This is a genomic window from Streptomyces sp. NPDC001750 (assembly GCF_042892615.1).
GTDB lineage: Bacteria > Actinomycetota > Actinomycetes > Streptomycetales > Streptomycetaceae > Streptomyces.
The window spans coordinates 381,848-481,967 of the sequence record NZ_JBIAUE010000003.1 but is presented as its reverse complement, the minus strand read 5'-3'; the positions used below and the strand labels follow the sequence as shown (position 1 = coordinate 481,967).

89 protein-coding genes and 6 pseudogenes (1 of these 95 only partly in view) are annotated in these 100,120 nt (G+C 72.3%); 44 read left to right on the top strand and 51 right to left on the bottom strand.

Features of this window, described 5'->3' with window-relative positions:
• Positions 1 to 431: 431 nt before the first annotated feature.
• A complete protein-coding gene (locus ACFYY6_RS08270; protein WP_389192208.1) occupies positions 432 to 1,241 on the top strand; it encodes a hypothetical protein in 810 nt (269 codons plus the stop codon).
• Between the two features lie 337 nt (positions 1,242 to 1,578).
• On the opposite strand, the gene ACFYY6_RS08265 is transcribed toward ACFYY6_RS08270, so the two are convergent.
• Together ACFYY6_RS08265 and ACFYY6_RS08260 are read right to left on the bottom strand one after the other, a co-directional pair.
• On the bottom strand, positions 1,579 to 2,430 hold the full coding sequence (locus ACFYY6_RS08265; RefSeq protein ID WP_351524327.1) for an NmrA/HSCARG family protein: 852 nt from the start codon (positions 2,428 to 2,430) through the stop codon (positions 1,579 to 1,581).
• A gap of 264 nt (positions 2,431 to 2,694) precedes the next feature.
• Positions 2,695 to 2,943: pseudogene (locus ACFYY6_RS08260) on the bottom strand (SDR family NAD(P)-dependent oxidoreductase); the annotation flags it as partial.
• A 195-nt stretch (positions 2,944 to 3,138) separates the two neighbouring features.
• On the opposite strand from ACFYY6_RS08260, the gene ACFYY6_RS08255 reads away from it, so the two are divergent.
• Complete coding sequence (locus ACFYY6_RS08255; protein WP_389192205.1) at positions 3,139 to 3,375, top strand: transposase; 237 nt, start codon at positions 3,139 to 3,141, stop codon at positions 3,373 to 3,375.
• 24 nt (positions 3,376 to 3,399) lie between these two features.
• Here ACFYY6_RS08255 and ACFYY6_RS08250 read toward each other — a convergent pair whose 3' ends face one another.
• The gene (locus ACFYY6_RS08250; protein ID WP_351524325.1) at positions 3,400 to 4,866 is read right to left on the bottom strand and encodes a SpoIIE family protein phosphatase; all 1,467 of its coding nucleotides are present in this window, start codon (positions 4,864 to 4,866) and stop codon (positions 3,400 to 3,402) included.
• A 41-nt stretch (positions 4,867 to 4,907) separates the two neighbouring features.
• On the opposite strand from ACFYY6_RS08250, the pseudogene ACFYY6_RS08245 reads away from it, so the two are divergent.
• From ACFYY6_RS08245 to ACFYY6_RS08235, 3 genes and pseudogenes are all read left to right on the top strand, one after another.
• Positions 4,908 to 5,099 (top strand): annotated as a pseudogene (locus tag ACFYY6_RS08245) (DDE-type integrase/transposase/recombinase); the annotation flags it as partial.
• 391 nt (positions 5,100 to 5,490) lie between these two features.
• Positions 5,491 to 6,752 (top strand): annotated as a pseudogene (locus tag ACFYY6_RS08240) (MFS transporter).
• Between the two features lie 1,022 nt (positions 6,753 to 7,774).
• The gene (locus tag ACFYY6_RS08235; RefSeq protein ID WP_351524323.1) at positions 7,775 to 8,041 is read left to right on the top strand and encodes a hypothetical protein; all 267 of its coding nucleotides are present in this window, start codon (positions 7,775 to 7,777) and stop codon (positions 8,039 to 8,041) included.
• A 112-nt stretch (positions 8,042 to 8,153) separates the two neighbouring features.
• Here ACFYY6_RS08235 and ACFYY6_RS08230 read toward each other — a convergent pair whose 3' ends face one another.
• From ACFYY6_RS08230 to ACFYY6_RS08220, 3 genes are all read right to left on the bottom strand, one after another.
• Complete coding sequence (locus ACFYY6_RS08230) at positions 8,154 to 8,852, bottom strand: nucleotidyltransferase domain-containing protein (protein WP_389192201.1); 699 nt, start codon at positions 8,850 to 8,852, stop codon at positions 8,154 to 8,156.
• A 349-nt stretch (positions 8,853 to 9,201) separates the two neighbouring features.
• Positions 9,202 to 9,633 (bottom strand): hypothetical protein, encoded by a 432-nt coding sequence (locus tag ACFYY6_RS08225; RefSeq protein ID WP_389192198.1) that lies wholly within the window; start codon positions 9,631 to 9,633, stop codon positions 9,202 to 9,204.
• A gap of 58 nt (positions 9,634 to 9,691) precedes the next feature.
• Complete coding sequence (locus tag ACFYY6_RS08220) at positions 9,692 to 10,177, bottom strand: Hsp20/alpha crystallin family protein (protein ID WP_351524320.1); 486 nt, start codon at positions 10,175 to 10,177, stop codon at positions 9,692 to 9,694.
• A 218-nt stretch (positions 10,178 to 10,395) separates the two neighbouring features.
• Between ACFYY6_RS08220 and ACFYY6_RS08215 the strand changes: the two genes are divergently transcribed.
• Complete coding sequence (locus ACFYY6_RS08215; protein WP_388650466.1) at positions 10,396 to 10,692, top strand: hypothetical protein; 297 nt, start codon at positions 10,396 to 10,398, stop codon at positions 10,690 to 10,692.
• A gap of 74 nt (positions 10,693 to 10,766) precedes the next feature.
• Here ACFYY6_RS08215 and ACFYY6_RS08210 read toward each other — a convergent pair whose 3' ends face one another.
• From ACFYY6_RS08210 to ACFYY6_RS08200, 3 genes are all read right to left on the bottom strand, one after another.
• Entirely contained in the window at positions 10,767 to 11,045 is a 279-nt protein-coding gene (locus ACFYY6_RS08210; protein WP_388650468.1) for a hypothetical protein, read from the bottom strand.
• A 125-nt stretch (positions 11,046 to 11,170) separates the two neighbouring features.
• A complete protein-coding gene (locus tag ACFYY6_RS08205; RefSeq protein WP_389192196.1) occupies positions 11,171 to 11,725 on the bottom strand; it encodes a hypothetical protein in 555 nt (184 codons plus the stop codon).
• Entirely contained in the window at positions 11,722 to 12,045 is a 324-nt protein-coding gene (locus tag ACFYY6_RS08200; RefSeq protein WP_388650471.1) for a transposase, read from the bottom strand. The genes ACFYY6_RS08205 and ACFYY6_RS08200 overlap by 4 nt, the downstream gene beginning before the upstream one ends.
• On the opposite strand from ACFYY6_RS08200, the gene ACFYY6_RS08195 reads away from it, so the two are divergent.
• The 4 genes from ACFYY6_RS08195 (at position 11,944) to ACFYY6_RS08180 (ending at position 14,571) form a co-directional block, all read left to right on the top strand.
• The gene (locus ACFYY6_RS08195) at positions 11,944 to 12,414 is read left to right on the top strand and encodes a recombinase family protein (protein ID WP_389192228.1); all 471 of its coding nucleotides are present in this window, start codon (positions 11,944 to 11,946) and stop codon (positions 12,412 to 12,414) included. The two genes, ACFYY6_RS08200 and ACFYY6_RS08195, sit on opposite strands and share 102 nt — an antisense overlap.
• A 259-nt stretch (positions 12,415 to 12,673) precedes the next feature.
• Positions 12,674 to 12,808: a hypothetical protein gene (locus tag ACFYY6_RS08190; protein WP_351524317.1), complete on the top strand. Its 135-nt coding sequence runs from the start codon at positions 12,674 to 12,676 to the stop codon at positions 12,806 to 12,808.
• 10 nt (positions 12,809 to 12,818) lie between these two features.
• Positions 12,819 to 12,956, top strand: coding sequence for a hypothetical protein (locus tag ACFYY6_RS08185; RefSeq protein WP_351524316.1), 138 nt, complete (start codon positions 12,819 to 12,821; stop codon positions 12,954 to 12,956).
• A gap of 577 nt (positions 12,957 to 13,533) precedes the next feature.
• Positions 13,534 to 14,571 (top strand): NUDIX domain-containing protein, encoded by a 1,038-nt coding sequence (locus tag ACFYY6_RS08180; protein WP_351524315.1) that lies wholly within the window; start codon positions 13,534 to 13,536, stop codon positions 14,569 to 14,571.
• A gap of 278 nt (positions 14,572 to 14,849) precedes the next feature.
• On the opposite strand, the gene ACFYY6_RS08175 is transcribed toward ACFYY6_RS08180, so the two are convergent.
• Positions 14,850 to 16,214 carry a dipeptidase gene (locus tag ACFYY6_RS08175; RefSeq protein WP_351524314.1) on the bottom strand — a complete coding sequence of 455 codons (1,365 nt, stop codon included), beginning with the start codon at positions 16,212 to 16,214 and terminating at the stop codon, positions 14,850 to 14,852.
• Between the two features lie 182 nt (positions 16,215 to 16,396).
• Here ACFYY6_RS08175 and ACFYY6_RS08170 point away from each other — a divergent pair, with 182 nt between their 5' ends.
• Both ACFYY6_RS08170 and ACFYY6_RS08165 read left to right on the top strand, forming a co-directional pair.
• Entirely contained in the window at positions 16,397 to 17,611 is a 1,215-nt protein-coding gene (locus tag ACFYY6_RS08170) for a geranylgeranyl reductase family protein (protein WP_351524313.1), read from the top strand.
• Between the two features lie 197 nt (positions 17,612 to 17,808).
• Positions 17,809 to 18,726 (top strand): annotated as a pseudogene (locus ACFYY6_RS08165) (sensor histidine kinase); the annotation flags it as partial.
• 259 nt (positions 18,727 to 18,985) lie between these two features.
• Here ACFYY6_RS08165 and ACFYY6_RS08160 read toward each other — a convergent pair.
• Positions 18,986 to 19,314 (bottom strand): annotated as a pseudogene (locus tag ACFYY6_RS08160) (maleylpyruvate isomerase N-terminal domain-containing protein); the annotation flags it as partial.
• A gap of 141 nt (positions 19,315 to 19,455) precedes the next feature.
• Positions 19,456 to 20,697 (bottom strand): MFS transporter, encoded by a 1,242-nt coding sequence (locus ACFYY6_RS08155; protein ID WP_389192193.1) that lies wholly within the window; start codon positions 20,695 to 20,697, stop codon positions 19,456 to 19,458.
• Positions 20,698 to 20,819: 122 nt separating this feature from the next.
• Here ACFYY6_RS08155 and ACFYY6_RS08150 point away from each other — a divergent pair, with 122 nt between their 5' ends.
• Complete coding sequence (locus tag ACFYY6_RS08150) at positions 20,820 to 22,034, top strand: ROK family protein (protein WP_351524311.1); 1,215 nt, start codon at positions 20,820 to 20,822, stop codon at positions 22,032 to 22,034.
• 626 nt (positions 22,035 to 22,660) lie between these two features.
• Here the strand turns inward: ACFYY6_RS08150 and sigJ are convergent.
• Positions 22,661 to 23,566 (bottom strand): RNA polymerase sigma factor SigJ, encoded by a 906-nt coding sequence (gene sigJ, locus ACFYY6_RS08145; protein ID WP_389192190.1) that lies wholly within the window; start codon positions 23,564 to 23,566, stop codon positions 22,661 to 22,663.
• Between the two features lie 102 nt (positions 23,567 to 23,668).
• Here sigJ and ACFYY6_RS08140 point away from each other — a divergent pair, with 102 nt between their 5' ends.
• Entirely contained in the window at positions 23,669 to 24,091 is a 423-nt protein-coding gene (locus tag ACFYY6_RS08140; RefSeq protein ID WP_351524483.1) for a hypothetical protein, read from the top strand.
• A 170-nt stretch (positions 24,092 to 24,261) separates the two neighbouring features.
• Here ACFYY6_RS08140 and ACFYY6_RS08135 read toward each other — a convergent pair whose 3' ends face one another.
• Both ACFYY6_RS08135 and ACFYY6_RS08130 read right to left on the bottom strand, forming a co-directional pair.
• A complete protein-coding gene (locus tag ACFYY6_RS08135) occupies positions 24,262 to 24,783 on the bottom strand; it encodes an ATP-binding protein (protein WP_351524482.1) in 522 nt (173 codons plus the stop codon).
• A 183-nt stretch (positions 24,784 to 24,966) separates the two neighbouring features.
• Positions 24,967 to 25,284 carry a hypothetical protein gene (locus tag ACFYY6_RS08130; protein ID WP_351524481.1) on the bottom strand — a complete coding sequence of 106 codons (318 nt, stop codon included), beginning with the start codon at positions 25,282 to 25,284 and terminating at the stop codon, positions 24,967 to 24,969.
• 207 nt (positions 25,285 to 25,491) lie between these two features.
• On the opposite strand from ACFYY6_RS08130, the gene ACFYY6_RS08125 reads away from it, so the two are divergent.
• On the top strand, positions 25,492 to 26,622 hold the full coding sequence (locus ACFYY6_RS08125; protein ID WP_389192187.1) for a PLP-dependent cysteine synthase family protein: 1,131 nt from the start codon (positions 25,492 to 25,494) through the stop codon (positions 26,620 to 26,622).
• 79 nt (positions 26,623 to 26,701) lie between these two features.
• Here ACFYY6_RS08125 and ACFYY6_RS08120 read toward each other — a convergent pair whose 3' ends face one another.
• From ACFYY6_RS08120 to ACFYY6_RS08110, 3 genes are all read right to left on the bottom strand, one after another.
• Positions 26,702 to 27,181, bottom strand: coding sequence for an SRPBCC family protein (locus tag ACFYY6_RS08120; RefSeq protein WP_351524480.1), 480 nt, complete (start codon positions 27,179 to 27,181; stop codon positions 26,702 to 26,704).
• Positions 27,182 to 27,269: 88 nt separating this feature from the next.
• The gene (locus ACFYY6_RS08115) at positions 27,270 to 28,781 is read right to left on the bottom strand and encodes an SDR family oxidoreductase (protein ID WP_389192184.1); all 1,512 of its coding nucleotides are present in this window, start codon (positions 28,779 to 28,781) and stop codon (positions 27,270 to 27,272) included.
• Between the two features lie 166 nt (positions 28,782 to 28,947).
• Positions 28,948 to 29,781 carry a DeoR/GlpR family DNA-binding transcription regulator gene (locus ACFYY6_RS08110; RefSeq protein ID WP_351524478.1) on the bottom strand — a complete coding sequence of 278 codons (834 nt, stop codon included), beginning with the start codon at positions 29,779 to 29,781 and terminating at the stop codon, positions 28,948 to 28,950.
• A 183-nt stretch (positions 29,782 to 29,964) separates the two neighbouring features.
• On the opposite strand from ACFYY6_RS08110, the gene ACFYY6_RS08105 reads away from it, so the two are divergent.
• Entirely contained in the window at positions 29,965 to 32,370 is a 2,406-nt protein-coding gene (locus tag ACFYY6_RS08105) for a hypothetical protein (RefSeq protein ID WP_389192181.1), read from the top strand.
• Here ACFYY6_RS08105 and ACFYY6_RS08100 read toward each other — a convergent pair.
• The 3 genes from ACFYY6_RS08100 to ACFYY6_RS08090 all read right to left on the bottom strand — a co-directional run bounded on the left by ACFYY6_RS08100 (position 32,340) and on the right by ACFYY6_RS08090 (position 36,291).
• Positions 32,340 to 34,778, bottom strand: coding sequence for a right-handed parallel beta-helix repeat-containing protein (locus ACFYY6_RS08100; RefSeq protein ID WP_351624812.1), 2,439 nt, complete (start codon positions 34,776 to 34,778; stop codon positions 32,340 to 32,342). The two genes, ACFYY6_RS08105 and ACFYY6_RS08100, sit on opposite strands and share 31 nt — an antisense overlap.
• A 152-nt stretch (positions 34,779 to 34,930) precedes the next feature.
• Positions 34,931 to 35,539 (bottom strand): hypothetical protein, encoded by a 609-nt coding sequence (locus tag ACFYY6_RS08095; RefSeq protein ID WP_351524475.1) that lies wholly within the window; start codon positions 35,537 to 35,539, stop codon positions 34,931 to 34,933.
• A gap of 278 nt (positions 35,540 to 35,817) precedes the next feature.
• Positions 35,818 to 36,291, bottom strand: a complete 474-nt coding sequence (locus ACFYY6_RS08090) for a DUF6643 family protein (protein ID WP_351624809.1) — start codon at positions 36,289 to 36,291, stop codon at positions 35,818 to 35,820.
• 292 nt (positions 36,292 to 36,583) lie between these two features.
• On the opposite strand from ACFYY6_RS08090, the gene ACFYY6_RS08085 reads away from it, so the two are divergent.
• A complete protein-coding gene (locus ACFYY6_RS08085; protein WP_351624808.1) occupies positions 36,584 to 37,891 on the top strand; it encodes a TerD family protein in 1,308 nt (435 codons plus the stop codon).
• 52 nt (positions 37,892 to 37,943) lie between these two features.
• Here ACFYY6_RS08085 and ACFYY6_RS08080 read toward each other — a convergent pair whose 3' ends face one another.
• The gene (locus ACFYY6_RS08080; RefSeq protein ID WP_389192177.1) at positions 37,944 to 39,116 is read right to left on the bottom strand and encodes a glycosyltransferase; all 1,173 of its coding nucleotides are present in this window, start codon (positions 39,114 to 39,116) and stop codon (positions 37,944 to 37,946) included.
• 58 nt (positions 39,117 to 39,174) lie between these two features.
• Here ACFYY6_RS08080 and ACFYY6_RS08075 point away from each other — a divergent pair, with 58 nt between their 5' ends.
• The 6 genes from ACFYY6_RS08075 to ACFYY6_RS08050 all read left to right on the top strand — a co-directional run bounded on the left by ACFYY6_RS08075 (position 39,175) and on the right by ACFYY6_RS08050 (position 45,884).
• On the top strand, positions 39,175 to 39,960 hold the full coding sequence (locus tag ACFYY6_RS08075) for a glutamate racemase (RefSeq protein ID WP_388650484.1): 786 nt from the start codon (positions 39,175 to 39,177) through the stop codon (positions 39,958 to 39,960).
• Between the two features lie 60 nt (positions 39,961 to 40,020).
• On the top strand, positions 40,021 to 40,584 hold the full coding sequence (locus ACFYY6_RS08070) for a hypothetical protein (RefSeq protein ID WP_351524470.1): 564 nt from the start codon (positions 40,021 to 40,023) through the stop codon (positions 40,582 to 40,584).
• 94 nt (positions 40,585 to 40,678) lie between these two features.
• On the top strand, positions 40,679 to 42,292 hold the full coding sequence (gene lnt, locus ACFYY6_RS08065; RefSeq protein ID WP_386608819.1) for an apolipoprotein N-acyltransferase: 1,614 nt from the start codon (positions 40,679 to 40,681) through the stop codon (positions 42,290 to 42,292).
• A gap of 336 nt (positions 42,293 to 42,628) precedes the next feature.
• A complete protein-coding gene (locus ACFYY6_RS08060; protein WP_351624797.1) occupies positions 42,629 to 43,108 on the top strand; it encodes an NUDIX domain-containing protein in 480 nt (159 codons plus the stop codon).
• A 126-nt stretch (positions 43,109 to 43,234) separates the two neighbouring features.
• On the top strand, positions 43,235 to 44,692 hold the full coding sequence (locus ACFYY6_RS08055; RefSeq protein ID WP_389192174.1) for a ricin-type beta-trefoil lectin domain protein: 1,458 nt from the start codon (positions 43,235 to 43,237) through the stop codon (positions 44,690 to 44,692).
• A gap of 172 nt (positions 44,693 to 44,864) precedes the next feature.
• On the top strand, positions 44,865 to 45,884 hold the full coding sequence (locus ACFYY6_RS08050) for a carbon-nitrogen hydrolase family protein (protein WP_386608818.1): 1,020 nt from the start codon (positions 44,865 to 44,867) through the stop codon (positions 45,882 to 45,884).
• A gap of 8 nt (positions 45,885 to 45,892) precedes the next feature.
• Here ACFYY6_RS08050 and ACFYY6_RS08045 read toward each other — a convergent pair whose 3' ends face one another.
• The 7 genes from ACFYY6_RS08045 to ACFYY6_RS08015 form a co-directional block, all read right to left on the bottom strand.
• The gene (locus tag ACFYY6_RS08045; RefSeq protein WP_351525536.1) at positions 45,893 to 46,657 is read right to left on the bottom strand and encodes an ABC transporter ATP-binding protein; all 765 of its coding nucleotides are present in this window, start codon (positions 46,655 to 46,657) and stop codon (positions 45,893 to 45,895) included.
• Positions 46,654 to 47,454: an ABC transporter ATP-binding protein gene (locus ACFYY6_RS08040; protein ID WP_351525537.1), complete on the bottom strand. Its 801-nt coding sequence runs from the start codon at positions 47,452 to 47,454 to the stop codon at positions 46,654 to 46,656. Before ACFYY6_RS08040 ends, ACFYY6_RS08045 begins: the two co-directional genes overlap by 4 nt.
• On the bottom strand, positions 47,451 to 48,335 hold the full coding sequence (locus tag ACFYY6_RS08035; protein ID WP_351525538.1) for an ABC transporter permease: 885 nt from the start codon (positions 48,333 to 48,335) through the stop codon (positions 47,451 to 47,453). Before ACFYY6_RS08035 ends, ACFYY6_RS08040 begins: the two co-directional genes overlap by 4 nt.
• Positions 48,332 to 49,297 carry an ABC transporter permease gene (locus ACFYY6_RS08030; RefSeq protein ID WP_388650489.1) on the bottom strand — a complete coding sequence of 322 codons (966 nt, stop codon included), beginning with the start codon at positions 49,295 to 49,297 and terminating at the stop codon, positions 48,332 to 48,334. The genes ACFYY6_RS08035 and ACFYY6_RS08030 overlap by 4 nt, the downstream gene beginning before the upstream one ends.
• A complete protein-coding gene (locus ACFYY6_RS08025) occupies positions 49,297 to 50,805 on the bottom strand; it encodes an ABC transporter substrate-binding protein (RefSeq protein ID WP_389192170.1) in 1,509 nt (502 codons plus the stop codon). The genes ACFYY6_RS08030 and ACFYY6_RS08025 overlap by 1 nt, the downstream gene beginning before the upstream one ends.
• Positions 50,806 to 50,851: 46 nt before the next feature.
• Positions 50,852 to 51,592 carry a DUF1684 domain-containing protein gene (locus ACFYY6_RS08020; RefSeq protein WP_351525541.1) on the bottom strand — a complete coding sequence of 247 codons (741 nt, stop codon included), beginning with the start codon at positions 51,590 to 51,592 and terminating at the stop codon, positions 50,852 to 50,854.
• Positions 51,593 to 51,821: 229 nt separating this feature from the next.
• On the bottom strand, positions 51,822 to 52,520 hold the full coding sequence (locus ACFYY6_RS08015) for an HAD family phosphatase (RefSeq protein WP_351525806.1): 699 nt from the start codon (positions 52,518 to 52,520) through the stop codon (positions 51,822 to 51,824).
• 573 nt (positions 52,521 to 53,093) lie between these two features.
• Here ACFYY6_RS08015 and ACFYY6_RS08010 point away from each other — a divergent pair.
• On the top strand, positions 53,094 to 53,771 hold the full coding sequence (locus tag ACFYY6_RS08010; RefSeq protein ID WP_351525804.1) for a ScbR family autoregulator-binding transcription factor: 678 nt from the start codon (positions 53,094 to 53,096) through the stop codon (positions 53,769 to 53,771).
• A 55-nt stretch (positions 53,772 to 53,826) separates the two neighbouring features.
• On the opposite strand, the gene ACFYY6_RS08005 is transcribed toward ACFYY6_RS08010, so the two are convergent.
• The 3 genes and pseudogenes from ACFYY6_RS08005 to ACFYY6_RS07995 form a co-directional block, all read right to left on the bottom strand.
• Positions 53,827 to 54,333, bottom strand: a complete 507-nt coding sequence (locus ACFYY6_RS08005; protein ID WP_351525802.1) for a nucleoside deaminase — start codon at positions 54,331 to 54,333, stop codon at positions 53,827 to 53,829.
• Positions 54,334 to 54,480: 147 nt separating this feature from the next.
• The gene (locus tag ACFYY6_RS08000; protein ID WP_389192167.1) at positions 54,481 to 54,864 is read right to left on the bottom strand and encodes a nucleoside deaminase; all 384 of its coding nucleotides are present in this window, start codon (positions 54,862 to 54,864) and stop codon (positions 54,481 to 54,483) included.
• 37 nt (positions 54,865 to 54,901) lie between these two features.
• Positions 54,902 to 55,500 (bottom strand): annotated as a pseudogene (locus tag ACFYY6_RS07995) (carbonic anhydrase).
• Positions 55,501 to 55,799: 299 nt separating this feature from the next.
• On the opposite strand from ACFYY6_RS07995, the gene cynR reads away from it, so the two are divergent.
• A complete protein-coding gene (cynR, locus tag ACFYY6_RS07990) occupies positions 55,800 to 56,732 on the top strand; it encodes a transcriptional regulator CynR (protein WP_389192164.1) in 933 nt (310 codons plus the stop codon).
• 15 nt (positions 56,733 to 56,747) lie between these two features.
• Positions 56,748 to 57,392 (top strand): GntR family transcriptional regulator, encoded by a 645-nt coding sequence (locus tag ACFYY6_RS07985; RefSeq protein ID WP_351624782.1) that lies wholly within the window; start codon positions 56,748 to 56,750, stop codon positions 57,390 to 57,392.
• A 213-nt stretch (positions 57,393 to 57,605) separates the two neighbouring features.
• Here ACFYY6_RS07985 and ACFYY6_RS07980 read toward each other — a convergent pair whose 3' ends face one another.
• Together ACFYY6_RS07980 and ACFYY6_RS07975 are read right to left on the bottom strand one after the other, a co-directional pair.
• The gene (locus tag ACFYY6_RS07980; RefSeq protein ID WP_351525795.1) at positions 57,606 to 57,842 is read right to left on the bottom strand and encodes a hypothetical protein; all 237 of its coding nucleotides are present in this window, start codon (positions 57,840 to 57,842) and stop codon (positions 57,606 to 57,608) included.
• A 188-nt stretch (positions 57,843 to 58,030) separates the two neighbouring features.
• A complete protein-coding gene (locus tag ACFYY6_RS07975) occupies positions 58,031 to 58,186 on the bottom strand; it encodes a hypothetical protein (protein ID WP_199883242.1) in 156 nt (51 codons plus the stop codon).
• Positions 58,187 to 58,333: 147 nt separating this feature from the next.
• Between ACFYY6_RS07975 and ACFYY6_RS07970 the strand changes: the two genes are divergently transcribed.
• Positions 58,334 to 59,512, top strand: a complete 1,179-nt coding sequence (locus ACFYY6_RS07970) for a PP2C family protein-serine/threonine phosphatase (protein WP_388650495.1) — start codon at positions 58,334 to 58,336, stop codon at positions 59,510 to 59,512.
• Between the two features lie 134 nt (positions 59,513 to 59,646).
• Positions 59,647 to 61,179, top strand: a complete 1,533-nt coding sequence (locus ACFYY6_RS07965; RefSeq protein ID WP_351524976.1) for a glutamate synthase subunit beta — start codon at positions 59,647 to 59,649, stop codon at positions 61,177 to 61,179.
• Between the two features lie 73 nt (positions 61,180 to 61,252).
• Here ACFYY6_RS07965 and ACFYY6_RS07960 read toward each other — a convergent pair whose 3' ends face one another.
• Complete coding sequence (locus tag ACFYY6_RS07960) at positions 61,253 to 61,912, bottom strand: UbiX family flavin prenyltransferase (protein WP_351524975.1); 660 nt, start codon at positions 61,910 to 61,912, stop codon at positions 61,253 to 61,255.
• Between the two features lie 336 nt (positions 61,913 to 62,248).
• Positions 62,249 to 63,688, bottom strand: coding sequence for a UbiD family decarboxylase (locus tag ACFYY6_RS07955; protein ID WP_351624774.1), 1,440 nt, complete (start codon positions 63,686 to 63,688; stop codon positions 62,249 to 62,251).
• Positions 63,689 to 63,896: 208 nt separating this feature from the next.
• Between ACFYY6_RS07955 and ACFYY6_RS07950 the strand changes: the two genes are divergently transcribed.
• From ACFYY6_RS07950 to ACFYY6_RS07940, 3 genes are all read left to right on the top strand, one after another.
• Complete coding sequence (locus ACFYY6_RS07950; RefSeq protein ID WP_389192161.1) at positions 63,897 to 64,892, top strand: Lrp/AsnC family transcriptional regulator; 996 nt, start codon at positions 63,897 to 63,899, stop codon at positions 64,890 to 64,892.
• Positions 64,893 to 65,053: 161 nt separating this feature from the next.
• Complete coding sequence (gene lysA / locus ACFYY6_RS07945) at positions 65,054 to 66,388, top strand: diaminopimelate decarboxylase (RefSeq protein WP_351524972.1); 1,335 nt, start codon at positions 65,054 to 65,056, stop codon at positions 66,386 to 66,388.
• On the top strand, positions 66,382 to 67,305 hold the full coding sequence (locus ACFYY6_RS07940; RefSeq protein WP_351524971.1) for a LysR substrate-binding domain-containing protein: 924 nt from the start codon (positions 66,382 to 66,384) through the stop codon (positions 67,303 to 67,305). Before lysA ends, ACFYY6_RS07940 begins: the two co-directional genes overlap by 7 nt.
• A 24-nt stretch (positions 67,306 to 67,329) precedes the next feature.
• Here the strand turns inward: ACFYY6_RS07940 and ACFYY6_RS07935 are convergent, their stop codons facing one another.
• The 5 genes from ACFYY6_RS07935 to ACFYY6_RS07915 are packed head-to-tail and all read right to left on the bottom strand — an operon-like array spanning position 67,330 to position 72,416.
• Positions 67,330 to 68,172, bottom strand: a complete 843-nt coding sequence (locus ACFYY6_RS07935) for a serine hydrolase (protein ID WP_351524970.1) — start codon at positions 68,170 to 68,172, stop codon at positions 67,330 to 67,332.
• Positions 68,169 to 69,785: an amidohydrolase family protein gene (locus ACFYY6_RS07930; RefSeq protein WP_389192158.1), complete on the bottom strand. Its 1,617-nt coding sequence runs from the start codon at positions 69,783 to 69,785 to the stop codon at positions 68,169 to 68,171. The genes ACFYY6_RS07935 and ACFYY6_RS07930 overlap by 4 nt, the downstream gene beginning before the upstream one ends.
• Positions 69,785 to 70,570: an amino acid ABC transporter ATP-binding protein gene (locus ACFYY6_RS07925; protein WP_384416966.1), complete on the bottom strand. Its 786-nt coding sequence runs from the start codon at positions 70,568 to 70,570 to the stop codon at positions 69,785 to 69,787. Before ACFYY6_RS07925 ends, ACFYY6_RS07930 begins: the two co-directional genes overlap by 1 nt.
• On the bottom strand, positions 70,567 to 71,520 hold the full coding sequence (locus ACFYY6_RS07920; protein WP_351524967.1) for an amino acid ABC transporter permease: 954 nt from the start codon (positions 71,518 to 71,520) through the stop codon (positions 70,567 to 70,569). Before ACFYY6_RS07920 ends, ACFYY6_RS07925 begins: the two co-directional genes overlap by 4 nt.
• A gap of 8 nt (positions 71,521 to 71,528) precedes the next feature.
• Positions 71,529 to 72,416 (bottom strand): ABC transporter substrate-binding protein, encoded by an 888-nt coding sequence (locus ACFYY6_RS07915; protein WP_389192156.1) that lies wholly within the window; start codon positions 72,414 to 72,416, stop codon positions 71,529 to 71,531.
• Between the two features lie 149 nt (positions 72,417 to 72,565).
• On the opposite strand from ACFYY6_RS07915, the gene ACFYY6_RS07910 reads away from it, so the two are divergent.
• Entirely contained in the window at positions 72,566 to 73,513 is a 948-nt protein-coding gene (locus ACFYY6_RS07910) for a hypothetical protein (protein WP_388650504.1), read from the top strand.
• 15 nt (positions 73,514 to 73,528) lie between these two features.
• Here the strand turns inward: ACFYY6_RS07910 and ACFYY6_RS07905 are convergent, their stop codons facing one another.
• The 3 genes from ACFYY6_RS07905 to ACFYY6_RS07895 form a co-directional block, all read right to left on the bottom strand.
• Complete coding sequence (locus tag ACFYY6_RS07905; RefSeq protein ID WP_351524563.1) at positions 73,529 to 74,062, bottom strand: Lrp/AsnC family transcriptional regulator; 534 nt, start codon at positions 74,060 to 74,062, stop codon at positions 73,529 to 73,531.
• A gap of 80 nt (positions 74,063 to 74,142) precedes the next feature.
• Entirely contained in the window at positions 74,143 to 75,558 is a 1,416-nt protein-coding gene (locus ACFYY6_RS07900) for an NAD(P)/FAD-dependent oxidoreductase (protein ID WP_389192153.1), read from the bottom strand.
• A gap of 106 nt (positions 75,559 to 75,664) precedes the next feature.
• Positions 75,665 to 77,113 carry an aldehyde dehydrogenase family protein gene (locus ACFYY6_RS07895; RefSeq protein ID WP_389192150.1) on the bottom strand — a complete coding sequence of 483 codons (1,449 nt, stop codon included), beginning with the start codon at positions 77,111 to 77,113 and terminating at the stop codon, positions 75,665 to 75,667.
• Positions 77,114 to 77,369: 256 nt separating this feature from the next.
• On the opposite strand from ACFYY6_RS07895, the gene ACFYY6_RS07890 reads away from it, so the two are divergent.
• The 5 genes from ACFYY6_RS07890 (at position 77,370) to ACFYY6_RS07870 (ending at position 82,739) form a co-directional block, all read left to right on the top strand.
• Complete coding sequence (locus ACFYY6_RS07890; RefSeq protein WP_389192147.1) at positions 77,370 to 78,857, top strand: APC family permease; 1,488 nt, start codon at positions 77,370 to 77,372, stop codon at positions 78,855 to 78,857.
• A gap of 142 nt (positions 78,858 to 78,999) precedes the next feature.
• On the top strand, positions 79,000 to 80,151 hold the full coding sequence (locus ACFYY6_RS07885) for a glycosyltransferase (protein WP_386608807.1): 1,152 nt from the start codon (positions 79,000 to 79,002) through the stop codon (positions 80,149 to 80,151).
• Between the two features lie 108 nt (positions 80,152 to 80,259).
• Positions 80,260 to 81,480 (top strand): aromatic acid exporter family protein, encoded by a 1,221-nt coding sequence (locus ACFYY6_RS07880; RefSeq protein WP_351524568.1) that lies wholly within the window; start codon positions 80,260 to 80,262, stop codon positions 81,478 to 81,480.
• A 255-nt stretch (positions 81,481 to 81,735) separates the two neighbouring features.
• On the top strand, positions 81,736 to 82,626 hold the full coding sequence (locus ACFYY6_RS07875) for an alpha/beta fold hydrolase (protein WP_389192144.1): 891 nt from the start codon (positions 81,736 to 81,738) through the stop codon (positions 82,624 to 82,626).
• Entirely contained in the window at positions 82,608 to 82,739 is a 132-nt protein-coding gene (locus ACFYY6_RS07870) for a hypothetical protein (protein ID WP_389192141.1), read from the top strand. Before ACFYY6_RS07875 ends, ACFYY6_RS07870 begins: the two co-directional genes overlap by 19 nt.
• A gap of 59 nt (positions 82,740 to 82,798) precedes the next feature.
• On the opposite strand, the gene ACFYY6_RS07865 is transcribed toward ACFYY6_RS07870, so the two are convergent.
• From ACFYY6_RS07865 to ACFYY6_RS07855, 3 genes are all read right to left on the bottom strand, one after another.
• A complete protein-coding gene (locus ACFYY6_RS07865; RefSeq protein ID WP_389192138.1) occupies positions 82,799 to 83,113 on the bottom strand; it encodes a hypothetical protein in 315 nt (104 codons plus the stop codon).
• Between the two features lie 79 nt (positions 83,114 to 83,192).
• Positions 83,193 to 83,507 carry an FAD-dependent oxidoreductase gene (locus ACFYY6_RS07860; RefSeq protein ID WP_386608804.1) on the bottom strand — a complete coding sequence of 105 codons (315 nt, stop codon included), beginning with the start codon at positions 83,505 to 83,507 and terminating at the stop codon, positions 83,193 to 83,195.
• Positions 83,508 to 83,591: 84 nt separating this feature from the next.
• A complete protein-coding gene (locus ACFYY6_RS07855; RefSeq protein ID WP_389192135.1) occupies positions 83,592 to 85,397 on the bottom strand; it encodes a hypothetical protein in 1,806 nt (601 codons plus the stop codon).
• Positions 85,398 to 85,625: 228 nt separating this feature from the next.
• On the opposite strand from ACFYY6_RS07855, the gene ACFYY6_RS07850 reads away from it, so the two are divergent.
• The 5 genes from ACFYY6_RS07850 (at position 85,626) to ACFYY6_RS07830 (ending at position 93,085) form a co-directional block, all read left to right on the top strand.
• Complete coding sequence (locus ACFYY6_RS07850; RefSeq protein ID WP_351524572.1) at positions 85,626 to 87,008, top strand: extracellular solute-binding protein; 1,383 nt, start codon at positions 85,626 to 85,628, stop codon at positions 87,006 to 87,008.
• A gap of 56 nt (positions 87,009 to 87,064) precedes the next feature.
• Positions 87,065 to 88,096 carry a sugar ABC transporter permease gene (locus tag ACFYY6_RS07845; RefSeq protein WP_351524573.1) on the top strand — a complete coding sequence of 344 codons (1,032 nt, stop codon included), beginning with the start codon at positions 87,065 to 87,067 and terminating at the stop codon, positions 88,094 to 88,096.
• Positions 88,096 to 89,022, top strand: coding sequence for a carbohydrate ABC transporter permease (locus ACFYY6_RS07840; protein WP_351524574.1), 927 nt, complete (start codon positions 88,096 to 88,098; stop codon positions 89,020 to 89,022). The genes ACFYY6_RS07845 and ACFYY6_RS07840 overlap by 1 nt, the downstream gene beginning before the upstream one ends.
• A gap of 166 nt (positions 89,023 to 89,188) precedes the next feature.
• On the top strand, positions 89,189 to 91,981 hold the full coding sequence (locus ACFYY6_RS07835; RefSeq protein ID WP_389192133.1) for a hypothetical protein: 2,793 nt from the start codon (positions 89,189 to 89,191) through the stop codon (positions 91,979 to 91,981).
• Positions 91,982 to 92,110: 129 nt separating this feature from the next.
• Positions 92,111 to 93,085: an alpha/beta fold hydrolase gene (locus ACFYY6_RS07830; protein WP_351526168.1), complete on the top strand. Its 975-nt coding sequence runs from the start codon at positions 92,111 to 92,113 to the stop codon at positions 93,083 to 93,085.
• Between the two features lie 30 nt (positions 93,086 to 93,115).
• Here the strand turns inward: ACFYY6_RS07830 and ACFYY6_RS07825 are convergent, their stop codons facing one another.
• Positions 93,116 to 94,198 carry a CU044_5270 family protein gene (locus tag ACFYY6_RS07825; protein ID WP_389192130.1) on the bottom strand — a complete coding sequence of 361 codons (1,083 nt, stop codon included), beginning with the start codon at positions 94,196 to 94,198 and terminating at the stop codon, positions 93,116 to 93,118.
• On the bottom strand, positions 94,195 to 94,866 hold the full coding sequence (locus ACFYY6_RS07820) for an RNA polymerase sigma factor (protein WP_388650515.1): 672 nt from the start codon (positions 94,864 to 94,866) through the stop codon (positions 94,195 to 94,197). The genes ACFYY6_RS07825 and ACFYY6_RS07820 overlap by 4 nt, the downstream gene beginning before the upstream one ends.
• Before the next feature lie 225 nt (positions 94,867 to 95,091).
• On the opposite strand from ACFYY6_RS07820, the gene ACFYY6_RS07815 reads away from it, so the two are divergent.
• Both ACFYY6_RS07815 and ACFYY6_RS07810 read left to right on the top strand, forming a co-directional pair.
• A complete protein-coding gene (locus ACFYY6_RS07815) occupies positions 95,092 to 95,892 on the top strand; it encodes a hypothetical protein (protein ID WP_389192127.1) in 801 nt (266 codons plus the stop codon).
• On the top strand, positions 95,889 to 96,518 hold the full coding sequence (locus ACFYY6_RS07810; RefSeq protein WP_389192124.1) for a hypothetical protein: 630 nt from the start codon (positions 95,889 to 95,891) through the stop codon (positions 96,516 to 96,518). Before ACFYY6_RS07815 ends, ACFYY6_RS07810 begins: the two co-directional genes overlap by 4 nt.
• Positions 96,519 to 96,552: 34 nt before the next feature.
• Here ACFYY6_RS07810 and ACFYY6_RS07805 read toward each other — a convergent pair whose 3' ends face one another.
• Positions 96,553 to 98,268, bottom strand: a complete 1,716-nt coding sequence (locus ACFYY6_RS07805) for a protein kinase (protein ID WP_389192121.1) — start codon at positions 98,266 to 98,268, stop codon at positions 96,553 to 96,555.
• 52 nt (positions 98,269 to 98,320) lie between these two features.
• Positions 98,321 to 100,120, bottom strand: the 3' portion of a protein-coding gene (locus ACFYY6_RS07800) for an alpha-mannosidase (protein WP_389192119.1). It continues 1,236 nt past the right edge of the window; the window shows 1,800 of its 3,036 coding nt (coding positions 1,237–3,036); its start codon lies off the right edge, out of view; it ends in the stop codon at positions 98,321 to 98,323.

Genomic DNA, 100,120 nt, shown 5'->3' with positions numbered 1-100,120 from the left:
GCCGCCCTGCGCGTATCTCACCCAACCAGAACTACCGGACCTGGCGCTCAACTGTCAGGCCGATAGCCCGACATCACTCAATCAAGTTCAGTAGCCTGCCGAGCAGAGTCATGCGGCTGCGTGGTGGTTGCGCAAGGAATGCCGCACCTTCCAGTGAGGTGATTGTCGTGGTCGGAATTCCGAGATGGCGCCGGGGTCCTCGCGCGGGCGGACTGGTGTTTCCCTTTGTGATCAGTTTGGTCATTGTGCTCGGGCCGGGCATCACGCCCGCCTCGGCCACGTTCAGTGAGGGGCAGTGGCTGAACTCGGGTGGCGCGGCCAGAACACCCTCGACGCCCGCTTTCGTGAGCGTGGGTTCGCATCAGTACCGAGTCGTCCGTGGCGAGGACGGTAGGTTGTGGGCGTCCCACAACAACGGTCCCGCCACACTCATGCCGGATGCGCAGACCGGAGTAGGCCCTGAAATAGTCGCAGCCGGCGGCAGGGTGGTGGCATTCCATACGGGAACCAATGGGTATGTCTACTACAGTTTCCTTCAGAACACCGAAGGAACCTCCTGGACGCCATGGACTCAAGTGCCGGCGTACGCAGACACCGTCAACTCGTTGCAGGCCACTGTGGTCGACGGGTTGGACGTCGTACTTCTCGTGACGCAGAGGGATGGATCGCCGGCCATGCAGACCATGCGCCTCTGGGATCAGAGCCCGGATTTCGACGGCAGCTGGACAAGAAACACGAATGGCAGGTTCAACTCTGCTGTTGATATCACAGCGCGAGAGATTATGGACAGCAGAGGAAACCCCACCCTGGAAACGGAGATAATCTTCGAGGGGAGGGGGATGGATAACCGTGTCTGGTATTCTGCGGTCCCGCTCCGTGATTTCGCGAGCGCGCGCTTCTCTCAGCTCCCCGGCGACGGCGTCTGTGATCTCACCCCGGCGATCGGGCGCGGCGGGCTGCCTGATCGGTTCGTCACCGATCCGAACGATCCGAATTTCCGAAGCCAGCAGGAATTTTCCCTGGCGTGCATCAGTCCCGATGATGGGAACGTCTGGATAAATCGCTCGACGGACAACGGTAATTCGTGGTCGGGCTGGAACCGGACCACGGACGGTGCTGGCCCGTCAAATGCATCCCCGTCGATTCACAGCGACGGGGCGAACATCTACGCGGCGCTCAGCTGGAATGGGAACCGGGACGGCAGGTATCCGGATCACGCGATCGTCGAGAAGAGAATCTGACGAGGCGCTGTACGGCGCCCATGGCGACTCCCGGGCCCCTGGGGGTTCGGGCGTCGCCATGAGCCCGGGCGCGTCGCCCGAGGGCGCCGTCCAGTTCGTGGACCGGAGGAGCCGGCCTTCACGGCACCCGGGGCCTCCTCGTTCCCGCACCTCATCGGCGAAGTGTTCAACAGTTCCTCGAAGTACCCGGAACCTTCCGGCCGGAGGCGCACTCCGGGGACACCCTGCACCCCGCGCCCTCACCATCGCCGTGCCGGAGCGGCAGGGCGACCACCCGTACCCGGCTACTGCCACTGAACAGACTGTGTCCGGAGCACCTTGCCGCCATGGGCGATGGTCAGTCGGCGGTCGCCCAGGTGCGGTGTGCCCAGTCGGCGAAGGGGGTCCAGCGGACTTCCGGGTGAGCGGTATGAAGAGCGGGAATGTCGACGCGATAGCCAGGGCCGTTCAGGAACGTCCACATCGCATGCATGTCAGGATTGCCGATCGCCGTCAGCGGCACTTGCTCATGGCGGACCTCCCGCCCCAGGGCCGCGCCGAGTGCGGTCGCCATCTCGGTCGGGGTGGGTGCGTCACTGGCCAGTTCAATGCGCTGCCCAACGTAGGAAGCCGGGTTGAGCAGCACTTCCGCCGCGAACGCGCCGAGGTCGTTGCGGGCAAGCTGCTGCAACGGCCGATCGGGCGGCAGCGGCAGGTCGAGTACGCCACCGAGGATGCGCTGCGCTCCGCCCAGCGCGTTGTCGAAGAAATACGTCGGCCCCAGAATCGTGTACGGCACATCGCCGTCGGCCAGTTCCGCTTCGATACGTGCCTTGCTGTCGAAATGCGGCACCCCGCTCTCCTGGTCGGCTCCGGCCACAGAGCTGAACACGAGATGCGGAACACCCTCCTTGGTCGCGGCAGACAGGATCTCCCGTCCCTGGGCCACCTCCGCGTCCACACCGGCTTCGAAGGGAGTGGTGAACGCGAAGACGCCCGCCACCCCGTTCATCGCCGCGGCGAGTGACTCACGATCACTCAGGGATCCCGCCACCACCTCGACACCCTGGTCGGCCAGTTCCCGCGCGGCGCTTCGGCCGGGGTCACGCACCAGCGCCCGGACCCGGGCCCCACGGCCCAGCAGCGCGGCGCTCACGACCCTGCCCTGTCCGCCGGTTGCGGCAAGCACCAAGATCGGCTCATCGGTCATCGAAGGCTCCCTTCCTCGCATGCGGGTGACAAGGCGTCATCGGCCAGCCCAACGGTAACCAAACGTCCCGGACGACACGCCCGGCATGACAGCGCGCCGTCCGTCCGACGAAGCCGGACCGACCATGCCTCGTGTCCACCGGGCCCCGGCCGGGGCCCCGCTCCGCCGTAGGCGGGCCCCGCCCTGCTCAGGCGCGGAGCGGCGGGGGTGTCGCCGCAACGGATTACGGGACAGCCCTCAGCAGCTGGTGCACGGCCTCGCGGTTCACGAGCTCGGGAACAGGGGCCCGCCCGCCGTGAGGCCACCGTCGACGGTCAGGACATGGCCGTTGAGGTAGCTGGCCTTGTCGGAACCCAGGTACTGGAGGGCCCCGGCGATTTCCTCCGGGGTGCCCGCCCGGTGCATGGGCAATACCGAATCGACGGCGTCACGTGCTGTCTCGTTGCCGGTGAACTGCTCGTACAGGGCGGTCCGGGTGAATCCGGGCGCGACCGCGTTGACGCGGATACCGTGAGCGGCCCAGTGGAATCACTACTCACGAATTAGGGACCGTCGTGTTCTTCCGAGAAGGCCGGGGGACCAATCACTCCTGCCCGGCACTGCGCAAGTCAAGTATGCCTACCTGCACCTGTGAGGAAACCTCCCGCACGCGTCTGCGCCGCGTCCGGCGCCGCGTCGCCCTGTCCGCCGTGATCGGCGCTGTCGTCGGTGGGAAGCAAGTACACGAAGCGGTATACCGAGGAGCTCAAGCGGGACGCGATCGCGCTCGTCGACTTCTCGGGCAAGACGGTCACCGCGGTTGCCCGGGAACTCGGCATCAGCTCCGAGTCCCTGCACGGCTGGTACCGCAAGGCCAAGGCAGACCGGCGGAGGTCGCCCCGGCGGGGCGGCGTGGCAACGGCATGGGGGAGTTCTGAGGCCGGCGACGTGCCGGGCAGCAGGTAAGGGGCTTCGGGCAGTCCAGCCCGGTCACACGGCTGATGTCAGGGCGCGGGCGACGCGAGCGGACGGGGCCGGCTGCTCGGCCCAGACGATCTTCCCGGTGGGGGTGAAGCGGGTTCCCCACCGCTCGGCGAACTGGGCGACGAGGAAGATTCCGCGGCCGCCTTCGTCCATGGCCGTCGCGTAGCGCAGGTGCGGGGAGGTGCTGCTGCTGTCGCTGACCTCCAGCGCCAAGCTGGTATCGAGCAGAAGGCGCAGGTGGACGGGGGGCGCCGCGTGCCGGATGGCGTTGGTGACCAGCTCGCTGAGGATGAGTGCGGTGGTGAATGCTGCCTCCTCCAGGTCCCAGTCGGTCAGCTTCGCGAGCACCTCGGCGCGCAGGGCGGGCACCGCGGCGGGAAGGGCCGGGATGTCCCATTCAGCGATACGATCACGCGGAAACGCGCGGGTTCGGGCGATCAGGAGGGCAACGTCATCGTCTGGATGGGCGGGCAGCACCGCCTCCAGGATCGTCTCGCACGTCTCTTCCGGGTCGATACCCGCGTTGGAGAGTGCGTCGTGCAGCAGCTTCAGGCCGGCCCCGATGTCGCGGTGACGGTTCACGATGAGCCCGTTGGTGTAGAGCACGAGCTGCGTGCCCTCCGGCAGCTGCAGGTCGACGGCCTGAAAGCGTAGGCCGCCTACGCCGAGCGGGGGTCCTCCGGGCAGGTCGAGAATCTCGACGCGGCCGTCGGGATGGACGACGGCGGGCGGAAAGTGCCCGGCACTTGCCATCGCGCAGCTACAGGAGACCGGGTCGTAGATCGCATACAGGCACGTGGTTCCGACGGTCATACCCTGACTGGCGCCCTCCTCCGCATCCATCTGAACAACCAGGTCATCAAGGCGGGCCAGCAGTTCGTCGGGCGGGAGGTCAAGGGTGGAGAAATTACGGACCGCGGTGCGCAGTCGCCCCATGGTGACCGCGGAGTGCAGGCCGTGGCCGGCCACATCACCGACCACGAGGGCGGTGCGAAATCCTGGGAGAGGGATCACGTCGAACCAGTCCCCGCTGACCTCCGCCTCGGCGGGCACATAGCGGAACGCCGTTCGGACGGCGCTGGTGTCCGGCAGCGTGCGGGGCAGCAGGCTGTGCTGCAGCGTGGTGGCGATGGCATGCTCACGGGTGTAGCGGCGAGCCAGCTGAGCGACCGCGAGGCCGACGGCGAGCAGCAGCCAGATGGTGATGATGTCGTCCGGTTGGCTGAAGCGGGTGAAGCTTGCGTACGGGGTGGTGAAGAAGTAGACGAACCACGCTGCGGCGGAAAGAGCCGTGAGGGCCGCGGCCCAGCGGTAGCCGAGGGTGGCCACCGCCGCGACGACGAACATCAAGATCAGGGCCACGTTGGTGGAGGACAGGGTGCCTCGGACGGGCAGCAGGAGCGCGCAGACGGCGAGCGGAGCCGCCAGTGCCGCGATGAGCACGGTCAGCCCCTTGACGAGATCACGAGGCATGCCCTACCTCCCTTCTTTCCGGTGTAGCAGGGCCCACGTGACGGGACAAGGCTGCGGCCAGGCGTTTCTTCCGCCGCCTGATGAAGAAGACGCGTGCGGTCCCGCGGGGAGTTGTCACCGACAAGCTCCGCTTCTATGACGCAGCCCACCGTGAGGTCATGCCCTTCGTGGAGCACCGCTCCCACAAGGGCCTGAACAACCGGGCCGAGAACTCCCACCAGCCCACGCGGCAGTGACGCCGTGATCATCACGACTGCCCCTGCTATGCCCTCGAGCGGAGGGCGGCTTCCCACATGATGGCCTTCGCCGCGCTGCCAGCCGTGGCGTTGGCGGCGCCCCCAGCTCCCTGGCGCACGCCCGTACACCGGGAGACCCCGAGCCGCTCGGCGAGTTCGCCGCCGGGCTACTCGTGCGGGGTCTGGAGGATGGAGAGGAGCTGCAGGACCCGCGCCGGAGTGTCGGTCGTCGTGCCTGCCAGGGTGCCGCAGAAATGGGATGTGAGTTGGTCTGATGCTCGCGTAGCTTCCCAATACGCTCTCCGCCGAGAGCACTCCCAGTACCACCGCGGGCGCGGGCGACCGGCGTCGCTGGTTCGCGCTCGCCATCGTGGTGATCGCGGCCTTCATGGACCTGGTCGACGTCACGATCGTCAACATCGCGATCCCGTCGATCCAGCGGGACACGGGCGCGTCGTTCGGCCAGATCCAGTGGATCACCGCGGGTTATGCGCTCGCCTTCGCCGCCGGGTGCTGGCGATCGTGCACGCCACCTTCCCGGCGCACGAGCGGGGCAAGGTCATCGGGCTCTTCGGCGCGATCATCGGGCTGGCGACGGTCTCGGGGCCGCTGCTCGGCGCACTGCTCACCGAGGGGAACCTGTTCGGGCTTGAATGGCGGCCCATCTTCCTCATCAACCTGCCGGTCTGCGTCGCGGCGCTCGTCCTGGGCCGGCGCTTCATCGCCGAGTCGAAGGCCCCGCGGGCGCTGCGACTGGACCTCGCCGGTGTCGCCCTGGTCACCCTCGGCCTGCTGATGCTGCTCTACCCGCTCACCCGAGGCCGTGAGCTGGGCTGGCCGATGTGGGGATATCTGTCGATGGCAGGCGCGGTGGTCGTTTTCGCGGCGCTGGTGGGGTACGAGAAGCGGAAGGCGGCGCGCGGCGGATCCCCGCTCATCGAGCTCTCCCTGTTCCGGGTGAAGAGCTTCGCGGCGGGCATCGCGGTGCAGACGGTGTACGGAGTCGGGCTCGGCATCTTCTTCCTGGTCTGGACGCTGTACATGCAGGTCGGGCTGGGCTGGAGCGCACTGCGGGCCGGGCTGACGGGGGTGCCGCTCTCGCTCGCGGCCTCGACGATGGCCTGGATGTCCACGCAGAAGCTGGTCCCGCGCTTCGGCCGCAAGGTGCTGCAGGCCGGCGCGCTGGTGATGGCGGCGGGCGTACTTCTCTACATCGCCGAAGCCGACCGGTACGGCCAGGACATCGCTCCCTGGCAGATGGCGCTGCCGCTGGTGGTCATGGGGGTGGGCATGGGCCTGATCGTGGCCCCGCTGACGGAAGCGGTCCTGTCCGAGGTGCCGCGAGAGCACTCCGGTTCGGCATCGGGCCTGATCAACACGGTGCAGCAGATGGGCAACGCACTGGGCCTCGGACTGGTGTCGGTGGTCTTCTTCGGCGAGATCGGCGACCGGCTGACCCCGCAGCAGGTGGGCCCGGCGTTTGTGCACGCCTTCCAGCACGCGCTGGGCTGGCTCGCGGCCGTACTGGTGGCGGTCTTCCTGCTGATGTTCGCGCTGCCGAAGCGGTCGGTGCAGCACCTCGAGGGCGCAGACGGCCCGGAGAGGGCCACCGACGTGAAGGCGGCCGGGGAGCGGGTACTCGCCTCCTGAACGGTACCGGCGCCGGTGTCCGGGGCGGTTGCCGACGGCGCCCGGCGGGGCTAGTGCCGCGGCAGGCAACGTTTGCCCGTCAAGGAGCGCGTCCGGTACGTGCTCTCGGTGTGCCGGCCGGAAGCCCTCGTACTGGATGTACTTGGGATTTCGGCCGGTGCGGCGAGAGGGCGTGCCGGGCGTCGCGACGGGGCAAACGTTGCCTGATGCGGCACTAGTTATACCGTGACCTGATCACCACCGCCCCGAACGCGCCCGTCACCCGGGCATGGGCCGACCGCTACCGCACCACCTGGAGCCACACATGACCGACTGCACTCTTGCCCGCTACGGCCACGCGGATCTGCCCGCGATCCGGCAGATTCCGCCCTCGGCGGCCGTCCGCCCCAGCACCTCGCCGATGCCGCGCACACCGCTTGGACGGCGTTCGTCCACGACCTCGACCCGGGCGCCGACTGGCCCGCGTACACCACGGCCCGGCGCGAGACCCGCGTCTGGGACACCGCGCTGCACACCGACGCCGACCCCCTGCACCGCATCCGCGCGATCTGGTGTGCCCCGGGGCACCGGCCGACGGACTGACCCCGGAGGCCGTCCGTGAAAGCCCGGTGCGGGGCGATCAGCGCATGGGTTGTCCGGCGCGGGCCAGGTTCTGTCGTCACATGCCGGGCCTGCATCGGGAGTGAGACGAGGGTGGCGGCTGCTTCGTGGGACTGGGCGGTCTTGCCGTAGCGGGTGTGTAGCTGCCGCGCCACTGGTCGGGTAGCTGGGTCACGTCGCCGTGACCCAGCCCCCTCAGTGGGAGTTCTCGCTTCCGTGTCCGGGATGGTTCTCAGCTTCTCGTTTAACCTCGTCTCCGTTGGGGGTGGGGGGTGGAGCAGGTTTTCGAATCTGTCAGGTACTCCGCTGAGTGCCAGGACTGCGGTGCGGAGCTGGAGTGCTGTGGAGTTCAGGCCTTGGTGGACGGCCGGTTGCGATGGGACGTTGAGTCAACCTGTTTCGCCTGTGGATTTGCGGTAGCCGTGTGCGGTGGCGACGTGCCGGCCGAACGGCGGGATCAGATGCTTTCCGAGCATGGACCCGCGAGGCTGCAGGTGAGCAGTCCGCCGACGAAGAGCATCGCCATCATGCGCGTGCTGCGGGCAGAGCTCGGCATTGACCTGAAGAACGCCAAGGCTTTGCTGCGCCGCATGCTGGACGGTGATTGCTCAGGAACGCTTCCCGAGATGGAACACTTGGCCCGCAAGCTTCGGGAGGCCGGCATCGCTGCTGCCGCTACTCGCCCTTAAGCCCCGTGAGGTGTCTACCGCCTCGCCACCACCCGCGCCCGCGCAGAACAACAGGCCTCAACTGGCTGATCGCAGCCATACCCCTGTGGTGGCATGATCGCGCCCCACCGACTCACCGGATGGCATACCCGTCCCACAGGGGGCCGCCAAACTGGTCTAGCACCTCTGCCACGACCGCAGCGAAGACCTTCGTATCCCCGGCGATCGCCTGCGCGGCAGCCTCGGACAACGCGCGGTGCACTCCGGGGTCGGCCGCAGCCAGCCGCCGCGACAACCACTTGCCTCCGCCGAGCCAGTGCCCGCCGACCAGCAGGACCAGCTCCGAGGCACGCTGCAGCATGTGCGAGACCAAGTACATCCGCTCCGCAGGGTCCGCGCAGCCACGCAGATCGTCGAGCAAGTCGGTCAGGATGTACCGCTGGTAGTCACGCTCACGGTCCGAGAGCGGCGGCGGGCCCGCGGCCCAACGGTTTCGCGCCTCGCCCTGGAGTGAAGCGCCCAGCCCGTCCGTGTCTACCAGGAGCATGCCGTCAGCACACATGGCGAGCAGCGGCGAATTCCGCTTTGCGGTCTCCTGGTCGGCGAAGCCGTGCCAGGCGGCCTCGGTCTGCACGAACAGCTCCACCGGCCAGCCGCGGTACACCAGATTCTCCCGGTTAGGGGCGGGCGGCCCGTCCAAGAGGACCACGATGTCCAGGTCAGATGTGGGCGTCCGGCGGTCGGTCAGCACGCTGCCGGCGAGGAATGCCGCCTTGGCGGCGGGAAATCGGTCCCGCACCAGTTCGCGGGCGGTGAGCACGGGGTCATCCATGACCGCAGCGTACGTTCCGGCATGGGTCTCGTAGGAGGGCGAGTGCACACCGCACCACAGCGGGTGCTCTTACTTCGCATCGACTTTCGTGCGCTCTACGGACACCGAGTGATGCCGAAACCCACCGACAAGTGCTCTCGCTTCTCGGTCTGGGCCGTCCGTGAGGGCATGCAGAGCGACCGTTGCTGGAGAGGCAGGGAGCCAGCGCGGCGGGAGGAACCCTCGCCGGTGAAACCTTGAAGGGTGCCCGTGACTGGCTGTCACGGGCACCCCTCTCAGCTCCTGCTATCTCAGCTGTTGTGGCGTTGGCGCCTCCTGATGGCGACGGCGAGGGAGAGGCCGCCGAGGATCAGCAGCGTGCCGAGCGCGGCTGCGGAGAGCACGGTGGTGCCGGTGCGGGCGAGGATCCCGGATGATTGCGGGGCGGGCTGGGGGTTGTCGGGGGCGGGATGTTGGTGGACGGCGGGATGTTGGTGGACGGCGGGATGTTGGTGGACGGGGGCACGTTGGAGGACGGCGGGGGAGTCTTCCCCGGCGGCACCGTGTGGTCGGTTTCGCAGCCCTTCTCGGTGTCGCAGTGGCCGCGCTTGTCGTCGGGGGTGGTGACGACGACGTCGCTGACGTGGCCGTGCAGGCCGTTGCCGCCCCACGCGGAGCGCTGGATGGTGAAGGCTGCCGGGGCCCCGTGCTGAGGGTCCGCGTCCCTGAGCATCTGGTCCGGGACCCCGTCTCGGAACTCCAGCCAGCCGTCGGGACGGATAAGTGCGTAGATACCAGTCATGCCATCGCCCGGATACGGCGGTGGGGCCGGGCGAGCCGCCCCCGCCGCGACACTGCCTTCAGCCTTGAGTGATCTCGATGTGGTGCGGCTTGGCCGCCTGGGCCTTGGGCACGGTGACGGTCAGCACCCCGTCGGCCAGCGTCGCTGTGATCTCTTCGGCCCTGACGTCCGCCGGCAGCAGCGCCCGGTACTCGAAACGCCCGGTGCGCCGGGTACTGCGGCGCAGGACGCCTTCCCGCTCGCACTCCTTGCACTCCCCGGTGATGCACAGTTCCCGCTCGCTGACCTCGACGTCGATGTCCTCGCGCGTAATTCCGGGCAGCTCCGCCTCGACCACGTAAGCGTCATCTGTTTCGTGCAGGTCGGCCAGGGGCGACCAGCCTCGTACGGAGGACGCGGCACCGGCGGCCTGCTCCAGGAACCGGTTCATCCGCTCGAAGAGGTCGTCGAACTCGGCGGCGACCGGCTCGCCCCAGCCCAGGGAAGGGAACGGGAACGCTCGTTCCATGAGATGGCCGGGCCGGTGGTGTACGGGCAGTGTCATCGCGGTTCACCTCCGCGAAACGACGGCATTCGGGTCATTTCCATGCTGCGGGTATCCGTGGCGGCCCGCGAATCGGGCTGGCCGACAACCCGGCTCCAGGACCCCGGGACACGGACTTGCCTGATCAGCAGTGCCTTGTGATCCCTTCGGGCGGATCCACTCCACCGCCTTCGTGCCCGATCAGTGGGGTGCTTGTTGTTACGGGCAGGATGACAGGCATGGGCCACTGGGTGTATGAGTTCTCGGGTTGCCCCGACTCGGGGGACTACCGGCAGATCGCGGAAGATGAGGAGCCGGGCGATGTGGTGCTGCGTGAACGCCTGGGCGGTCTTGGCATCGTGGACGGGTTCGTGCGGGAGAGCGTCGACGACCTGATGATGGTGGCTCGCTTCCGGTGGGTGGCTGGCGGAGACCCGTCCGCGGTGGCACCGGCGCTGCTGCAGAGATCCGGACTTCCGCCCCTCGCGCGGCGGGATGCGGGCCCGGTGCGTGCGGTTGTCAGCGAGCCCGATTGAGGTCGTCCCGAGCCTATTTTCGAGGCCGCCGTTGTGGCTGTGCGCGACGGTCGTCGTCGCGCACAGCCATTCTCCTACTCCTCTGTGGCGGGTTCTTCAGCCCCAGTCCCCTCGGCTGCGGGGGTGGCCGGTTCTTCAGCCCCGGTCTCCTCGGCCGCGGGGGTTGCGGGCTCTTCAGCCTCGGCCTCCTCGGCTGCGGTGGGGGCGGGTTCTTCTGCTTCCGTCTCCGCTGCCTCGGGGGTCGGCTCTTCGCCCTCCGCAGGGCCGGCCTCGGTCGGGGCCGGTGACTCCTCGGGGGTGGTCTCCGCCTCTGTTCCTTCGGCCGCAGTGGGCTCCTGCTCGTTGTCGCTCACGTGCTCACCGCCTTCCCGTACTGACACGCAGGAAGAGGCTCAGGTGTCGTCCGGTCGGACGACCGTTATGATGCGGAATTCATTACTCACTACTCATGATGTCACCGAACAGCATGATTTGAGGCTTATCGAGTGACCAGGGATAGTCCGGAAACGTGCCGTAGGCCGCTGTGATCAACCCCGACGGCGGGCGGCGGGGTCGGACGCGGCGACGCTTGACGCCGGGGCTGCGGGCGTACCGCGAGCTGAGACCTTGCCCTGGTCAGTGCGGCAGTGTGATCCGGAAGCGCAGGCGGCAGATGACCGGTGTTGTGGCGGAGGGCGCGGTCCAGGACCGCGCCGCGCTGGTTCTGCAACAGGCGCTGCCATGGCTTGGCCAGGTGCATCTCAGGGATCAGGACCACCAGACGGTCGTGGCCGTCCTCGGCGCCGAGAGCGCACAGGTAGTCGATGATCGGCCGCGTCAGTGACCGGGTACGGCTGTGCAGGACGGTGAGCGGCACGTCGGGTTGCCAGGCGTTCCATGCCTGGCGGACCTCCTCGGCGGAGGGCGCCCTGGCCTTCACACGGGCGATCCACCGGTAGTATCCCGAGCGCGAGACCTGAAGGACCCGGCATATCCGCTGAACGCCGAAGGTCCCGGCGTGTGCGGAGACGAAGTCCCAGCGGTGGGTCTTCACTTCATCTCCTGCGCGAAACAGGCCGCCACCCGGCGCAGGATCTCCCGCTCGAGCTCCCACTCCTTCTCCGCCTTGCGCAGCCGGCCGATCTCCGCGCGCAGCCGGGCCAGCTCCTCATCCCGGTTCTCCGCGGTCTGGTCCCCGCGGCCGTGGTGGCGACCCGCATGTTCGTCGGCCTGGCGCACCCAGCTCCGCAGCGTCTCGCCGGTCACCCCGACATCCGCCGCCACCGCCGCATACGTGCGCTTCCCGCCCGCCGCACGATACAGCGCGACCGCATCGTTCCTGAACTCCGCCGGATACGGAGACTTCCGTCCCACCAGGACACCCTTCCTCGGATCAACAAGATCCATTGTCAGAGTGTTCACACCGCCGGGGGCACCTCACAGGGCATCGACACCTCCACCGCGGTCGGCAGGATGTTCTTCCAGATCTTGGGAGCGATCGCCGAGTTCGAGCACGCCCTCATGTCGGAGGGAACGATGGACGGCCTGGAAGCCGCCCGAGCCCGCGGACGTACCGGAGGGCAGAAGCCCAAGCTGGGGCCTCGGCAAGTACAGCTCGCGCGGGAGATGTACGACTCCGGCGAGCTGACCGTCCAGCAGATCGCCGACGAGTTCGGCGTCACCCGCCCCACCTTCTACCGCCATCTCAGCAAAGTCGCCAGCCAGTCCCAAGAGCCCGCGTAACCGAACATCGCTGAGGCGTATCAGCACCGGTCAGTGATATCCGTCGCTTTTGCGGCGATTACTGCGGGGACCGCGGCCTGCGCCGTGTGGTCATGGCTCAACATGCTCGGTACCAACGCCGACTGGTCGCACATGGTCGTCCGCACCCTGGCCCGCGCGGCGACAGTGCCTCCGACGCGGAACACCGGCACGAACACGAAGACCCCAGCCCCGGCTGACCCGGCCACCCAAACCTGCTGCCCGCGATCGACCAGTGGCAATGGATAGACCGATACAGCTCGATGCACCCGCCCCGAGGCGCCCCCTCATCACGCCCGAGGAGAAGGCCGAATTCTTCACCAGGGCCGGCGAGCTCAACGCACGCATCTCCCGGGTCCTCGAAGTGCTCGGGTAGGGTCCTGCCCATGGGCTACGACTGGGAGAACATCCTCGGCGCGAGCGGTGCCGGACTCGAAAAGGCCTACGACGCCGCCGTGTCCGCCGTCATCTATGACCAGGACCCCGGCGACGACGAAACGGCTCTCCCGTTCAACGAAGAGTAGGCCGCACCGGCCGGACCCGGGAACGCGGACTTCGCGAGCCCGGCGCTTGCTCGCGATCAGGTGCTCCAGAGGGGGGCGGAGGCTCGGCCCTACCTTGGTCATGGGCGGCGTCACGGGGTCGGCTCCTCGGTGGCGAGTCGCCGCGGGCCTCGTCGACGGGGCGGCCGGCGGTTCCGAGGCATCTGTCCCTCCTTGCGCGGTTCATGGACGCATGGACCCATCGGCCCCGTAACAGGCGCGGGAGTGGCGTGTTCCGTTGGTGATGGGATTGTGGCAATGGTGTGAACGCCGTCCTCGTTCCGGCGGGCGGACGGCGGAACCGAAGGCCCGGCGCGCAGGGCGCACGGCCCGGCGGAGGGGTCCGCCGGGGCCCCGGATCCCCTGCTACGAAAGGATTTTGACGGCACGTCACGTACGGTGGACGGGGCCGGTCGTGGCGGTGTGCGGGCCGGTCGCGAACATGGGCCGCGTACGGGGGCATCCGACGGTTCCTTTCGGGTAACAGCATCGCCACAGCCGGGTTTTCGCGGCAGGGTGTTGCGGGCAAGCCACAGGGGGCTACGGAAGAGGGGGAACCGTGATCGTCTGGATCAACGGCGCGTTCGGCGCGGGGAAGACGAGCGCCGCTCGCGAGCTGGTCGATCTGATCCCGAACAGCACCTTCTACGACCCCGAGCTGATCGGCGCGGGGTTGCGGTACCTGCTGCCCCAGAAGAGGCTCGCCGAGGTGACGGACTTCCAGGACCTTCCGATCTGGCGGCGGTTGGTGGTGGACACCGCCGCGGCTCTGCTGGCCGAGGTGTCCGGCGTGCTGGTGGTGCCGATGACGCTGTTGCGGCAGGAATACCGCGACGAGATCTTCGGCGGGCTCGCCTCCCGGCGCATACCGGTGCGCCATGTGCTGCTCTCGCAAGAGGAAACGATCCTGCGTAAACGGATCGCGGGCCGGGTGGAGTCCCCCGACGACCCCGGGCACGGCGAACGGGCCCAGCAATGGGCCTACGAGCACATCGGCCCCTACCGGGCGGCGCTCGGCTGGCTCACCCGTGACGCCCACACGATCGACACCAGCGCGCTCACCCCCTACGAGACGGCCGAGCGCATAGCCGAGGCGGTGCGCACGGGAGCGGCCACCGCCTGCGAGATCGTGCAGACCCCCGCCCCGACCGGGGAGACCGTCGCGGCCGGGGTGCTGCTCTTCGACGAGCACGACCGGGTCCTGCTCGTCGACCCGACGTACAAGCCGGGCTGGGAGTTCCCCGGCGGAGTCGTCGAGGAGGGCGAGGCACCGGCACAGGCGGGGATCCGTGAGGTGGCCGAAGAGATAGGGATCCACCTCGACCGGGTGCCCAAGCTCCTGGTCGTCGACTGGGAGGCGCCCCACCCGCCCGGATACGGAGGTCTCCGGATGCTCTTCGACGGCGGGCTGCTGCCCGGCGTGGACGTCCAGCGGCTGCTGCTGCCGGACTCGGAGCTGCGCGGCTGGCGGTTCGTCACCGAGGAGGAAGCCGCCACCCTGCTCCCTCCCACCCGCTACGAGAGGCTGCGCTGGGCGCTGCGTGCCCGGGAACGGAAGACCGTGCTCAACCTGGAGGCCGGGATCCCGGTCGGCTGAGGCGGAGGGCTCCGGAGCGGCCCCGCGTCGGCGTCGACGACGGTCGGGGGCCGCCGGACCCGGGCGGCATCGGAGGCGAGCGGACCACCGGGTCGGTGCCCCCGAGGGCCCGTACGGCCGACATCGCGAAGGTCCGTGCTGCCGACGCCGCGGCAGTGCGCCTCGGCCGACTCCGTCGGAGGCGGGCACGGCGGGGTGTGAGGGAAAGGTCCGCCGACTCGCCCCGCGGGCCCGGCAGGCGCCGGGAAACCGCGGGGACGGCCTCTTCCGATGCCCCGTCAGGCCCGCTTGGACTCGGCGTAGTTGCGCAGGAACAGGGCCTCGGTGACCGACAGGCGCTCCAGCTCCTCGGGCGACACGCTCTCGTTCACGGCGTGGATCTGAGCCTCCGGCTCGCTCAGGCCGATCAGCAGGATCTCGGCCTCCGGGTAGAGCGCGGCGAGGGTGTTGCAGAGCGGGATCGAGCCGCCCATCCCGGACGTCTGCATCGTTTCGCCGGGGTACGCGGCCTCCATCGCCCGTGCCATCGAGGTGTACGCGGGGCTGGTGGTGTCCGCGCGGAACGGCTGGCCCTGGCCGACCTGCTCCACCGACACCCTGGCCCCCCACGGGGCGTGCGCCACGAGGTGCGCGGTCAGCAACTCCGTCGCCTCGGCGGCGTCCCGGCCCGGCGGTACCCGGAGGCTGATCTGGGCTCGTGCGCTTGCCTGGAGCGAGGGGGTGGCGCCGACCACCGGCGGGCAGTCGATACCGATGACGGTCACGGCGGGCCGGGCCCAGATCCGGTCGGCGACCGTGCCCGTGCCGATCAGCTCGACGCCGTCGAGCACCTTGGCGTCCGCGCGGAACTCGGCCTCCGGGTACTGGAGTCCGTCCCACTCGGTGTCCGCGGTGAGCCCGTCGACGGTGGTGCTGCCGTCCTCGGCGCGCAGCGACGCCAGCAGCTGGATCATCGCGGCCAGTGCGTCCGGGGCGGCGCCGCCGAACTGACCGGAGTGCAGATTCCCTTCGAGGGTGTCGAGGGTGACCCGCAGCATGGTCATGCCGCGCAGCGTCGCGGTGACCGTCGGCAGGCCTACGCGGAAGTTGCCGGTGTCGCCGATGACGATCGTGTCCGCGGCGAGCAGCTCGGGGTGCGCCTCCGCGTACCGTTCCAGTCCGCCGGTGCCCTGCTCCTCGGAGCCCTCCGCGATCACCTTGACCGAGACCGGGACGCCCCCGTCGGCCTTCAGGGCGCGCAGCGCGAGGAGGTGCATGATGAAGCCGCCCTTGCAGTCGGCCGCGCCCCGGCCGTACCAGCGGCCGTCCCGCTCGGTCAGCTCGAACGGCGGCGAGAGCCAGGCGGACTCGTCGAGCGGCGGCTGTACGTCGTAGTGCGCGTAGAGCAGCACGGTCGGGGCGCCGGCCGGACCCGGCAGGAAGCCGTACACCGACTGCGTTCCGTCGGGGGTGTCGAGCAGGGCGACGTCCTGGAAGCCCTCGGCGCGGAGCGCGTCCGCGACCCAGCCGGCGGCGGCCTCGCACTCGCTCCTCGGGAACTGCGCGGGATCCGCCACCGACTGGAAGGCCACCAGCTCGGTCAGCTCCGCCTTGGCACGGGGCATCAGCGAGGCGATGGTCTCGGAGATCGGACGGGCGGTCATGGGCACGCTCCTCGTGGGTGCGACGTTATGGGTACGAATCCGGGCGCACGCGTACCGGTGGTGCGGTGTGCGTGCGGGGCGAACGCACGGTCGATCCTCCCACAGGGGGTGCCCGGGCGGGCGCGCCGTAGGATGCCGTGAGCAGCATGGGCCATTGGTGGGATCGGGAGCAGAAGCACATCGTGAGCAGCGAGAACGCAGACGCCGTGCAGGAGCGCGAAGAGTCGACCGTATGGGACGTGGTCGTCGTCGGTGGTGGACCGGCCGGAGCCTCCGCGGCGTACGCGGCGGCGGTCGCGGGCCGACGGGTACTGCTCCTCGAAAGGGCCGAGCTGCCGCGCTACAAGACGTGCGGCGGCGGGATCATCGGGTTCTCGCGGGACTCGCTGCCGCCAGGATTCGAGCTGCCGCTGCGCGACCGGGTCCACGCGGTGACGTTCTCGCTCAACGGCAGGCTGGCGCGTACCCGCCGTTCCAAGCGGATGCTCTTTGGTCTCATCAACCGCCCCGAGTTCGACGCGGGGTTGGTCGAGGAGGCCCAGAAGGCGGGTGCCGAACTCCGCACCGGAGCCACCGTGACGAGGGTCGAGCAGCACGGTGCCGCGGTGCCGGACCGGCGCACGGTCGCCGTGGTGCTGGCCGGTGGTGAGACCGTCCTGGCCCGCGCGGTCGTCGGCGCCGACGGCAGCGCCGGACGGATAGGAGCCCACGTCGGGGTGAAGCTGGATCAGGTGGACCTCGGCCTGGAGGCGGAGATCCCGGTACCGCCGACGGTCGCGGAGGACTGGGCGGGGCGGGTGCTGATCGACTGGGGCCCGATGCCCGGCAGTTACGGCTGGGTCTTCCCCAAGGGCGACACTCTCACCGTCGGTGTCATCTCGGCGCGCGGCGACGGCGCGGGCACCAAGCGGTACCTGGAGGACTTCATCGCCCGGCTGGGGCTCGCCGGGTTCGAGCCGAAGATCTCCTCCGGGCATCTGACACGCTGCCGCAGCGACGACTCGCCGCTGTCGCGCGGACGGGTGCTGGTGTGCGGCGACGCGGCGGGGCTGCTGGAACCGTGGACCCGCGAGGGCATCTCCTTCGCGCTGCGGTCGGGGCGGCTCGCCGGTGAGTGGGCGGTCCGGGTCGCGGAGTCGCACGACGCGGTGGACGCCCGGCGTCAGGCGCTCAACTACGCCTTCGCCATCAAGGCGGGGCTCGGCGTCGAGATGGGCGTCGGCCGCCGCATGCTGAAGCTGTTCGAACGGCGCCCGGGTGTGCTGCATGCGGTGCTGACGGGGTTCCGCCCGGCCTGGAACGCGTTCGCCGGGGTGACCCGGGGGACGACGTCGCTGGCCGAACTGGTCCGGACGCATCCGCTGGCCCAGCGGGCGCTGTCGATGATGGACCGCTGACATGTTTCGAAAGTAGCGTCGTCCGCCCGAAGGGCGGGGCCCGCGGCGTCCGGTGCGGTGCATCGCAAGGCGTCTCCCCTGTTCGAGCGAAGCCGAGAATTCGGGGGAGCACCGGATGCCGCGCAATCCGACCTCCGGCCGAACGACGGTACTTCGACGACAGGGCCCAGGACGGCCGACCCGCTCGGTGGTGTCCGGCGGCCGCGACGGTCTACCTGGCGGCCGGATATCCGTACGGGCCGGTCTTCCTGGCGGTCGCCGGGGGCTGTTTCGGCGCCGTCGTCTCCGGGCACCGGCGGGCGGCCTGGACGGCGGTCGGCATGGTGTGGCTGGGCCACGTCCTGGTGACCCACCCGCTCCACCGGTGGCTGCCGCCGGCCGACGACCACGCCGCCTCCTGGGGGCAGGAACTGGGCATCGCCGCCTGGGTGGTGGCGATCGTCGCAGTCGCCGAGTTCGTTCGCGTCCGCCGTGAGCAGTGGGCGGAGCGGCGCGCCGAGCAGGAGGCGGCGCGGCGGCGCCGGGCCGAAGAGGAGCGGCTGCGGATGGCCCGCGAGCTCCACGACGTGCTGGCCCACAGCATCTCCGTCATCAACGTCCAGTCGAGCGTCGGTCTCGCGCTGCTGGACTCCGACCCCGAGCAGGCGCGGGCCGCGCTCATCGCCATCAGGGCCGCCGGCAGGCAGGCGCTGGGGGAGGTCCGCCAGGCCCTGGGCGCCCTGCGCGCTCCCGGGGACGCGCCCAGGACCCCGGCCCCCGGTCTGGACCGGCTGCCCGAGCTCGTGGACCAGGCGGCGAGCGCCGGACTGGCCGTCACCGTCGAGACCGACGGGGCGCGTGACGCCGTGCCGCCCGCCACCGGCCCCGCCGCCCTCCGGATCGTGCAGGAGGCGCTGACCAATGTGGTCCGGCACTCCGGATCACGTACCGCGCGGGTCAGGATTGGCTACGGTCCCGGCCATGTCCGCCTCCGCGTCGACGACGACGGGCCCGCCACCGGTGGCGACGCCGGGGGCAGCGGCAACGGACTGGCGGGGATGCGGGAGCGGGCCGCCGCGCTGGGTGGCACGATCGAGGCCGGGCCCCGGGCCGACGGCGGATTCCGGGTGCTGGCTCCCGCTGCCGCCCGGCGCGCCGTGGTCGCCCGGTTCCACCCGCCCGACCGGCTCGGCCGGACCGTCGGAGAACGAGAACGATTGTCGCCGAGCGCACCCTGCTCCGTCCGCGGGAATGGAAACAGTGCAGCAGTTCGTCGATGCCGTCCACCGCGCGCTCGGCCGTCACCTTCGACAGGCGCCCGCCGCGTGCCGACTCCGCGTCCACCCGGTGGATCGTCGTCTCGTGCGCCTGGCGCCGGGCCCAGAAGGCCAGTGGCGACGGCGCGGGCATGAAGGTCCAGCACTCCAGCCCGGCCGGGGCGGCCGTCAAGGCGTCGACCAGGAGGGCGTGGCCCTCGCGGAACCAGTCGAGGAGCGGGGGTCCGTTTCGAGATCGGGTTCCCCGCCGTTCGGGTGGTACGAGGGGTGGCCCTCGACGACGAATCCGGTTGCCCAGCGGTGCACCGTGCCGGTATGTCGGACCAGATCGCGCATCCGCCAGTCCGGGCAGGTGGGCACGGGCGCCGAGGTACCCGCCTCACGGGCGGCGGCCACCAGCAACCGTCCTTCGTCGGCCGGGGACTCGATATGCCTCGTGATGGCCATGACGCCGATTGTGCCAGCGGCGCAGATCGGAGCCGACAGGCGTCCGCAGCCGACCTGGCGGGGTCGGGAGTCCCCGGATCCGGCCCGGGAATCACCGGATCCAGCCGCGGCGCGTGGCCGTCCGAGGGTGCGGCCGATGCCTCATGTGCGGGCGGTGCCCCGTGCCGCGTATCCGAGGACGGCGGCTGCCGAGGCCAGCAGTGCCACCGTGGTGAGGGCCGTCGGGAGGGAGAACCAGTCGGCCAGGAAGCCGATCGTGGGCGGTCCGAGCAGCATCCCGCCGTAGCCCAGCGTCGACGCGGCGGCCACCCCCGAGGGGCCGGAGACCTCCCCGGCCCGGCTCACCGCCACGGGGAAGATGTTCGCCAGACCGAGGCCCGTGATCGCGAACCCGAGGAGGGCCGCCCAGGCGGTGGGGGCGAGCGAGCCGAGCAGCATCCCGGCCGCTGCCGTCGCGCCGCCCGCGACCAGGGTGCGGGTCTGGCCGAGGCGCTGGAGCAGCATCGTGCCGCCGAGCCGACCGGCCGTCATGGCCAGTGCGAACAAGGAGTATCCGACGGCGGCGATCCCGGGGTGGGCGCGCAGGTCCTGTTCCAGATGGAGGGCGCCCCAGTCGGCCAGCGCGCCCTCGCCGTACGCGGTGCACAGCGCGATCACGCCGAACAGCAGCACCGTTCGCCGTGCGTGCCGGGCCGGTCGCGGCTGCGCCCCGGAGCCGTCGGCCGCCCCCGCCGGGGAGGACGTGGACGAGGGAGTGGGCGGCCCGGGTCTCGGGTGGCGCAGCAGCGTGGGTCCGGCCGTCGCCGTGACCAGGAGCCCGATCCCGGTGAGGGCGAAGAGGTGTGTGGCGGGGGAGAGGGCGCCCGCCACCAGCCCGCCGAGCCCGGCCCCGATCATTCCGCCGAGGCTGAACGCGGCGTGGAATCCCGGCATCACGGGACGCCGCAGGGCGGTCACCAGATCGACGGCCGCGCTGTTCATCGCCACGTTCATCCCGCCGTACGCGGCCCCGAAGACCAGCAGCACCAGGCCGAGCGCAAATGCCGAACGCGCCTGCGCGGGCAACGCGATGCTCACGGAGAGGAGCACGCCGCAGACCACCGTCACCGCGTGGCTGCCGAACCGGCGGCACAGTCGGCCGGTGAGCATCATGGTCACCACGGCCCCGGCGGACACGCCGAGCAGCGCGAGCCCCAGGTCAAAGGCCGACGCACCGGTCTGGTGCTTGATGGCCGGAATGCGGACGACCCAGCCGGCGAAGAGGAAACCGTCGAGGGCGAAGAACACGGTCAGCGCGGTACGGAGGCGGGCCGTCGAAGACGTGGCGGTGTGTCCGCCCGGGGCTCCCGGCAGGGCCGTCCGCAATTTGTTTAGTTGCGGCACAAACTCAGGATAGGGGCGCCGGGGCAACGCGTGCAAGGCGCTCGACGGGGCGCGGCCGTCCGGGCCGTGGGTGCGACGCCGGGGCGTCGGCGGCACGCCCGGATCATGGGAGACTCGCCCCCATGAACGGAAAGGTGACCACCACCCGGACGAAGCTGGAGAGGGGCCGCAGTGCGCTCGGGCCCGCGCTGGAACTGGTCCACACCGGGCGCGCGCCCACCCGCGCCGTCCTCACCGCCGAACTCGGGGTCACCCGGGCGACGGCCGGTGCGGTCGCCTCGGAGCTGGAGGCGCTCGGCCTGATCCAGGTCGACTCCCGGCCGGGCTCCGCCGCCGGTTCCCAGGGCCGCCCCTCGCACCGGTTGTCCGTGCGCGAGTCCGGTCCGGTCGCGGTCGCCGCGCAGGTGCACGCGGACGGGTACCGGGCGGCGCTCGTCGGGCTGGGTGGGCGGATCGTCGCCACCGCCCCAGGATGCGTGACTGTCACGGCCGACCCGGCACAGGTCATCGGAGAGGTCGTCGACGACTGCGCCCGCCTGCTGCGGGACAGCGGGCGCCGCTGCGTCGGCGCGGGAATCGCGGTGCCGTCCGCGGTCGCCGAGCCCGAGGGGGCCGCGCTCAACCCCCTGCACATCGCCTGGCCCGCGGGGGCTCCGGTGCGCGAGATCTTCGCCGCCCACGTGGCGGCGGCGGGCATCCCCGGCCCCGCCTTCGCCGGGAACGACGTGAACCTCGCCGCGCTCGCCGAACACCGTCACGGCGCCGGGTGCGGCGCGCGGCACCTGCTCTGCGTGGCCACCGGTCACCGCGGCGTGGGCGGGGCGCTGGTCCTCGACGGCCGCCTGCACACCGGGAGTTCGGGGCTCGCGCTGGAGGTCGGGCACCTCACGGTGAACCCCGACGGCCGCCCGTGCCACTGCGGGGGCCGCGGCTGTCTGGACGTCGAGACCGATCCGCTGGCTTTCCTGCTCGCGGCACGCCGCGAACCGGGCCCGGAGGAGTCGCTGCTCAAGCAGGCAGGCGACCTGCTGCGCACGGAGTACGACGACCCGGCGGTGCGGGGGGCCGCCGAGGAGCTGATCGACCGGCTCGGCCTCGGGCTCGCCGGACTGGTCAACATCCTCGACCCGGACCGCATCATCCTCGGCGGACTGCACCGCGCGCTGCTGGACGCGGACCCCGAGCGACTGCGCGCGGTGGTGGCCGACCGCAGTCTGTGGGGGCGCAGCGGCAGTGTGCCGATCCTGCCGTGCACGCTCGACCACAACAGCCTGGTGGGCGCGGCGGAACTGGCCTGGCAGCCGGTGCTCGACGACCCGCTGGCCGCGCTCGCCTGAGCCGGGAGCGCGGCTGCCCGCCGCCGCCCCGAGCGGCGGCGGTGGCCCTGCCTAAGGGCTGTCCCCGTAATCCGTGGCGGATCAGCGCGCGGCGTCAGATGTGGTGCATCGCAAGACGGAGGGGCGCCCGCATACGGGACGTATGTGGGCGTTCCGACAACGCGGCGAGGTGCCGCAACTGTCGTCGGGCGCCCGTCAGGGATTACGGGACAGCCCTTAGCCTGTTCGTCGGTCGCCCGCGTGCGGCCCTGAGACGGTGGCGTCCGCGCCGTACCCGCCCCTAGTAGGGCTTGGTCATGTTGGTGCGGGGTCTGGCATGTCGCGGTGACAGGTGGGGCAGGCGCCGGTCCAGGTCGCGATGAGTATCTGCAGCTCGCGGAGGACTCCCGCCTTGCGATGCACCGCACCGGACGCCGCGAGCCACCCGGCAAACCTTCCCGGTCACAGCACTAGCTAGGGCACCCCAGGCACCCCGGCCGGGCCCGCGCTCGGCCCGTCGGCCCCGGTCGGCGGGTGTCGCCCAGGCGAACGCCCGTCCCGGGTCGGCCACGAGGATCCTCGCCGTGCCCCGGGAGGATCACCTTGGGCGGGGGCGGCCCCGCCCCTCGGGGAATACGGGACGGCCGTCAGCCCTCCCGCGCCCACGGCCGCAGCTTCTCCGGGTTGCGGACCGCCCAGATCCGGCTGACGCGTCCGTCGGAGACCTCGAACGAGGCCACGGTCACGACGACGCCGGCGCGCCGGGCCACCAGGCCCGGCACACCGTTGACCGACCGTTCCAGGAGTTCGAGCCCCGGAGCCTTGTCGGCGATGGCGACCATGTACCGGGCGATGCGCGCGCCGCCCTCGACCGGGTGCAGGACGGTGCCGACCATGCCGCCGCCGTCGGCGGTCATCACGGCAGCCGGGTCGAGGAGACCGACGAGGGCCGCGACGTCCTTGGTCTCCCAGGCCTCTTTGACGTGCCTCACCACGTCGGCCCGGCCGGCCGCCGTCACCGGAGCGCCCGCGGCGCCCACCCGCCGCCGGGCGGAGGCCGCCAGCTGCTTGCAGGCCGCAGGGGTCCGGCCGAGAACACCGGCGATCTCGGCGTACGGGTACCGGAAGACCTCGTGCAGGACGAACGCCACCCGCTCGGCGGGCGTCATCGACTCCAGGACGACGAGGAAGGCCATGGCCACCGACTCGTCCAGAACGATCTGGTCGGCGGGGTCCGCGGGACCGGTGCCGCCCGCGTCCCCCTCGGCGCGGTCGGGCAGCGGCTCGGGCAGCCACGCGCCGACGTAGCGTTCACGACGGGCCCGTGCCGAGCCGAGCAGGTCCAGGCAGATACGGCCGGTCACCGTCGTCAGCCAGGCGCCGGGGGACAGGATCTCCTCCTGCCGGCTCCGCGGCAGCCCGTACCATCGTGCGTAGGCGTCCTGCACGGCGTCCTCGGCCTCGGTCACCGAGCCGAGCAACCGATATGCGACATTGATCAGTTGACGCCGCTCGCCGACTATCCCGTCTGCGCCGGCCCCGACAGTCCCCATGCTTCCGGCCGCCCCCTCGCCTTACCTTTCGCGGGCCCGCGTCGTCGGGCTGGTGAGACCTTATCGATCCACTGCCCGAGGGGCGGAAAAGGGGACTGTGACATGGCCAGTCAGGTGACGGCGAACGCGCGACGCGGCTCCTCGTTCCTGCGGATCGCGATCGCTGTGCAGACCTTGACCATCTTCCTTCAGGCGGTCTCCGCCGGGCTGCTGCTGACCTCGTCCTACGGGGAGACGCTGCACAGCGTCGGAGCCCGTGTGATGTACGGGGCGTCGATGCTGTACGTGCTCGCGGCGGTGCTGGCGTGGAAGCCGGGCGGCGGCTCTCCCCGGCCGGTCCTGCACGCGTCAGGATTCCTCGTGCTCGCCTCGGTCCAGGTCGTGTCGGGCATCGCCCACGTCCCTTCGGTCCATCTCCCCCTGGGGGTCCTGATGTTCGGCCTGAGTGTGCTGGCGGCGGCCCGGCGCCGAGGTCCGGCCGAGGGCTCCGCCGGGATCGACCGGGCCGTCTTCTCGCGGCGATGATCCGGGAAATCGGCCGCGTGTTGAGGCAACGGCTCGATCCGTGTGCCCTGGGCATCGGCCCACCGGCGACGACCTCCAGATCCCTCGGCAGCCGGCCGACCGGGCGGCCGCGCGGGCGGTGCCCTCCGGCTGCGAGCGGGGCGGCCCGGCGGCCGTCGCGGCCGTTCCCGCTATCCGACCACCATCGACCGGGCGACGGACGGGGTGCGGCCCGCCGGGTACGCGGCGGCGTCCGGCTCGAACGGCCCGTCCGTGGTCGCCCCGTACACCGGGTGCGACGGCCGTACGGCGAACCGGGGAGGCGCCGGGAGCGTGAACCAGACGACCTTGCCCGACCCGCCCCTCGGGCGGGCTCCCCAGCTCTCGCTGACGGCGGCGATCAGGGCGAGACCACGCCCCGACGTGCTGAACGCTCCGGCCTCGCGCACCGTCGGCAGCCGCGGGTCGTGGTCGTGGACGGACACCGTCAGTCGTTCTAGCAACAGTTCGATCTCGACGGTGCATGCCTTGTCCGGCTGGGCGTGCCGGTGGACGTTGGTCAGCAGTTCGGTGACGCCGAGTGCCGCATGGTCGATCAAGGGATCGAGATGCCAGTAGCGGAGCTGGGCCGAAATGATCCTGCGGACCTGACCGATCCGCGACGGCAGGGCCTGGAGCTCCACCGTGCAGTGCCTGCTTGGCTCGCTGATCACGGCTGCGACTCCCCGAATTAGGTCCGGAAGAAGACGGAGGAACGGATCCAGCAGACGGCCTGCCGATCCCTGCCGGCGGAGAGGGTCACAGCGTCACCGCCGGTGAACCACGAGTGACGTGTGACCAATGTCGCCCAGGGGACACGGCCTCGCAACTCGCGAGGTGCCGACGGGGCCGTCCGCTCAGATCATCCGGCCGCCCGCGCTGCGCAGCGTCTCCAGGAACCTGCGGGCGGGACCCGTCCGGTCCGGCCCCTGACCGCGCTGCCCCATCGTCAGCCGGTAGCGCGTCCCGTTGAGGCGCGCCACGGTCGCCCCGGCCCCGGCGAACCACGGCCGGCCCGCGCTCACCGTCCGCACCGGCGCGCTGTCGATCTCCCGTCCGTAGCTGGTCAGCAGGGCCACCCTGCCGTCCTTGACGACCACCTGTCCGGCCCTGGTGAGCGACCGGGCCCACCGTTCGATCCGAACCCCCGTCGCACTGAACTCCGTTTCCTGCATGGCTGCTTCGCCCCCTTCGCATGGCTCTGATGGGCAGTCTGCACAAGCCGGGACCGTCGCGCCAGGTCGCGTACCGGCGCACGGGCGCGCCCGTACCGCGCGCCGGGGCCAAGCCAAGGCTATGGCCCATCAAAGGAAACGTTTGTGCAGGTGAGGGGAATATCGTGGGCGGCGTGGAGTTCCGGTGACACGAGGAGGAGCGCGCCCATGAGCACGGTTCAGCAGGGACACGACCCGGTCGCGGCGACCGCCGACGTAGACCGCTCCGACCCCGGGTACCGGGCCTGGCTCAAGGAAGCCGTACGCAAGGTCCAGGCGGACGCCAACCGCTCCGCCGACACCCATCTGCTGCGCTTCCCGCTGCCCGAGGCGTGGGGCATCGACCTCTACCTCAAGGACGAGTCGACGCATCCCACCGGCAGCCTCAAGCACCGGCTGGCCCGCTCGCTCTTCCTCTACGGGCTCTGCAACGGCTGGATCCGGCCGGGCAAGCCGGTGATCGAGGCGTCCAGCGGATCCACGGCCGTCTCGGAGGCGTACTTCGCCAAGCTGATCGGTGTGCCGTTCATCGCCGTGATGCCTCGCACCACCAGTCCCGAGAAGTGCCGGCTGATCGAATTCCACGGCGGCCGGTGCCACTTCGTCGACGACTCCCGCACGATGTACGAGGAGTCCGCCACGCTCGCCGCCGACACCGGCGGCCACTACATGGACCAGTTCACCTACGCCGAACGGGCCACCGACTGGCGCGGCAACAACAACATCGCCGAGTCGGTCTACCAGCAGCTCAGGCTGGAGCGCTACCCGGAGCCGACCTGGATCGTCGCCACGGCCGGGACGGGCGGCACCTCGGCGACCATCGCGCGCTATGTGCACTACATGCAGTACGACACCCGGATCTGCGTGCCCGACCCGGAGAACTCCTGTTTCTTCGACGGCTGGACCCGGAACGACCCCCTGGCCAGCAGCGACTGCGGTTCCCGGATCGAGGGCATCGGCCGGCCCCGGATGGAGCCGAGCTTCGTGCCCGGGGCGATCGACCGCATGATGAAGGTGCCGGACGCGGCCAGCGTCGCCGCCGTACGCGCCCTGGAGACGGCCATCGGCCGCAAGGCGGGCGGCTCCACCGGCACCGGACTGTGGAGCGCGTTCAAGCTGGTCGCCGAAATGGTGGAGGAGGGCACCACGGGCAGCGTCGTCACGCTCATCTGCGACCCCGGCGACCGCTACCTCGACAAGTACTACTCCGACGACTGGCTCGCCGGGCAGGGACTGGACATCGCCCCGTACGCGGCGACCATCGACTCCTTCCTGAACGGGGGCGGCTGGTCCGGGTAGCCGGGGCGAACGGGCCGGTCCGCACGGCCCGGACCCGGCGCGGTGCCGGCCGCGTCCCGCGCCGTGCCCGCGGCCGCTCTCACTCCGACGACGCGGCCAGCCGCCCGTCGAGCGTGCGCACCGCGTCCCGGAACGCCCGGCCCATCCCGGAGCGGCCCAGCCGCAGGGCGAACCGGAAGGGCCCGGAACCGTCCGCGGCGAACGTCCACCGCACCCGCGTCCCGGCCCCTTCCGGAGTGAGCAGCCACTCCTCCACCAGGGCCCGGATCCCGGGGGTGTTGGCCGCGTCGCCCCGGTAGGCGTACCGCTCGCCGGGATCCGCCACGAGGACCGTCTCGCGCAGGACCGCGCCGCCCCTGAGCCGGACCTCGCGGCCCGCCCCCTCGCCGATGGACCGGGCCGCCGTGACCGAGGCGAACCAGCGCGGCCAGTCCGCCACCTCGTCGGCGAGGGCGCGGTAGACCCTCTCGGGAGGCGCGGACATCCCGGCGGCGAACACCAGGCGCAGAGGAGCGGAATCGACGAAGTCGATCCCCACGGAACGGAGTCGGCGGGACACAGGTGCACCTCCGTGCGGTCGGCAGGGGCGTGCAGGACCGCGCACACCATAGCTGGCGCTCCGTCAGATGTCTTCGTGCGCAAGGCCGTCAGCCCGCCGAGCGTGGCGGCGCCGACCGTGCGGCGGCGGTGATGTTACGGGCCATGCCGCCGAACACCACCGCGTGGAACGGCCATACGCTCCACCAGTAGACATGGCCGAGCAGCCCGCGGGGATGGAACAGTGCGCGCTGCCGGTAGACCGTCCGCCCCCGCTCGTCACGGGCCACCGACAGATCGAGCCACGCCGGACCGGGCAGCCGCATCTCGGCGCGCAGCCGCAGCAGCTCACCAGGAACGATCTCCTCCACCCGCCAGAAGTCCAGCGAGTCGCCCACCCGCAGCCGCTGCCGGTCCCGCCGTCCACGCCGCAGCCCGACACCGCCGACGAACCGGTCGAGCCAGCCTCGTACGGCCCAGGCGAGCGGGAACGAGTACCAGCCGTTCTCGCCGCCGACACCCTCGATCACCCGCCAGAGCGCGTCCGGCGCCACCGGCACCGTCAGCTCCCGTTCGTCGCGGTAGAGCGTGCCGCCCGACCAGTCCGGATCCGTGGGCAACGGATCGCTGGGCGCGCCGGGCACCGACGCCGAGGACCACCGGGTGTCCACCCGCGCCTCCTTGATCCGCTGGAGCGCCAGCCGCAGCGCCTCGTCGAAGCCGAGGGCACCGCCCGGCGGATCGGGCACGTACCGGGCGATGTCGTGTTCGCGGCAGACCACCTCGTGCCGCAGCGACTCCGCCAGCGGCCGGGCGATCGCGGGTGGCACCGGGGTGACCAGCCCGATCCAGAGGCCGGAGAGCCTCGGGGTGAGCACCGGGACGGGCAGGACCAGCCGGTGCGGCAGCCCGGCGACCTCCGCGTACCGGCGCATCATGTCCCGGTACGTCATGACGTCCGGACCCCCGATGTCGAAGGTGCGGTTCACCTCGGCGGGCAGCCCGGCGCAGCCGACGAGCCACCGGATCACGTCCCGTACCGCGACCGGCTGGATCGACGTGCGCACCCAGCTCGGCGTGACCATCACCGGCAGCCGCTCCGTGAGATGGCGCAGGATCTCGAAGGAGGCCGAGCCCGACCCGATGACGACCGCCGCCCGCAGCACGGCCGTCGGCACCCCGGAAGCGAGCAGCACACGCCCCACCTCGGCCCGCGACCGCAGATGCGGGGACAGTTCCCGCTCGGGCACCCCGTCCGGGGTGAGTGCGCCGAGATACACGATCCGCCCGACCCCCGCGGCCCGCGCCTGTTCGCCGAAGATCCGGGCCGCCTCGCGGTCCCGCTCCTCGAAGCCCGGCCCGGAGCCGAGCGCGTGCACCAGGTAGTACGCCACGTCCACGTCCCGCATCGCGGCCCGCACGGAACCGGCGTCCCGGACGTCGGCCGCCACTACCTCGACCCGGTCCGCCCACGGGTGGTCGCGCAGCCTCCGGGGGTCCCGCACCGCCGCACGCACCCGGTGACCGGCGTCGAGCAGCGCGGGCACCAGCCGCCCGCCGATGTAGCCGGTGGCACCCGTCACCAGACAGCGCGGCCGCGTACCGCCCGAGGATTCCTTCACCCGCCCGAGTCTTCCACCGGACCGGAGCGCGCGGCCCGGCGAACGACTCCGAACGGCGGCACGGGCCACCCGTACCGGCCATCCGCACCGACGCCGTCCGGCACCTCGGCCGGACCGCACGTGCCGCACGCGGCCCCGGTGACCGCCGGGGGAGCCCCGCGGGACCTCAGACGTCGTCCGGGGCCGGCTCCGCCACCAGCAGGCCCGGCAGATGCGCCGCGATCTCCTCGCGGGCCGCCGCCGACAGCCCCGCGTCCGTCACGAACGTGTCCACCTGGTCCAGTGCGGCGAACGAACTCAAGCCCACCGTGCCCCACTTGGTGTGGTCCGCGACCACCACCACCCGCCGCGCGGACTGGACCAAACGGCGGTTGGTCTCGGCCTCCGCCAGATTCGGCGTCGAGAGACCGGCCTCCACCGAGATCCCGTGCACCCCGAGGAACAGCACGTCGAAGTGGAGCGAGGCGATCGCCTGATCGGCGACCGGACCGACCAGCGAGTCGGACGGGGTCCGCACCCCGCCCGTGAGCACCACCGTGGCGGCTCCGGGGCGCGCCCCGCCCGCCGCGTCGGCGCGCTGCGCGGAGTGGAACACGTCCGCGACCCGCACCGAGTTGGTCACCACCGTCAGATCGGGCACGTCCACCAGCCGCCGGGCGAGCGCGTACGTCGTCGTGCCGCCGGAGAGCGCGACGGCGCTGCCCGGCACCACCATCGTCGCCGCCACCCGCGCGATGTCCTCCTTGGCGGTGGGCTCCAGGGCCGACTTGGCCTCGAAACCGGGCTCGTGCGTACTGGCCTCGACCACCGGAACGGCGCCGCCGTGCACCTTCTCGATCACACCCCGGCGGGCCAGCGCGTCCAGATCCCGGCGCACGGTCATGTCGGAGACGTTCAGTCTGCGGGTCAGCTCGTTCACCCGGACCCCGCCCCGCCTGCGCACCTCGTCGAGGATCAGGGCGCGCCGCTGCTCCGCGAGCAGGTTCTGATTCTCGCTCAACGCCGGTCCGTTCCTTCCCGCCGACCGCCAGTCCCGTGGAAACGGGATCATCCTGCCACGCGGTGTCGTCGGCCGACGCGGTGGGGAGATTCCGTGAGAGCGGCGTGGATCCCGCCGTTCCGCCACGATCCTGGTGACTGCCCATCAGGACTCCCCCCACGAGCGAGAGAGCGAGTCACCTCAGTGCCACCTGCCACCCAGGCCCCGTCGCCGGGGCCAGCGCTGGAGCTGCTGGTCCACGGCGTGGGCGGCGCCACTCCCCAGGAGATGCTCGACGACCCCCGCGTGGTCCGGATCACCGGCGACGCGACCGCGGCGGTCTACCGGCGCCCGGGGGACACCGACGCCGAACAGCACCCGGAGCGGTACCGCGACCGGCCCATCGAGGAGGCCTACTGCTGGTCCAACCTCACCTCCGGCAACGGCTCCCGGGCGCTGTGGCTGCTGCTGCTCCCGTTCATGGTCGTCAACCTCGCCCACTGGATGCGCCCCACCGCCCGCGCCCGCACCCGCGCGGTGCGCCTGTACGGCGTCCTCGTCCGGCTCCTCGCGCTCAGCCTCACGATCCTGCTGACCGCGGCCGTGTGCGAGGTCGCCCTCGACCTGACGGCCTGGCAGTGCGCGGGAGCCCCGGACTGCTCGGACCGGCGCTCCTGGCTCGGCTTCCTGTCGTCGGCGCAGGGCGGTTGGTGGTCCCAGCCGGGGCGGCGGCTGGCCCTCGCCGCGCTGGTGCCCACCGCCCTGGTGGGACTGCTGTGGTTCCTGTCCAACCGGACGTGGAGCGCGTACGAGTCGCAGCGCCCGCTCACCGGCTCCGGACCGGGCGGCGACGCCGGGGACGGGACCGGCGACGGGACCGGCGACGGCGAGGGCGCTCCCGAGCCCGCGGCACAGGGCCGCCCCGCCCTCGGCAGGCCGGGCTTCTGGTACGGCCGCAGGCTCGTCGCCCGCCTGCGCGCCGCCCACACCGCCGCGGGCTTCCTCACCGTCGCCGCCTTCGTGGCGGGCGCCGCCGCCCGCCACGACCGTGCCGCGCCCGGCCCCGTACCCGACGTCTTCGGCCGCCTCATCGAGGCGGCCCTGGTGGCGGGCGCCCTGGTCGTGCTCTGGGTCGTCTGCCGCCGCGGGCGCAGCGAACGCCGTCTGGACAACCGGCTCGACCGCGCCCTCGTCACCTACCTGCCGGGCGCCTCCCTGGCCCTGCTCGTCCTCGCCGGGGGGTACGCCGCCTGGTCGCGTCCCGGCTGGCTCTCCACCGGCGCCCTGCCCGGTCATCTCGCCTTCGGCGTCATCACCCTCGCCCAGGTGCTGCTCGTGCTCCTGCTCGCCGGGGTGGCCCTCGGCCTCTACCGCAGGACACCGGAGCCCCGCACCGTCCTGCACGGACTGGGCGGGCCGGTGGTGGCCATGCTCGCCTGCGCGCTCGGCGGCGTCATGACCGGCGGGGTCGCCCAGCGCGTCGCCGACTGGCTCGACGGCTCCGGCACCCCGGGCACGGCCGGTGCCGTCATCGAGGGACCGCCGGTGCTGCTGAGCTGGCAGGCCGCGGTCATCCCGGTCCTGCTGGCGCTGCTGGTCATTCCCGCCCTCCTGCTCCTCGTCCGCACCTGGCTCACCGCGCGCGCCCTGGAACCGGGGATCGACCGGGAGTACGGCAAGGAGCGGCCGGACCCCGCCCGGACGCGGCAGATCGCCCGTATCCGGGCCGCGGCGGCCCTCACCGACTCCGCCCCCGCGATCGTCGGCCCGGTCGCCGGCGCCACACTGCTGCTGGGCGCGGCGGCGGTCTGGGGCGCCTGGGCCGGCGGGGAGGTTCCCGGGGTCGCGCTGAAGGGGAGCGGGCCGTTCGTCGAGGGAGTGGCCGAGGCGGCCCAGTCCACCGGCTCCTGGCTCATCGGGTTCGGGTTCATACTGTTCGTCACCTGGGGGCGGCGGGCCTACCGCGACGCCTCCGCGCGGCGCACGATCGGCATTCTCTGGGACGTCGGGACGTTCTGGCCGCGCGCCGCGCACCCCTTCGCGCCGCCCTGCTACGCCGAGCGCGCCGTCCCGGACCTGGTGTCGCGGATGTCCGGCTGGACCGGGCTCACCGGTGGCCGACTCGTCATCTCCGGCCATTCCCAGGGCAGCGTCCTCGCCGCGTCGGCGGTCTGGCAGCTGCCCGCGCGGACGCGCAGCCGGGTCGCCCTGCTCACCTACGGCTCACCGATCGAGCGCCTGTACGGACGCTGGTTCCCGGCCTACTTCGGTCCCGGACCGCTGCACGGCCTGCACCGCACCGTGAACTGCTGGCGCAACCTCTGGCGGGCCACCGATCCGATCGGCGGCCGGGCCGGTCTCGACGAGGCGCCGGGGCCCCCGGTGGACCGGGGGCCGCTGAAGGACCCCCTCGTCTACGGGCGCACGCCCGAACACCCGCTGCCCGAGCCCGTCCTGGGGCACTTCGACTACCAGGCCGACCCGGTCTTCGCCGAGGAGCGGACCGCGCTGCTCGACCGCCTCGGCCCCCTCCTGCCCCGTCAGGCGGCGCCGGACGGGGCCTCGAAGTCCCCCCGTTCTCACGGGAGTTCGGGGAGATCCTCCGGGTAGAGCAGGCTGAGGTCGTCCGTGCTCGGCGCGGAGAGCTGGGCGACCCGGCCCGCGTGCCGCTCCACCATCGACTCGAACGTCCCGCGCGCGGTGCGGCCGTTGCCGAAGGCCGGGCCCTTGGGCAGTTCGGTGAAGTACTCCAGCAGTGCCTCACCGGTCCCGGGGGCCAGGTTGTACTCGTGCTCCTCGGCCTGCTGCTCGACGATCCGGAGCAGCTCGGCGGGCTCGTAGTCGCCGAAGGTGATGGTCCGTGAGAAGCGCGATGCCACACCGGGGTTGACGGTCAGGAACCGCTCCATCTCGTGGGTGTACCCGGCGACGATCACGACCACCGCCTCCCTCTGGTCCTCCATCAGCTTCACGAGCGTGTCGATCGCCTCCCGGCCGAAGTCGCGGCCGGAGTCCTCCGGTGACAGGGCGTACGCCTCGTCGATGAACAGCACCCCGCCGCGCGCGCGGTCGAACGCCTCCTGGGTACGGATGGCGGTCGATCCGATGTGCTCACCGACCAGATCGACGCGGGACACCTCGACCAGATGTCCCTGCTCCAGCACCCCGAGCGAGGCGAGGATCTCGCCGTAGAGCCGGGCCACGGTGGTCTTGCCGGTGCCGGGGGAGCCGGTGAAGACGAGGTGGCGCCGCACCGACGCCGCCTTGAGGCCGGCCTCCCGGCGCCGACGGCCGACCTCGATCATGTCGGTGAGGGCGCGCACCTCCCGCTTGACGCTGTCCAGACCCACCAGGGCGTCCAGTTCGCCGAGGACGGTGTCCGCGTCGCGCACCGGGCGGGCGGGCGACGCCTCGGCCGGCGCGGGATCCGCGGCACGCGGACCGGGGACCGCCCCGAGCAGCCCGGCGGATGCCGGCTGGGTGGCGGTCAGCACGGCGGGTGACGCGGGGGTGGGGGAGCGCAGCGCGCTCTCGTCGCTGGTGCAGTCCTCCACGACGGGCCCCGCCCCCTGGCCGTCGCCGTGGGCACCGCCCTCGGCGAACTCGTAACCGCCGCGGGCGCAGCGCTCGGTGCGGCACCGGGTCAGTGTCGTACGGCAGCCGTCCATCACATGGAAGCCGTAGCCCTCGCTGCCGGTGACCCGGCAGCCGTGGAAGGTGCCGCGGCCTTCGGCGGAGACGTAGAAACCGGCCTCGGTGGGCGAGGTGACCGTGCACCGCTCGATCGCCGGGTCGGCGCCCTTGGTGACGATCACCCCGGTCTGCACGGTGTCGATGGTGCAGTTGTTCAGCGTGCCGCCGCTGCCGTGGTCGCGGAACCAGGCGCCGGTCGACGCCTCGCGGACGCGGCAGTCGTCGAGCTGGGCCGTCGCCCCGTCGCTCACGGACACCGCGGTGTTGCGGATCTGGGAGAGGTCGCTGTCGACGACATCGGCGCGCGATCCGCGGTCGAGCACGAACAGGGCGTCCGGCACGTCGTGGACCCGGCAGGAGTCCAGTATCACCGTCGCCCCGTCGCTGACCCAGACCGCGGGGTAGTCGCCCGTGCTGTCGTGGATCTCGCACTGGTTGGCGTCGACACGGGTGCCCGGATCCCAGACCGAGAGCCCGTTGCGGCCGAACCGGCGCACCGTGGAACGGGTGAGGGTGAGGACCGAACGGGACCTCAGATCCACCGCGTTCTCGGGGATGTCGTGGATGTCGCAGTCGGCCAGGGTCAGTACGGCGTCGGTGTCGAGCGTGATCCCGTCCGCCGACGTGCGGTGCACCGTGCAGTCGGTGAGATGGGCCGCGGCACGGGCCGACACCTGTATCCCGCTGCCCTTGATCTCGTACACCTCGCAGCCGACGGCCTCCAGGCCGCTGCCCTCGCCGGTGACGCTCAGCCCCGAGCCCGAGGCGTGATGGACCCGGCAGCGCTCCAGGCGCGGATGCGCGCCGTCGCGCACCGAGACGCCGGACTGTCCGGCCGAGACGACCTCGCACTGCTCGAACACCCCGCCCGCGCCGTCGAGCACGGCGATGCCGGCCCCCGCCGGGTTGTCGACCGTGCAGCGGCGCACCGTCGGCCGGCCCGCGCCGCGCACCTCGATCCCGGCGGCCGAACGCGTGACGATCCGCAGGTCCGCGAGTTCCGGTGCCCCGTCCTCGACCAGCAGTGCCGGGGCCGTCGAGTCCTGGCCCTCCACGTGCACGTCGGTGACGACGGCGGAGGCGCGGACGGTCAGCGGGACGCCGTCGGCCGGTGCGATCCGCACCGAGCCGACCGAGCCCTCGGGCCCGCGCAGCGTCACCGCGCGGTGCAGAACCAGGTTCTCCCGGTAGGTGCCCGGCGCGACGGTGAGGACGTCACCGTCCGCGGCGGCCTCCAGGGCCGCGGTGAGGGTGGGGTATTCGCCTGTGCGGCGCCGCCACCGCGATGTGCCGGTGTGTGTCACCTGGACCGTGCCCTGTGCCATGGCGCTGCTGTGCCCCCACCTCGTGCGTGTGTGATGCCCGTGTCACCGGCCTTCGGGCAGCGGCGCCCACGGGGCCGCCCGCCGAGGAAGCGGGCGGGCCGGTCCACCGTAGCGCGCGCGGCGGGCGGGAGTTGACCCGAGCGGCCCACCGGTCAGGTGCCGGTCCCGGTCCTGCCCCAGTCGGGACCGGCCCCGGCCCAGGCGCGGTCTATGAGGGCGTGCCGTGCGCGGACCATGTGCCGGACGATCAGGCGACGGACGCCCTCGATCAGACCGGCGGCGAGCATCGCCGCCCCGAGTCCGGCCAGCACCGCGTGCGCACGGGCCGTCGGTACGTCCATGGGGCGCGCCACGACGCGGCCCGCGCGGTCCGTCCAGATCCTCACCCCGGTCCCGGGGGCGGTCCTGCCGGGCGGCGCGGCCACCGTGCCGCGCCGTTCCGTGCCGTCGGGGGCCCGCCATCGCACCACCACCGACGTCCGCGCGGTGCGTTCCGATGCCCCCTCGGGATCGGCGACGACGCGGGAAGACGCCGATGCCGGGCCGAGCACGACCGCCGTCGTGGCGCGTCGTTCCGCCCGCTCGGCGCGCGCCGAGCGCTGCAGGCTCTCGTCCGCGAGCACCCCGCACACCCCGCCCAGGGCCGGCGCCACCAGCGTCATGAGGAGCAGGGCGACCAGGGCCACCCACGCCTCGCGCCGGTCGGTGGCGCGGCACAGAGGACTGCGCCGCCAACGCCACACTCCCGCTGCCGCTCGCACGGTTCCGCACCCCCTTACGTGTCCGTCGCGGCCCGATGCGGCACGCCCCGCGCTCCGAAGCGGTGAGGGGAGAGCGACGTCACCCGCCGCGCGGTCAACGCGCCGAGCGTGCGCGCGGGTTCCCGGGGAACGGGACGGAGGCAGCACGTCGGGAGCTTACGGGTGGGCCGTCGACGAGATCCGCCCGCCCCGGGAACGACGAGGTCGTCGGCGAGTCCCCATGGCTCGACGACGACCTCGGTGCGACCTTGCGCGACTCCCGCTCGGTACGGTCGGACTCAGTACCCCCGGCCCGGGTAGGGGCGGTTGTACGGGTCCTCGTACGGGGAGGGCGCCGGGGCGGGGCGTGGTGACGCCGGGCGCATCGCCTCGTACCCGGTGGCGGGCGCGGGCCGCTGCTGCTGCGGCGGATGGGGCGCCGGGTACCCGCCGCGGGCCGCGCCCGGCTGCTGCGGGATGTACGGCGCCGGGGCGTTCTGCAGCTGCGGGGGCTGCATCGGCGCGTACCCCTGCTGGGGCGGCTGCTGGTAGCCGTACGGCGGCGCGGGCTGGGAGGGTGCCGCCGGGAGAGCGGGCAGCGCCGCCGGGAGGGCCGGTAGATTGCTGCTGCCGGTGTCATAGGCGGCAGGCACTCGGATCGGAGCGATCTGAGGGGTGCCCCGCTCCGCGACCAGGGAGTCGTAGATCGGAGTGTCGGGGAACGACGACGCAGCGTAGTAGCCGCTGCCGTAGGTGGAGCGGGGGGACGTCATGCCACCTAAGTTAAGCCCACGACGAGGCGGTTGGGGAGTCCGACAAGAGGGTTGTTTTGCGTGGTGTGGGGGAACCTCGTTCCCCAATCCGAGCGAACTTGGGAAAAAGGGGCACCAAAGCGCGTTGGGATCGTGTAAAGACGTCAGTTTCTGGTGGATGAACGGCTGATCGCCGGACGTCTTCCCGGGCATGAACGGCTGATCTCCGGCACTCGTTGCGCACCGATGCGCGATCCGTGGCCGACGGGGCATTAGGTTGGCGGAGAATGGCCTTCGGTCAGCCGGACTCGCGATGGGGGCGATCATGACCATGCTAAAAGGCGCCAATGTTCCGGTGCCGGCCCGATCCGTACGGGTCGAATTGGGGTGGCGCACCTCTCCGGGGACGCCGGACGTGGACGGATCGGCACTCCTGCTCGTATCGGGAAAGGTGCGCGACGACGCCGACTTCGTCTTTTACAACCAGCCCGTTCACGCCTCCGGCGCCGTACGCCACGAGGGCCGGAGGACCACCGGTGACGGGGCGACGGACAACCTCGCCGTCGACCTGGCGCGCGTCGAGCCGACCATCGAGCGCGTGATCCTGGCGGCCTCCGCGGACGGCGGCACCTTCGGCCGGGTGACGGGGCTGTACATACGGATCACGGACGCGGCGGACGGATCCGAGATCGCCCGCTTCGACAGCGCGGACGCCACCGTCGAGACCGCGTTCATCCTCGGCGAACTGTACCGGCGTCAGGGCAACTGGAAATTCCGCGCGGTCGGCCAGGGTTACGCCACCGGTCTGGAGGGCCTGGCGACGGACTTCGGAATTTCCGTCGATGAACCCCAGCAGCCTCAGGCGTATCCCCAATCGCCTCAACAACCCCAACGGACAACGCGGGTGGACCGAGTGCCCCCGATCCCACCAGTTCCCCCGGCCCCGCCGGCAACGCCTCCGGCCCCTTCCGCTCCCGCCCCCGTCCGGCTGACGAAGATCACGCTCACCAAACAGGCGCCGTCGGTCTCTCTCGCCAAACAGGGCGGAACTTCCGGACTCCTCCGAGTCAATCTCAACTGGGAAGTCCGCAAACAGTTCACGGGCTGGGGACGCAAACTCGGCAGGGCGGTCGCCCACCACGCGGATCTCGATCTCGACCTGTGCGCCCTCTACGAACTCACCGACGGACGCAAGGGAGTCGTGCAGGCGCTCGGGAACGCGTTCGGAGCGCTCCGGCAGCCCCCGTACATCCACCTCGACGGCGACGACCGCACCGGCGCCGTCGCCACCGGCGAGAACCTCACCGTCAACCTCGACCAGAAGGACAGGTTCCGCCGCGTCCTGATCTTCGTCACCATCTACGAGGGCGCCCGGAGCTTCGCCGACCTCCACGCGACCGTCACCCTCCAGCCCCAACACGGTGCCCCGATCGACTTCTCCCTCGACGAATGCACCGTCCCGTCCACCGTCTGCGCCCTCGCCCTCCTCACCAACAACGGGGGAGACCTCACCGTGCAGCGCGAGGCCCGCTACCTCGTGCCCCAGCGCGGAGTCAGCCCGCAGCGCACCATCGACTACGCCTACGGGTGGGGAATGAACTGGACGCCCGGCCGCAAATGACCTCCCGGACGTCCGGACGGGACCGACGCCATCGGCCCATGACCGGCTCCGCTCACCGGTCCGGCGCGGCCTCGGGACGGGCGTACGTACGCCCCTTCCAGGCCGCGCCCCGCCCCCGGTGGTGCCGCACCGCCGAGTCGACCGTCATCAGCAGGTACAGCAGGGCGGTGAACGGCAGCAGCGGCGCGGACCACGGCGACTGCCGGTAGTAGCGCAGCATCGGCAGATACGTCCCCGCCATCACCGCCCACGCCGCGCCGCCCGCCCACGCCGCCACCGGGTCGCCGCTCAGCAGCCCGGCGACGAGCGCGACCGGCGGCGCCAGGTACACCAGCGCCAGCCCCAGCACCGTCCCGAGGAGCAGCACCGGACTGTGCCGCAGCTGGGTGTACGCGCTCCGCGCCACCATCCGCCACAGATCGGCCAGCCGCGGGTACGGCCGCACGCTGTCCACCCGCTCCGCGAGCCCCAGCCAGATCCGCCCGCCGCCGCGCCGCACCGCCCGCGCCAGCGACACGTCGTCGATCACCGCCTGCCGGATCGACTCCGGCACCCGGGCCCGGTCCGCGGCCTTCGTCCGCAGCAGCACGCAGCCGCCCGCCGCCGCCGCGGTGCGCGCCCCCGCCCGGTTCACCCACCGGAACGGGTAGAGCTGCGAGAAGAAGTAGACGAAGGCGGGCACGACCAGGCGCTCCCAGACGCTCGACACCCGCAGCCGGGCCATCTGCGAGACCAGGTCGAAGCCGCCCGACACGGCGGCGGAGACCAGCTCCCGCAGGCTGTCCGGCTCGTGCGCGATGTCGGCGTCCGTCAGCAGCAGGTACTCCGGCCGCCGGGCCCGGGCCAGTGCCATCCCGTGCCGCACCGCCCAGAGCTTGCCGGTCCAGCCAGGCTCCGGCTCGCCGGGCGACGCCACCGTCACCGGCAGCCCCCCGTACCGCACGGACAGCGCGCGGGCGACGTCACCGGTCCCGTCCTCGCTGCAGTCGTCGACGACGAAGACCTCCGCGACACCCGGATAGTCCTGTGTCAGCAACGACGGCAGACTCACGGGTAACATGTCTGCTTCGTCACGTGCGGGCACGACGATCGCGACCGAGGGCCAGCGCTCCGGCGCCCGGCGGACCGGCATCCGCTGGTCGGTGCGCCAGAAGAACCCTTGTCCCAGCAGCAACCACACCCACGCGGCCAGCGAACCCGTGGCGATCCAGGCAACGGCACTCATTCGCCGCAGTCTGCCCCACTGCGGAGGAATCGCAAGGGCGGTCGACTATGGTGACCGGGTGAAGATCGCGCTCATGGACTCGGGAATCGGCCTCCTCGCGGCAGCCGGGGCGGTACGCAGGCTGAGACCGGACGCCGATCTCGTGCTCTCCTGCGACCCCGGCGGCATGCCCTGGGGACCGCGTACACCCGAGGACCTCACCGCCCGTGCGCTGGATGTGGCCCGCGCCGCCGCCGCCCAGCGGCCGGACGCGCTGATCGTCGCCTGCAACACGGCCTCCGTGCACGCCCTGCCGGCCCTGCGCACCGAGCTGGAACCCGGGCTGCCGGTCATCGGCACCGTCCCCGCCATCAAGCCGTCCGCCGCGAGCGGTGGCCCCGTCGCGATCTGGGCCACCCCCGCCACCACCGGCAGCTCCTACCAGCGCGGACTCATCCGGGAATTCGCGGACTGCGTCGACGTCACGGAGATCCCGTGTCCCGGGCTCGCCGACGCCGTGGAGCACGCGGACGAGGCGGCCGTCGACCGTGCCGTCGCCGCGGCCGCCGCGCTCACCCCACGGGACGCCCGCGCCGTGGTTCTCGGCTGCACCCACTACGAACTGGTCACCGAGCGCATCCGCGCCGCCCTGCGGGAGCGCGGCCTGCCCCCCGTCGCGCTGCACGGGTCCGCCGGTGCCGTCGCCGCCCAGGCACTGCGCCGTATCGGGGTCGCACCCGCTCCGTCGGCCCAACCGGCCGGCGGTCTCACCGTCCTCCTCGGAGGACACCCCGGCGACCTGCCGCGGGCCGCTCTGGCCTACGCCGAGGGGCGGCTGCTGGGGGCCGTCGCCCCCGCCCGCTGACCCGGATCCGGGCCCTTGGAGACGCCCCCGGCATGCGGTCCCCTGAGTACGCTGCTTGACATGAGGGACCACCCCCGAGAACCGAGGCACGCCGGGGCCGAGCCCGACTCCGACGTCTGGGTCGGCAGGGCCACCAACCGGGTCCAGTGGGTGCTGGCCGCCGTGGGCGCCGCCTGCCTGGCGCTCGGCGTCCAGCTGGCCGTCACCTCCGACTGGGCCACCGGGCGCGCCCCGCTGCTGATGTCCGTGATCGGCTGCGTGGCCGTCGGACTGCTCATGCTCTTCGGCACCCTCGCCTTCGTGAACGTGGCCGTCAGGGTCGACGGCGACGCCCTGGAGGTGCGCTGCGGCCACATGGGCCTGCCGCGCCGCCGGATCCTGCTGACCCATGTGGTGGGCGCGGAGTTCGCACCCCGGGTCACCCCCCGGCAGTGGGGCGGCTGGGGGTACCGCTGGCGCCCCGAGCAGGGCACCGCCGTGGTGGTCCGCAGGGGCGAGGGCCTGGTGCTCCGGCTCGGCGACGGCCGGACGTTCACCATCACCGTCGACGACGCGGAGGCGGGCGTGCGGTTCATCCGCGAACGCCTGCGTCTGCCGAGGACGGGCGCGGCGACCGGAGGCTGACCAGGGGCGCGCGGCGGGGGAGACGACGCCCCGGAGCCGGCGCCGACCGGACGGGACTGACGGGCGCACAGCCGATGACCGTAGACTCCGCCGGGTGAGCGCCACCATCACGTCGGTCGACGACCCGCAGCAGCCCGCACCCGCACCCGCGTCCCCGCGCCGACGGCTGATCCCCGTCCTCGTACGGTCCGCGGCGGCCGTCGTCTCGGGCGTACTGCTGTATCTCAGCTTCCCGCCCCGGCCCCTGTGGTGGCTGGTTCTGCCGGGCTTCGCGCTGCTCGGCTGGGTGCTCCACGGGCGTCGGCCGCGCGCCGGGTTCGGACTCGGTCTGCTCGCCGGGCTCGGGTTCATGCTGCCGCTGCTGCACTGGACGGGTGAGGAGGTGGGCCCGGTGCCGTGGCTGGCGCTCGCCGCGGCCGAGGCGCTGTTCATCGCCGTGGGCTGCGCCGGGATCTCCGCCGTCTCCCGGCTCGCCTGTTGGCCGCTGTGGGCCGCCGCGGTCTGGGCACTGGACGAGGGGATCCGGGCCCGGGTGCCGTTCGGCGGCTTCCCCTGGGGGAAGATCGCCTTCGGGCAGGCGGACAGCGTGTTCCTGCCGCTCGCGGCGGTGGGCGGCACGCCGCTGCTCTCCTTCGCCGTGGTGCTGTGCGGCTTCGGCCTCCACGAGACGCTGCGTCGCTTCCGCGCGTACCGGAAGACGCGCGAGGTCCCCCGGGGCGCCGTAGCCGCCACCGCGGCATGCGTTCTCGCTCCCGTCGCCGCCGCGTTCGCCGCGTGGCCGCTGGTGGACGACTCGGCCGAGGACGGCACCGCCACCGTCGCCGCCATCCAGGGCAATGTGCCCCGGCTCGGACTCGACTTCAACGCCCAGCGCCGCGCCGTCCTCGACAACCACGCCCGCCGCACCGAACAGCTCGCCCGGGACGTGAAGGCGGGGAAGGCGCCCCGGCCCGACTTCGTGCTGTGGCCGGAGAACTCCTCCGACCTCGACCCGTACCTCAACGTGGACGCCCGGTTCGTCATCGACAACGCGGTGAAGGCGATCGGCGCGCCCACCGTGATCGGTGCGGTGCTCACACCCGACACGGGCAAACTGCGCAACACCCTCATTCAGTGGGAGCCGGGGAAGGGGCCCGTCGCCACCTACGACAAGCGCCACATCCAACCGTTCGGCGAGTACATCCCGATGCGCTCCGTCGCCCGCCTCTTCAGCTCCGACGTGGACCGGGTGCGGCGGGACTTCGGCCCCGGGAGCAAGGTCGGCGTCTTCGACCTGTCCGGCACCCCCGTCGGGCTGGTGACCTGCTACGAGGCCGCGTTCGACGACGCGGTGCGGGACACCGTCGACCACGGCGCCCGGCTGATCGCCGTCCCCAGCAACAACGCCACCTTCGGGCGCAGCGAGATGACCTACCAGCAGCTCGCCATGTCCCGGGTCCGGGCGGTCGAGCACAGCAGATCCGTCGTCGTCCCCGTCACCAGCGGGGTCAGCGCGATCATCCGGCCCGACGGCACCGTCGTCCAGCGGACGGAGCTGTTCACCCCGGCCGCGCTCGTCGACGAGGTGCCGCTGCGGTCCTCGCAGACGCCCGCCACCCGCCTGGGCGTACTTCCGGAGGCGGTGCTCGCGCTGATCGCCGCGGCGGGGCTCGGCCGGACCGCCGTCCGTGCGGTACGGCTCCGCCGGGCGGGACGCGACACCGTCTGACGACCTCGCCCACGATGGGCAGTGGGAGAAGGAGCGGTGTCCGGGGCCTTCGAATCCGAGGCGGAGGAGGGAGTCGACGCGGAGCGTCGGCAACTGACGACAACGCCGGAGGCGGAGGTCCCGGACGCTGCGACGCCGCTGACGATCGTGGGCGAGGTCGTCAGGGCTGGCCCGTAATCCCCGGCGGGCGCGCGACGACAGCTACGGCCCCGCGCTGCGTTGTCGGAACACCCGAATACGTCCAGTATGCGGACGTCCCTCCGCCTTGCGACGCACCGCATCCGACGCCGCGCGCTGATCCACCGGGGATTACGGGACAGCCCTTAGGGTCGAGCCATGGGTACTCCTGACTTCATCCGCCGGATCCGCGCCACCGCGGGCCACCAGTTGCTCCTGCTGCCGGGGGTGACCGCCGTGGTCCTCGACGACGAGGGCAGAGTGCTGCTCGGACGGCGCTCCGACACCGGCCGATGGGCGCTGATCGGGGGCATCTGCGAGCCGGGCGAGCAGCCCGCGGCGACGGCCGAGCGCGAGGTGTACGAGGAGACCGCCGTGCACTGCGTGGCGGAGCGGGTGGTGCTCACGCAGGCCCTCGAACCGGTCGAATACGCCAACGGGGACCGCTGCCAGTACCTCGACGTCACGTTCCGCTGCCGGGCGACGGGCGGCGAGGCACGCGTGAACGACGACGAGTCGCTGGAGGTGGGCTGGTACCCGGTGGACGCGCTGCCGCCGCTGAACGAGTTCTCGCGGTTCAGGATCAAGCAGGCGCTGACCGACGAACCCACCTGGTTCGAGCCCACCGCCCGGCCCTGACCACGGCATCCCGCCGGGGCCCCGGCCCTTTCGCCGGGCCCCCGCGCACCGCGTCCGACCCGCCGACCGGGTGTGCCGCGCGGCGGGTCGGTTGGCTCCGGGCAACCGACCGGTGATCATCCGCAGATGGACGACCACGCGCGCGAGAACACCCGGGACGGCCGGGGTGGCCGCCGCCTCGTCCGGCGCACGCTCGCGGCGGCCGCGGTGCTCTGCGCCCTGCTCGGCCCCGCCGCCGCGCCCGCCCCGACCCCCGGCCCCGGCACGGCGGCCGCGCCCCAGACGGAGCCGCTCCGGTGCCGGCGCACCCTGGTGGGCGTGGCGCACCCCGACGACGACCTGTTCTTCCTGAACCCGGAGATCGCGCGGACGATCCGGGCGGGATGCCCGGTCCACACCGTGTACCTGACCGCCGGGGACGACGCCGTCCGCGACCGTACGCGGGCCCTGAAGTACGTGGACCGCAGGGAGTACGGAGTACGGGCCGCCTACGCGTCCATGGCCGGGGCCGCCGACGGCTGGAAGCGGTCCGACGTACGGACCGGCGGCCTCCGCGTCCGCTCGTTCCTGCTGGCCGGCCGGTCGGTCGGCGCCGGGATCCGGCTCACCTTCCTCGATCTCCACGACGGGCTTCCGCACGGTGAGGAGCCCGACAGCGTGCTCAGACTCTTCGACGGGAGCAGGCACAGCGTCCGCGGGTTCCCGGAGGGCCCGGCCTTCACCGAGGAACGGCTCGTCGCCACGCTCCGCGCCCTGGCCGGGACGGGCCGCGCGGAACGGATCCTGACCATGGACCACGACAACGCGTCCTTCGCGTTCGGTCTCGGTGGCGGCGTCGACCACAGCGACCACGGCATCACCGCCCGGTACTTCAGGAGAGTGGGCTACGCCCTCGGGATCCCCGTCACCTCGTACCTCGGCTACCGGATGTCGGTGCTGGACGCGGACCTGACGCCCGCACAGGCCGCCGCGAAGGAGCGGGTGGTGCGCTGGTACGTCGCCCGGCGCCGGTGCCGCGCCACCGGCCGGTGCGCCGAGGTGCCGCCCTACCGCGGTCCGCTCCAGGAGGACTGGAACCTGTGGATCCGTCGGCAGTACCCGCAGACGCACCGCTCTCCGGCGCCCGGCGAGGTCCTCGGGGACATCGGACGGACCACGTACGCCGCCGGTCCCGACCCGGTCCGGTGCCTTGATGCGGCGGGCACGCCGCCGAAGTCCCGGGAGGTCCGCATCCGCGCGTGCGACGGATCCCCGGCCCAGCGCTGGCGGATGCGGAGCGACGGCACCATCGGCCTGTGGGGCGAGCCGCACTCCTGCCTCACGGCCGTCGGCGCGGGGGCCGTGCTCGAACCCTGCCGGGGCGGCGCCGCGGACCAGACATGGACCCGGGTGCCGTGGCGGAGCACGACATGGAAGCGCGCGGCATGGCGGATCGAGAGCGCAGCCGACCACCGCTGCCTGTACCAGGACGACCGTGAACTGCCCGCCCGCTGGGACAGCCGGGACCGCCGCGACCCCCGGTTGGTCCGCGCCGGCTGCTCCGGGCCGGCCCGCCCCGAACAGTACTGGCGGTGGGGCGGCTGACGAGCCGGTCGTGCCGGTACCGGCACACGCGGCGGTGAACGATGGCACACTGCCACCGACCGACCCGCCCACGCACCCCGGGGCCGACGCGTCCGGGCACCGCCCCAGAGGTTCCGGCGGTCGTCCGGATCGTCGGTCCCGCGGTGCGTCACCGTCTTCGAGGAGGGGCCCTGTGCCGTCCCCCGCTCCCAGGAAACGAACCGTCGCCGCCGTGCACGCCGCGCCCGTGTTCATGGACACCGAGGCGACCCTCGACAAGGTCGTCGGCCTCGTCGAACGGGCCGGCCGGGAGGGCATCGACCTGCTGGTGTTCCCCGAGACCTTCGTGCCGGGCTACCCGTACTGGATCGAGGCGTACGCCCCGCTGGACCAGCAGGCCGCCAACGCCGCCTACGCCGAGGCGTCCGTCGAGGTGCCCGGCCCGGGGATCGACCGGGTCCGGTCCGCCTGCCGCCGTGCCGGGGTCGGCACGGTCCTCGGCGTGAGCGAACGGCTCGCGGGCACCCGCACCTGTTTCAACAGCCAGGTCTTCATCGACCCCGACGGCACCCTGCTCGGAGTGCACCGCAAGCTCCAGCCCACCTACGCCGAACGGATGGTGTGGGCCCAGGGCGGCGGCTCGACGCTCGGCGTGTTCGACAGTGCCCTGGGCCGGATCGGCGGACTGGTCTGCTGGGAGCACACCATGAACCTGGCCCGGCAGGCCCTCGTCGTCCAGGGCCAGGAGATCCACGCGGCGGCCTGGCCCGGTCTGTCCACCATGGCGGGCTTCGAGGCCGTCGCCGACATCCAGATCGACGCCATGATGAAGACGCACGCGCTCACCGCCCAGTCCTTCGTCGTCGCCGCGGGCAACCCCGTCGACGAGACGTGCCTGCGCTGGATGGCGGACACCGTCGGACCGCAGAAGCACATCACCCGGGGCGGCGGCTGGTCGGCCGTGATCCACCCCTTCAACCAGTACCTGGCGGGCCCGCACACCGGTCCGGAGGAGAAGCTCGTCGCCGCCGCGATCGACCTCGCCGACATCGACGCCGTCAAGGTCTGGGTCGACTCGCGCGGCCACTACGCACGACCGGAGATCCTCGGCCTGCGCGTCGACCGGCGACCGCTCTGGCACGACGAGGGCCGCCGCGAGTGGCCCGCCGTCCCGTACGAGGACGAGGGCCCGCCCACGAACGACACGGACTGAGTCCCCGGTCAGGCGGGCAGCCGCGGCACGCTCTCGACGAGGCGGCGCGTGTACGGGTGCGCCGGGGCACCCAGCACCTGCGCGGTGTCACCCTGCTCGACCAGGCGGCCGCGCTCCAGGACCGCGGTGCGCTCGCAGAGCGAGGCGACCACCGACAGGTCGTGCGAGACCATGACCAGCGTCAGGCCGCGCTCCTCCTTCAGCTCCTTGAGCAGATCGACGACCTTGACGCGCGTGGTGACGTCGAGCGCGCTGACCGGCTCGTCGGCGAGCAGCACCCGCGGATCGCACACCGTCGCGCGGGCGATCGCGATGCGCTGGCGCTGGCCGCCGGAGAACTCGTGCGGATAGCGCCCCGCCGCGTCGGCCGGGAGACCGACCCGCTCCAGGGCCTCGGCGACCTTGGGCGCGGCGCCGGCCCGGCTGTCGATGTCCAGGGAGCGCAGGGGCTCGGACACGATCGCGCCGACGCGCCGACGCGGGTTCAGCGACGAGTACGGGTCCTGGAAGACGCACTGCACACCGCGCCGGAACCGTCGCATCTGCGCCCCGTCGCGCGGTCTCAGCTCCTCGCCGTCGAACCGGACGGCGCCCGAGGACGGGCGGGCCAGCCCGAGCAGCAGCCGCAGCAGTGTGGTCTTGCCCGCGCCCGACTCCCCGACGAGGGCGAGGGACTGCCCGGAGCCGACGGCGAGGGAGATGTCCTCGACGACGGGCGCGCCGTGTCCCCGGTAACCGAAGGAGACCTTCTCCAGCTCCAGTACGGGCGTCATCGCGTGCTCCTCAGGTCCAGCGCCGATTCCAGCCGGCGGGCGCTCGCCACCAGTGCCCTGGTGTACTCCTCGCGCGGGGCGCGCACGATCTCGTGGACGTCGCCCTCCTCCACGGCCCGCCCGTCCTTGAGGACCAGCACGCGATCGGCGACCTTCGAGACGACCGCGAGATCGTGGCTGACGAAGAGGACCGCCATGCCCCGGTCCCGTACCAGGGTGTCGAGCAGGTCGAGCATGTCGGACTGCACGGTGACGTCGAGCGCGGTGGTCGGCTCGTCCGCGATGAGCAGCTGCGGATCGCAGGCCAGCGCCATGGCGAGCGCGACACGCTGGCGCTGGCCGCCGGAGATCTCGTGCGGGAAGGCGCGGGCGATCCGGTCCGGCTCGGGCAGCCGCACCTGTTCCAGGGCCTCCACGACGGCCCGCCTCAGCCCGGCGCCCTTCAGCCCCCGCCGCCTGCCGAGCGGTTCGGCGATCTGCCGGCCGACCCGCATCAGCGGGTCGAGCGCGGTGAGCGGCTCCTGGAAGACGACGGAGGCGTCCCGGCCGCGCACGCCCGTGAGCCGCTTCTCGCTCGCGCCCACGATCTGCGTACCGGCCAGCTCGACGCTTCCGGTGGCCGTCATGCCGTCCGGCAGCAGGCCGAGCACGGCGAGGGTGGTCAGCGACTTCCCGGAACCCGACTCCCCGATGAGACCGAGGCGTTCGCCCCGGTCCATGGTCAGCGAGAGGCCGTCGACGAGGGTCCGCCCCTGAGCCGTGCGGATCGTGAGGTCGTGTACGTCGAGGATGGTCACGAGCGCCTCCGCCGGGTCGCGGGGTCGAGGGTGTCGCGCAGCCCGTCGGCGACGAGGTTCACGCCGATGACGAGCAGCACGAGCAGGATGCCCGGGGCCAGCGCGCCCGCCGGGGCCGTGGTGAAGGTGGCCTGCGCCTCCTGGAGCATGCGGCCCCACGAGGCGTTGGGCGGCGGCGCGCCCAGGCCCAGGTACGACAGCCCGGCCTCGGCCAGTACCGCGAGCCCGAACTGCAGGGCGAGGTTCACCACGAGCGTCGGCCAGATGTTGGGCAGCACATGCCCGGTCACGATGCGCGGCCACGAGGTGCCCGAGGTGCGCGCCGCCGTGATGTAGTCCCGTGCGAGGACCCGCTTGACCAGGATCCGCACCAGCCGTGCCACGACCGCGCTCTGCGCGAGGCCGATCGCCAGCACGGCGGACCCCAGGGTGGCCGAGCGGGCGGCGACGATCAGCATCGCCAGCAGCAGCGTCGGGAAGGCGATCAGGATGTCGAGGAACGCGGAGACCGTGTCGTCGAGCCAGCCCTGCGCGAACGCGGCCAGCACGCCCAGCGTGCCGCCGAGCGCGGCGGCGATGAGCACCGAGCCCAGCCCGGCCTCGAAGGCGATGCGGGATCCGGTCATCAGCTGGGTGAGCAGATCACGGCCCAGCTTGTCGGTGCCGAGCGGATGCCCCGCACCGGGGCCCGCGAGCCGTCCGCCGGACGTGTCGTCGGCGGCGTACGGGAGCCAGAACAGCGAGACCAGCGCGACGGCGGCGATCAGCCCGGCCAGGACGCAGCCGGTCACCAGCGTGTACGAGCGCCGCCCGCGCCGCTCGCCCTCGGCGGTCTTTGCCGGGGCCGCGTCCCTGTGTTCCGTCGGGACCGGGGAAGTCATCGGGCACCTCCGGAGAGCCTGCCGCGCAGTCGGGGGTCGATGATCCGCTGGACGAGATCGGCCACGAATCCGATGACCAGCACCGCGAGGGTGGAGACGAACAGCACGCCCTGGATCACCGGATAGTCGTGCTGCGCGATGCCGGTCGCGAGCAGGGAGCCGAGGCCGGGGAGCGCGTACACGGACTCCACGACCACCGCGCCCAGCAGGGTGGAGGCCAGCTCGATGCCGAGGATCGAGATCACCGGGACCGAGGCGTTGCGCAGCCCGTGCCGCCACATCGCCTGCCCGAACGAGGCACCCATGGCCCGTGCGGTGCGCAGGTAGTCGCTGCCCAGCACGTCGAGCACGGCCGACCTGACGTAGCGGATCAGCGAGGCGCTCATGACCAGCGCGATGGTGACGACGGGCAGCGTGAGCGAGCGGACCGCCTCGGCCGGCTGCGACCAGCCCTCCTGCGGGAAGCCGCCCGCCGGCAGCCAGCCGGCGTTCAGCGCGAAGACGGCGACGAGGATCATGCCGAGCCAGAACACCGGGACGGCGATGCCCAGTTGGGACACCCCGTTGAGCAGGGCGCCGTACCAGGTCCGCCGCCGGTGCGCGGCCACGAAGCCGACCGGCACCGCGATGAGCACCGCCAGCACGAATGAGGCCAGCGTCAGCGGGACCGTGACGTTCAGCCGGGAGCCGATCTCGGGACCGACGGGCAGCGAGCTGACGAACGACGCGCCGAGGTCGCCGCTCGCCAGCTGTCCGATCCAGTGCGTGAACTGCTCGGGCAGCGGCCGGTCGGACCCGATGGCGTGCCGGGCCGCGGCGATCTGTTCCGCGTCGGCGCCCACAGCGGTGAGCGCGTTGGCGGGGTCGCCCGGCAGCATCCGCAGCAGCACGAACAGCACCACGCTCGCCAGGGCCAGCGAGACCAGCAGGAAGGCGAGACGGCGCAGCAGGTAGCGGGCCATCAGCCCTTCTTGATGTCGTAGGCGAAGAACTGGGAGTTCAGGCCGTTGACCGGGTATCCGGAGAGCTTGCTGCCCGCCACCACGATCTGCGGGTACAGGTACAGCCAGTCGCTGGCCGCGTCCTCGGCGGTCTTGCGATTGACCTTCTTCAGGAGCTCGGTCTGCTCGGCGGTGCTGGAGGCCTGCTCGGCCTCCTCGACCCACCGGGTGACCTGCTTGTCGTCGTAGCCCCAGTAGAAGTCGGGGTTGCCGTACCAGACCAGGTCGCGGTCGTTGACGTGCTCCTGGAGCGTGGCCGTGAAGTCGTGGTTCTTGTAGACCTTCGTGTACCACTCGTCCGGCGTGATCGTGTTGATCTCGACGGTGATGCCGACCTTGGCGAGTTCGGACTTGATGAAGGTCGCGGCGGTCGGGTGCGGGTCGTAGTTCGGGGTGTCGAGCGTGAAGGAGAAGCCCTTCGCGTATCCGGCCTCGGCGAGCAGCTTCTTGGCGCGCGCGGTGTCGTACGCGTTGACGTCGGTGAGGTCCTCGTACCAGGGGTCGGTGGGCGGCACCATCGAACCGATGGGCTTGCCGTAGCCGCCCCACACGGACTTCAGCAGCTTCTCGTCGTCGATGGCGGCGGAGACGGCCCGGCGCACCTTGACGTCGCTGAACGGCTTGGCCCTGTCGTTGAAGGCGAGCAGCAGCTTGGTCGTCGAATTCCCGTCGTTGACCTTGTAGTTCGGGTTGTTCTTGAACTGGTCGAGGGCGTCGGGCGACTGCTCGCTCGTGACGACGTCCACAGCGTTGGTCAGCAGAGCGTTGTTCAGCGCGGTGGCGTCCTTGTAGTAGTGGAAGACGACCCGCTTGTTGGCCGCCGCGTCGCCCCAGTAGCCGGCGAAGCGGTTCATGGCGAGGGCGGAGCCGCGGGTCCACTTGTCCAGCGTGTACGGGCCGGTGCCGTCCTCGCTCGTCCTGAGGTCCTTGGCCTGGGAGTTGATGATCCAGACGTAGGAGAGGTTGTAGACGAAGGAGATCGACTTCTTCGACAGCCTGACCACGACCGTGCGCGCGTCGGGCGTCCCGACGGACTTGATGACCTCGAGGTTGCTCTTGCGCGCGGACTGCGAGTCCTTCGCGATCACCTTCTCCAGGCTGTACTTGACGTCCTGGCTGGTGAGCTTCTTGCCGCTGTGGAAGGTCACGCCGTCGCGCAGGGTGAAGGTGTACGTGAGGCCGTCGGCGGAGACCTTGTGGTCCTGGGCGAGGAGCTTTTCGACCTTGCCGTCGTCGGTGAGCCTGAACAGCCCCTCGTAGACGTTGCCGTTGAGCGCCTCGGTGACGCCCTGGCCGCCGCCCCCGATGTTGTCGAGGTTCTGCGGCTCGTAGAGCGAACCGATGTTGATGGTGGCGTTCTTGCCCCCGCCCCCGGACGCGCCGCCGGTGCCGCCACCGCAGGCCGTGAGGGTCAGGGCGAGGGCGGCGGCGGTCGCTCCGCCGTACAGGGAGGTCTTCTTGATGTTCATGAGGAGTACGCGCTTTCGTGCTGCGGGGCGGAGTTGCCGGGGGCGATCAGTGCTGTGCGGGGAAGCCGTCGCGGAAGACGGGGCGCTTCTCTCCTGCCGTCACGGGCAGGTGGAAACGGTTCTGCCGCGGCGGCATCGGACAGTTGTACTGATCGGAGAAGCCGCAGGGCGGCACGAAGGCACGGTTGAAGTCGAGGAGGACGCGGCCCTCGCCGGTGCGGGTGACGAAGAGGAAGCGTCCGGCGCCGTAGGTGGCGTCGCCGTTGGTCGGGTCACCGAAGACGAGCAGCAGGGTGCCGTCGTCGTCGAAGGCGCTCAGGGTGTAGTCCCTGCCGTCCAGGGTGAGTTCGATGTCTCCCGGAACGACGAGGTCGCGGGTGCCGCCGTTGTCCCGGATGTGCTCGAACGGGACCCTCCTGGCGCCCGGCACCGGCGTGTAGGACGCCTCCAGCACCCAGGACGGGTCGTACGGGAAGACGTCGGTGCGGTCGAAGTGCCGGATCGCGGGGGAGTGCGCGTCCCAGAAACGCAGCCCGTACTCGGGCGCGCCGGTGACGGCGTCGGTGCGTTCGAGCGTGGTGACGGTCACGGTGTCCGGCTGCCCGGCGCGGGCCGCGTCCGGGTCGGGGCGCTCGCCGTCCGGGGCCCAGCGGGTCTCGACGAGGGCGAGGTTCCCGGTGGCCGAGGTGACGGAGCGGCGCCGTTCGGCGCGCCATGCCTCCCAGTCCGCGGCGGCGTCGGCGGGCGGTTCGGGGGACGGGGCGGCGTGCGGCACGGTGGTACTCATTCACGTAGACGTTCATGGCTGTCACGCCTCGAATATCACGGTGCGTGAGTTTCAACCCAAAGGACCTTCTTTATCTTCCATAAGACGCGCTAATGTCAAATATGACTGCATGGTGAGACCCGGACGTCGCGCGGCCCCGGGGCCCCGTGCCGCGTGGTACGGGGCCGGAACGCGCACCGGCACACCGCGGCCGTGCCGCCGTGTGCCGGTGCGCGCCGGGCCCGGTGCCTCATGCGACGGGGGGCCCGGCGTCGGCGATCCAGGTGTGGGCCCAGGCCACCAGTGCCGGATCGTTCAGGGCGTCGACCCACAGGTCGGCCCGTTCCGCCCCCAGGCCGGAGGGTCGTGGCCCGACGCCGACCACCCGCAGTCCGGCCCTCCGGGCGGACTCGATGCCGGTGAGGGAGTCCTCGACCGCCAGCGCTTCGTGCGGCCGGACGCCGCACCGTTCCGCCGCCTCGGCGTACACGTCGGGGCGGGGCTTGGGGCGCAGGGAGCCGCCCGCCACGACGACGTGGTCGAAGTGGCCGAGCAGGCCGGCCCGCCGCAGGCACGACTCCACCATTTCCCGCGGGCAGTTGCTGGCGACCGCGAGCGGCATGTGGCGAGCGGTGAGCCCCACCAGGGCGGCCGCGCCCGGCATGGTGACGGGGTCCTCGTCGACCAGCGTCATGAAGTGTCTCAGGAGCGATTGGGTCATCTCGTGGGTGAGTTCGGGTTTCCCGGTCTCCCGGGCCATGAGGCTTCCGCACTCGGTGTAGTGGACGCCCTGGGCGCGTTCGGCGAAGCCGGGCGGGGGCTTGAGGCCGAACTCCGCGAACACTCTGTTGCGGGCGTCCTGCCAGTGGCGTTCGGTGTCCATGAGCGTGCCGTCGCAATCGAAGACGATGGCGGCGGGGGACCAGTTGGGAATGGGGTCAGTTGCCATTTCTCTGCCGTTCTCGGAGCGTGCGCCGGCCGCGGTCCGATTCCGGTTCGCTGTTCTCCCGGACCGGGGGAAGGCGCGCTGGACTGAGGGGGAACTGGATTTCGGACGATCTTCGGTGACCGTTTGAGAAGGCGGTCGATCGCCTCTGCGGAGCTCGCCGCGACGGATTTCATCCGTCGATTCGGTGCGGGCCCGAAAACATCGTGCCGACTACGTTAATTTCGCGTCCGAGCGGCGCGCAATCACTACTTCGAGTGTTTCGACGCGGGGCGATCGCGCGCCGGGCGTGCGCGGAGGAGTGGCCCGAGGGTGACCGTACGGAGCCGATCGTCCGTCCAATCGGCCCGAAAGCCCGGTGATGTGGAAAAAACCTGGTCATTTCCGGGAACAGTCGTGGCGGAGCCGTGTGTGAAAGCGTGGGCAAGTCCCCGGGTTTCCTTGACATCCCCCTGTGTGCGCAGTCGAAGAATAATAAAATCTCCGCTCGGTACGGTTGGGCGAGGCCGTCGATGCGCGGGCGCACTACCTCCTCGCGCCTTATGTATCGCATGGAATATCGAAGGTGGAACACGCATGCAGGACAGGGCGCGAACGACCCGGAGATCTCTGCTGGAATCCGCGGCTCAGCTCTTCGTCGAACGGGGGTATGCGGGAACGAGCGTCAACGACATATGCGCCCGTTCGGGAAGGACCAGCGGGGCCGTCTACTTCCATTACTCCAGCAAGGAGAAACTCGCCCTCGCCGTGGTGCGCGACCGGTTCGCCGCGTGGCCCCAGCTGTCCGCGTACTACACGGCCCCGGACGTCCCACCGCTCGAACGGCTCGTCGCCCTGAGCTTCGAGATCGCGAGGGTCCTGTGTCAGGACGTCGTGGCGCGGGCGGGTGCCCGGCTGTGGGCGGAGCGGCGGAGCATCGACGCCGTCGTTCCCACCCCGTTCGCCGCCTGGACCGCGGCCGCCACCCGGCTGCTCGCCGACGCCCGGTCACGGGGCGAACTCGCCGCGGGTGTCGAACCGGCGGGCGCCGCCCCGGCCCTGGTGTGCGCCTTCTTCGGCCTGTACAGCCTCAGCGGCGACGGGACACCGCGCGAGGACGAGTTCGTGTCCCGGCTCGACCAGTGGTGGCGGCTCGTCCTGAACGCCCTGCAGGCGCGCCCGGACCCCGGCGCGCTGATCGCGAGGGCCCGGGCCCGGCTTCCCTTCGGCGGGCCGGACGCCCGGTGGGAGCGCCGGCCGGGTCCCGGGGCGTGATCCGCCGCCGGCGCGGCGGGACCCGAACCGGACGCGTGCGTGCCGGAGGAGCCCGTCACATCGCCTGGTGCCTCGACAGGTAGGAGGCGCGGTGCATCTCCCGCAGGCGATCGGCCAGGGCCGGCACCGGCCCCTGGACCTCGATGCCCGGTACCACCTCCTGGACCGGCAGGGCGCGCACCGGGGACGGCGGCGCGCCCAGCTCGTCCAGCCACTGCGTCAGCTGGGCCGCGGAGTGGGCGTAGACGATGCGGTCGAGGCCCACCCAGCCGTGGGCGGCGGCGCACATGGGGCAGTGCTCGCCCGAGGTGAAGACGGTCGCCGCGGCCCGCTGCGACGCCGTGAGGTGCGCGGCCGCCCAGCGGGCCAGTTCGAACTCGGGGTGGCTGGTGCTGTCGCCGAGGCCGTGCACGCGGTTGCGGTCCTCGGCGACGACCTGGCCGTCGCCGCTCACCAGGACGGAACCGAAGGGCTCGTCCCCGGCCCGCAGCGCCTCCTCGGCCAGGTGCACGGCCCGCTCCAGGTGGCGGAGTTCGGCCTCGGACAGCTCGACTGATGGCAAGGGTCTCTCCTCGTGTGTACGGACGGGGCGGGTGTACGGGGCTCGGGGGTGCGGGGCGGCCCGCGGGTCCGTGGTACCACCGGGGCGGGAGGCGCGCCTCCGCGCCGCGCCGTCCGTCGTGCGGGTGGGCGGTGCGGAGGCGGGCGGCTATCGGGCCGTCGGCGCTCCCACGACCCTGCGGTCCCCGCCGTTGCGCTCCTGCCGGAACCGGTACACGTCGACGGCGGCCTCGTGCGGCTCGTGCCGCATCGGCAGCCGGCGGTCCCGGTATTCCTTGGCGAACTCGCCGTAGAAGGTGTCGAGTTCGAAGTGCTTCCGGTCGTCCACGTAGTGCGGCTCGTAGGCCTCCCGCGTGGTGAGGAAGACGACCTCGTCGGGGGAGCAGTAGTACGACGAGCCCAGGCACATGGGGCAGGGGTGCGCCAGTACGCACACGGTGGCGCCGACGAGGTGCTCGGTGCCGAGCCTCCGGCACGCCTCGCGGACGGCGAGGATCCCGGCGTGGGGCATGGGGATTCCTTTCCGTGACACCGGCACCGAGGCGGCCGGTGAGTTCTTGCAGGGTGTGTCAGGCCGCGGTGACGACGGGGTCGACCCTCTCGACGGATCCGGTCGCGATGTCGAAGACCCAGCCGTGCAGGGTGAGCGTCCTGGCGGCCAGGGCGCGGGCCACCGAGGGATGGGTGACCAGGTTCTGCAGCTGTGCCGCGACGTTGACGCGCACCAGGGCGGCCGGCCTGGACGTGCCGGGTGCGACCGGGACGGCGGCGGCCCGGGCGCGGACGGCGTCCGCGTGCCGCAGCCAGTCGGCGATCACCGGGCGCCGCTCAGGTCGTGCTGCTCGGCCAGGGCGGTCATGGCACCGCAGGCCGAGTGCCCGCAGACGACGACGTCGCGGACGCCCAGCACGGAGACGGCGTACTCGATGCTCGCCGCGACGCCGCCCGTGCCCGAGGAATGGGCCGGGACCAGGTTGCCCGCCGTGCGGACGACGAACAGCTCGCCCGGTTCGCTCCGGGTGATCAGTTCGGGTACCACGCGGGCGTCGGAGCAGCCGATGAACAGTGTCCTCGGCCGGTGCGTCGTGGCCAGGCGGGCGAACAGCCCGGCCTTCGCGGGGAACACCTCGCGGCGGAAACGCTCGGAGCCGTCGGTGATGTCGTGCACGGCCACTCCCTTCGATGGTCGCCGGCCCGGTGGGCTGACCTCACCCACCATGCATGACCTGCCGCTATAGAGTCCAAGTCCATGTTCTCCCAGAGCTCATTGATCACATCTATGCCCCCGTGCGGGCGGCCGGGTCCTGACGGCGAGCGTGGTCCTCACGGTCGTCGGACACGCCCCCGGCCGCTTCGCCGGGCGTCGGCCCGCTCCGCGGTCCGAGGCCGTGACGCCCCGATGACCAGGGAGCATAGGCAGCGTCGAATATTCGTGGGATATCGATCGATCGGCTCTATACTCCGGGCATGGGTCCGGAACTGCGTCACCTCCGTTACCTGATCGCCGTGGCCGAGCACGGCAGCTTCACGCGCGCGGCCGACGAACTGCGCATCTCCCAGCCGACGCTGTCGCAGCAGATCAAGCAGTTGGAGAGAGCGGTCGGCGTCCAGCTCCTCGACCGCAGCGGCCGAGGTGTCCGCCCGACCGACGCGGGCGAGGTCTACGTACGCCACGCGCGGCGCGCGCTCCGCGAACTGGCGGCGGCCGACCGTGCCGTCCTCGACGTCGCCGACCTCTCCCAGGGGCATCTGCGCCTGGCGATGACGCCGACGTTCACCGCCTACCTGGTCGGACCGCTCGCCCGGGAACTGCGCACCCGTCACCCCGGCATCAGCCTGGAGGTGCGCGAGATGACGCAGGATCGCATCGAGGCGAGCCTGCTGGCCGACGAACTGGACCTCGGCATCGCGTTCGGGGGAGACCACCTCTCCGGGATCGTGGCGGTCCCGCTCTTCACCGAGACGCTCGGCCTCGTCGTCACCACCCGCCGTCCGGACACCCGGACCGGGCGACCCGTCCCGGTCCGTGAACTGGCCGGACAGCAACTCGCGTTGCTCAGCAGCGACTTCGCCACGCGCAACCACATCGACCGGTACTTCGCCCGGCATCGGGTCAGCCCGCCGATCGCCGTGGAGGCCAACAGCGTCCAGGCGCTCACCGAGATCGTGCAGCGCACCGACCGGCTGGCCACCGTGCTGCCCGAAGCGGTCACGGACGACCACCCCCATCTCACCCCCGTCCCGGTCGACCCGCCCCTGCCCACCAGGGTCGCCACCCTGCTGCGCCGGGAGAGCGCCTACGAGAGCGCCGCCGCGCGCGCCTTCACCCGGCTGACGCACGCGCTGGTCCGGGAGCGCGGTTACGCACCGGCCGGGCCGTGCCACGACGTCCCCGACTGATGGGAGAATGAGGACATGACACCGCCTGGCGGCTTCGAACCCGAGTCGGAGCGGGTCACCCGGCAGTTGCGTGACCAGATCATCGACGGCGCCCGCGCGCCGGGCAGCAGGCTCGTCGAGCGCGAACTCGCCGCGGAGCTCGGAGTGAGCAGGCTGCCCATCCGGGAGGCCCTGCGGGCCCTGGTCACCGAGGGGCTGGTCACTCCCAGGCCGCGCACCTGGGCCGTGGTGCGGGAGTTCACGCCGACGGACATCGCGGACCTCGACGAGGTCCGTACGGCTCTGGAGACGCTGACGTTCCGGCTCGCCGCCCAGCGGCGCACCCGCGCGGGACTGGCGAAGCTGCGCGCGGATCTCGACGCGGAGCTGAGCGCGGCGCACGAGGGCGACGCCGTACGGGCGCGACGGGCGGCGGCCGACTTCCACGAGACGGTGACGTCCCTCGCCGACAACGAGCTGCTGAACGAGCTCGGAGGCACCCTCCGCAGCAGGATGCGCTGGCTGCTGGGGCAGCACGACGACCTCGTGGAGGTCGCCGAGGAGCACGAGGACCTCTACGAGGCGATCGCGGACCGGGACGTGCCACGGGTCGAGGAACTTGTCATGAAGCACCTGGTGACCAGCCGTTCCGCCGCACGCCGCAAGCACGCCCGGGAATGAACGCCCGCCACCGGGCGAGGACGCCGGCTCCCGCATCCGCCCGTCCGCGCGGATGCGGGAGCCCAGAACGCGATGTCGTCCTCCGCGTCCCGGCCGCACCGGCCGAGCACCTCGTCCAGCAGCCTCCGACCGCCCGCCCGAGGGCATCCGCAGCGCCGCCGGCCGCCCGACGGACACGTCCGGTCGCCCCGTCCCGGCGCTCCACCAGTCCGTCTAGTCCGTCGGTGTACATGAACAGCACGGTTCCGGGTCCGCACGGCGGTCGCCCCCGGTGCCCGGCAGACCCTTGATCAGGGCGAGTGCGGGGTTGACGTACACGTACCGCAGATCGGTGTCGTAGAGGCCGACCCCGGCCGCTGCTCCGTCGAAGAGGGCGGCGAGGACGGACATGCCGAACGGCAGCGGGATCCCGGCGTGCGCCTCGGCCTGCTGGGGCGGGGCGCTGACCACCCGCTGCCCGGTCCTCGATCGTCGGCCGGACTCCACCGGCGCGCACCCGCACCGGCCACGGCCCGGTCCCGGCGGCCACGGGCCCGCGGCCGGGGAACGAGGGTCCCGTACGGGCGAAGTCACCCGTACGGGCGGTGGCCGCGGGCCCGTGCCCTGCGGCGGCGGCCCGTCGTGGGGGCCGCGCCGGGTCAGCTCTCGGCGTCCTCCGGCAGGCGCTCGCCCTCCGCCTGGGACGGCTGGGTGCGTGTCGTGGCGGGATGCCGCTGCTCGGCCGGGTTGAGATCCTCGTCCAGCCGCTCGCCCTCGGCCTGCGACGGAGTCGGGTACTCCTCGTTCTCGCTCATGGCCGCCTCCACGGTCGGAACGCGTGCGGGGGACTGCCCGCAGAACGAGCCTAACGCGCCGACCGGGCGCCGGCCCGTCCGTGGCGCCCGGGCCGGCGAACCCCCGTCGAGTCGTGAGGCGACCGGCCGCGGTGCACTGTGGAAGACGTGAGGATCGGTGAACGCTTCAGGGCTCTTCGCACGTCATGGCGGCCGGGCCACGGGCTGGTGGCGCTGCCCCTGGCCCTGATCGTCTTGATCACCATCGTGGACATCGTGACGGGGCGGAACATACAGCTCGGACCGCTGCTGGTCATAGCGCCCGCGCTCTGCGCGTCCTTCGCGGGCCCGGTGCTCACCGGAGTGGTCGGGGTGCTGGCCGTGGCCGCCCAGACGTTCATCGTCCAGCACCTCGGCAGGCTGACCACCGAGAGCTCGGTGGTGCAGATCATCGCCCTCGCGGTGCTCTCCGCACTGCTCGTCTTCTACTGCCTGTTGCGTGAACGCCGGGGCAGACAGCTCGCCCAGGTGCGGTCGGTGGCGGAGGCCGCGCAGCAGGTGCTGCTGTGGCCGCTCCCGGAACGCATCGGCCCGCTGCGGGTCGCCTCCCTGTACCTCCCCGCCGAGGACGAGGCCCTGATCGGCGGGGACCTGTACGCGGTCACCCGCGTCGAGGGCGGAACCCGGTTGCTGATCGGCGACGTGCGAGGGAAGGGCCTGGCCGCGATCGGCGAGGCCGCCGTACTGCTCGGGGCGTTCCGCGAGGCCGCCCACCGCCACACCGGCCTGCCCGAGCTCGCCGCGGCCCTCGAACAGAGCGTCTGCCGCTACGAGGCCGACTTCGAGCGGGAGGGCGAGATCGGCGAACCCTTCGTCACCGCCCTGCTGCTGGAGGTCCCCGACGAGGGCGGCGTCAGCCGGATGACGAGCTGCGGGCACCCCCCGCCCCTGCTGCTGGGCCCGGGGCACTCCGTCACCGTGCCCCGGCTGCGACCTTCGCCGCCCCTGGGGGTCGGCAGCCTGGGCCCGTCCTCCTATGCCCTGGACTCGTTCGCCTTCGAGGACGGCGAGACCCTGCTCCTCTACACCGACGGCGTCATCGAGGCCCGCGACGGGGGCGGACGCTTCTACCCGTTCGCGGAGCGGGCCGCCCGGTGGACGGAGAGTTCCCCGGAGGCACTCCTGCACCATCTGCGACGCGATCTCCTGGGCCATGCCGGGGGGCGGTTGGGCGACGACGCGGCCGTCATCGCGATCCACCGTGAGCCCGTGGCCTCCGAGCCGCACCGGTTCGGCGAGGCCGCCCGCGCGGGGGGCGTCGTCCGGCGCGGGGTCGGGGGTGCCTGACCGGCCCCCGGCCCCCGGGGCCGGCGCCCGGCGCGAACCCGTCCGCGGCTCGTCACCCGGATGGCCGCGAGAGCGTGCGAGCGTAGGCTGGCTCTGACGTCTGTGCACCGCGAGTGGGCGACGGAGGCGGAGCCATGACCGACCCCCACGGCTTTCTCAGGACCGATCGCCGGTCCGTTCCCGCCCGCCCCGTCCAGGAACGGCTGGGCGACTGGGACGAGGTCCACGCGGGGCGGACCAGGCTGCCGCTCGTGTCCGAACAGGCGGGGCGCTGCATGGACTGCGGCATCCCCTTCTGCCACAGCGGCTGCCCCCTGGGAAACCTCATCCCCGAGTGGAACGCCTACGCGAGGAAGGGGGACTGGTGGGCGGCAGCCGAGCGGCTGCACGCCACGAACAACTTCCCCGAGTTCACCGGGCGGCTCTGCCCGGCGCCGTGCGAGGACTCCTGCGTGCTGTCCATCAACGCCGACCCCGTGACGATCAAGAACGTCGAGCAGACCATCGCCGACGAGGGCTGGGCACGCGGATACGTCGAGCCCCGCCCGCCGGGGCACCTCAGCGGCAAGTCCGTCGCCGTCGTCGGTTCCGGACCCGCGGGGCTCGCGGCGGCGCAGCAGCTCACCCGTGCCGGCCACTCCGTCACCGTCTACGAACGCGCCGACCGCCTCGGAGGACTGCTGCGGTACGGCATCCCCGCCTTCAAGCTGGAGAAGTGCCATCTGGACCGCCGTATCGAGCAGATGCGGGCGGAGGGCACGGAGTTCCGCACCGGCGTGCGCGTCGGTGACGACCTCGACGCCCGCGGCCTCATGGACGGCAACGACGCGGTCGTCATCGCCGTCGGGGCCACGGAGCGCAGGGAACTGCCCGTCCCGGGCCGTGAGCTGTGGGGCATCCACCAGGCCATGGAGTACCTGACGCTGGCCAACCGGGTCGCCGAGGGGGACCGGGACCTCGCGGTCCTCACCGCCGAGGGCAGACACGTCGTGATCGTCGGCGGCGGCGACACCGGGGCGGACTGCCTCGGCACGGTGCTGCGCCAGGGCGCCGCGTCCGTCGTCCAGCTCGACATCAACCCCGAACCCGGACCCGTACGCCCGGACACCGAACCCTGGCCCGTGCGCCCCCGGATCTACCGGGTGTCCCACGCCCACGAGGAGGCCCGGGACCGGGACGGCGGGGACCCCAGACGCTTCTGCGCGGCCACCCTGGGCTTCGACGACGACGGGGCCGGCCGTGTGTGCGCGCTGCGCCTGGCGGAGGTGGGGCCCGCGGACAGGACGCCGAGACCGGGCACGGAACACGTGATCCCCGCCGACCTGGTCCTGCTCGCCCTCGGTTTCCACGGTCCGGAACGGGAGGGCGGGCTGGTGCGTCAGCTCGGGCTCGTGCTGGACGACCGGGGGAACTACGCCCGGACCGATGCCTTCGAGGCCGTGACGGCCGCACCGCCGCCGGCCGGCCCGTCGGAGCCGGTCGCGCGGGCGGGCGGGGCGCGGGCGGGAGGCGTGTTCATCGCGGGTGACGCGGGGCGCGGACAGTCCCTCGTCGTCTGGGCCATCGCGGAGGGACGGTCCGCCGCCGCGGCGACGGACCGCTACCTGAACGGCTCCACGATGCTCCCGGCTCCCGTGGCACCGCACGACCGCCCCCTGGTCGCCTGAGCCACCGGACGCCCGGGCGCCCCGACGCGAGCGGTGCCGCTCGCCCGGTCCGCGGGGCGGCCGGGGCCGCCCGTCACCGCGACCGGCCCCGGACCGCCTCCGTCGTGTCGCGCGGCTGCCGCCGGGACTCCCGTACGCGGGTGGCGGCCAGGCCCGGCCAGCGCTCCGCGATGTCCGCCGCGGCGACCGGCAGGGAGAACTGGTCGAGGATCCGCATCACGATGTGGTCCACGAGGTCGTCGATGCTGTTCGGCGCGTCGTAGAAGGACGGCATCGGCGGAACGATCCGCGCGCCCATGCGGGCGAGGGCGAGCATGTTCTCCAGGTGGATCTCGCTCAGCGGTGTCTCGCGGGGCACGAGGACCAGCGGCCGCCGCTCCTTGAGGGTGACGTCGGCCGCACGGCAGACGAGGTTGTCGGCGAGACCGTGCCGTACCGCCGCGAGCGTCTTCATGCTGCACGGCACGATCACCATGCCCGCGGTCCGGTACGAGCCGGAAGAGATCGTCGCCCCCAGCTCGCCGAACTTGTGGTTCACGTCGGCGAGTTCGGCGAACCGCCTGCTGGTGAGGGACGTCTCCACCTCGATGGTGGAGCGCGCCCAGGTGCTCAGCACGAGATGGGTCTCCACCTCCGGCACCTCCCGCAGGACTTCGAGCAGACGGACGGCGATCGGCGCGCCCGTCGCGCCGGTGACTCCGACGACGAGACGGGCGGGAGGCGGGATGGTCACGGGGGGCTCCTGGCGGCGCGACGGAACGGGATGCGGGGCGGGACGAGGAAGCAGTAGGGACGGGGACAAGGGGACGGGACGGGATGGAAAGAAAGGCGGGGCGGGGCCCGCCCCGCCCCGCGGCGCCGGAATCGGCGTCTACCGGGTGACCTCCGATCGGAGAGCGGACGCGGTACGGGGCGTGCGGTTCCGAGGCGCCGGGATGGCCCGGACGGAGGTCTCCCCGGCTCGAACGGAGTCGAGCGCTCGGGGAAGGAGCCACCAGGGCATTCCGGCGACGCCGGCGGTCTGCGTGCCAGGGTGTGGCCGCCCGGCCGGAGGCCGTCCGACAGACTCTCAGAGCGCCAGGACCCCTTCCCAACGCCGCCGCAGCTCCTCGCGGGCCGCGTCGTCGAAGCGGTTCGCCGCCGGGTATCGGTCCTTCCAGGCGAACGGCTTGGTCGCGTCGATCAGCACGATCCCCATCGACAGGTCCCCGGCCTCCCGGCGCTCGGGCGACAGCCGCGGATCGATGGCGGTCGTCGGCGCGCGCAGCACCTGGATCGACTCCGACGGATCGACGCGGGTGAACATCGCCCACAGGACATGGTTGATGTCGGTGACATCGATGTCCTCGTCGACCACGACGAAGTATCGCTCCATGCCCCCGGTGCGCTTGCGCCCGGCCGCCGCCAGCAGCGCGTGCACGGCGTCCCCCGCGCCGGTCTGCTCGATGGAGACCACCATCAGCAGCTGGCGGGCGTAGGCCCACACGCCCTTGATGTTCTGCACCCCGGAGGCCTCCAGGTGGTCCCAGGTCACCGACGCCGAGTACAGCGGCACGGCCTGGTCGCCCGCAGGGACGGTCGGAAGCATCGGCGGCGCGCCGAGGATGATCGGGTCGTCCCGGTGCAGGATCCGCTTCACCCGGACGACGGTCTCCTGGCCCGAGTGCGTGTAGTAGCCGGTCCACTCGCCGAACGGACCCTCCAGGACGGACTCCTCCTCGACCGGCGGCATCTCGCCCTCGATCACGATCTCCGCGTGCGCCGGGACGGGAATCTCGCCGCCCTCCGGGTACAGGACCTCGACCCCCTTCCCGCGCAGTCCGCCGGCCAGGTCGTACTCCGACATCCCCGAGGGGGCGGCGATCGCCGCCGCCGTGGACAGGATCGGGTCCTGGCCCACCACCACCGCGATCGGGCAGGACCGCCCGCGCGCCCAGTACTTCTCCGCGATGGCGCGGGCGTGCCGGTTGCCGAGCATCCACAGCGAGAGCCGGTCCGGGCCCTGCACGCACGCCCGGTACGTGCCGATGTTCACCCAGCCGGTGTCGGGGTCGCGGGCGATGACCATGCAGGCGGTGCCGATGTAGCGCCCTCCGTCGGCCTCGTGCCAGCGGGGCGCCGGGAAGATCCGCAGGTCGACGTCGTCGCCGGTCAGGACGTTCTCCAGGACCGGACCGGTGGTGACCTCGACCGGCGGCACCGGTTCGATCCGCCTGCTCAGGTCCTTCCAGGCCCGCACGATGTCCAGCTTCGGGGTGTCGGGCGGCAGCCCGAGCGCCACCGCGGTGCGGGCCGCCGTCCCCATGAAGTTGGTGAACACCCGGTAGCCCGGGGGGAATCCGGGAATGTTGTCGAACATCAGGGCGGGACCTTCCTTCTCCGCCATGAGTTCGGTGATGCCGCCGATGTCCAGATCGCGGTCCGCGCCGTCGATCCGGAGCACCTCGTCCTCCCCGAGCGTCCCGTTCAGCTGGTCGATGTAGTGCCGAAGGTCACGGAATGTGCTCATGTGCCGTGGGAAGCGGGCGATGCGCCGACGCCTCCCGTCCTCCTCTTCGTGGACAGCGGCGACCGCGCCGGGTGGCGCCGCGGGATGCGCAGCCCCGCTTTGAAACGATCCGAGCGGGCCTGCACACCGAGGATCCGGAACGGCCCCGAACGGCAACAACGAGTCGGACCGCGCATGCCGGTTCTCGCCGCGAATAGACTTGGCGGACGTGGAATTCCTCGATCTGCAGCTCGTCCACGCACTGAAGACCGACGGTCGCGCGCCGTTGCGCCGGATCGCCTCGGTCCTGGGCGTCTCGGACCAGATGGTCGCCCGCCGCTACGCCCGGCTGCGCGAGACGGCCGGATTGCGCGTCGTCGGCCGGCTCAACCCCAGACCCGTCGGGCAGACCGTGTGGGCGCTGCGGCTCCAGTGCGTCCCGAGCGCCGCGCTGGGACTCGCCCGGGCCCTGGCCCGGCGGGAGGACACCCGCTGGGTCAAGCTCGCCGCCGGTGGTACCGAGGTGGTCTGCCACCTGGCGGTGCGCGGCGAACGGGAGCGGGACGCGCTGCTGATGGGCCGGATCCCCGCGAGCCGCGCGGTCACGTCGGTGACCGCGCACCGGCTGCTGCGGCTGTTCAAGGGCGGCCCGACCGGCTGGGACGGCATCGCCTCCGTCCTCACCCCGGAGCAGCGGGACGCGCTCGCCCCCGCGTACCCGCCGCCCGACGCCCGGGCGCAGCCCGTCCGGCTCACCGACCTCGACCACCTGCTCCTCGCGGTACTGGCCCGCGACGGCCGCACCACGCACGCCGCGCTCGCCGCCGAGGCCCGCTGCCACGAGTCGACGGTGCGCCGCCGCATCGCGCACCTGCGCGGAGCCGGGGCGCTGTTCTTCGTGCTGGACATCGACGAGCGCTCGCTCGGCGGCCCGTCCGCCACCGCGCTGTGGCTGTCGGTGCGTCCCGCGCGGCTCGCCGCCGCCGGCGCCGAGCTGGCCCGTCACCCCGAAGTGGCGTACGCGGCCGCGACCACGGGCCGGACCAATCTGCTCGCCACCGTCCTGTGCCGGGACGACGAACAGCTCTACGACTACCTCGCCGAGCGCATCGGGGCGCTCCCGGGTGTCGACACGGTTGAGACGGCCCCGATCATCCGCACCCTCAAGCGGACCGGAAGCGTCGCACGCGACCAGGACCCGGCGGGCGGCGCACCGCGTCGGTGAGCGCCGCGCGTGGCCGCGCCCGCGACCCGGCCGCCGCCACCGGGGTCCGCCCGGCAGCCGAGGCATCGAAGAACATGAGGCTCAGCCACGGAAGAATGCGCTTTTGTGTCCCCTCCCGCAGGCCGGAGGATGGCCGGGAACCGGCCCACAGGGGAGGACCCATGACGTCAGCCATCGAAACGGGGCTGCTGCCCCTCACGGCCCAGGCCCGCCCCGGCGGACTCGCGGTCGGGGGCGTCCCGCTCGTCGACCTCGCGGAGCGCTTCGGAACCCCGCTGTTCGTCTACGACGAGGAGCACCTGCGCCAGCGTTGCCGGGAGGCGGTCGCCGCCTTCGGCCAGGACAACGTCGCCTACGCCTCCAAGGCGTTCCTGTGCACGGCCATGGCCCGTCTCGCCCACGAGGAGGGGATGCTGCTCGACGTCGCCTCCGGCGGCGAACTGCGCGTGGCCCTGCACGCGGGCGTACCGGCCGACCGGATCGTGCTGCACGGCAACAACAAGAGCGAGACGGAACTGCGCACGGCGATGACGGCCGGGCTGCGGCACGTCGTGGTCGACAGCCTCGACGAGATGGACCGCATCGAGCGGCTGCACGCCGAGGAACGGCTGCCGCCCGCGCACGTCCAGCTGAGGGTCGCCCCGGGCGTCGCCGCCGGTGCCCACGAGGCGATCAGGACCGGCGGCCACGACTCCAAGTTCGGCTTCGGTCTGGCGGACGGGGCCGCCGTACACGCCGTGCGGCGTGCCGACGGGTCCCCGGCGATGATCCTGGAGGGCATCCACGCGCACGTGGGCTCCCAGGTGCTGGACACCGCCGAACTCGCGGCCGGCGCCGCCGCCGTGGCGCGGTTCGCGGTCGAGACGCGCGCACCCCGGCTGACCGTCGGCGGCGGCCTCGGCGTCGCCTACGAGGCCGGGCAGACCGTGCCCTCGTTCGCCGACTGGGCCGCCGCGGTGCGGGGCGCCGTCCGGGAGGCGGGCTGGCACGGCGAGGTCACGGTGGAGCCCGGAAGGTCCATAGCCGCCCGCGCCGGGCTGACCCTGTACCGGGTCGGGACGATCAAGCGGATCGAGGGCGTACGGACCTACGTCGGGGTCGACGGCGGGATGAGCGACAACCTGCGCCCCGCCCTGTACGGCAGCCGCTACGAGGTCTTCCTGCCGCGCAGTCCGCACGCGCCGCGGCCGTGGCGCGCGCGCCTGGTGGGCAAGCACTGCGAGAGCGGCGACGTGATCGTCGACGACGCCGCCCTGCCCGCCGGAACGGCCGTCGGGGACGTCCTGGCCACACCGGTCACCGGCGCCTACGGATACGCGATGGCGTCCAACTACAACAAGCTGCCGCGCCCGGCGGTCGTCTTCGTCCGCGACGGCACGGTCCGTACCGTGGTGCGCCGCGAGACCGAGGAGGACCTGCTGCGCCTGGACGTCGACGAACCCGCGGGTCCCCTGGAGCGTTCCGCGCCGATACCGCCTAGTCTGACCCGATGCTGAACAGTGCCCGACTGCTCGTCCTGCTGGAGATAGCCCGCACGGGCACCATCGTGGCCGCGGGCCGGGCCCTGCATCTGAGCCCGTCCGCGGTCTCGCACCAGCTCGCCCGGCTGGAACAGGAGGTCGGAACCGCCCTGGTGGAACGTCAGCCGCAGAGCCTGCGGCTGACGGCCGCCGGAGCGCGACTGGCCGAGCACGCCCAGGCCGTGGCCGATCTGATGGCCGTCGCGCAGGACGATCTGCGCGCGCACTCCGAGGGCGAGGCCGGCGTCCTGCGCGTCGGTTTCTTCGCCTCCTCGGGCCTGGAGCTGCTGCCGAGGGCGCTGTCCGCCTTCGCCGCCGAGCGGCCGCAGGTGGAACTGGAGCTGATCCTCGGACAGCCGCACGAGACGGTGCCCGATCTGGAGGCCGGCCGGCTCGACGCCGCGGTCGTCTTCGAGCACCCGCTGGACCCCTGGTGCCGCCACGCGGGCGTCGACGTCGAGATGTTCTTCGACGAACCCCAACTGGTGGTCCTCCCGCTGGGCCACCGCTTCGGCCGCCGTACCACCGTCCGGCTCGCCGCCCTGGAGGGGGAGACCTGGATCGGGACGCACGGCGGCCGTACCGGCGAACCGGTGCTGGAACGCGCGTGTGCCACCGAGGGCTTCCGCCCCCGGATCCGCTGCCGCACCGACCACTACCAGGTCACGGTCAACCTGACCCGGGCCGGGATGGGCATCGCGCTCGTCCCGGCCCTCGGCCTCGCGGACAGCATGGGCGTCCACGTCTGCCGACTGGACCACCCCCGGCTCCACCGCCGGATCGGGGTCGCCACCCGGCCCACCAACCGCAACCCGCTGCTGCGGATCTTCCTCGCGGAACTGCGGTCGGCGGCCGAGGAGATCAGGTCGCTGCTGGAGATGCAGTGGTCCTGACGGGGCGGGCCCGCCGCGGCTCCGTCAGGGGGCGGAGCGGCCGGCGCAGGCCGCGAGGGTGCGGCCAACGTCCCGCACGGCGTGCACCGCGGCCCGCTCGGCTCCCGGCCCCAGCGCCGTGTCCCAGTGCGCCACCACCGCGTACGCGAGCCGCCTGGCCCCGACGATGACACCGGCGTCCGCGCGGACCCCGGTGTCGGTGCCGGTCTTGTTGGCCACCAGCAGCCCTCCGGGCAGCGGATCCGGGAAACCGGGCGCGTACGGGTCGTGGTCCACCAGGGCCGGGACCAGCCCGTGGTCGGTGTTGGCGCGCATCCACCCCAGCAGCCGCGCGGAGGCCGCGGGCGAGACCATCGTGCCGCGCGCCGCGTGCGTCACCAGCCGCGCCAGGTCCCTCGCGGTACCGGTGGCGAAGACGGGCGGCACGTCCGGGCCCCGGACGTCGCGGACCTTGTCGTGGAGCGCGAGACGGCCGAGACCGAGCCGCTGTGCCAACCGGTCCGTGGACTCCCGTCCCACCACGCGCAGCAGTGCGTTGGTCGCGGTGTTGTCGCTGACCGACGCGGTCAGCCAGGCCAGGTCCTCCACGCTCCAGCCGTCCCTGCTCATCCGGCGCAGCAGCCCGGTGCCGTCCGCACGGTCCTCGTCGAGGATCTCGACGATCCGGCCGGGCGGCAGCTCCCCGCTGTCCAGACGCCGGGACACCTCGGCGAGCAGCAGCAGCTTCGAGGCGGACGCGACGGGCAGCACCACGTCGTCGTCCACCCCCACCGCGCCCTCGCCGTCGACGTCGACGGCGCGGACGGCCAGGGTGAGCGGCAGCGCGGCCGACCGCCGTGCCGCCGCGGTCACCTGGGACAGACTCATCGGACCCTCACCACTTCCCCCGCCCGCGTGGCGGTCGGACGGCCGTCCCTGACCGCGACCCGTCCGGCGACCACCACGGTACCGATGCCCTCGGGCGCCAGCAGCGGACGCTCGAACGTGGCACGATCGCACACCGTCCCCGGATCGAACACCACCAGGTCCGCCACGGCGCCGTCGCGGACCACACCACGGCCGGTGAGCCCGAACCGCCGGGCCGGCAGCCCCGACATCTTGTGCACCGCCCGCTCCAGCGGCAGCAGTCGCTGATCGCGGGCGTAGTGGCCGAGCACGCGGGCGAAGCTCCCCGCCCAACGGGGGTGCGGGCGGCCGGGCTTGGGGACGCCGTCCGAGCCGATCATCGACAGCGGACCGGCCAGCACCCGCCGGACGTCGTCCTCGCGCATGGAGTGGCTGATGATGGTCACCTCGCCCCGCTCCGCCAGCAGCAGGTCGCACACGTACTCGACCGGGTCGACACCCTGCTCGGCGGCGAGATCGGCGATCCGGCGGCCCTCGGCGTCCGGACGGGAGCGCGCGGCGGCCACCGCGATGAGGTCCCAGCCGCCGTTGCCCACGGTGTTCTCCCACCCCGCGACGCCCGTGGCGATGTCCGCCCGGATCCGGTCGCGGACGTCCTTTCGGCCCAGCCGTTCCAGCAGCGCGCCGACACCGCCCTCGCTCGCCCACGGCGGCAGCATCGCGTGCAGCACGGTGCTGCCCGCGGTGTACGGGTACACGTCGCACAGCACGTCCACCCCGTCGGCGCGGGCCCGCTCCAGCCGGGGCAGGGTGCGCAGCGTGGCACCCCAGGCGTGCCGGCCCGCGGTCTTGTGGTGGGAGACCTGGAGCGCGGCGCCGGAACGCTCCGCGATGTCCAGCGCCTCCTCCAGCGCCGATTCCACCTGCGACATCTCGTCGCGCAGATGGGTGACGTAGGGCTTGCCGTGGCGGGCGGCGACCTGGGCCAGGGCGACGATCTCCTCGGTGGCGGCGTACGTGCCGGGCGGGTAGATCAGCCCGGTGGACAGGCCCGCCGCGCCCTGCCCCAGCGCCCGGTCGAGCAGCGCGCACATGGCGTCCAGCTCGTCGGGCCGGGGCGGACGGTCCTCGAACCCCATCACCCCGGCGCGCAGCGTGCCGTGGCCCACCAGCGAGGCGATGTGGTTGTGCCGCAGCGCGGGGTCCTGGCCGGCGGCGAACGCGTCGAAGTCCACCGCGGGCCGGACCGGACCGATCCCGAACGTCACCCGGAGGTGTTCGGCCAGCTCGGGCAGCCGCTCCGGCAGCGACGGGAACAGGCTGGTCCCGCAGTTGCCGCAGATCTCCGTGGTGACGCCCTGGAGCAGCGGCGCCAGTCGCAGGTCGTCGGCCGGTTGCGGCACGCCGTCGCCGAGGGGAGCGGCCAGGGCGTCGGAATGGGTGTGCACGTCGATGAAGCCGGGGGCCACGGCCCGGCCGGACACGTCCAGGACCTCGGCCGCCGCGGCCGGCGTGCCCGCCGGGAGCACGGTGATCCGTCCGTCCGCCACCGCGACGTCCGCCTCCCGGGCGGGCGCGCCGGTGCCGTCGACCAGCAGTCCGCCGCGCAGCAGCAGATCCAGGGGGCGGCCCATCACAGCACCGTCGACAGGAAGGCCCGCGTGCGCGCGTGGCGCGGGGCAGTGAACAGGAGGTCCGGGCTCCCGGACTCGACGACGGCGCCCTGGTCCATGAACACGACCCGGTCGGCGACCTCGCGGGCGAAGCCCATCTCGTGCGTGACCACGATCATGGTCATGCCCCGGCGGGCCAGGTCGCGCATGACGCCCAGCACCTCGCCGACGAGTTCGGGGTCGAGGGCGGAGGTCGGCTCGTCGAAGAGCATCAGGTCGGGCTCCATGGCCAGCGCGCGGGCGATCGCCACGCGCTGCTGCTGACCGCCCGACAGCTGCGCCGGGTAGTGGTCCGCGCGGTCCGCGAGACCGACCTCGGCCAGCAGCTCCAGGGCCCGCTTCGCGGCCTCGGCGCGGGAACGGCCCTTCACGGCGACCGGACCCTCCATCACGTTCTGCACCGCCGTGCGGTGCGGGAACAGGTGGAACCGCTGGAACACCATCCCGATCCGCTCACGCTGGCGCCGCACGTCGCGCGGACGCATCTCGCGCAGGACCCGGCCGGACGTGCCGTGCTGCTCGTAACCGATCAGCTCGCCGTTCATCCACACCCGGCCCGCGTCGATCCCTTCGAGATGGTTGAAGCAGCGCAGCAGCGTCGACTTGCCGGAGCCGGAGGGGCCGATGACGCACAGCACCTCACCGCTGCGGACGTCGAGATCGATGCCCTTCAGCACCTCGGTGTCACCGAACCGCTTGCGGACCTTGCGGGCCCTGAGGACCACGTCGCCCATGGCGTCGCTCATGCCGTCGCTCCCTTCCCGGCGTTCCGTCCGGGCCGCAGATCGGCCAGGATCCTGCGCCGCAGCGGCGGGGCGGCCCCCGGGCTGTAGCGGCGTTCGACCGCGTGCTGTCCGATGCTGGCGAGCGTGGTGAGGGCCAGGTACCAGAAGGACGCCACCAGCAGCAGCGCCACCACCTCGAAGTTGGCGAGGTAGAGGTGCTGGGAGACGGTCATCAGGTCGGAACCCGCGATGACCGACACCAGCGAGGTCGTCTTGAGCATGGAGATGAACTGGTTGCCGAACGGCGGGACGATGACCCGCATCGCCTGCGGGAGGACGACCCGGAACAGGATCTGACGGTTCGACATCCCGAGGGACGCCCCCGCCTCGCGCTGGCCGGGATCCACGCTCCCGATGCCCGCCCGGACGATCTCGGCCATGTAGGCGCCCTCGTTGATGGAGAGTCCGAGCAGGGCCGCCACGAAACCGGTGATGACCTGGTTCGACTGCCAGCTGATCAGCTTCGGCCCGTCGAACGGCACACCGATGCTGATCACCGGGAACAGCAGGGCCAGGTTGAACCAGAAGATCAGCTGGACCAGCAGCGGAGTGCCCCGGAAGAACCAGGTGTACGCACCGGCCGTGAACCGCAGCACCGGACTGTCGGAGAGCTGCATCACCGCCACGACCACGCCGATGACGACGCCGACGGCCATCGAGACGAGGGTGAGCTGGATCGTCACCCACAGACCCTGGAGGATCACCGTGTCGAACTGGTACTTGGCGACGATGTCCCAGTGCAGGTGGGGATTGACGATGATGGTGTACGCGATCCACACCGCGAACAGCGCGGCGGCCAACACCGCCAGCCAGCGCGCCGGACGGGGGCGGCGACTCAGCCTGAGGGCGAGGTCGTCGTCGGGTGCGGTCGCGCCGTCCACGGGCGCCGCGGACGTTTTCTGGTACGTCATGTCCGTTCTCACTGCCCGTCGTTGACCGTTGCCTCGGTGACGGCGCTGTCGCCGACGTTCCAGGTGTTGAGGATCTTGCGGTACTCACCGCTGTCGATCAGCTCCTGCAGGGCCTTGTGCACCGCGTCGCGCAGTCCGGCCTGGCTCTTGGAGACCGCGATGCCCCACGGGGCGGTGCCGTACTGCTCCGGCAGCACCTCGTACGCGCCGCTCTTCTTCTCGGTGAACATCCGGGCGACGGGGTAGTCGACGATGGTCGCGACGGCGCGCCCGCTGTCCAGTTGCAGCAGACCGGTCGGCGCGTCCTCGCTCTGCGAGATCCGCATCTTCTCGCCGCACTTGGCGTTCTGCTCCTCGCCGATGCGGAGGTTGGAGCTGCCCTTGGCGAGGACGACGCTCTTTCCGCACAGGTCCGCGAGGGACTTGATGCCCTGCGGGTTCCCCTTCTTGGTCATGATGACGCCGCCGGTGCGGAAGTAGTCGACGAAGTCGACCGCCTGCCGCCGCTGGGCGCTGTCCGTCATGGACGACATGACCAGGTCGAAGCGGCCGGACTCCAGCCCCGGGATCAGCCCGTCGAACGCGGCGTTGGTGAGTTCCACCCGCAGCTTCAGCCGGCCGGCGACGGCCTTGGCCAGATCGGGGTCGACACCGGTGAGCCGGGTGGTTCCCGGCTCGTACATCTCCATCGGCGGGTACCCCACCGCGGTGGCCACCCTGAGCACCCCCTTCTGCCGGTACGGGTCGGGGAGCAGCTCGGCCGCCGACCGGGAGTCGGCTGCCCGGGAGGCACTGCCGGTCGGGGCGTCGCCCTGGTTGGAACGGCCGCAGGCGGTGGCCGCGAGGGCGACCATGGCCAGGGCTGCCAGACAGCGCAGAGAACGGTGACGTTTCATCTGATTTCTCCCTCAACGGGGTGGCGGTGCGCCGATGCTGGCAGCCGGGCCCGGGGGAATGGAAGATGATGAAGCCATTCATGCCTGACCATCGAAATCTGTACGGGTCCCGGCGCGCGACCGGTTCCGGAACGGGAAGGGGGCATCGCATGTCACGACCTCTCGGCCGACGGGGCCTGCTGCTGTCGACCGGCGGGCTGTTCGCCGGGGCCGCGGGCTGCTCGGGGACCTCCGGGACGGCGTCGGGGCCGTCCGGACCCGCGTCCCCGCACACGTCGCTCCCCGCGACCACCGCCTGGCGCCCGAACCGCGACGACGTGGACCCCGACGTGAAGCTGCGGGCCGTCCAGGTGGTGGAGGCGATCGGCGCGTGGCCCGCCGGACAGGGCGGCGCGGCGGCGGCGAAGCGCCGGGTGGCCGCGCTGGGGGCGGCGCCGTCGCTGGTGGACGCGGCGGGCCCGATGCGGCCCGCCGCGGACGAGGCCGCGCTCCAGGTGATCGTCGCGCAGTACGGCGGGATCCTGACGGGCACCGCAAGCGTGATGGTGGCGTACCGGCAGTGGACCCCGGGCCGGGCCGGTGGCACCACCGTCGACGTACGGCTGAGGCGGGCGCGTCCGCGATGGGAGGTCACCGCGTTGTATCCGGGGCCGCTGCGCGCCGCCGTGCCCCGGCTGCCCGCCGAGGCACGGCGGGTCCTCGATCACGCGCGGATCGGGCTTCCTCCGGCGGCGAGGGCCGATGTCCGCAGCGGGCACATCCGTCCGGCCGCGCTCGGGGCCCTGCTGGACCTGGCCGGCACGTACCGGATCGACGTCACCGTGTTCAGCTCCGGGCACCCGCTGTACGTGTTCGGCACCGACCGGCGCAGCGACCACCCGCCGGGCCGCGCCTTCGACGTGTGGCGCATCGATGGGCACCCGGTCGTCGACCGGGCGACCCCGCGGCGGCTGGTCGAGTCGTTCATGCGGGACGCCGCCGCGGCGGGTTCGTACAACGTGGGCGGGCCGGTGCGGGTGTCCGGGGGCGCGACGCCCAACCAGTTCTTCACGGACGACACCCACCACGACCACGTGCACGTGGGGTTCGCGGGCTGACACCCGCGGCGCGGCTCAGGGGCGCTGGTCGAGACCGGCGCCGAGCGGTGGCCGGGGCGCGTCGAGCAGCGAACTGTCCACCTCGCCGACGCCCCAGCCGTACGCCAGCTTGTGCACCTCCAGCACGAAGAACGAGTCGGTGGAGACGACGCCGTCGATGAGATGCAGTCTGCGGTTCATCAGGTCCGTGAAATGGTCGGTGTCGCGGCAGATCACCTCCGCCATCACGTCGTAGGTGCCCGCCGTCATGATCACGTAGGAGGTCTCCGGCAGCTCCCGCAGCCGTCGGCAGACCTCCTGCGCGGTGCCCGGCCGCACCCGGATGCCGACCATGGCGAACCGGTCGAAGCCGATGGTCAGCGGGTTGGCGATGCCGACGATCTGCAGCGTGCCGTTCTCCTCCATGCGCTGCACGCGGTAGCGCACGGAGGAGGCCGGGATGTCCAGTTCCTCGCCGATCTGGCTGTACGGGCGGCGGCCGTCCGCCTGCAGTGCGGCGATGATCCGGCGGTCGGTGTCGTCCAGGGGGCTGCCACCCTGCGTGCTCATGCTGTTGCTCCGGCTCCCGTGCGCGGCCCGCCACCACGGGCGGGCCTGGCTCTTCGTCGTACGGGCCTATCCTGCCCGGCTCAGGAGTCGAAGCCGAGGCCGAGTCGGTCCAGGGCGCGCAGCCACAGATTGCGGCGGCCGTCCGCGTCCTCGCGGGCCATGGACCGCCGGGTGGCCTCGACGCCCAGGTAGCGGACCGGTTCCGGGGGGAAGGGCACGGGCGGGCGGCGGATCATCGTGGGCCGGGTCCGCTCCGTGCGGCGACCCGTGAGCAGGTCCAGCATGACCTGGGCGCCGTAGCGGGTGGCGCCGACGCCGAGCCCGGTGAAGCCGAGGGCGTAGGAGACCCGGCCCCGCGCGGCGGTGCCGGCGAACATGCAGAAGCGGGTGGTGGAGTCGATGACCCCGCCCCAGGCGTGCGAGAAGCGGACGTCGGCGAGGGCGGGGAACGCCTCGGCGAACTGCGCGGCGAGCGTGTCGAAGGTGGCAGGGCGCTGGGTGCGGGCCTCGTCGACCGGGCTGCCGTAGTGGTAGACGGCGTCGTAGCCGCCGAAGAGGATGCGGTTGTCGTCGGTCTTGCGGAGGTAGTGGAACTGGTTGCCCGCGTCGGTGATCCCGTGGTCGCCGCTCCAGCCGATGGCGGCGAGCTGGTCGTCGCGGAGCGGTTCGGTGGTGAGCGCGTAGTCGTAGACCGGGATCATGCTGAGGGAGAGGCGCCGGAGCAGGGGCCGGTAGATGTTGGTGGCGAGTGCGACCTGCCGGGCGCCGACCGCGGCGTACGGTGTGGCGAGCCGTACCCGGCCGGTGTGCCGGGCGGTCAGCGCGGTGACCTCGGTGTGCTCGGCGATGCGGACCCCCAGGTCGAGGCAGGCGGCGCGCAGGCCCCAGACCAGCCGGGCGGGGTCGAGCAGCGCGTAGTCCGGGGACCACAGTCCGGCGGTCCAGACGGGGGAGTCGACGTACTCGCGCAGCTGCGCACCGTCCAGCAGCCTGGTGTGCTCGCCGAACCGGTGGGCGAGGGCGTGCGCGCCCTTGAGCCCCTCGGCCTGCCAGGGGGTCGCGGCGACGGTGATCTTTCCGCTGCGGGTGAATCCGCAGTCGATGCCATGGGTGTCCAGGTCGCGGCGGAAGGCGTCGAGGTTCTCCATGCCGAGGCGGTGCAGCAGCCGGGCCTCGGCGGGCCAGCGCTCGACGCCGTTGGCGAGGCCGTGGGTGAGGCTGGGGGAGCAGAAACCGCCGTTGCGGCCGCTGGCCGCGTGGCCGCAGGTGTTCTGTTCGAGGACCAGGACGTCCCGTTCGGGGTGATCGCGCTTGGCGAGGAGCGCCGTCCACAGTCCGGTGTACCCGCCGCCGACGACGGCGAGGTCGCAGGTGGTGTCGGCGGTCAGCCGCGGCAGCGGCGCGGGGTGCTCGGGACGGTCCAGCCAGTAGGGGGCGGTCTTCGTGTCGCGCAGTCGGCTGCGGTGGTCGGTGGGGCGCGGGGCTGCGGTGGTCATGCGGTGGATACCTCGTTGCCGGCGTGGTGGGCGGCGCGGGCCGGGGCCCCGACGGGCGTGGTCGGGGACCCGGCCGACGGACGGACGGTCGGGTGGCGCGGGACGGTCAGAGACTGATCACGCCGGTGCGGGTGTCGGTCATGTCCATGAGCGTCCACTTCCCGCCGATGCGGCCCCAGCCGGTGGAACGGCCGCCGGCGCCGCCGAACGGCATGTTGATGTCCCACCAGTTGTTGCTCTCGTTCACGACGACCTGGCCCACGGCCATCTCCTCGATGAACCGGAAGGCGGAGGTCATGCTGCGGGTGAAGACGGCGCCCTGGAGGCCGAGGCGGTCGTCGTTGGCGATCCGCAGCAGATCGTCCTCGTCCCGGCCGGTGATGATCGGCACGACCGGTCCGAAGGACTCCTCGCGGGACAGCAGGCTGTCCTCCGGCACCCCGTCCACCACGGTGAACTCGTAGTAGAGGTCGGTGGGGTGGCCCGGGGCGCGTCGGCCGCCGAGCAGGATGTCCGCGCCGCGCTCGCGCGCGTCGGCCATGTGCCGGTCCATCTTGGCCGCGACGCCCTCGTTGTTCAGCGGGCCCAGGACCGTCGCGGGGTCGAACGGGTCGCCGAGGGTGATGCGCCCGGCCTCGCGCAGCACCGCCTCGACGAACGCGTCGTGGACGTCCCTGTGGACGACGACGCGTTCGGTGGCGCAGCAGACCTGTCCGGCGCACGGATAGGCGCCGTCCACGGCCGCCCTGGCCGCGGCCTCGACATCGGCGTCGGCGAGGACGACGAGGGGGCCGTTGCCGGAGCACTCCATGACGGAGCGCTTGAGCCCGGCGGCGGCCTGGATCCTCGCCCCGGTCGCGGAGGAGCCGATGAAGCCGATCGCGTGGACGCCGTCATGGCGCACCAGCACCTCCCCGGTGTCGCCCTCGCCGGGCACGATGTTGACCAGGCCCTCGGGCAGTCCGGCGGCGGTGAACGCCTCCATCGCCCGGAGCACGGTCAGCGGGGTGTTGGCCGGCGGCTTGACGACGTGGGCGTTGCCGGTGGCGAGCCCGGGGGCGACGAACTCCGCGAGCATCAGCAGCGGGAAGTTCCACGGCGTGATGATGCCCCAGGTTCCCACCGGGCGGTGGAAGGTGAACATCCGCTTGGTGTTGTCGGTGGAGAGCAGTGTCTCGCCGTGGAGCCGCACGGCATCCTCCGCGTGCAGATGGAACAGCTTGGCCGCCTCCTCGATGTCGGCGACCGACTCGGCGAGCGGCTTGCCCTGCTCCAGGGTCTGGAGGCGGGCGAGTTCGTCCACGCGCCGGCCCAGCTCCGTGCCGATGCGGTGACAGACCTCGGCGCGGTCCCACACATTGGTCGCCGCCCAGGCGGGCTGGGCCTCGTTCGCGGCACGCACCGCCGCGTCGACATCGGCGGCCGAGGGCACCGGGAACGTCCCGACGAGTTCGCCCGTGGCGGGGCTGACGACCTCGTGGTCACGTCCCGACGTGCCCTCGGTGCGGGTGCCGTTGATGAAGAGCAGGTGCCGGTCGGCGGTCGGGGTGGTCATGCGATGGCCTCTCTGTCCTGTCCTGACCGGGAAAGGGCGCGTCGGCTCGAATGCCTCGTCTGCCCGAGTCCGGTACGAAGCGATGTCTGGAGACTCGCCCAGCAATCAGCAACTGTCAAGACTGCTGGATCAGCAATCAGGGCATTCGATCACTGCGTGTTCGTGAGTATTGACAGGTATTTTTCGCTCGCCTATAACCGGGGCCCACCGACACTCCTGCCGCGCCGACCGTCGCGCCCACCGTGAGGGGAACGTCATGCCGTCCCAGCCGAAGACCCCCGCCCCGCCCCCGTCGCCCGCACCGGACCCCGGGGCGTCGTCCGGTGCCTCCGCGCCGGATCCCACGGCGGGCGGGGCCGCCCCGGCACTGCCGAAGAAGATGAACTGGTTCGACGGGTTCGCGATGTCGCTGACCATGCCCGCCGCGCTCATCGCCTCGCTCGGCGCCTCCATCGGCGGCCTCGGCGCCTGGGGCGCCATCGCCCTGTGGGCGGTCTCCATGGTGCTGGCGACCGCCACCAACTGGATCTACACCGAACTCGCCGCGATGTTCCCCGACTCCTCCGGAGGGATCGCCCACTACGCGACCGAGGGCTGGAAGAAGCGGGCCCCCGTGGTCGGCCCGATCGCGAGCATCGGCTACTGGTTCCCCTGGACGACGGCCCTCGCCGTCTACTCCGGGATCATCGGCTCGTTCGTCCAGGCCCAGTGGTTCCCCGGCCAGGACTGGAGCGTGGAGTACGGGCCGCTGAAGGTGGACTTCCCCATCGCGCTCGGCCTGCTCGTGATGCTGCTGCTGTTCGGCGCCGCCATGATCGGCCTGCACGTCGCCATGTGGGTCGTCTACGTCACCGGCGGCGCGCTGCTGATCCCCCTCGTCGTCTTCATCGTGATGCCCCTGCTCTCCGGGGACTGGAGCGCACAGGGCCTGCACTGGAACCTGCACGGAGCCGCCGGACTGCGCGAGGCGCTGGTCTGGCTGTACGTGATGGCGTGGACGTCGTTCGGCGTGGAGGTGTGCGCGACCTTCGCGCCGGAGTACAAGGACACCGTCCGCGACACCACCCGCGCCCTGCGCGCCGGGGTGCTGTTCTGCCTCGGCGTCTTCGTCCTGCTGCCCCTGGCCCTGTCCGGCTACGTCGGCGAGAAGGTCATCGGTGAGGACCCCACCACGTTCTACGTCGGCGCCTTCCAGGACCTGGTGGGCGGCGCCTCCGACCTGATGGTGGTCTTCCTCGTCGCCTCGCTGCTGCTCATCATGATCACCGGACTCGCCGACGGCTCCCGGGTGCTGTACGAGATGGGCAGGGCCGGACTCACCGTCAGACAGGTCGGGGTGCTGAACCGGCGCGGGGTGCCGGCCCGCGCGCTGCTGGTGGCCCTGATCCTGAACGTCCTCGTGCTGACGGTGCTTCAGACACCGCTGGCCATCATCGTCACCGGCAACCTGGGATACATCCTCGCCCATGTGCTGGCGGTCTCGGGCTTCGCGCTGCTGCGCAAGGACCGCCCCGACGCCGTGCGGCCCATCCGGCTGCCCGCCTTCTTCGTGCCGCTGGCCTGGGCGCTGGCCGCGTTCCTCGCCGTGGTGCTGGTGGTGGGCGCGACCGGCTTCTCCATCACCGGGTACGGCGGCTACACCGAACTGGGCGTGGCGCTCGCCGTCCTGGTGTTCTCCGTACTGCTCTGGCTGTACCGGACCAAGGTGCAGGACCGGCGCCCCGAGCAGGACCCGCCGGCCTGACCGCGCCGACGCGCACGGCGCGGCACGGCCCGCGCCGTCGCGCGAGCCCGGTCCGATCACGCCATCGCGCACGCCCCGAAGACACCGAACGAGGCGGAAAGCGCCCCTGTGCGAGCGGCCCGGGGCTACCTACGCTCGCACCATGCGTGTTCTCTTCGCCTCGACCCGCGGCTCGGGCCACTTCGACCCCCTGGTTCCCTTCATCGACGCGTGCACGGCACGGGGCGACGACGTCCTCGTCGTCGCCCCTCCCGGCCTCGAAGCGTTATTGGCGTCCCGGCCCCAGCCGTACCGCATCGGCGCGAACCCCCCGGACGACGAACTGCAGCCGATGATGGACCGGTTGCGCCGCCTGCCACCGGACGAGGGCGTGTCCTTGATGACCCGTGAGGTGTTCGGTCGGCTGTACCCCGACGCCCTGCTGCCCGCGCTCGACGAGGCCTGCCGCGAGTGGCGCCCCGACCTCGTGCTGCACGAGACGTACGAGCCGGCGTCGGTGGTGGCCGCCGAACGCCACGGCGTCCCGCACGCCCGGGTCGCGATCTGCGCCGCCGGGTTCGCGCGCGCGGGCGACCCGCTGCTGGACGCCGCGCTCGACCGCTACGGTCCCGGCATCGCGGACCGCCTCCGGTCCTCCCCGTACCTGACACGGCTGCCGGCCTCCCTCGATCCCTCGCCGTACCCCGTGACCCACCGCTACCACGTCCCGGGGCCGCACACCGCGCCGTCGCAGGAGCGGCACGGCGGCGAGGAACCGCTGGTCTACCTCACCCTCGGCTCCGAGGTCGGCGCCCTGCCGACCGCCCCCGACCTGTTCCGGGCGCTGCTCGATGCGATGGACGGGCTGCCGGTGCGGGCGCTGCTCACGGTGGGGCGCGGCACCGACCCGGAGAGCCTCGGACCCCTGCCCCCCGGCGTCCGGGTGGAGAGGTGGGTACCGCAGGACGACGTCCTCGGCAGCGCCTCCGCCGTCGTCTGCCACGGCGGTTCGGGCACGGTCTACGGCGCGCTGGCGGCCGGTCTCCCGCTGGTCTGCGTCCCGCTCTTCGCCGACCAGCCGTTCAACGCGGGGCTGGTCGTCGAGGCGGGCGCCGGTCTCGCCGTCACCCCGGCGATCGGCTCCGCCGGCGCGGCGGTGACGTTCGGCGGCGACGACGTCTCCCGCATCAGGTCCGCCGTCGAACAGGTGCTCAAGGACCCGGCGTACCGGACCCGGGCCGAGCAGCTGGCCGACGAGACACGGGCCACGGCCACCTGCGCGCAACTGCTCGGCCTCCTCGACCCCCGCGACTGAACCGCCGCCACCACGGCCCGCGGGCCCCACCGGCCTCCGGCACGTCCGTACGGTGGGGTTCGCGACCCGGGTGCGGTGCGGCGGCGCACCAGCGGGCATGGGAATGAGATGCCAGCAGTATCCGAGCCCGTGATCAAGCTCGTCCGGCGCACGACCGAGCCCGTCGGGGCACAGACCCTGCGTTCCACGGCGGCGTCCGTCATCGCCTATGTCGTGGCGGTGTGGACCCTGCCGCATCCGGCCCCGCTCACCGCGCCGCTCACCGCGCTCCTGGTCGTACAGGTCACCCTCTACGCCACCCTCACCACCGGGATCAGACGGGTGAACTCGGTCGTCGTCGGCGTGGTCATCGCCAGCGTGTTCAGCTCCCTGGTCGGCCTCAGCTGGTGGAGCCTCGGGCTGACGATCTTCGTTTCGCTGATCATCGGACGACTGGTGCGGGTCGACGAGTTCGTGCCCGAGGTGGCGATCAGCGCGATGCTCGTCCTGGGCGTCGCACAGGTCGCCTCCACGGCGCTGGACCGGGTGCTGGAGACGCTGATCGGCGCGGGCGTGGGCCTGCTGTTCAACCTGCTCTTCGCCCCGCCGGTATGGGTGCAAAGCGCGGGCGCCTCCATCGAGAGCCTGGCGATGTCGATGGGGGCGATGTTCCGCGCGATCGGTGAGGACGCCCACGGTCGGCTCCCCGTGGCCCGGGCGGCCGACCGCCTGCACGAGGCCCGCCGGCTGGACCACGACATCGTCGAGGTGGACGCCTCGCTGCGGCAGGCCGAGGAAGGACTCACGCTCAACCCCCGTGTCCGGCAGGGGCTGCTGTACCGGGTCGTGCTGCGCACCGGTCTGGACACCCTGGAGATCTGCGCCGTGGTGCTGCGGGTGCTGTCCCGCACCCTGACCGACCTCGCCAAGGCCCGTACCGAGGAGACGCTGTTCCCCGCCGATGTGGCCGACTCCCTCCGAGAGCTGTTCGGGCAGATGGCCGACGCCGTCGAGGCGTTCGCGGCGCTGATCACCACCCCGCTGGCGGAGAACGCCGAGGCGGCGGAGGACCGGCTGGCCCGCGCCCTCGCCGTCAGCCGCACCACCAGGGACCGGGTGGCGGGGCTGCTCCTGGAGGACGTCCAGGAACACCCCCGGCAGTGGCAGCTGCACGGCGCACTGCTCGCCGAGGTCGACCGGATCCTGGACGAGCTGGACATCGACAAGCGCACCGAACGGCTCGGCAGGGAACTCGACCGGCGCTCGGCGCAGGCGCACGAACGCCACCCCTGGCTGCGCGCGGTGTCCCGCAGACTGCGGGGCGGAGGCGACGAGTCCGAGCGGCGCTGAATCCGGATCCGGCCGGATCCGCGGGCCGGGATCCGGCGCCGTCCCGATCCGGGCGGCGCCGGGACGGGCGGCACCGGATCCGGAACGAAGCGGGGCCGATGCCGGGCCGGTGCGGGGCGGGCGGCGGCTCGCGCCGCCGTCGCTCACCCGGACGGTCGGCCGGTTTCACTCCGCTGCTTCCCGCGTCGCGCCGACCGGGCTGGACCCCGGGAACGCTGGGCTCACGACCCCGCTCCCCGACGAAGAGAGATCAGCATGACCGCCTCAACCCCCACTGCCCCGCGCGCACGGACGGCCGGGCGCCGCGGACGGACCGTCGCCGCGGCCCTGGTCGCGGCCGCCGTCGCCGTGCCGGCCGTACCCGCAGCGGCCGCCGACGGCGCCGATCCGGCGGACGGCAAGCCCACGGTGGTGCTGGTGCACGGGGCGTTCGCCGACGCCTCGGGCTGGAACGGCGTGGCGCAGCGCCTGCGGAGCGACGGCTACCAGGTCGTGGTCCCGGCCAATCCGCTGCGCGGCCTCGCCGGTGACTCCGCACATCTGGCCGGCGAGCTGAAAGGCGTCCGGGGTCCCGTCGTGCTGGTCGGCCACTCCTACGGCGGTGCGGTGATCAGCAACGCCGCCGCGGGGAACGCGCAGGTGAAGTCGCTGGTGTTCGTGTCCGCGTTCATGCCGGACAAGGGCGAGTCGCTGAGCGACCTGGGAGCGAGGTTCACCGGCGGCCGGCTGAACTCGGCCCTGAGACCGAAGCCGTTCAAGAAGGCCGACGGCACCGAGGGCACCGATCTGTCCGTCCACCCCGACAGGTTCCGCGAAGTCCTCGCGGCGGACCTGCCGTCGGACACCGCCGCGCGGCTGGCCGCCGCCCAACGCCCCATCAGCGGGGACGCGTTCACGGACCGGGCGACCGCCGCGGCCTGGCGGACCATCCCGTCCTGGGCACTCGTCGCCACCGGGGACAAGGCCGTCGTGCCGGATCTCGCCCGCTTCGAGGCCCGGCGCGCCAAGTCGCACACGGTCGAGGTCGACGCCTCCCACAGCGCGATGATGTCGCGCCCGACGCCGTCGCCGACCTCATCCGCCAGGCCGCGGGGGGCCGGGCCCCCGACACCTCGGCCCTGGCGTCGATGGGCACCGGCACCTTGATCCTGGCCGGTCTCGGCGGACTGGCGGGCGTGGCCGCCCTGACCGGCGTGGGCCTCGTCGCGGCGGCCCGCCGACGCCGCGTTGCCGACGGCGGGCCGGGCCCCGCCCGCTGACCTCCACCACCTCTCAGGAGCAGGCGCGCACCGCCACGATCCGCGGCGGCGCGCGCCGTTCATCGCGTCGACCCGCACCCGCAGGGCCGAGACCGAGCGCGGCGTGAACGGTGGACGCGGTGGCGCCTGCGATTGCCCGTCTCCCCGGCCACCCGCTGCCAGGCGCCGCTCACCCGCACCTCGCCGCGGTAGTCCCGTACCAGCTCCGGCATGATCTCGAACGGTGTGCGGTGCGGGTGCAGGTCGTTGAAGTACTCGTCGACGTCGTCGTCGAAGACGAGCCGCACCGAACCGAGCACGACGGGGGCGTCCCAGTCGAGCCGCAGCCGGCCCGGCCCCTCGTTTGCCGCGTGCCACACATTCGTTTGATCCATCCGGTGACCGAGGGGATCACGCGCTCCTCGGCGGGGCCCTCGGCGCCGACCTCGCGCACGTCCGTGTTGAGGAAGAGGGTCAGATTCGGCTCGGCGAGCAGCGCGTCCAGGACCACCTGGTCCCGGTGGTACGGATTGCCCTCCGGGTTGCGGTACTGGTTCTCCGGACAGAGCTCGCCCATGATGCCGGTCTCGCGGGCCCACCGCTGGGTGCCGTGCGCGGTCGCCCCGCACACTCACACCCGTACCTCGCTGCTCGATTCCCGCCCGGCACGGGGCGGTTGTGGACGAGGGAGACCCGCCGTCCCAGCCGGGCGGCGGCGATGGCCGCGCAGACACCGGCGAGGCCTCCGCCGACGACGATGATGTCGCTCGTCACGGTCTCCTCACGCATGACGCGTCCGGTCCTTTCCCGGGTGGGCGTGACCGCGGACCGGGGCGCGGCCGGACGGGCACGGTTCTTCGGACACGGGCCCGTTCACGGCACCAGCCTCGAATCCGAAAGACGGGGTGAGGGCGGCGCCGCACCGTCGAGCGTCGCCGAGTACAGCGCGGCGTGCTCCTCGCGGGACACCACCGACCGGCCGCCGCGCAGCGTGAGCCGGTTGCCGCGCGGAGTCGTCCAGCGCACCTCGGCGTGCTCACCGGCCGTGGCCACCTCCGGGCCCGGACCCCGGTCCTGCTCCGCGTCGGACGGCACCAGGGACAGCGAACCCGCCGCGAAGGCGTCGCCGACCGCCGCCCAGTCCAGCTCGGCCGGGGTCGCTCTCTCGAAGAGGACGACTTCGAGCCGCGCCCCGTCCGCGCGCGGCACCAGCCCGACCGTGGGCGTACGGCCGCCGAAGGAGCCCCCGGCCAGTCGGAATTCCAACCGCGCCGTCCCCAGGTCGAGTACGATGCCGCGCTCCACCTCCATCGCCTCGGGCACGGGCGGCGCGCCGATCAGGTCCACCACCAGCCGCAGCGACCGGGTACGGAACCGGTCTCCCGGCCCGATCATGTCGAGGTGGTGGTGCCGGTCGCCCGCCGGGCAGGCGAAGCCCGCCAGCCAGGCCACGTGCGGGCCGCTCTGCACGGTGGACAGGACCCCCGAGGCGAAGTCGAAGTCCTCCGCCCCGTCGTCCCTCACCAGATGGACGTGCAGATGCCCGGCGGAGCCGTCCGGCCGCACCCAGTGCCCGAACAGCGCGCGCCGCTGCAGCCAGGTGTCCTGGTGGTTGACGCTGCCCAGCGTGGTGACCGCGTCCAGCCAGGTCGTCCCGGTCTCCGGATGAGCGGATCCGACGAACAGCTCCCGGTGCTCGTGCTCGCCCTCCAGCGCCGCCAGCCGGGCCGCCGCCCAGTCGGGCATGCGGTAGTCGACACAGGCGTGCACCCCGATCGACATCTCCCCGCCGACCGGGCCGGTCTCCGGTGTGCCCAGCGCCCCGCGCACCGCCTTCACCAGGAACGGCGGAACGCCGAGGTCGTTGCTGTAGCAGCGGGCCATCGGACCGGAGAGCTGGCGGGTCGGCGGGTGCCAGCGGGCCAGGAAGTGCAGCCAGAGCCGGTCGTGCAGCCGGTCGTTGAGCTCCAGCACCCGTTCGTCCCGCACGTGCTCCCGGATCAGCGTCAAGGTCTGCAGCACGACGCCCCAGTAGGACGGGCTGTTGAACTCGGTGAAGCTCCCGGTGGTGTCGATCGCCTCGCACAGCCGCGTCATGCGGTTCCTGCCGTAGGCGAACAGGTCCTCGTCGTCGAGGAGCTTCCCGGCGGCGAGCGCGACGAAGGTGCCCATCACGGCGACATTGGTGTACGTCATGGGGACGTTCCGGCGGACGATCGAGGCCGCCGCGTGCCGCACCGACTCCCGCAGTTCGTCCCGTACGCGTGCGGGCAGGCGGTCGCCGTGCCGGGCGTGGATCAGCAGCAGCTGGATGCCGAGGAAATCCGCCCAGTTCCAGTCCGGCGGGTCCATCTCCGCCGCCGGCTCCTCGGCGTAGTAGCCCCAGATGCCGTAGGTCGGGCTCTCCTCGGACCGGTCCTGGAGCTCCGCGACCCGCAGGATCGCGGCGTGGGCGCGCTCGGCGTCGCCCGCCGCACCCCGCTCCAGCAGGAGCAGCGCGTACTGCAGGGAGTTGCGGGTGGGGTGTGCGAGACCGCCCTTGATGTGGGTGTGGATGGGGTTGTAGGGGGCTTCGACCCGCAACAGGTTCGCCTCGGGGTCCCAGTGGCGGTCGCCCCCGGAAAGGGCCGCTCGCAGCAGGGCGCGGTCGTACTCGGCGGCCGACCAGACAGGGTGCACGGGATGTCCTCCAGCTCGCGATCGTCCGTCCGACGATCTCCGGCAACGCTTGGGAAGCGCTTTCCAGAGGTTAAGGCGAGGGTCACCCTCCGGCAAGGGCCGCGTGGGCAAATCGGGGGTGGAAGACCTGTACCGACCCATTGACGCGGCGAGATCGAGCGGTGCAAGGTGACCCCGGCTGGAAAACGCTTTCCGGCCAGTTCCGGTCTGTCCTGAATGGAGTCCCCGATGAGACCCTCCCTGCGCATCGCCATGACGGGCGTCACCGCGGGCGCGCTCGTCTGTGCGCTTGCCTCGTGTTCCGGTTCCGGCGACGACACCGCAGCCGGCGGCAAGGTGACCCTCACCGTCTCCGGGCGCCCGCCGGCCACCAACGCGGCCGCGGTCAAGATCTTCAAGGCGCGGGTGGCGGAGTTCGAGAAGGCCAATCCCGGGATCAGGATCAAGACGAACGAGTACCAGTACGACCAGCAGAGTTTCCAGACCAAGGTCGGCGGCGGCAGCCTGGAGACGATCGTCCGGGTGCCGCTGACGGAGATGTCGGGCCTGATCAAGCGCAGGCAGGTGGCCGACCTCACCGAGGACTTCAAGAAGCTCAAGCACAGTGAGGACTTCAACCAGGTCGCCCTCGGCAGCGCGAAGGGCCTGGACGGCAAGATCTATGGCATACCCACCGAGGAGTACGCCCTCGGACTGCTCTACAACCGCGACCTGTTCCGGAAGGCCGGGCTCGACCCCGACAGGCCGCCCGCCACGTGGACCGAGGTCCGTGCCGCGGCCAGGGCGATATCCGAGAGGACCGGCGCCACCGGCTACGCCCAGATGACCAAGGAGAACACCGGCGGCTGGATGCTCACCGCCATGGCGTACTCCTTCGGCGACTCCATGCAGGAGGAGTCCGGTGGCAAGTGGGCCAACACCTTCGACCGTTCCGGCAGCGGCGCCGAGAAGTCCCTCGACCTGCTCAAGCAGATGCGGTGGGCGGACGACTCCATGGGCAGGAACCAACTGCGCAACATGACCGACGTGGAGAAGGACTTCTCGGCCGGGAAGATCGGCATGACGATCGCCGGGCCCAGCTCCGTCAACCACTACGTCCAGCAGTACAAGGGCGACACCGGGACCGTCGGACTGGCCGCCATGCCCACCGACGGCAGCGCCAAGCGGACCCTGGCCGGCGGCACCATCGCCGTGATCAGCCCCCGCGCCACCCCCCGACAGCGCGAGGCGGCCGCGAAGTTCATCGACTTCTACTACCTCTCCACCAAGTACGACCCCGCGCTCGCGGAGCGAGACGCCGCCGCCAAGAAGAAGGACGGCGCCGTCATCGGCGTGCCGGCCGTCCCGTTCTACGAGCCCGCCGTCGCCGGCCCGGTCGACGAGGCGGTCGCCAAGCAGGCCAACGTGCCCGTCGAACACTTCACCCCCTACAGCAAGGCCCTCGGTGAGTTCGAACTGGTCATCGAGCCGCCGGTGGAGGCGCAGAACGTGTACAAGGCCCTCGACAGCGCCGTGCAGGCGGTGCTGACCCGCGAGGACGCGGACCCGGCCGAGCAGCTGAAGAAGGCCGCCGCACAGGTCAAGTCCCAGGTGGAACGGGCGCAGCACTGAGACGTGCCCGGCACGTCGGAACCGAGCACAGCACGAGGAGAGGCGAGGAGACGTCCATGAGCAGGTCGCACGTGCCTGCGGCGCCCGCCGGGAACCGCACCCACAAGGACCGGACGGACGAACGGCGTGGTGACGACGACCCCGCGGAACGGGCACGGACCCCGCAGGAGCCGCCGCGCACCGCCTCCTCGCGGCGCGCCCGCACGGTGGAGCGGTTCGTCCGCTGGGTCAGGCAGGGAGGGATCACCACCATCCTGTTCGGCCTGCCCATGGTGCTGTGCTTCGCCTACTTCTCCTGGTGGCCGATCGTCCAGAGCGTCCGGCTCAGCTTCGAGCAGACCAACCTGATCGGCCCGGCCACCTGGGTGGGCCTGGACAACTTCCGGCACGTGCTGCAGGACCCGCTGCTGTGGACGGCGGTGGAGAACACCGCGCTGTTCGCGGTGCTCGCCCTGGTGATCGGATTCCCGCTGCCGCTCTTCCTCGCGGTGCTCATCGCCGAACTGCGGCGCGGCGGCACGCTGTTCCGCATCCTCGCCTACCTCCCGGTGGCGATCCCCCCGGTGGTCTCCGTCCTGCTCTGGAAGGTGTTCTACGACCCGGACGGCGGCCTGTTCAACCAGCTGCTGGCCCATGTGGGCCTCGGCCCGTACCCCTGGCTCCAGTCCACCGACACCGCGATGCTGTCCATCGTCCTGGAGTCCACCTGGGCCGGGTTCGGCTCCACCGTGATCATCTACCTGGCGGCGCTGGGCTCCGTGCCCACCGAACTGTACGAGGCCGCGGAGATCGACGGCGCGGGCATCTGGCGCCGGGTCTGGCACATCACCCTGCCGTCCCTGCGCGGCGTCGTCCTGATCATGTTGCTGCTCCAGATCATCGGCACCCTCCAGGTCTTCACCGAGCCCTTCGTGATGACGGACGGCGGCCCGGAGGACTCCACCGTCACCGTCCTGATGCTGATCTACAACTACGCCTTCCAGAACGGCGACTTCGGAGCCGCGACCGCGCTCAGCGTGCTGCTGGCCCTCGTGCTCGGCGCGCTCTCGGCGATCTATCTGCGGGCGACGAGGAGCTGGAGCAACTGATGGCCGTACAGACACCCCTGCGCATCCGCCGCGGCAACCGCCCCGAGGAAGGCGGACGCGGACTCGTCTCCCGCGCCGACCGGCGACGGACCTCCGTGCGCGTCTCGCTCGGCTCCGTCCAGGGCCTCACCTTCCTGCTGCTGCTCGCCTTCGGCGCGGCGCCCCTGTACTGGACCTTCAAGGGAGCCGTCTCACCGACCCAGGAGCTGCTGCGCGACCCGCTGGCCCTGTGGCCCGACCACGCGCAGTGGGAGAACCTCTCCCGCGCCTGGAACGAACTCCAGGTCGGCCAGTACCTCTGGAACACCGTGGTCCTGGTCACCGGCTCCGTCCTCGCACACCTCCTCGTCGCCACCACCGGCGGGTACGTCCTGTCCGTGCTGCGCCCCAGGTGGGCGGCGCCCGTGCGCTGGATGGTGCTCGCCACCCTCTTCGTCCCCGGATCCATCTCCCTGGTCGCGCTCTACCTCACCGTGCTCGACCTGCCGGGCCTCGGCATCTCGCTCGCCAACAGCCCGTGGGGGGTCTGGCTGCCGCACGCCGCCAGCGCCTTCACCGTGCTGATCGTGATGAAGTTCTTCGACGGCATCCCGCGCGAGCTGTTCGAGGCCGCCGAGGTCGACGGCGCGGGCCCGCTGATCATCTTCCGCCGGATCGTGCTGCCCATGTCGCGGCCGATCCTCGCGGTGGTGACCCTGTTGACGGTCATGAACTCCTGGAAGGACTTCCTCTGGCCGCTGATCGTCATCTCGGACACCGAGAAGCAGCCGATCTCCGCCGCCCTTCCGCGCCTCGCGGAAACGGCGGAGCAGTCGCTGCTCATCGCCGGGATGCTGCTCGCCATCCTGCCCCCGGTCGTGCTGTTCCTGATCTTCCAGCGGCAGATCGTACGCGGCGGGGGAGGCTTCACCGGCCTCAAGGGATGAGCACCACCCGGGAACGGGCGCGGACCGGGTCCGCGCCGGCCGACGGCGGCAGCGGTGCGCGCCGACGGCTCAGGACCGGTGTGCTCCGCCGGAGTACGGCCGACGGAGCACACCACCCGGGAACCCCAAGGAAGCACCGCGCCGATCCGATCGAGAGGTTGCCTCGATGGAACAGAACGGCACGATCCGGCCAGGTCCCCTGGCACCGGCCAGAATAGGGGGCCGCGTCGCGCGGCCCGCCGCATGGGGCACGGCCGCCGCCCTGCTCGGCTGCCTGCTGGTGGCCGCGCCCCTGCCCGGTACGGCCCGGGTCGCCCACGCGGCCGGCACCCTGACCGTCACCTCGCCCGACCTCCTCTTCATCAAGGGACAGGCGAAGATCACGCTCGCCTCCGACCAGGCGTCGGTGGCCTGGAAGGCCCTCGACGACCAGGGCCTGACCGCCGCCTCCGGAACCGCACCGGTGTCGGGCGGCACCGCCACCGTCGACGTCGCGCAACTCGGCAGCGGCTACTACACGCTCCAGGCCACGGCCGGAACCACCACCCGGACCGCGAACTTCGGCGTGCTGACCGCGCTGACCGGCGCGGAACAGCGGGACGTGCGCTTCGGCACGGGCATCCACTACGGGTGGAACGACGGCGACGACCAGAAGCTGCTGCGCTCGGTCAGGCTGATGGGCATGCACGGGATCCGCTCCGACATCAACTGGGGCGCCATCGAGAAGACACCCGGCACGTACTCCTGGAGCAGCTACTCCACCGACCAGCACATCCCGTACGCCAAGTCGCAGGGACTGACCGCCCTGCCCATCTCCGGCTACCGGAACCCCCATTACGACGGCAACCGGACCCCTGCCTCCGACGAGGCGCTCGAGGCCTACGGGAAGTTCACCGCCGCCGCGGTGGAGAAGTACCGGCAGTCCTCGAAGGAAATCGAGATCTACAACGAGTACAACTCCACCGGCTTCAACAACGGCACCTGCGGCATCACCGCCGACTGCTACCTCAAGCTGCTCAAGGCGAGCTACGGCAAGGTGCACGCCAAGGTCCCGGACGCCACCGTCGTCGGCGGCGGGCTGGCCGGTCTCCAGACCGACTGGCTGAAGCGGCTGTACGCGATCGGTGGCCTGAACTACATGAACGCGCTGAGCGTTCACCACTACGGCTACCCGAACCCGCCCGAGGCCGCGCTGGAGAAACTGCCGCAGGTACGCGCCGACCTGGACGCGGCGGGCGGCAAGAACTTCCCGCTCTGGATCACCGAGAACGGCTACCCGACCCACAGCGACGGCGTCACCCCCGCTCAGCAGGCCGCGTACGTGCCGCGCGCCCAGATCTTCTCCTTCGCCTCGGGCGTCAACCGCTACTACTGGTACGACCTCACCAACGACGGCACCGACGCCACCAACAAGGAACACAACTTCGGCGCCTTCAAGCGCCCCACCGCCGAGGTCAGGGCCTGGCAGCCCAAGCCGTCCGTGGTCACCGAGGGCGTCCTGATCCGGCAGCTCGCGGGCCGTGCCTACGCGGGCCGTGACGACGCGGGCTCCGCCGACGTCCGCTCGTACCGCTTCGGCACCGGAACCGACACCGTCCGGGCGCTCTACACCACGGCCGCGACGCCGGGAACGGCGGAGCTGACCGCCAGTGGCCCGGTCACCGTCACCGACCAGATGGGCCACGACAAGACGTACCTCCCGGTCGGCGGCAAGGTGCAGCTCGGCATCGACGGCACGGTGCTGTACGTCAAGGGCGCGGTCAGCGCGGTCGAGGCCGTGAGCGGGCCCGTGTTCTCCCTCCGGCTGCCGCAGCACTCCAACACCGAGGAGAGCGTCGACGCGGTGCTCCAGGTGGACGGCACCAAGGGCCGGACGCTGCCGCTGCGCTACGACTTCCGGATCGCCGGGGAGAGGCACCGGGTGACCGCCGAGCCCGGCAAGGTCGTCCGTCAGAACGTCCAGCTGCCCACCTCGGCCCTCACCGGCCCGCGCACGGTGAGCGGCACGGTCGGGCTCGGGCCGGTGAACCTCGCCCGCCTGACCTCCGACACCGAGGTGGTGCCACCGACCCAGGTCACCTTCGACCCGGTGGTGAAGCAGGCGGCCCCGTTCGCCGCCGCGTTCAAGGTCACCGTCACCAACAACCGCGCCCACGGCCCGCTCGAACTCACCAAGCTGGACTGGCAGGTGAACGAGGGCGCCAACTACCTGGACCGGGGCACCATCGACGGTCCGATCGAGGTCGGCGCGGGGTCCAGTACCTCGTACACCGTGGACGCGCGCAACATCAAGCAGTGGAAGCGCTACTGGACGGCGGCCTACATCAACACCCCCGACGGAGCCAGGACCGCCGTGGGCGCCTGGAACGGCTGGGGTTCCGTCCAGCCGGCCGGCACCGAAACCACCACCCCCATCGACGTCATCGCCGACGGCTCCGTGAGCTACAAGGGCGGATACAACGGCGCGGCCGACCTGTCCGGCACCGTCCGCCCCCAGTACACCGACGCCGGCCTCGTGTTCAAGGGCGTGATCACGGACAACGTCCTGGCCCAGCCCGCCACCACCGCCGAGGACATGTGGCAGGGCGACAGCATCCAGTTCGCCGTCACCCCCCGGGCGCCGGGCCGCAGCAAGCAGTACGTCGAGGTCGGCGCCTCGCTCGTCGGCGGCAAGCCGCAGGTGTACACCTGGCGCGCACCGGCCGGCCAGTCCGCGGGCCCGACCCCCGGCGCCACCGCCCGGATCACCCGTGACGGCACCACCACCCGCTACACGGTGACGGTGCCATGGGCATCGCTCGGCCTGACCGGCAAGCCCACCGCGTCCATCGGGCTCGGCTTCGTCGTCAACGACAGCGACAACGACGGACGCGCCCGCGGCTGGACCGAGTGGGGCGGGTCCATCGCCAACAACGCCAAGAGCGCCGCCGGCCTGCGGGCCGTCCAGCTGACCGACTGATCCCCTCCCCGAACGGGCGGGGCCGGGCGCACCTGACAGCGCCCGGCCCCGCCACTCGGTGTCCGACACCTCCCGCTCCACCGTCGGCCGCCCCACCGCTTCCCGACCCATCGTGAGGAGACCAGCCCCATGGCCCTGTTCGACCTGCCGCTGAACGAACTGCGCGACTACCGGCCACGGATCGACGAGCCGGACGACTTCGACGACTTCTGGGCGAGGACCCTGGCCGGGACCCGCGCCCACGACCCCGCGGTCTCCTTCGAGCCCGTCGGGACCGGGCTGACCGGGCTGCGCACCTGGGACACCACCTTCGCGGGCTTCGGCGGCCACCCGGTCAGGGGCTGGTTCAGCGCGCCCGCGCACGCGGAGGGCCCGCTCCCGCTCGTCGTCCAGTTCCACGGCTACAACGGCGGGCGCAGCCTGCCGCACTGCTGGGGCCTGTGGCCGCTGGCGGGCTTCGCCCACTTCGTCATGGACGTACGCGGCCAGGGCGGCGGCGGCAACGTCGGGGACACCCCCGACCCGGTCGGCTCCGGCCCCTCCCACGCCGGGTTCATGACCCGCGGCATCGAGGACCCGGAGCGGTACTACTACCGCCGTGTCCACGCCGACGCCGTGCGCGCGGTGGAGGCGGCCCGCTCCCACCCGCTCGCCGATCCCGCCCGCACGGTCGTGCTCGGCGGCAGCCAGGGCGGCGGCATCGCCCTCGCGGTCGGCGCGTTGGTCCCGGACGTGGCGGCCGTCGCCGCCGACGTGCCGTTCCTCTGCCACTTCGAACGGGCCGTCACGCTCACCGACGCCGATCCGTACGCCGAGATAGCCCGGTACCTCCGGATGCACCGGGGCAAGGAGGAGCGGGTCCTGCGCACCCTGTCGTACTTCGACGGGGTGTCGTTCGCCGCACGGAGCGACGCTCCCGCGCTGTTCTCCGTCGGGCTCCAGGACCAGACCTGCCCTCCCTCCACGGTCTTCGCCGCGCACAACGCGTACCGGGGCGAGAAGGAGATCGAGGTGTACCCGTTCAACGGACACGAGGGCGGGGCCGTGTTCCAGGAGGCCGCTCAGCTCCGCTGGGTGCCGCGGATCCTCCGGCGGGCCCGCTGAGGCGCCCCGACGGGTGCGGCGCCCCGGGCCCTACGCCGCCCCCGGCGCGGGGAGCTCGCCCGCGCGGTCGACGGCGGCCCTGACCAGGACCGCAGAGGCACCGACGACGGTCCCGGCGGGACCCGCGTCCCCGGCCCGCGCGAGCACCGTGCGCTCGCCGAGGAACGCGTACGTCGTCCGGTCGAAGACCCACTGCGTCTGCTGCCCGTACGCCGTGCGCGCGACGGCGACGCCCTCGCGCCCCGCCGCGTCGGCCGCCGCCCGGACCACCGTGACACCGGGGATCAGCGCGGCGGCCCGGTACAGCGCGGCCTCCACCGCGGGCGGCGCCCAGGTCTCGGCCAGCAGCTCGCCGATCGCGGTGAACGCCCGCTGGTCCGGGTCCCGGCCCTGTCCCCGGGTCTCGTGCCGGATCAGTTCCAGCAACGCGTCCGGGTCCGTGGGCAGCGACGCGACGAACCGGTGGGTGGGTTCGGTGACCGACGGGCCCGTCGTGCGCGAGGCTCCGGGTCCGGGCGTCGCGCCCCGGTGGTCGAGGCCGTGGACCGGCGCGTCGGCGCCGAGCCGGGTCTCGGGCCCGCCCTCCTCGCGCAGCAGACCGGCGCGGCCTCCGTCGGCGGACGACCACACCTGCCGCCGGTGCGCCGGAGGCATCGTCACCGGCCCGCCGCCGGCGCTCTGCGCGGCGTACGCGACCCTGCTCTCGACGTACACGAACTGATCGGCGCGGAGCGCGGGCCGCTGCGTCCGGGCGGCGGCGAGGGCGACCCGGTCGAGGAGCCGGGCCGCCCCGGGCGCGGCGACGTGCCGTTCGGCGACCGGCGCGGCACCGCGGTCCGGAAGGTCCAGCGCCACCACGCCGACGGCCGCCAGGGCGCAGGCGAGCGCCGGTACCGCGAACCTGACCGGATGCCGGCGCGGGCGCGCGGCCCGGGCGCCGGCACCACCGGGCGCACGGTTCCGGGCGGCCTCGCGCAACAGCGCCTCCCGCAGCAGCACTTCCCGGTCCGGGGACAGGCCGGGGACCGGGGGCGGGGGCAGCGGACCGGTGAGGTCCGGGCGGTCGATCTCCTCGGACCGGTGGCCGGTACGACGCCACGGTGCGGTGTTCATCCGAGCTTCTCCTGGGTCAGAGGGCGGGCCGCGCAAAGGCGGCCCGGGGAGGGCCGGTCGGTGACGGAGGGGAGAGGACCGCTCCTGCGCGCGCGGAGCCGTCCGGCGACGCCCCGCACTGTCCGCGCGCGGGCGGTGCGGGCCTCGGCGTCGGTCAGCTCGCGCAGCCGGGCACGGGCGCGGGACAGCCGCGACCGGACGGTGCCCACCGGCACACCGAGCGCCTCGGCCGCCGATTCGTAGTCCAGCCCGGCCCAGACGACGAGAGTGAAGACCTCGCGGTCACGGGGGCGCAGCCGGGCCAGCGCGGTGTGCGCGGCACGCAGCTGCTCGGTGTCCGCGAGGTGCGTGACGAGATCGTCCACGAAGTCCGGCACCGAACCGCGCTCCGGGACCCGGGCGAGCGCGATGTCACGACGCCGCCGCGCGCGTGCGTCGCGCCGCATGACGTTGGTCGCGATGCCCAGCAGCCACGGTCTCAGGCTGTCCCCGTCGGGGCGCAGTCCCTCCCGGCCGCGCCACGCCTCCAGAAAGGTCACCGAGACGACGTCCTCGGCCTCGGCCCAGTCGCCCGTCACCCGCAGGGCATAGCGGTACAGCACCTGGGCGTGCTCGTCGTACAGCTCTCCCAGGGCATCGCGGTCCCCGTGGCGGAGGCGATTCCTCATGAGTGTTTCCACACCCTGCTCTGCCACTTCCGTTGCCGCGGTTCCGGTGACCTGTGTCACATGCGTGCCGAAGGGGCGCCCCGCTCGATGTGACTCAGGCCACGGGAACTCCGGGTTCCGTCGGGGCAGTGCAGATCGTGAACACTTCTTCCGTACCCCGCCGACGCGCCACCCCGACGGGCCACGCCAGGGAGTTCGCCGCTCCCCTCCGGTCCGGTCGGGGTGGTGCGGATCACGGACAGGTACTGGACGGCGCATGTATGGTCCACCGGGGCCCGTCGCGGCCCCGTGACCGGCGACGACCAGGGGCGGACAGTGCGGCAGAGGGCCTACGGCCAGATGATGCGGGCCACCGCCTGCCTGCTGATGGCGTGGCAGGTCTGGATGGTCTGGTACATCGCCAGCAACGAGGCGGCCGGTGTGCGATGGACCTGCGACGGGACGGGCGGCTGCGCCAGCGACCAGTTCGCGTCGGCGGCCCCGATCGTCGGGCTGGGTTCGGCCGTCGTCCTCGGCCTGATCTCCGCCCGGTTCCTGCACCGCGCCACGCCCGGCGCGATGGTCGCGCTCAGCGCGGTCGCCGCCGTCGCGGGCTGGTACGACGCGCTGGCGGAGGGCCGCGTCGACCACGACTCCACCACCTCCTTCCACATCTTCTTCCCGTTCATGGAGTTGTCCGTCTCCGCGTGGCTCACGTTCCTGTGGACCATCGCCGGGGCGGGCTGCCTCGCCGCCTGGTGGGGTGCCGCCGTGAGCCTGCGCCGCACCGCGGGACTGCGCCGTCTCTCCCGCCGCTGCGCCACGGCCGACGCGGTGCTGGAGGGCTGGCGGTCGGCGGGCGGCAAGTACGGCGAGGTCGTGGTCGTGTTCGACGACGCCGCCGGGGTGCGCCACCGGGTCCCCGCGGTCGTGGAACGCGTCGCTCTGCAACGCGACGTCCGTGCCGTGTACGACGTCGACCGCCCCGACGACCCCGCCCGCACCAGGGTCGCCGTCTCCCGCCGAAAGGTGCCGAGCCCCGCATGAACCGACCGCTGTCCTCCGTCCGCCGGTTCGTCAACGCGCTCAGTGTGCTGTCCGTGGTCGCCGCGGGGCTCGCGTTCGCCGCGCTCGTGCACGGTGCCCTCGACGGACCCCGCTGGCTCCTGCTGGTCGGCCTCCCCGCGACGGCCCTGGCCCTGGTGGTGTTCGGCAAGGTGGGCGAGTTGTCGCAGTCGGACATGCTCGTCCGCGGACTGCGCCCCGGCGGCCCGCGCGCCTTCGCCCCCGCTCTGGTCCACGAGGTGAGGGCGGTCGACAAACGGACCGGGCGGCTCGCGCGCGACGGGCAGTCGCTGGAGTCCGTGTTCGCCTTCGACCTGACCGTGGTGCCCGACGGGCTGCCCGCGTACCGGGTCCAGGTCCGGCACCCGCTGGACGTGCAGGGACTGCTGCACCGGTCCAGAGGGGTCGTCGAGTACGACCCCGAGCAGCCCTGGCGGGTCGTCATCCCCGACAACCCGCCGCGTGAATGGCTGGCCCGGGCGAACGGCATCACCCCGCCCGCCGAGGTGAAGCAGGGCGTCGGCGCGGCGCCGGCCGGATTGTGGACCTTCGTGGCGAGCGCGGCGTTCGCGGCCGTGCTGCTGGGGCTGGTCCGCGTGCTGGGCTGACCCCGCCCGCCGCGCGGGCCGGACCCGGCGCGGGTCAGCCGCCGCGCGGGTACTGCTTGAGCACCTTGCCGCGCACGTCGGCCCGCAGATACGCGCCGCCGTACTCGTCGGAGACGTAGACGCTCATTGTCGGCTGGTAGCCGTCGAACGGTGAGGCCGGATCGATGTCCACGTAGTGGCTGGTCGGCTCGGCGATCCCCAGCTCCTTGTCCGCACGGCGGATCAGCGCCGGGAGCACGTCCCAGTCGTACTTCCGCAGATCCACCACCTTGTCGTTCGGCATGAGCGTGCCGCCGGCCCGGTCACGGGTCACCTTGCCGTCCCGGTACGTGTAGACGTCGTACAGGTTCTTGTCGGCCTTCACCGGGGCCTCGATCCTCGCGAACTCCGCGTACAGCGTGAAGGAGGTGATCCGGCTGTCGCCCGTGGCCCGTTCGAGCGCGGCGATGACGGACCTGGCCCCGTCCGGCGTCAGCAGGTCACCCTTTCGCGCCTCTTCGGGCTCCGCCGTGTCCTTCGTCTCCGGTCGCGTCTGTTTCGGCGCTGGGGCCGCGGGGCCGTCGGAGGGGTGGTGCCGGGCGGACACCGGGCCGCCGGTGGCCTTCGTGTCCGGGGCGGGCAGCAGGGCCCACACCAGGGCACCGGTCAGGGCGGTCCCCGCGAGAGCCGTCGAGAGCGCGGCGGCCCGGTTCCGACGCACCCGGCGGCGGACCTCGTGCTCGCCCAGCGGCGCGGGACGCGGAGGCTCGGGAACGGCGGACGGACGCAACGCGGTGGTCGGCAGCACGGTCGTCGGGCCGCTCGGCCGGTGACCGGGCGGCACCGCGTCCTGCGGCGGCACGGAGGCGCGGGGCGGGGCCGGAGGCTCGTCCACCGGCCCGGCCGCCGGGGAGGCGACCGGAGCGTCCGCCGGGGAGGCGACCGCCTCCAGCATCCGGTCCAGTTCCTCCGGGCCCGGCCGCGCGGCCGTGTCCCGGGTCAGCAACGCGGTCAGCACCGGGGCCAGCGCACCGGCCCGACGGGGCGGCGGGATCTTCTCGTCGAGCACGGCGGCCAGCGTGGCCAGCGTGGTCGCCCTGCGCAGCGGATGCCGGCCCTCGACGGCCACGTACAGCATCATCCCGAGCGACCACAGGTCCGACGAGGGATCGCCCTCCTCGCCCCGGATCCGCTCGGGCGCCATGTAGTCGGGCGAGCCGATGATGGAGCCGGTGGCCGTCAGACTCGTGGACTCACGGATCGCCGCGATACCGAAGTCCGTGAGCACCGGGCTGCCGTCCGGCCGCAGCAGGACGTTGGCGGGCTTGACGTCGCGGTGGTGGATGCCCGCGGCATGGGCGGCGCGCAGCGCGGACAGCACCCCGCGGCCCAGCCGGGCGGCCTCGACGGGGGTGAGCGTGCCCTCGGTGAGACGCTCGGCCAGCGACATGCCCGGCACCAGTTCCATCACGATCCACGGGTAGACGTGGTCGCCGCCGTCGACGATGTGATGGACCGTGACCACGCCCGGGTGGTCGAGGCGGGCCAGCGCCCGGGCCTCGCGCAGCACCCGCTCGCGCAGCATCCGGGCCGACTCCGGGTCGTTCTCCGCGAGCGCGGGGTCCGGGGGCCGTACCTCCTTGAGCGCCACATCGCGGTGGAGCGCGAGGTCACGCGCGCGCCACACCATGCCCATGCCGCCGCTGCCCAGCCTGTTCACCAGTTCGAAGCGGTCGTCGATCACGCGGCGCACAGGCCCCCCAGCGTTCATGGAGCAGAGCCTACGGGGCGGGTGCGCGGCGCCCCGCACCCGCCCCGCGCCCTCACGCGTCGCCGTTCGGCGTCAGCCGCAGCGTCAGGATCTGGAACGGCCGCAGGCGCAGCCGCACCCCGCCGCCCTCCGCCGCGGCCGCCCCGGACCCGTCGGACGTGTCGGCGAGCGGACGCTCCAGCAGGTCCGTGACGGCCGCGCCGGCCAGGGCGAAGCCGGTCGTCAGAAGCGCCGAGGCACGCCCGCCGTGGGCCTCGTGCAACCGGACCACCACGTCCCCGCTCCCGTCGTCCGCGAGCTTCACCGCCGTCACGACCACCGCGTCGTCGTCGACGGAGACCAGCGGCACCACCGCGGCGCTCCCCGGCACCCGGCGTTCGGGCAGGCCGAACCACCAGCCCTCGCGCACCGCGTCGCCGACCGTCGCACCCGGCAGCAACGCGTACCGCAGGCGGTGCACCCCCTGGTCGGTCTCCGGGTCGGGATAGCGGGGCGCCCGCAGCAGCGACAGCCGCACCGTCGTCGTGGTGCCGCCGTCCTCCCGGACCGTGCGCGTCACATCGTGTCCGTACGTCGAGTCGTTGACCAGCGCCGCGCCCCAGCCCGGCTCACCGACGTGCAAGAACCGATGGGCACAGATCTCGAACTTCGCCGCCTCCCAACTGGTGTTGGTGTGCGTCGGCCGCCGCACGTGCCCGAACTGGGTCTCCGCCGTGGAGTGTTCGGCCCGCACGTCGATCGGGAACGCCGCCTTCAGGAACTTCTCCCGCTCGTGCCAGTCGACCTCGGTGTCGATGTCCAGCCGCCGGGCGCCCGGACGCAGCGACAGCACCTGCGTGACGCGGGACGCCCCGAAGGCGCGCACCACCTCGACCCCGTCACCGACACGCCGCACCGCCTCCGCCCCGGTCAGATCGGTCACCGTGTTCCGGTAGAACGCGTCGACGTCCCAGGCGTCCCAGTGGTTGGGCAGGTCCGGATGGACCTGGAGCAGATTCGCCGCACGGCCCGGTGCGACCGTCTCGCGGCCGGCCACCAGGTCGACCACCGAGACCACCAGCCCCCGGGCGTCCACCGTCACCCGCAACAGCCCGTTGTCCAGCAGAAAGCCCCCGTCGACCGCCTCGACCACGACCGGCGCCTGCGGCCCCTCGGACCGATCCGCGGCGAGCGCCGCGCCGCCCGCCGCGATCCCGGACCGCTCGTGCGGAGCCGCGTTGAAGACGACCGTGCCACCCCCGTCCGGCGAACCGGAGAGCCCCCGCTGCGCCGCCCCGATCACGGTTTCGAGCTCCTCGGCGATCCGGGCGTACACGGCCTCCGCCTCGCGGTGCACCCAGGCGATGGACGAACCCGGCAGGATGTCGTGGAACTGGTGCAGCAGCACCGTCCTCCAGATCCGGTCCAGCTCCTCGTGCGGGTAGCGGAAGGCGGTCCTGACCGCGGCGGTCGCCGCCCACAGCTCCGCCTCCCGCAGCAGGTGCTCACTGCGCCGGTTGCCCTGCTTGGTCCGCGCTTGCGAGGTGTAGGTGCCCCGGTGCAGCTCCAGGTACAGCTCGCCCAGCCACACCGGCACACGCCCGTACTCGGCCTCGGCCGCGGTGAAGAAGTCCGCCGGCTTCTCGACCGCCACCCGGGGCGAACCCTCCAGGTCCGCCAGCCGGTCCGCCCGCGCCAGCATCTCGCGGGTGGGGCCGCCGCCCCCGTCGCCCCAGCCGAACGGCACCAACGAGCGGGTGGCGTGCCCCTTGTCCCGGAAGTTCCGCTCGGCGTGCGCGAGTTCCTCGCCGGACAGCTCGGCCACATAGGTGTCCACCGGCGGGAAGTGCGTGAACACCCGCGTGCCGTCCAG

What these genes read in the sequence shown, in the direction of transcription:
- ACFYY6_RS07895 (WP_389192150.1), bottom strand. Translation starts at nt 77,113, where the DNA reads ATGACCACCCCGACCGCCGACCGGCACCTGCTCTTCATCAACGGCACC.
- ACFYY6_RS07900 (WP_389192153.1), bottom strand. Translation starts at nt 75,558, where the DNA reads ATGACCACCGCAGCCCCGCGCCCCACCGACCACCGCAGCCGACTGCGC.
- ACFYY6_RS07825 (WP_389192130.1), bottom strand. Translation starts at nt 94,198, where the DNA reads ATGAACACCGCACCGTGGCGTCGTACCGGCCACCGGTCCGAGGAGATC.
- ACFYY6_RS07890 (WP_389192147.1), top strand. Translation starts at nt 77,370, where the DNA reads ATGCCGTCCCAGCCGAAGACCCCCGCCCCGCCCCCGTCGCCCGCACCG.
- ACFYY6_RS07850 (WP_351524572.1), top strand. Translation starts at nt 85,626, where the DNA reads ATGAGACCCTCCCTGCGCATCGCCATGACGGGCGTCACCGCGGGCGCG.
- ACFYY6_RS07880 (WP_351524568.1), top strand. Translation starts at nt 80,260, where the DNA reads ATGCCAGCAGTATCCGAGCCCGTGATCAAGCTCGTCCGGCGCACGACC.
- ACFYY6_RS07975 (WP_199883242.1), bottom strand. Translation starts at nt 58,186, where the DNA reads ATGAGCGAGAACGAGGAGTACCCGACTCCGTCGCAGGCCGAGGGCGAG.
- cynR (WP_389192164.1), top strand. Translation starts at nt 55,800, where the DNA reads ATGGGTCCGGAACTGCGTCACCTCCGTTACCTGATCGCCGTGGCCGAG.
- ACFYY6_RS08015 (WP_351525806.1), bottom strand. Translation starts at nt 52,520, where the DNA reads ATGGCAACTGACCCCATTCCCAACTGGTCCCCCGCCGCCATCGTCTTC.
- ACFYY6_RS08090 (WP_351624809.1), bottom strand. Translation starts at nt 36,291, where the DNA reads ATGACGTCCCCCCGCTCCACCTACGGCAGCGGCTACTACGCTGCGTCG.
- ACFYY6_RS07845 (WP_351524573.1), top strand. Translation starts at nt 87,065, where the DNA reads ATGAGCAGGTCGCACGTGCCTGCGGCGCCCGCCGGGAACCGCACCCAC.
- ACFYY6_RS08175 (WP_351524314.1), bottom strand. Translation starts at nt 16,214, where the DNA reads ATGACCGCCCGTCCGATCTCCGAGACCATCGCCTCGCTGATGCCCCGT.
- ACFYY6_RS08130 (WP_351524481.1), bottom strand. Translation starts at nt 25,284, where the DNA reads ATGCAGGAAACGGAGTTCAGTGCGACGGGGGTTCGGATCGAACGGTGG.
- ACFYY6_RS08220 (WP_351524320.1), bottom strand. Translation starts at nt 10,177, where the DNA reads ATGACACTGCCCGTACACCACCGGCCCGGCCATCTCATGGAACGAGCG.
- ACFYY6_RS08265 (WP_351524327.1), bottom strand. Translation starts at nt 2,430, where the DNA reads ATGACCGATGAGCCGATCTTGGTGCTTGCCGCAACCGGCGGACAGGGC.
- ACFYY6_RS07865 (WP_389192138.1), bottom strand. Translation starts at nt 83,113, where the DNA reads ATGGATCAAACGAATGTGTGGCACGCGGCAAACGAGGGGCCGGGCCGG.
- ACFYY6_RS07820 (WP_388650515.1), bottom strand. Translation starts at nt 94,866, where the DNA reads ATGAGGAATCGCCTCCGCCACGGGGACCGCGATGCCCTGGGAGAGCTG.
- ACFYY6_RS08055 (WP_389192174.1), top strand. Translation starts at nt 43,235, where the DNA reads ATGGACGACCACGCGCGCGAGAACACCCGGGACGGCCGGGGTGGCCGC.
- ACFYY6_RS08010 (WP_351525804.1), top strand. Translation starts at nt 53,094, where the DNA reads ATGCAGGACAGGGCGCGAACGACCCGGAGATCTCTGCTGGAATCCGCG.
- ACFYY6_RS07835 (WP_389192133.1), top strand. Translation starts at nt 89,189, where the DNA reads ATGGAACAGAACGGCACGATCCGGCCAGGTCCCCTGGCACCGGCCAGA.
- ACFYY6_RS08035 (WP_351525538.1), bottom strand. Translation starts at nt 48,335, where the DNA reads ATGACTTCCCCGGTCCCGACGGAACACAGGGACGCGGCCCCGGCAAAG.
- lysA (WP_351524972.1), top strand. Translation starts at nt 65,054, where the DNA reads ATGACGTCAGCCATCGAAACGGGGCTGCTGCCCCTCACGGCCCAGGCC.
- ACFYY6_RS08185 (WP_351524316.1), top strand. Translation starts at nt 12,819, where the DNA reads ATGGGCTACGACTGGGAGAACATCCTCGGCGCGAGCGGTGCCGGACTC.
- ACFYY6_RS07955 (WP_351624774.1), bottom strand. Translation starts at nt 63,688, where the DNA reads ATGAGCACATTCCGTGACCTTCGGCACTACATCGACCAGCTGAACGGG.
- ACFYY6_RS08250 (WP_351524325.1), bottom strand. Translation starts at nt 4,866, where the DNA reads ATGCCTCGTGATCTCGTCAAGGGGCTGACCGTGCTCATCGCGGCACTG.
- ACFYY6_RS07870 (WP_389192141.1), top strand. Translation starts at nt 82,608, where the DNA reads ATGGGCACCGGCACCTTGATCCTGGCCGGTCTCGGCGGACTGGCGGGC.
- ACFYY6_RS07985 (WP_351624782.1), top strand. Translation starts at nt 56,748, where the DNA reads ATGACACCGCCTGGCGGCTTCGAACCCGAGTCGGAGCGGGTCACCCGG.
- ACFYY6_RS08215 (WP_388650466.1), top strand. Translation starts at nt 10,396, where the DNA reads ATGGGCCACTGGGTGTATGAGTTCTCGGGTTGCCCCGACTCGGGGGAC.
- ACFYY6_RS08190 (WP_351524317.1), top strand. Translation starts at nt 12,674, where the DNA reads ATGGATAGACCGATACAGCTCGATGCACCCGCCCCGAGGCGCCCCCTC.
- ACFYY6_RS07810 (WP_389192124.1), top strand. Translation starts at nt 95,889, where the DNA reads ATGAACCGACCGCTGTCCTCCGTCCGCCGGTTCGTCAACGCGCTCAGT.
- ACFYY6_RS07915 (WP_389192156.1), bottom strand. Translation starts at nt 72,416, where the DNA reads ATGAAACGTCACCGTTCTCTGCGCTGTCTGGCAGCCCTGGCCATGGTC.
- ACFYY6_RS07935 (WP_351524970.1), bottom strand. Translation starts at nt 68,172, where the DNA reads ATGAGTCTGTCCCAGGTGACCGCGGCGGCACGGCGGTCGGCCGCGCTG.
- ACFYY6_RS08100 (WP_351624812.1), bottom strand. Translation starts at nt 34,778, where the DNA reads ATGGCACAGGGCACGGTCCAGGTGACACACACCGGCACATCGCGGTGG.
- ACFYY6_RS08085 (WP_351624808.1), top strand. Translation starts at nt 36,584, where the DNA reads ATGGGGGCGATCATGACCATGCTAAAAGGCGCCAATGTTCCGGTGCCG.
- ACFYY6_RS07875 (WP_389192144.1), top strand. Translation starts at nt 81,736, where the DNA reads ATGACCGCCTCAACCCCCACTGCCCCGCGCGCACGGACGGCCGGGCGC.
- sigJ (WP_389192190.1), bottom strand. Translation starts at nt 23,566, where the DNA reads ATGGGGACTGTCGGGGCCGGCGCAGACGGGATAGTCGGCGAGCGGCGT.
- ACFYY6_RS07910 (WP_388650504.1), top strand. Translation starts at nt 72,566, where the DNA reads ATGTCACGACCTCTCGGCCGACGGGGCCTGCTGCTGTCGACCGGCGGG.
- ACFYY6_RS07920 (WP_351524967.1), bottom strand. Translation starts at nt 71,520, where the DNA reads ATGACGTACCAGAAAACGTCCGCGGCGCCCGTGGACGGCGCGACCGCA.
- ACFYY6_RS08030 (WP_388650489.1), bottom strand. Translation starts at nt 49,297, where the DNA reads ATGGCCCGCTACCTGCTGCGCCGTCTCGCCTTCCTGCTGGTCTCGCTG.
- ACFYY6_RS08045 (WP_351525536.1), bottom strand. Translation starts at nt 46,657, where the DNA reads ATGACGCCCGTACTGGAGCTGGAGAAGGTCTCCTTCGGTTACCGGGGA.
- ACFYY6_RS08230 (WP_389192201.1), bottom strand. Translation starts at nt 8,852, where the DNA reads ATGGATGACCCCGTGCTCACCGCCCGCGAACTGGTGCGGGACCGATTT.
- ACFYY6_RS08125 (WP_389192187.1), top strand. Translation starts at nt 25,492, where the DNA reads ATGAGCACGGTTCAGCAGGGACACGACCCGGTCGCGGCGACCGCCGAC.
- ACFYY6_RS07860 (WP_386608804.1), bottom strand. Translation starts at nt 83,507, where the DNA reads ATGCGTGAGGAGACCGTGACGAGCGACATCATCGTCGTCGGCGGAGGC.
- ACFYY6_RS08225 (WP_389192198.1), bottom strand. Translation starts at nt 9,633, where the DNA reads ATGACTGGTATCTACGCACTTATCCGTCCCGACGGCTGGCTGGAGTTC.
- ACFYY6_RS08020 (WP_351525541.1), bottom strand. Translation starts at nt 51,592, where the DNA reads ATGAGTACCACCGTGCCGCACGCCGCCCCGTCCCCCGAACCGCCCGCC.
- ACFYY6_RS08080 (WP_389192177.1), bottom strand. Translation starts at nt 39,116, where the DNA reads ATGAGTGCCGTTGCCTGGATCGCCACGGGTTCGCTGGCCGCGTGGGTG.
- ACFYY6_RS07840 (WP_351524574.1), top strand. Translation starts at nt 88,096, where the DNA reads ATGGCCGTACAGACACCCCTGCGCATCCGCCGCGGCAACCGCCCCGAG.
- ACFYY6_RS08140 (WP_351524483.1), top strand. Translation starts at nt 23,669, where the DNA reads ATGGCCAGTCAGGTGACGGCGAACGCGCGACGCGGCTCCTCGTTCCTG.
- ACFYY6_RS07925 (WP_384416966.1), bottom strand. Translation starts at nt 70,570, where the DNA reads ATGAGCGACGCCATGGGCGACGTGGTCCTCAGGGCCCGCAAGGTCCGC.
- ACFYY6_RS07830 (WP_351526168.1), top strand. Translation starts at nt 92,111, where the DNA reads ATGGCCCTGTTCGACCTGCCGCTGAACGAACTGCGCGACTACCGGCCA.
- ACFYY6_RS08025 (WP_389192170.1), bottom strand. Translation starts at nt 50,805, where the DNA reads ATGAACATCAAGAAGACCTCCCTGTACGGCGGAGCGACCGCCGCCGCC.
- ACFYY6_RS07930 (WP_389192158.1), bottom strand. Translation starts at nt 69,785, where the DNA reads ATGGGCCGCCCCCTGGATCTGCTGCTGCGCGGCGGACTGCTGGTCGAC.
- ACFYY6_RS08150 (WP_351524311.1), top strand. Translation starts at nt 20,820, where the DNA reads ATGAACGGAAAGGTGACCACCACCCGGACGAAGCTGGAGAGGGGCCGC.
- ACFYY6_RS07885 (WP_386608807.1), top strand. Translation starts at nt 79,000, where the DNA reads ATGCGTGTTCTCTTCGCCTCGACCCGCGGCTCGGGCCACTTCGACCCC.
- ACFYY6_RS08270 (WP_389192208.1), top strand. Translation starts at nt 432, where the DNA reads ATGCCGGATGCGCAGACCGGAGTAGGCCCTGAAATAGTCGCAGCCGGC.
- ACFYY6_RS07905 (WP_351524563.1), bottom strand. Translation starts at nt 74,062, where the DNA reads ATGAGCACGCAGGGTGGCAGCCCCCTGGACGACACCGACCGCCGGATC.
- ACFYY6_RS07805 (WP_389192121.1), bottom strand. Translation starts at nt 98,268, where the DNA reads ATGAACGCTGGGGGGCCTGTGCGCCGCGTGATCGACGACCGCTTCGAA.
- ACFYY6_RS08060 (WP_351624797.1), top strand. Translation starts at nt 42,629, where the DNA reads ATGGGTACTCCTGACTTCATCCGCCGGATCCGCGCCACCGCGGGCCAC.
- ACFYY6_RS07965 (WP_351524976.1), top strand. Translation starts at nt 59,647, where the DNA reads ATGACCGACCCCCACGGCTTTCTCAGGACCGATCGCCGGTCCGTTCCC.
- ACFYY6_RS08070 (WP_351524470.1), top strand. Translation starts at nt 40,021, where the DNA reads ATGAGGGACCACCCCCGAGAACCGAGGCACGCCGGGGCCGAGCCCGAC.
- ACFYY6_RS07940 (WP_351524971.1), top strand. Translation starts at nt 66,382, where the DNA reads ATGCTGAACAGTGCCCGACTGCTCGTCCTGCTGGAGATAGCCCGCACG.